Annotated in this window: 107 protein-coding genes, 4 tRNA genes, 1 pseudogene and 1 riboswitch (2 of these 113 cut by a window edge); of the genes and pseudogenes, 29 read left to right on the top strand and 83 right to left on the bottom strand. The window is 60.1% G+C overall.

The features are described 5' to 3' along the window. From AB4O08_RS19570 to AB4O08_RS19510, 13 genes are all read right to left on the bottom strand, one after another. On the bottom strand, positions 1-92 hold the 5' end (the start) of the coding sequence (locus tag AB4O08_RS19570; protein WP_044287701.1) for an alpha-E domain-containing protein. The gene continues 859 nt to the left of window position 1, outside the view; only the first 92 of its 951 coding nucleotides appear in the window; its start codon is at positions 90-92; its stop codon lies off the left edge, out of view. Between the two features lie 4 nt (positions 93-96). Continuing rightward, positions 97-1,506 carry a circularly permuted type 2 ATP-grasp protein gene (locus AB4O08_RS19565; protein ID WP_047540247.1) on the bottom strand — a complete coding sequence of 470 codons (1,410 nt, stop codon included), beginning with the start codon at positions 1,504-1,506 and terminating at the stop codon, positions 97-99. 413 nt (positions 1,507-1,919) lie between these two features. Further along, a complete protein-coding gene (locus AB4O08_RS19560) occupies positions 1,920-2,261 on the bottom strand; it encodes a ribonuclease E inhibitor RraB (protein WP_010208429.1) in 342 nt (113 codons plus the stop codon). 213 nt (positions 2,262-2,474) lie between these two features. Beyond that, the gene (locus tag AB4O08_RS19555; RefSeq protein WP_010208428.1) at positions 2,475-2,711 is read right to left on the bottom strand and encodes a hypothetical protein; all 237 of its coding nucleotides are present in this window, start codon (positions 2,709-2,711) and stop codon (positions 2,475-2,477) included. A 103-nt stretch (positions 2,712-2,814) separates the two neighbouring features. Beyond that, positions 2,815-3,420, bottom strand: a complete 606-nt coding sequence (locus AB4O08_RS19550; RefSeq protein WP_042571971.1) for an START domain-containing protein — start codon at positions 3,418-3,420, stop codon at positions 2,815-2,817. Positions 3,421-3,461: 41 nt separating this feature from the next. Next, positions 3,462-3,716: a YkgJ family cysteine cluster protein gene (locus tag AB4O08_RS19545; RefSeq protein ID WP_010208425.1), complete on the bottom strand. Its 255-nt coding sequence runs from the start codon at positions 3,714-3,716 to the stop codon at positions 3,462-3,464. 162 nt (positions 3,717-3,878) lie between these two features. Beyond that, the gene (locus tag AB4O08_RS19540; protein WP_460114290.1) at positions 3,879-4,364 is read right to left on the bottom strand and encodes a translation initiation factor 2; all 486 of its coding nucleotides are present in this window, start codon (positions 4,362-4,364) and stop codon (positions 3,879-3,881) included. Between the two features lie 104 nt (positions 4,365-4,468). Continuing rightward, complete coding sequence (locus tag AB4O08_RS19535; protein ID WP_010208423.1) at positions 4,469-5,908, bottom strand: aminotransferase-like domain-containing protein; 1,440 nt, start codon at positions 5,906-5,908, stop codon at positions 4,469-4,471. Between the two features lie 270 nt (positions 5,909-6,178). Continuing rightward, complete coding sequence (locus tag AB4O08_RS19530; RefSeq protein WP_460114289.1) at positions 6,179-6,994, bottom strand: OmpA family protein; 816 nt, start codon at positions 6,992-6,994, stop codon at positions 6,179-6,181. Then, a complete protein-coding gene (locus tag AB4O08_RS19525) occupies positions 6,991-7,353 on the bottom strand; it encodes a DUF4398 domain-containing protein (protein WP_010208421.1) in 363 nt (120 codons plus the stop codon). Before AB4O08_RS19525 ends, AB4O08_RS19530 begins: the two co-directional genes overlap by 4 nt. 9 nt (positions 7,354-7,362) lie before the next feature. Then, entirely contained in the window at positions 7,363-8,178 is an 816-nt protein-coding gene (locus AB4O08_RS19520) for a substrate-binding periplasmic protein (protein ID WP_010208420.1), read from the bottom strand. Between the two features lie 70 nt (positions 8,179-8,248). Further along, positions 8,249-9,178, bottom strand: coding sequence for an electron transfer flavoprotein subunit alpha/FixB family protein (locus AB4O08_RS19515; protein ID WP_010208418.1), 930 nt, complete (start codon positions 9,176-9,178; stop codon positions 8,249-8,251). Between the two features lie 2 nt (positions 9,179-9,180). Continuing rightward, entirely contained in the window at positions 9,181-9,930 is a 750-nt protein-coding gene (locus tag AB4O08_RS19510) for an electron transfer flavoprotein subunit beta/FixA family protein (protein WP_010208417.1), read from the bottom strand. A gap of 507 nt (positions 9,931-10,437) precedes the next feature. Here AB4O08_RS19510 and AB4O08_RS19505 point away from each other — a divergent pair. Continuing rightward, a complete protein-coding gene (locus AB4O08_RS19505; RefSeq protein WP_010208416.1) occupies positions 10,438-12,102 on the top strand; it encodes an electron transfer flavoprotein-ubiquinone oxidoreductase in 1,665 nt (554 codons plus the stop codon). A gap of 177 nt (positions 12,103-12,279) precedes the next feature. Here the strand turns inward: AB4O08_RS19505 and AB4O08_RS19500 are convergent, their stop codons facing one another. Then, complete coding sequence (locus AB4O08_RS19500; protein ID WP_010208414.1) at positions 12,280-13,173, bottom strand: AraC family transcriptional regulator; 894 nt, start codon at positions 13,171-13,173, stop codon at positions 12,280-12,282. Positions 13,174-13,355: 182 nt separating this feature from the next. Here AB4O08_RS19500 and AB4O08_RS19495 point away from each other — a divergent pair, with 182 nt between their 5' ends. After that, the gene (locus tag AB4O08_RS19495; RefSeq protein ID WP_021491492.1) at positions 13,356-14,408 is read left to right on the top strand and encodes an NAD(P)-dependent alcohol dehydrogenase; all 1,053 of its coding nucleotides are present in this window, start codon (positions 13,356-13,358) and stop codon (positions 14,406-14,408) included. Here the strand turns inward: AB4O08_RS19495 and AB4O08_RS19490 are convergent, their stop codons facing one another. From AB4O08_RS19490 to AB4O08_RS19465, 6 genes are all read right to left on the bottom strand, one after another. After that, complete coding sequence (locus tag AB4O08_RS19490) at positions 14,409-15,212, bottom strand: IclR family transcriptional regulator (RefSeq protein ID WP_010208412.1); 804 nt, start codon at positions 15,210-15,212, stop codon at positions 14,409-14,411. A gap of 180 nt (positions 15,213-15,392) precedes the next feature. Then, on the bottom strand, positions 15,393-16,358 hold the full coding sequence (gene araH / locus AB4O08_RS19485) for an L-arabinose ABC transporter permease AraH (RefSeq protein ID WP_029529058.1): 966 nt from the start codon (positions 16,356-16,358) through the stop codon (positions 15,393-15,395). A 17-nt stretch (positions 16,359-16,375) separates the two neighbouring features. Then, a complete protein-coding gene (gene araG / locus AB4O08_RS19480; protein ID WP_045791722.1) occupies positions 16,376-17,875 on the bottom strand; it encodes an L-arabinose ABC transporter ATP-binding protein AraG in 1,500 nt (499 codons plus the stop codon). After that, positions 17,872-18,852 carry a substrate-binding domain-containing protein gene (locus AB4O08_RS19475; RefSeq protein ID WP_038453667.1) on the bottom strand — a complete coding sequence of 327 codons (981 nt, stop codon included), beginning with the start codon at positions 18,850-18,852 and terminating at the stop codon, positions 17,872-17,874. Before AB4O08_RS19475 ends, araG begins: the two co-directional genes overlap by 4 nt. Positions 18,853-18,884: 32 nt before the next feature. Beyond that, positions 18,885-19,706, bottom strand: coding sequence for an SDR family oxidoreductase (locus AB4O08_RS19470; protein ID WP_010208408.1), 822 nt, complete (start codon positions 19,704-19,706; stop codon positions 18,885-18,887). Positions 19,707-19,975: 269 nt separating this feature from the next. Next, positions 19,976-20,455, bottom strand: a complete 480-nt coding sequence (locus AB4O08_RS19465) for a GNAT family N-acetyltransferase (RefSeq protein WP_010208407.1) — start codon at positions 20,453-20,455, stop codon at positions 19,976-19,978. Positions 20,456-20,645: 190 nt separating this feature from the next. On the opposite strand from AB4O08_RS19465, the gene AB4O08_RS19460 reads away from it, so the two are divergent. From AB4O08_RS19460 to AB4O08_RS19450, 3 genes are read left to right on the top strand one after another with little or no spacing between them, the layout of a single operon-like run. Further along, positions 20,646-20,978 carry a hypothetical protein gene (locus AB4O08_RS19460; protein WP_010208406.1) on the top strand — a complete coding sequence of 111 codons (333 nt, stop codon included), beginning with the start codon at positions 20,646-20,648 and terminating at the stop codon, positions 20,976-20,978. Positions 20,979-21,029: 51 nt separating this feature from the next. After that, positions 21,030-21,296, top strand: a complete 267-nt coding sequence (locus tag AB4O08_RS19455; RefSeq protein ID WP_010208405.1) for a hypothetical protein — start codon at positions 21,030-21,032, stop codon at positions 21,294-21,296. A gap of 51 nt (positions 21,297-21,347) precedes the next feature. After that, positions 21,348-21,728 carry a termination factor Rho gene (locus AB4O08_RS19450; protein ID WP_010208403.1) on the top strand — a complete coding sequence of 127 codons (381 nt, stop codon included), beginning with the start codon at positions 21,348-21,350 and terminating at the stop codon, positions 21,726-21,728. Between the two features lie 51 nt (positions 21,729-21,779). Here the strand turns inward: AB4O08_RS19450 and AB4O08_RS19445 are convergent, their stop codons facing one another. The 20 genes from AB4O08_RS19445 to AB4O08_RS19350 form a co-directional block, all read right to left on the bottom strand. After that, positions 21,780-22,697, bottom strand: a complete 918-nt coding sequence (locus tag AB4O08_RS19445; RefSeq protein ID WP_460114288.1) for a PfkB family carbohydrate kinase — start codon at positions 22,695-22,697, stop codon at positions 21,780-21,782. Continuing rightward, positions 22,690-24,156, bottom strand: a complete 1,467-nt coding sequence (locus AB4O08_RS19440; RefSeq protein ID WP_010208400.1) for a purine-cytosine permease family protein — start codon at positions 24,154-24,156, stop codon at positions 22,690-22,692. Before AB4O08_RS19440 ends, AB4O08_RS19445 begins: the two co-directional genes overlap by 8 nt. A 190-nt stretch (positions 24,157-24,346) precedes the next feature. Continuing rightward, entirely contained in the window at positions 24,347-25,348 is a 1,002-nt protein-coding gene (locus AB4O08_RS19435; protein WP_010208399.1) for an ADP-ribosylglycohydrolase family protein, read from the bottom strand. Next, entirely contained in the window at positions 25,345-26,058 is a 714-nt protein-coding gene (locus AB4O08_RS19430; RefSeq protein WP_021491488.1) for a GntR family transcriptional regulator, read from the bottom strand. The genes AB4O08_RS19435 and AB4O08_RS19430 overlap by 4 nt, the downstream gene beginning before the upstream one ends. A gap of 70 nt (positions 26,059-26,128) precedes the next feature. Next, complete coding sequence (locus AB4O08_RS19425; RefSeq protein ID WP_010208397.1) at positions 26,129-26,689, bottom strand: DUF1285 domain-containing protein; 561 nt, start codon at positions 26,687-26,689, stop codon at positions 26,129-26,131. A 16-nt stretch (positions 26,690-26,705) separates the two neighbouring features. Then, positions 26,706-27,311 carry a DUF4823 domain-containing protein gene (locus AB4O08_RS19420; protein ID WP_010208396.1) on the bottom strand — a complete coding sequence of 202 codons (606 nt, stop codon included), beginning with the start codon at positions 27,309-27,311 and terminating at the stop codon, positions 26,706-26,708. Positions 27,312-27,386: 75 nt separating this feature from the next. Then, positions 27,387-28,355 carry a GTP 3',8-cyclase MoaA gene (locus tag AB4O08_RS19415; RefSeq protein WP_047540218.1) on the bottom strand — a complete coding sequence of 323 codons (969 nt, stop codon included), beginning with the start codon at positions 28,353-28,355 and terminating at the stop codon, positions 27,387-27,389. 115 nt (positions 28,356-28,470) lie between these two features. Beyond that, the gene (locus tag AB4O08_RS19410) at positions 28,471-29,124 is read right to left on the bottom strand and encodes a TetR/AcrR family transcriptional regulator (RefSeq protein WP_460114287.1); all 654 of its coding nucleotides are present in this window, start codon (positions 29,122-29,124) and stop codon (positions 28,471-28,473) included. 445 nt (positions 29,125-29,569) lie between these two features. Beyond that, complete coding sequence (locus AB4O08_RS19405; RefSeq protein ID WP_460114286.1) at positions 29,570-30,355, bottom strand: TatD family hydrolase; 786 nt, start codon at positions 30,353-30,355, stop codon at positions 29,570-29,572. Positions 30,356-30,418: 63 nt separating this feature from the next. Continuing rightward, positions 30,419-31,408, bottom strand: coding sequence for a DNA polymerase III subunit delta' (locus AB4O08_RS19400; protein WP_010208392.1), 990 nt, complete (start codon positions 31,406-31,408; stop codon positions 30,419-30,421). Next, positions 31,401-32,033, bottom strand: a complete 633-nt coding sequence (tmk, locus tag AB4O08_RS19395) for a dTMP kinase (RefSeq protein ID WP_460114285.1) — start codon at positions 32,031-32,033, stop codon at positions 31,401-31,403. The genes AB4O08_RS19400 and tmk overlap by 8 nt, the downstream gene beginning before the upstream one ends. 19 nt (positions 32,034-32,052) lie before the next feature. Continuing rightward, positions 32,053-33,198: an endolytic transglycosylase MltG gene (gene mltG, locus AB4O08_RS19390; RefSeq protein ID WP_010208389.1), complete on the bottom strand. Its 1,146-nt coding sequence runs from the start codon at positions 33,196-33,198 to the stop codon at positions 32,053-32,055. 1 nt (position 33,199) lies between these two features. Beyond that, positions 33,200-34,015, bottom strand: coding sequence for an aminodeoxychorismate lyase (gene pabC, locus AB4O08_RS19385; RefSeq protein WP_460114284.1), 816 nt, complete (start codon positions 34,013-34,015; stop codon positions 33,200-33,202). Then, positions 34,015-35,259, bottom strand: a complete 1,245-nt coding sequence (gene fabF / locus AB4O08_RS19380) for a beta-ketoacyl-ACP synthase II (RefSeq protein ID WP_010208386.1) — start codon at positions 35,257-35,259, stop codon at positions 34,015-34,017. The genes pabC and fabF overlap by 1 nt, the downstream gene beginning before the upstream one ends. A gap of 128 nt (positions 35,260-35,387) precedes the next feature. Continuing rightward, positions 35,388-35,624, bottom strand: a complete 237-nt coding sequence (acpP, locus tag AB4O08_RS19375; RefSeq protein ID WP_003175607.1) for an acyl carrier protein — start codon at positions 35,622-35,624, stop codon at positions 35,388-35,390. A 191-nt stretch (positions 35,625-35,815) separates the two neighbouring features. Further along, a complete protein-coding gene (gene fabG, locus AB4O08_RS19370) occupies positions 35,816-36,559 on the bottom strand; it encodes a 3-oxoacyl-ACP reductase FabG (RefSeq protein WP_005790544.1) in 744 nt (247 codons plus the stop codon). A gap of 24 nt (positions 36,560-36,583) precedes the next feature. Further along, on the bottom strand, positions 36,584-37,522 hold the full coding sequence (gene fabD, locus AB4O08_RS19365) for an ACP S-malonyltransferase (RefSeq protein ID WP_021491483.1): 939 nt from the start codon (positions 37,520-37,522) through the stop codon (positions 36,584-36,586). A gap of 126 nt (positions 37,523-37,648) precedes the next feature. Beyond that, the gene (gene plsX, locus AB4O08_RS19360; RefSeq protein ID WP_021491482.1) at positions 37,649-38,659 is read right to left on the bottom strand and encodes a phosphate acyltransferase PlsX; all 1,011 of its coding nucleotides are present in this window, start codon (positions 38,657-38,659) and stop codon (positions 37,649-37,651) included. Between the two features lie 4 nt (positions 38,660-38,663). Beyond that, positions 38,664-38,846, bottom strand: coding sequence for a 50S ribosomal protein L32 (gene rpmF, locus AB4O08_RS19355; protein WP_003179396.1), 183 nt, complete (start codon positions 38,844-38,846; stop codon positions 38,664-38,666). Positions 38,847-38,859: 13 nt separating this feature from the next. After that, complete coding sequence (locus AB4O08_RS19350) at positions 38,860-39,390, bottom strand: YceD family protein (RefSeq protein ID WP_010208374.1); 531 nt, start codon at positions 39,388-39,390, stop codon at positions 38,860-38,862. Between the two features lie 105 nt (positions 39,391-39,495). On the opposite strand from AB4O08_RS19350, the gene AB4O08_RS19345 reads away from it, so the two are divergent. After that, on the top strand, positions 39,496-40,074 hold the full coding sequence (locus AB4O08_RS19345) for a Maf family protein (protein ID WP_460114283.1): 579 nt from the start codon (positions 39,496-39,498) through the stop codon (positions 40,072-40,074). A gap of 133 nt (positions 40,075-40,207) precedes the next feature. On the opposite strand, the gene AB4O08_RS19340 is transcribed toward AB4O08_RS19345, so the two are convergent. The 3 genes from AB4O08_RS19340 to rluC are packed head-to-tail and all read right to left on the bottom strand — an operon-like array spanning position 40,208 to position 42,821. Next, complete coding sequence (locus AB4O08_RS19340; RefSeq protein WP_010208371.1) at positions 40,208-41,191, bottom strand: S49 family peptidase; 984 nt, start codon at positions 41,189-41,191, stop codon at positions 40,208-40,210. A 21-nt stretch (positions 41,192-41,212) separates the two neighbouring features. Further along, entirely contained in the window at positions 41,213-41,875 is a 663-nt protein-coding gene (locus AB4O08_RS19335; RefSeq protein WP_010208369.1) for an HAD-IA family hydrolase, read from the bottom strand. After that, positions 41,862-42,821: a 23S rRNA pseudouridine(955/2504/2580) synthase RluC gene (gene rluC, locus AB4O08_RS19330; RefSeq protein WP_033901273.1), complete on the bottom strand. Its 960-nt coding sequence runs from the start codon at positions 42,819-42,821 to the stop codon at positions 41,862-41,864. The genes AB4O08_RS19335 and rluC overlap by 14 nt, the downstream gene beginning before the upstream one ends. Positions 42,822-43,580: 759 nt before the next feature. On the opposite strand from rluC, the gene rne reads away from it, so the two are divergent. After that, positions 43,581-46,736, top strand: a complete 3,156-nt coding sequence (gene rne / locus AB4O08_RS19325) for a ribonuclease E (protein WP_460114282.1) — start codon at positions 43,581-43,583, stop codon at positions 46,734-46,736. A gap of 171 nt (positions 46,737-46,907) precedes the next feature. On the opposite strand, the gene AB4O08_RS19320 is transcribed toward rne, so the two are convergent. The 3 genes from AB4O08_RS19320 to AB4O08_RS19310 all read right to left on the bottom strand — a co-directional run bounded on the left by AB4O08_RS19320 (position 46,908) and on the right by AB4O08_RS19310 (position 49,953). Beyond that, positions 46,908-47,498: a nucleotidyltransferase family protein gene (locus AB4O08_RS19320; protein ID WP_460114281.1), complete on the bottom strand. Its 591-nt coding sequence runs from the start codon at positions 47,496-47,498 to the stop codon at positions 46,908-46,910. Beyond that, complete coding sequence (locus tag AB4O08_RS19315; protein ID WP_021491478.1) at positions 47,495-48,481, bottom strand: XdhC family protein; 987 nt, start codon at positions 48,479-48,481, stop codon at positions 47,495-47,497. The genes AB4O08_RS19320 and AB4O08_RS19315 overlap by 4 nt, the downstream gene beginning before the upstream one ends. A 140-nt stretch (positions 48,482-48,621) precedes the next feature. Beyond that, positions 48,622-49,953 (bottom strand): dicarboxylate/amino acid:cation symporter, encoded by a 1,332-nt coding sequence (locus tag AB4O08_RS19310; RefSeq protein WP_010208364.1) that lies wholly within the window; start codon positions 49,951-49,953, stop codon positions 48,622-48,624. Positions 49,954-50,292: 339 nt separating this feature from the next. Between AB4O08_RS19310 and AB4O08_RS19305 the strand changes: the two genes are divergently transcribed. Beyond that, complete coding sequence (locus tag AB4O08_RS19305; protein ID WP_010208362.1) at positions 50,293-51,291, top strand: AraC family transcriptional regulator; 999 nt, start codon at positions 50,293-50,295, stop codon at positions 51,289-51,291. A gap of 136 nt (positions 51,292-51,427) precedes the next feature. Here AB4O08_RS19305 and AB4O08_RS19300 read toward each other — a convergent pair whose 3' ends face one another. The 3 genes from AB4O08_RS19300 to AB4O08_RS19290 are packed head-to-tail and all read right to left on the bottom strand — an operon-like array spanning position 51,428 to position 53,775. Next, positions 51,428-52,774: an ATP-binding protein gene (locus AB4O08_RS19300; protein WP_010208360.1), complete on the bottom strand. Its 1,347-nt coding sequence runs from the start codon at positions 52,772-52,774 to the stop codon at positions 51,428-51,430. Next, positions 52,771-53,448 (bottom strand): response regulator, encoded by a 678-nt coding sequence (locus AB4O08_RS19295; RefSeq protein ID WP_010208358.1) that lies wholly within the window; start codon positions 53,446-53,448, stop codon positions 52,771-52,773. Before AB4O08_RS19295 ends, AB4O08_RS19300 begins: the two co-directional genes overlap by 4 nt. Positions 53,449-53,466: 18 nt before the next feature. After that, positions 53,467-53,775: a hypothetical protein gene (locus AB4O08_RS19290; RefSeq protein ID WP_021491477.1), complete on the bottom strand. Its 309-nt coding sequence runs from the start codon at positions 53,773-53,775 to the stop codon at positions 53,467-53,469. A gap of 146 nt (positions 53,776-53,921) precedes the next feature. On the opposite strand from AB4O08_RS19290, the gene AB4O08_RS19285 reads away from it, so the two are divergent. After that, positions 53,922-54,638 (top strand): 4'-phosphopantetheinyl transferase family protein, encoded by a 717-nt coding sequence (locus AB4O08_RS19285; protein ID WP_176332393.1) that lies wholly within the window; start codon positions 53,922-53,924, stop codon positions 54,636-54,638. Here the strand turns inward: AB4O08_RS19285 and AB4O08_RS19280 are convergent. Together AB4O08_RS19280 and AB4O08_RS19275 are read right to left on the bottom strand one after the other, a co-directional pair. Then, positions 54,635-56,245 carry an ATP-binding protein gene (locus AB4O08_RS19280; protein ID WP_176332394.1) on the bottom strand — a complete coding sequence of 537 codons (1,611 nt, stop codon included), beginning with the start codon at positions 56,243-56,245 and terminating at the stop codon, positions 54,635-54,637. The genes AB4O08_RS19285 and AB4O08_RS19280 overlap by 4 nt on opposite strands. After that, entirely contained in the window at positions 56,242-56,967 is a 726-nt protein-coding gene (locus AB4O08_RS19275; protein WP_010208352.1) for a response regulator, read from the bottom strand. The genes AB4O08_RS19280 and AB4O08_RS19275 overlap by 4 nt, the downstream gene beginning before the upstream one ends. Before the next feature lie 553 nt (positions 56,968-57,520). Here AB4O08_RS19275 and AB4O08_RS19270 point away from each other — a divergent pair. Then, positions 57,521-60,418, top strand: coding sequence for a ribonucleoside-diphosphate reductase subunit alpha (locus AB4O08_RS19270; protein WP_010208351.1), 2,898 nt, complete (start codon positions 57,521-57,523; stop codon positions 60,416-60,418). 110 nt (positions 60,419-60,528) lie between these two features. Here the strand turns inward: AB4O08_RS19270 and AB4O08_RS19265 are convergent, their stop codons facing one another. The 7 genes from AB4O08_RS19265 to AB4O08_RS19235 all read right to left on the bottom strand — a co-directional run bounded on the left by AB4O08_RS19265 (position 60,529) and on the right by AB4O08_RS19235 (position 66,838). Then, positions 60,529-61,605: a hypothetical protein gene (locus AB4O08_RS19265; RefSeq protein WP_031290638.1), complete on the bottom strand. Its 1,077-nt coding sequence runs from the start codon at positions 61,603-61,605 to the stop codon at positions 60,529-60,531. Positions 61,606-61,787: 182 nt separating this feature from the next. Beyond that, positions 61,788-63,098: a flagellar hook protein FlgE gene (gene flgE, locus AB4O08_RS19260; protein ID WP_010208349.1), complete on the bottom strand. Its 1,311-nt coding sequence runs from the start codon at positions 63,096-63,098 to the stop codon at positions 61,788-61,790. A gap of 31 nt (positions 63,099-63,129) precedes the next feature. Continuing rightward, positions 63,130-63,855: a flagellar hook assembly protein FlgD gene (gene flgD, locus AB4O08_RS19255; protein WP_010208348.1), complete on the bottom strand. Its 726-nt coding sequence runs from the start codon at positions 63,853-63,855 to the stop codon at positions 63,130-63,132. Positions 63,856-63,871: 16 nt separating this feature from the next. Further along, positions 63,872-64,315 carry a flagellar basal body rod protein FlgC gene (flgC, locus tag AB4O08_RS19250; RefSeq protein WP_010208347.1) on the bottom strand — a complete coding sequence of 148 codons (444 nt, stop codon included), beginning with the start codon at positions 64,313-64,315 and terminating at the stop codon, positions 63,872-63,874. Between the two features lie 3 nt (positions 64,316-64,318). Then, entirely contained in the window at positions 64,319-64,726 is a 408-nt protein-coding gene (gene flgB, locus AB4O08_RS19245; protein ID WP_010208346.1) for a flagellar basal body rod protein FlgB, read from the bottom strand. A 307-nt stretch (positions 64,727-65,033) separates the two neighbouring features. Further along, complete coding sequence (gene cheR / locus AB4O08_RS19240) at positions 65,034-65,861, bottom strand: protein-glutamate O-methyltransferase CheR (protein ID WP_010208345.1); 828 nt, start codon at positions 65,859-65,861, stop codon at positions 65,034-65,036. A 44-nt stretch (positions 65,862-65,905) separates the two neighbouring features. Beyond that, on the bottom strand, positions 65,906-66,838 hold the full coding sequence (locus AB4O08_RS19235) for a chemotaxis protein CheV (RefSeq protein ID WP_010208344.1): 933 nt from the start codon (positions 66,836-66,838) through the stop codon (positions 65,906-65,908). Positions 66,839-66,930: 92 nt separating this feature from the next. On the opposite strand from AB4O08_RS19235, the gene flgA reads away from it, so the two are divergent. From flgA to AB4O08_RS19215, 4 genes are all read left to right on the top strand, one after another. Continuing rightward, positions 66,931-67,695: a flagellar basal body P-ring formation chaperone FlgA gene (gene flgA / locus AB4O08_RS19230; protein ID WP_032882708.1), complete on the top strand. Its 765-nt coding sequence runs from the start codon at positions 66,931-66,933 to the stop codon at positions 67,693-67,695. Between the two features lie 141 nt (positions 67,696-67,836). Next, positions 67,837-68,160, top strand: coding sequence for a flagellar biosynthesis anti-sigma factor FlgM (gene flgM / locus AB4O08_RS19225; protein ID WP_010208340.1), 324 nt, complete (start codon positions 67,837-67,839; stop codon positions 68,158-68,160). 48 nt (positions 68,161-68,208) lie between these two features. Continuing rightward, entirely contained in the window at positions 68,209-68,679 is a 471-nt protein-coding gene (locus AB4O08_RS19220) for a flagella synthesis protein FlgN (protein ID WP_010208339.1), read from the top strand. Positions 68,680-68,775: 96 nt separating this feature from the next. Next, positions 68,776-69,525, top strand: a complete 750-nt coding sequence (locus AB4O08_RS19215; RefSeq protein WP_177004654.1) for a flagellar brake protein — start codon at positions 68,776-68,778, stop codon at positions 69,523-69,525. Positions 69,526-69,585: 60 nt separating this feature from the next. Here the strand turns inward: AB4O08_RS19215 and AB4O08_RS19210 are convergent, their stop codons facing one another. Both AB4O08_RS19210 and AB4O08_RS19205 read right to left on the bottom strand, forming a co-directional pair. Continuing rightward, complete coding sequence (locus AB4O08_RS19210) at positions 69,586-70,971, bottom strand: MFS transporter (RefSeq protein ID WP_460114280.1); 1,386 nt, start codon at positions 70,969-70,971, stop codon at positions 69,586-69,588. Between the two features lie 269 nt (positions 70,972-71,240). Beyond that, a tRNA-Arg gene (locus AB4O08_RS19205) sits at positions 71,241-71,317 on the bottom strand. A 325-nt stretch (positions 71,318-71,642) separates the two neighbouring features. Here AB4O08_RS19205 and AB4O08_RS19200 point away from each other — a divergent pair. From AB4O08_RS19200 to AB4O08_RS19190, 3 genes are all read left to right on the top strand, one after another. Further along, entirely contained in the window at positions 71,643-71,870 is a 228-nt protein-coding gene (locus AB4O08_RS19200; protein ID WP_010208335.1) for a hypothetical protein, read from the top strand. 10 nt (positions 71,871-71,880) lie between these two features. Beyond that, entirely contained in the window at positions 71,881-72,060 is a 180-nt protein-coding gene (locus AB4O08_RS19195) for a PA3371 family protein (protein WP_021491470.1), read from the top strand. A 386-nt stretch (positions 72,061-72,446) separates the two neighbouring features. Then, a complete protein-coding gene (locus tag AB4O08_RS19190) occupies positions 72,447-72,773 on the top strand; it encodes an Arc family DNA-binding protein (protein ID WP_003175643.1) in 327 nt (108 codons plus the stop codon). A gap of 102 nt (positions 72,774-72,875) precedes the next feature. On the opposite strand, the gene mgtE is transcribed toward AB4O08_RS19190, so the two are convergent. From mgtE to ltaE, 8 genes are all read right to left on the bottom strand, one after another. Next, a complete protein-coding gene (gene mgtE / locus AB4O08_RS19185) occupies positions 72,876-74,318 on the bottom strand; it encodes a magnesium transporter (RefSeq protein ID WP_010208332.1) in 1,443 nt (480 codons plus the stop codon). A gap of 340 nt (positions 74,319-74,658) precedes the next feature. Then, a tRNA-Arg gene (locus AB4O08_RS19180) sits at positions 74,659-74,735 on the bottom strand. Positions 74,736-74,807: 72 nt separating this feature from the next. Continuing rightward, positions 74,808-74,884 (bottom strand) — tRNA-Arg (locus AB4O08_RS19175). 108 nt (positions 74,885-74,992) lie between these two features. After that, positions 74,993-75,083, bottom strand: a tRNA-Ser gene (locus AB4O08_RS19170). A gap of 62 nt (positions 75,084-75,145) precedes the next feature. After that, positions 75,146-75,334 (bottom strand): carbon storage regulator CsrA, encoded by a 189-nt coding sequence (csrA, locus tag AB4O08_RS19165; RefSeq protein ID WP_003175645.1) that lies wholly within the window; start codon positions 75,332-75,334, stop codon positions 75,146-75,148. 174 nt (positions 75,335-75,508) lie between these two features. Next, positions 75,509-76,750, bottom strand: a complete 1,242-nt coding sequence (locus tag AB4O08_RS19160) for an aspartate kinase (protein WP_010208327.1) — start codon at positions 76,748-76,750, stop codon at positions 75,509-75,511. Between the two features lie 95 nt (positions 76,751-76,845). After that, complete coding sequence (gene alaS / locus AB4O08_RS19155; protein WP_021491469.1) at positions 76,846-79,464, bottom strand: alanine--tRNA ligase; 2,619 nt, start codon at positions 79,462-79,464, stop codon at positions 76,846-76,848. 146 nt (positions 79,465-79,610) lie between these two features. Continuing rightward, positions 79,611-80,615, bottom strand: a complete 1,005-nt coding sequence (ltaE, locus tag AB4O08_RS19150; RefSeq protein ID WP_029529053.1) for a low-specificity L-threonine aldolase — start codon at positions 80,613-80,615, stop codon at positions 79,611-79,613. 189 nt (positions 80,616-80,804) lie between these two features. After that, a riboswitch (FMN riboswitch) is annotated at positions 80,805-80,974 on the top strand. A gap of 96 nt (positions 80,975-81,070) precedes the next feature. On the opposite strand from ltaE, the gene AB4O08_RS19145 reads away from it, so the two are divergent. After that, positions 81,071-81,577 carry a 6,7-dimethyl-8-ribityllumazine synthase gene (locus tag AB4O08_RS19145; protein WP_010208324.1) on the top strand — a complete coding sequence of 169 codons (507 nt, stop codon included), beginning with the start codon at positions 81,071-81,073 and terminating at the stop codon, positions 81,575-81,577. A 171-nt stretch (positions 81,578-81,748) separates the two neighbouring features. After that, positions 81,749-83,293 carry a M91 family zinc metallopeptidase gene (locus AB4O08_RS19140; protein ID WP_205517883.1) on the top strand — a complete coding sequence of 515 codons (1,545 nt, stop codon included), beginning with the start codon at positions 81,749-81,751 and terminating at the stop codon, positions 83,291-83,293. Positions 83,294-83,322: 29 nt separating this feature from the next. Here the strand turns inward: AB4O08_RS19140 and astE are convergent, their stop codons facing one another. From astE to AB4O08_RS19105, 7 genes are all read right to left on the bottom strand, one after another. After that, on the bottom strand, positions 83,323-84,327 hold the full coding sequence (gene astE, locus AB4O08_RS19135) for a succinylglutamate desuccinylase (RefSeq protein ID WP_460114279.1): 1,005 nt from the start codon (positions 84,325-84,327) through the stop codon (positions 83,323-83,325). Positions 84,328-84,338: 11 nt separating this feature from the next. Continuing rightward, entirely contained in the window at positions 84,339-84,629 is a 291-nt protein-coding gene (locus AB4O08_RS19130; protein WP_003214319.1) for a hypothetical protein, read from the bottom strand. A gap of 39 nt (positions 84,630-84,668) precedes the next feature. Next, positions 84,669-86,015: an N-succinylarginine dihydrolase gene (gene astB, locus AB4O08_RS19125; protein WP_010208320.1), complete on the bottom strand. Its 1,347-nt coding sequence runs from the start codon at positions 86,013-86,015 to the stop codon at positions 84,669-84,671. A 152-nt stretch (positions 86,016-86,167) separates the two neighbouring features. Then, positions 86,168-87,637, bottom strand: a complete 1,470-nt coding sequence (gene astD / locus AB4O08_RS19120) for a succinylglutamate-semialdehyde dehydrogenase (protein WP_162483030.1) — start codon at positions 87,635-87,637, stop codon at positions 86,168-86,170. Further along, on the bottom strand, positions 87,634-88,659 hold the full coding sequence (astA, locus tag AB4O08_RS19115; protein ID WP_460114278.1) for an arginine N-succinyltransferase: 1,026 nt from the start codon (positions 88,657-88,659) through the stop codon (positions 87,634-87,636). Before astA ends, astD begins: the two co-directional genes overlap by 4 nt. Positions 88,660-88,710: 51 nt before the next feature. Then, positions 88,711-89,730, bottom strand: coding sequence for an arginine/ornithine succinyltransferase subunit alpha (gene aruF, locus AB4O08_RS19110; RefSeq protein ID WP_003175655.1), 1,020 nt, complete (start codon positions 89,728-89,730; stop codon positions 88,711-88,713). Positions 89,731-89,975: 245 nt separating this feature from the next. Further along, on the bottom strand, positions 89,976-91,196 hold the full coding sequence (locus AB4O08_RS19105) for an aspartate aminotransferase family protein (protein WP_460114277.1): 1,221 nt from the start codon (positions 91,194-91,196) through the stop codon (positions 89,976-89,978). Positions 91,197-91,505: 309 nt separating this feature from the next. Here AB4O08_RS19105 and AB4O08_RS19100 point away from each other — a divergent pair, with 309 nt between their 5' ends. After that, positions 91,506-97,424 carry a dermonecrotic toxin domain-containing protein gene (locus AB4O08_RS19100; protein WP_460114276.1) on the top strand — a complete coding sequence of 1,973 codons (5,919 nt, stop codon included), beginning with the start codon at positions 91,506-91,508 and terminating at the stop codon, positions 97,422-97,424. 14 nt (positions 97,425-97,438) lie between these two features. Here the strand turns inward: AB4O08_RS19100 and AB4O08_RS19095 are convergent, their stop codons facing one another. From AB4O08_RS19095 to acs, 7 genes are all read right to left on the bottom strand, one after another. Then, the gene (locus tag AB4O08_RS19095; protein WP_045791708.1) at positions 97,439-98,419 is read right to left on the bottom strand and encodes a GlxA family transcriptional regulator; all 981 of its coding nucleotides are present in this window, start codon (positions 98,417-98,419) and stop codon (positions 97,439-97,441) included. A 246-nt stretch (positions 98,420-98,665) separates the two neighbouring features. Next, positions 98,666-99,430 carry an ABC transporter ATP-binding protein gene (locus AB4O08_RS19090; RefSeq protein WP_021491463.1) on the bottom strand — a complete coding sequence of 255 codons (765 nt, stop codon included), beginning with the start codon at positions 99,428-99,430 and terminating at the stop codon, positions 98,666-98,668. A 27-nt stretch (positions 99,431-99,457) separates the two neighbouring features. Continuing rightward, positions 99,458-100,570 carry a succinylglutamate desuccinylase/aspartoacylase family protein gene (locus AB4O08_RS19085; protein ID WP_021491462.1) on the bottom strand — a complete coding sequence of 371 codons (1,113 nt, stop codon included), beginning with the start codon at positions 100,568-100,570 and terminating at the stop codon, positions 99,458-99,460. 1 nt (position 100,571) lies between these two features. Beyond that, positions 100,572-101,270, bottom strand: a complete 699-nt coding sequence (locus AB4O08_RS19080) for an ABC transporter permease (protein WP_010208307.1) — start codon at positions 101,268-101,270, stop codon at positions 100,572-100,574. Beyond that, positions 101,267-101,956, bottom strand: a complete 690-nt coding sequence (locus AB4O08_RS19075) for an ABC transporter permease (protein WP_010208305.1) — start codon at positions 101,954-101,956, stop codon at positions 101,267-101,269. Before AB4O08_RS19075 ends, AB4O08_RS19080 begins: the two co-directional genes overlap by 4 nt. Before the next feature lie 91 nt (positions 101,957-102,047). Then, on the bottom strand, positions 102,048-102,833 hold the full coding sequence (locus tag AB4O08_RS19070) for an ABC transporter substrate-binding protein (protein ID WP_010208303.1): 786 nt from the start codon (positions 102,831-102,833) through the stop codon (positions 102,048-102,050). A 695-nt stretch (positions 102,834-103,528) separates the two neighbouring features. Continuing rightward, positions 103,529-105,484: an acetate--CoA ligase gene (acs, locus tag AB4O08_RS19065; protein ID WP_010208301.1), complete on the bottom strand. Its 1,956-nt coding sequence runs from the start codon at positions 105,482-105,484 to the stop codon at positions 103,529-103,531. Between the two features lie 396 nt (positions 105,485-105,880). Here acs and AB4O08_RS19060 point away from each other — a divergent pair, with 396 nt between their 5' ends. From AB4O08_RS19060 to AB4O08_RS19045, 4 genes and pseudogenes are all read left to right on the top strand, one after another. Next, positions 105,881-106,150, top strand: coding sequence for a DUF2790 domain-containing protein (locus AB4O08_RS19060; protein ID WP_021491461.1), 270 nt, complete (start codon positions 105,881-105,883; stop codon positions 106,148-106,150). A 484-nt stretch (positions 106,151-106,634) separates the two neighbouring features. Then, complete coding sequence (locus AB4O08_RS19055) at positions 106,635-107,885, top strand: ribonucleotide-diphosphate reductase subunit beta (RefSeq protein WP_044287739.1); 1,251 nt, start codon at positions 106,635-106,637, stop codon at positions 107,883-107,885. Positions 107,886-107,947: 62 nt separating this feature from the next. Further along, a pseudogene (locus AB4O08_RS19050) lies at positions 107,948-108,121 on the top strand (HNH endonuclease); the annotation flags it as partial. Between the two features lie 72 nt (positions 108,122-108,193). Beyond that, positions 108,194-108,835 carry an HAD-IB family hydrolase gene (locus AB4O08_RS19045; protein WP_021491294.1) on the top strand — a complete coding sequence of 214 codons (642 nt, stop codon included), beginning with the start codon at positions 108,194-108,196 and terminating at the stop codon, positions 108,833-108,835. A 251-nt stretch (positions 108,836-109,086) separates the two neighbouring features. On the opposite strand, the gene AB4O08_RS19040 is transcribed toward AB4O08_RS19045, so the two are convergent. Continuing rightward, positions 109,087-110,046, bottom strand: coding sequence for a LysR family transcriptional regulator (locus AB4O08_RS19040; protein WP_154846700.1), 960 nt, complete (start codon positions 110,044-110,046; stop codon positions 109,087-109,089). A 193-nt stretch (positions 110,047-110,239) separates the two neighbouring features. On the opposite strand from AB4O08_RS19040, the gene argH reads away from it, so the two are divergent. The 5 genes from argH to AB4O08_RS19015 all read left to right on the top strand — a co-directional run. Next, positions 110,240-111,667: an argininosuccinate lyase gene (argH, locus tag AB4O08_RS19035; protein ID WP_069672735.1), complete on the top strand. Its 1,428-nt coding sequence runs from the start codon at positions 110,240-110,242 to the stop codon at positions 111,665-111,667. Between the two features lie 106 nt (positions 111,668-111,773). After that, the gene (locus AB4O08_RS19030; RefSeq protein ID WP_010208291.1) at positions 111,774-112,652 is read left to right on the top strand and encodes an amino acid ABC transporter permease; all 879 of its coding nucleotides are present in this window, start codon (positions 111,774-111,776) and stop codon (positions 112,650-112,652) included. A 24-nt stretch (positions 112,653-112,676) separates the two neighbouring features. Next, on the top strand, positions 112,677-113,441 hold the full coding sequence (locus AB4O08_RS19025) for an amino acid ABC transporter ATP-binding protein (RefSeq protein ID WP_010208290.1): 765 nt from the start codon (positions 112,677-112,679) through the stop codon (positions 113,439-113,441). A gap of 25 nt (positions 113,442-113,466) precedes the next feature. Beyond that, positions 113,467-114,288: an ABC transporter substrate-binding protein gene (locus tag AB4O08_RS19020; RefSeq protein WP_010208288.1), complete on the top strand. Its 822-nt coding sequence runs from the start codon at positions 113,467-113,469 to the stop codon at positions 114,286-114,288. Positions 114,289-114,363: 75 nt separating this feature from the next. Next, positions 114,364-114,537 carry the 5' end (the start) of an MFS transporter gene (locus AB4O08_RS19015; protein ID WP_010208287.1) on the top strand. The gene runs 996 nt beyond the window's last position, so 174 of the gene's 1,170 nt are visible here — the first part of the coding sequence; the start codon lies at positions 114,364-114,366; its stop codon lies beyond the right edge, outside the window.

The raw sequence follows: 114,537 nt of genomic DNA, 5'->3' as shown, positions 1-114,537 counted from the left end.
GAATAGCTGACATCGAGCATGCGTGCGAGGTTTTCCGCACGCTCCAGGTAGCGCGACATCCAGTACAGATCCGAGGCAGTTCTACTCAACATGGCATCAGTCCTCGACCACCCAGGTGTCTTTGGTGCCGCCGCCCTGGGACGAGTTGACCACCAACGAGCCTTCGCGCAGTGCCACTCGGGTCAAGCCGCCAGGGACGACACGGGTTTCCTTGCCGGACAACACAAACGGGCGCAGGTCGATATGACGCGGCGCGATGCCGTTTTCGACAAAGGTCGGGCACGTGGATAAACACAGGGTCGGCTGGGCGATATAGGCGTGGGGCTTGGCCTTGATACGGGCGCGGAAGGCTTCGATTTCCGCAACGGTGGACGCTGGGCCCACCAGCATGCCGTAGCCGCCGGAGCCTTGGGTTTCCTTTACCACCAGGTCGGGCAGGTTGGCCAGCACGTGGGACAGTTCGTCGGGCTTACGGCACTGGAACGTCGGAACGTTCTTCAGGATGGGTTCTTCATCCAGGTAAAAACGGATCATCTCGGTGACGAAAGGGTATACCGACTTGTCATCCGCCACGCCGGTGCCAATTGCATTGGCCAGCACCACATTACTCGAGCGATAGGCCGCAAGCAGGCCCGGCACACCAAGCATGGACGCCGGATTGAAAGCCAATGGGTCGAGGAACGCGTCATCGAGACGGCGGTAGATCACGTCCACGGCCTTGGGCCCGTCGGTAGTGCGCATGAAGACACGGTCATCGCGCACGAACAGATCGGCGCCCTCCACCAGTTCCACGCCCATTTCTCGCGCGAGAAAGGCATGTTCGAAGAACGCGCTGTTGAAACGGCCCGGCGTCAGCACGACCACGCTGGGATTATCCAGAGGGCTGGAGCTTTTCAGGGTGTCCAGCAACAGATTGGGGTAGTGGTCGATGGGCGCGATGCGCTGGGCGGCGAACAGTTCGGGGAACAGGCGCATCATCATCTTACGGTCTTCGAGCATGTAGCTCACGCCGCTCGGTGTGCGCAGGTTGTCCTCGAGCACGTAATAGGTGCCGTCACCATCGCGTACGAGGTCGACGCCGGAGATGTGGGAATAAAGGTCACGATGCAGGTCCAAGCCCTGCATCGCCAACTGGTATTGCTCGTTGGCCAGCACCTGTTCGGCGGGAATGATTCCGGCCTTGATGATGCGCTGTTCGTGGTACAGATCGGCGAGAAACATGTTCAGCGCCTTGACCCGCTGGATACAGCCGCGCTCGACAATCCGCCATTCGCTGGCCGGAATACTGCGCGGGATGGTATCGAAAGGAATCAACCGCTCGGTGCCCTGCTCGTCGCCATAAAGCGTGAAGGTGATCCCGGCGCGGTGAAACAGCAAATCGGCCTCGCGTCGGCGCTGGGCCAACAGATCATCAGGGGTGTCGGCCAACCAGCGCGCGAACTCGCGGTAATGAGGCCGGACCTGGCCTGCCCCATCGTACATTTCATCGTAATAAGTGCGGATCATGCCGAACTCCTTGTCACCCGGGCGAAAGAACCATCGCAAGGCCCGTGCCAGCGGCATAAACACTTGAAAATCAGTGAGTTGAATTACAACCAGAATCCAGTCGCACCGTCCTGGTGCGCAGAATGCCCGGTGCACCGCCCGACGCTTCATCGCAATGCGGGCTTTGACTATCAACAGCATAGTCAGAGTTGATTTCACTGCCTGGCCAAGTCTGCGGATAATGGTCCCATCTGCTGAACAGGACACGTCCTAGCGCTTCAGCGAACCGCTCTTCCCTTTAAGCCACCCTCTTGGGTGGTTTTTTTTTGCGCCCTGCAACGTGTAGCAGTGAGGGCGATGTTGAGCATGCTGCACAAACAAAATCGGCCGACCCAAAAGGTCAGCCGACACGCTGTGCTGCTCATAAACTGCTGCTACATGGGTAACCCACGCACCTCCTGCTTCACGCCCCATCCCTCGATGATCCCGCCCAGCGGCTCGACCACCGCCCCGAAGTCCTGCTCGAAGTCTCCTATGCCATCGTAGGTGGCCGACATGATTTTACTCAGCTCCAGGTACCAGGCGCCGTCGTCGCGCGCACTGACCTGGGCATTCAGGGATTCCCCACGAAACTCACCCGCAGCCCTGCGCGCACGTTCCTCATCCGGGAAAATGGCGTAGAACTCGATGGGGTGAAAACGCGAGAAGTCGAAGCCGCCTTCTTTCATGCGGCGCAGGACGTTGGTGCTGATGTCTTCTTGATAGGCTGTGCTCATGAAAAGTGCTCCTCGAATTGATGGATAGACTTTCCGTGCTTCCCGAAGCCCACGCCTTACTGGCGTGGGAACTACGGCAATAACTTCACCGCTGGAAAACAAGCATGTAGCTGACAAGACCAGAACCTAGCGATTCATTCGCTGATCTCCCTTGCAGAGTAGCGCGAAGCTTTCGCCTCCACCAGAGGGGTTTTAAGGGTGTACAGGGAATGTTCAGGCGGCGGGAGAGATGTCGAGGATCTGGATACCGTTCTGGTCTTTGAGGATCTTGAGCGTAGGTTCGGGCTGGCGGCCTTCGAAGTCGTTGAGATCGAGTTCGGCGGCAACGGGCACCAACTTGTTGCGAATCATGTGTGCCGCATCTTCGAGGCTGGGCTTCTGGTCGCAGGTGAACTGCTCGACGGACTTCACGCCGTGATCATCAACGAAGGTAATCTGCCACTTTTGCATCGGTGCCTCCTCGATAAAACCCGTGTGTGGGCTTACTTCTATCTGGACCTTGGGGGCTCGGCAAACGTTCCACCCAAGGTAGGAGACACCTGATCAACTGCGCTTACTTTTCAGCGCGTTCTTTCAAGGCTTTCAAGGTGTTGTACGGTGCGTCCACCACGAACTTGTTGGCCAGCCACGATGGCACGCTGCCGCCTGGCTCGGTGTGCACCTGGTAGGTGACTTCGGTTTGGTTGTCGCCTTTGGGCACCAGCTTCCAGAAGCCGTCGACCTGGGCGACACGTACGTAGCCTTTTTCTTCAGGCTTGTAGGTCGGCACACCTTCCAGCTTACGCGTCAGCGTGCCGTCGGCCGCCTTGGTCGTGGTGATATGCAGGTAGGAATCACGGTCCGTCACGGGAAACGGGGCTTTGAATTGGGTGTAGGTCCAACTCTCGTCGCCTTTCTTATCGACCAGCTTCTGGGACTTGCACTCGTGGATCCAGGCACAGGCACCGGCTACGTCGTCCTGGAGGGCGACGATTTTTGCCACAGGCGCCTTGATCACCGTTACACCGCGATACGCCTTGTATTTGGAGCCGGCAATTTCGCTCAGGGACACCTTGATACCGTCTTCGTCCTTGGCGACTTGCCAATCCTCAGCCTGGGCAGTGGCAGCAAACAACACCGTAAAACCGCACAACACAGCCATTCGTTTCAGCGAACCCATTGTTGTATTCCTTATTGTTGAAGTTCCGATAGTAAAGCCCATCAAGCCGCCGTCATTTGCTCCCACCAGCCGATCAAACGGATCGCATCGGCCTGGTCGGTGCCGCAGACCTCGATATTCGCCTTGAAATCACTGCATACCGCCGGTCGCTCCGGCTGGCCGAACAGCAGGCACAGTTGTTCGACCGACAGGTGCAGGCAGCGTTCGCCTGCCGGTTTGCCCTGTGGCATTCCGGGTAATGGCGAACTGATGGAGGGGGCGATGCAGCACGCGCCACAGCCTTCACGGCAATTCATGACCAGCAGGTCCTCGACGACTCAATGTGGATGGCCGGGCTAGGGTACGCCCTAAAACAGCCGTTTTAAAATGGCCTAACAGTGGTTTTTCGCAGAAAACAAAAGTGACTGATCAGTCTCCGACACATGGTCGGCGGTCGACGTCACCTTTGTGGGAAAAGTTTACTGCTTGAACTCGAAATCCAGCGCTGCACCTTCCACATCGCGCCGCTCTTCGTTGCGCAATTGCAGCCTCATCTCATTGCTGAGCAGGCGGCCGTTGATCTGGAATGCACTGTTGTCCGTAGGTTTCTCGCCAAACATTGGCGGCAGCAGGGGCACGCTTTTCGGCTTGGGCATAGTGCCAATGGGTTGCAAGTGCCTGACCATGTCAGAAGGCAGCGACAGGTCCAACTGTGCCGGTGGCAATTGTGTCTGCGCCACTTCGCGGGACGCCTTGGCCTTGGTGGCCGCCCGCCTTTTGGCGGCGGCGGTGGGTTTCTTCACCACTGGCGCTTTTTTTACGGGGGTCGGTTTTTTCGCCGGGGGCTTCTGCTCGGTACTGGCGGCGGGCTTGGTTTCGCTCACAGGGGCCGCCGCCAGCGCAGTGCCGACGTTGCACAGGCTTATCAGGCCAATCACGAAAACCGCACGAAAAATCGAAGTCATATTGCCTACAGCATTAACGGCAGAGGGCCATATGCTCGCTTGTTGTGCGCGGCATGACAAGCGCGGTGATTAGCTTGCTATAGGATTTGTCCCCTTTCCGTGCGTCACAGTCCGGCTGCGGTTTCCTGGCATAACTGGCTTGCCAGCATCCCCAAGGTCATCAGCGCCCGCTCTGCCTCGCGGTTCCACGGCGTACCGCAGTTGAGGCGAATGCAGTGGTTGAACTGCTCGGTGTTACTGAAGATCAGCCCCGGTGCAATGCTGATGCCCTGTTGCAGTGCGCGTACGTGCAGTTCCTGAGTGTTGACCCGTCCGGGCAAACTGACCCACAGGATGAAACCGCCGGTCGGACGTGTCATCTGTGTGCCTTCCGGGAAATATTGCTGCACCGCCAGTTGGAAGGCGCTGAGGTTCTTGCGGTACTCCTGGCGGATGTAACGCAGGTGGCGATCGTAGCCGCCGTTTTCCAGGTACGCGGCGACGCCCATCTGGGTCACGCTGCAGGCGGAGTGGGTGCTGAACATCTGCAAGCGCTGGATTTCCTGCTGGTACTTGCCGGCGATCATCCAACCGATGCGCACGCCGGGGGACAGCGTCTTGGAAAAGCTGGAGCAATAGATCACTCGATCCAGGCGGTCATAGGCCTTCAGGGCCTTGGTGCGGCCCAATTCGAACATCAGCTCGCCGTAGATATCGTCCTCGACAATCTGGATATCGAAGTCCGACGCCAGGCGCAGCAACTGTTTCTGCCGTTCTTCGGGCATGGTGCCGCCCAACGGGTTGCTCAGCCGCGCGGTCAACACCAGCGCCTTGATCGACCATTGGTTGGCCGCCAATTGCAGCGCCTCCAAGCTCATGCCGGTGGACGGGTCGCTGGGGATCTCGATGACTTTGAGGCCGAGCAGGTCGGCCAGTTGCAGCAAGCCGTAATAGGTCGGTGACTCTGCGGCAATCAGGTCGCCAGGCCGCGTCAACACCCGCAGCGACATCTGCAGGGCATCAACGCAACCGTGGGTGATCACCACTTCGGAAGGGTCCACCACCACACCGGCATCGCGCATGCGGATCGCCACCTGGCGGCGCAGCGGCTCGAAACCGGGGCTGAACATGTAACTGAATGCCCGTGGGCTCTGGAAGCGCGTGACCTTGGCCAACTGTTGGTGCAGCGCGCGTACCGGCAGGTAATCCACACTCGGCACGGCGGCGCCCAACGGGAACACACCTTCGCGGCGCGACTCACCCAGTACCTGCTGGATGATGCTGCTGCGGGTGACCAGACCCGGGCGTTCGACACGCGCGATGTCCGGCGTCGGCGCGGTGAGTGCGGGTGTCTGGTGCACGTAATAGCCGGACTGCGGCCGAGCGCGGATCAGCCCCTGGTCTTCCAGGTTAGCGTAGGCCTGCAACACCGTGGCGTGACTCACGTTCAACTGCGAGCTCATCTTGCGCACCGAAGGCACGCGCTCGCCCGGTTGATAGACACCGCGCCGGATATCCTCAGCCAGCTGCTGGGCGATACGTTGGTAAAGCAACAGATTGGTCATGACGCAGCACTCGATTTCACGGGTATTTTATTTTTGTGTGAAACATACCGGCACAGTTTAGAAGTGTACGGGGACAGTTGCCACAATAGTCGAGCGCGGGCAGGAGTGACAGTAAAAACTGTAAGGGTGGCGTACAGAGTTGTGGGGCTACTTCGAAAGAACGTGGGAGCGGGCTTGCTCGCGAAAACCGTTTGTCAGCCACTGAAATATCGACTGATATACCGCTTTCGCGAGCAAGCCCGCCCCCACATGGTGATCTATGCCAAGCGCCTAACGCGCGGCGCCGAGCTGGCCTTTCTCGTCAGAGAACACGATTTCCACCCGACGGTTCTGCGCCCTGCCCCGCTCGGAGGCGTTGGCTTCGACGGGATACTGGTCGCCATAGCCTTCGACCTGGATGCGTTTTTCGTCGATCCCCAGGTCTACCAGCACATCCGCCACTGACTGCGCGCGGTCGCGGGACAGTTTGAGGTTTTCCCGCTCACCGCCGGTATTGTCGGCGTGACCCTCGATGCGCACCACGCGCTTGGGGTTGAGTTGCAGGAACTGTACGATTTTCAACACCGTGCGGTTGGCCGAGTTTTTCAGCTCTGCTTCACCGGTATCGAACAGCACATCGCCCAGCGTCATCACCAGGCCGCGATCAGTCTGGGTAGTGGCCAAACTGGCGATCTGCTCTTCAAGCCATTTGCCCTGTTGCTGCACACTGATCAGCTTGTTTTCCCGCAGGGCCAATTGCAGGCGCTGGCGCTCCAGTTCGAGCTTGGCGCCACGCTCCTGGTTGAGCGCCTGTTCGGTGTGCTCGCGGGCGATGGCGCTGTAGCGCTGGCTCAGGTAGGCGTAATGCACCACGTCGGCGCCGCTGCCCCAGTAGCTGGACAAGCGGTCGGCGCGGGCCAGGGACTCACCGGCGCGGATCACGTCCTTGGGCGCAAAGCGCAGCACGTTGGCGTCTTCCTTGACCTTCTGGAAGTCGTTACCCGCCTGTTGCAAGGCCTGCTCGCTGTCGGGGTGGCTGGCGCAACCGCCCAACACGGCGGTGCCCAGGAGCACCGCACAGCTCAACCCGCGGATCATCCGGCTCATTGGGCTTCTCCCAACTGCAGTTGTTTGCGCAGGCGGGTGATACGGGTGTTGAGTACGTCCAATTGTTCCTGGCTCTTGCGGGTCAGCACTTGGGCCTCGGCCAGGCGAGCATCCAGCTCAGCTTGTTCGAGACGCATGCGCGCGTTTTTGTAGGATTGGTCGGCCATGCTCGACTTGGCCCGGGCGAACTTGGCTTCGGCCAGTTTCAATTCAGGCGATTCATCCGCGTTGGCACCCACGGCACTGGCTTGCTCCAAGGCTTGCTGGGTGAGGCGCATTTGTTCATTCGGCGCAGGATCGGCTGCACATCCCGCCAGAGCGACAACGGCGAGGGCCGCGAAAAGAGGTCGAAAAGTCACTGAAAATCCCTACTTTGTTGGGGTGCCGACGGGTTGCTGCAATTGCGCTTTCCAGCGTTCCAGATTGCTCTGCAACGCAGCTTGCGCCACACCGGACGCGGGCAATTCTGTCATCTTTTTGGCCAGCTGTCCGCGCAGCCACGGATCATTGCAGGCCGAGTTATGGGAAATCGCCAGGTACAGGCCCGGCTGGTCGATGGGTATATCCCGGGCAACCAGGTCGTTGCTCATGCCCAAGGTCTGCGCGATGGCCATACCGGAATAACGTCCGGCCAGCACGTAGTCCACCTCACCCAGCAGCAGTTTCTGGAATGCCGGCGTCAGCGACGGCAGGCGTTCCAGGCTCAGTTGCTCACTGGCGAAGGTTTCGAAGGCCGCGCTCAACCGCGCGCGCTCTGACACCGCGCCTGTGTGCCCGTGCAGGTCGGCGGCGGTGGCATAGTCCAGCGCCGAATCCTTGCGCGTCCACACCAGGTAGTCGAGTTGCACCAGCGCCGGGTGGATGTAGTCGAGCGTTTCCAGCTCACCCAGGTTCAGCGGCGCGTCGGCGAGGATGTCCATGCGCCCGCTGCGCACTTCCTCCAGGGCCAGGGAGCGTTTGCCACCGTAGAGCAGGTCGATTTTCAACCCGAGGTCCTTGCCCACTTGTTGCAATACATCGGCGGTGGCGCCGATCAGGTGCGTAGGGTCTTGCGGGTCGCGCCAGAGCAACGGCGGTGCATCCGGGCTGCCGGTGATCACCAGGCGATCGCATTTGCCGGCGGCCAACGACAGCGCAGGCAGTAATGTGAGGCCCATCAGTACAGCCCAGGGGCGCAATTCCATGGCGGGTGTCTCCAAGTCAAAAAAAAGCCCGGTCACAAGGACCGGGCTCTTTATAAGTGAAGCGACTGGATTAGACCAGCTTCTCCAACTCAGGGACGGCTTCGAACAAGTCCGCCACCAGGCCGTAATCGGCCACCTGGAAGATTGGCGCTTCTTCGTCCTTGTTGATCGCGACGATCACTTTGGAGTCTTTCATACCCGCCAAGTGCTGGATCGCGCCGGAGATACCAACGGCGATGTACAGCTGTGGCGCAACGATCTTGCCGGTCTGGCCGACCTGCATGTCGTTGGGTACGAAACCTGCGTCGACGGCCGCGCGGGAAGCGCCGACCGCAGCGCCCAGCTTGTCGGCCAGGGCGTACAGGTGCTTGAAGTTGTCACCGTTCTGCATGCCACGGCCGCCGGAAACGACGATCTTGGCAGCGGTCAGCTCTGGACGGTCCGACTTGGCCAGCTCTTCGCCAACAAAGCTGGACGTGCCAGCGTCGTGAGCAGCGGCAACGGCTTCAACGGTCGCCGAACCACCTTCGGCGGCAACCGGGTCGAAACCGGTGGCACGCACGGTGATGACTTTGACCGAAGCGTTGGACTGTACGGTCGCGATGGCGTTACCGGCATAGATCGGGCGCTTGAAGGTGTCAGCGCTTTCGACCGAGATGATCTCGGAGATCTGGTCAACGTCCAGCTGCGCAGCAACGCGTGGCAGGATGTTTTTGCCGTTGGACGTAGCGGCAGCCAGGATGTGGCTGTAGCTCTTGCCCAACTCGGCAACCAGTGGCGCAACGTTTTCCGGCAGCTGATGCGCGTAGGCGGCATTGTCAGCGTTCAGGACTTTGCTCACGCCAGCAATTTTGGCAGCGGCTTCAGCCACGGCGCCAGCGCCTTGGCCGGCAACCAGCACGTGAATGTCGCCACCGATTTTAGCGGCAGCGGCCACGGTGTTCAGGGTGGCCGGGGCCAGCACCTTGTTATCGTGTTCGGCGATTACGAGGATAGTCATGATCAGATCACCTTCGCTTCGTTTTTCAGTTTCTCGACCAACTCAGCAACAGACTTGACCTTGATACCCGCGCTGCGAGCAGCCGGTGCTTCAACCTTGACGGTCTTGTTGGTAGAGGCGGTGGAAACGCCCAAGGCATCCGGAGTCAGGGACTCAAGCGGCTTCTTCTTGGCTTTCATGATGTTTGGCAGGGACGCGTAGCGCGGCTCGTTCAAACGCAGGTCGGTGGTGACGATGGCTGGCAGTTTCAGGGAAACCGTCTGCGCGCCGCCGTCGATTTCACGGGTCACAGCTACGCTGTCGCCGTTCACTTCGACTTTGGAAGCGAAGGTGCCCTGACCGTAACCGGTCAGCGCAGCCAGCATCTGGCCAGTCTGGTTGTTGTCGCTGTCGATGGCCTGTTTGCCAAGGATCACCAGCTGAGGCTGTTCCTTGTCGACAACGGCTTTGAGCAGCTTGGCAACGGCCAGGGAGGTCAGCTCTTCAGCGGACTCGACCAGGATGGCGCGGTCGGCGCCCAGTGCCAGGGCGGTACGCAACTGCTCTTGAGCGGTGGTAGGACCGATGGAAACCACGACGATTTCGGTCGCCACGCCTTTCTCTTTCAGGCGGACGGCTTCTTCCACAGCGATTTCGCAGAAAGGGTTCATCGACATCTTGACGTTAGCAAGGTCGACGCCGGAATTGTCCGCTTTAACGCGAACTTTCACGTTGTAATCGACAACGCGTTTGACAGCTACAAGAACCTTCATGGATTCCTCGTTACTCTCCGGTGAAAAGAAAGTCGCCTAGGCGAACCTGGCGGTTGATGCTCATCGGCACACAAGGGCACCTCCAAAAACGTCGGCGGATGACCTTGCTCACGGGAAATGGTGACCGTTCGTCAGCAGTGACTGAGAGGTCATTCTTTATCGCAGCGTGTAAACTGCGCGCCATTGTCTGGACGCGCGCCACCTGTCTTGCTTTTGGACGTGCTCTTGAAACCTGCAGTCTGCCTACGGTTAGCGCAAAACCGACCGTATATTGACCGGAACACCTATTCTGGTCAATACGGCAAAATAGCCAGTCATAAGCCGCACCACTTTGATTTACCTAGCCTGCGGGCAATTCAAACAAACGTTTGTATTGGACGCTGACAGTGGTGTAGATATAATGCGCCACCTAGAGAGAAAGGTGGGTCCTGCCGTTGCTGCAAGACGACACCGAACCTCCACCCATTAGAAAAAAAAGCCTGTTGAGCCTTGAGTAGGAGATAGCCTGTGGAACGCGAATACATGGAATTCGACGTGGTCATCGTCGGCGCTGGCCCGGCGGGACTGTCTGCCGCCTGCCGACTGAAGCAAAAGGCCGCCGAAGCCGGTAAGGAAATCAGCGTTTGCGTGGTCGAGAAAGGCTCCGAAGTCGGCGCGCATATCCTCTCCGGTGCCGTGTTCGAACCACGCGCCCTGAACGAACTGTTCCCGGACTGGAAAGAACTCGGCGCCCCGCTCAACACCCCGGTGGTGCGCGATGACATCTATGTACTGCGCAGCCCCGAAGCCTCCACCAAGGTGCCTGACTTCTTTGTGCCCAAGACCATGCACAACGAAGGCAACTACATCATTTCCCTGGGCAACCTGTGCCGCTGGCTCGCCCAGCAAGCCGAGAACCTCGGTGTGGAAGTCTATCCAGGCTTCGCCGCCCAGGAAGCGCTGTTCGACGAAAACGGCGTGGTCCGCGGCATCATCACCGGCGACCTCGGCGTCGACCGCGAAGGCAATCCGAAAGAAGGCGTCTATACCCCAGGCATGGAACTACGTGGCAAGTACACGCTGTTCGCGGAAGGTTGCCGTGGCCATATCGGCAAGCAACTGATCCAGCGCTTCAACCTGGACAGCGACGCCGACGCCCAGCATTACGGCATCGGCCTCAAGGAAATCTGGGAAATCGACCCAGCCAAGCACCAGCCTGGCCTGGTGGTGCACACCGCCGGTTGGCCGCTGGACATCATGAGCGCCGAAAACACAGGCGGCTCGTTCCTCTATCACCTGGAAAACAACCAGGTGGTGGTCGGCCTGATCGTCGACCTGTCTTACAGCAACACCTTCCTGTCGCCCTTCGATGAGTTCCAGCGCCTCAAGCATCACCCGGTGCTGGCCCAGTACCTGGAAGGCGGCAAGCGCATCAGCTACGGCGCCCGTGCCATCTGCAAAGGCGGCCTGAACTCGCTGCCGAAGATGGTCTTCAAGGGCGGCGCGCTGATCGGTTGCGACCTCGGCACCCTGAACTTCGCCAAGATCAAAGGCAGCCATACCGCAATGAAGTCCGGCATGCTCGCCGCCGACGCCGTGGCCGACCGCCTGTTCGCCGAATCCGAAGGCGGTGATGAGCTGACCGCTTACGTCGATAGTTTCAAATCGAGCTGGCTCTACGAAGAACTGTTCGCCAGCCGCAACTTCGGCCCGGCGATGCACAAGTTCGGACCGATCATCGGCGCCGGCTTCAACTGGTTCGACCAGAACATCCTGGGCGGCAAGATGCCGTTCACGCTGCACGACACCAAGCCGGATTACGCCTGCCTCAAGCTGGCGAAAGACAGCAAGAAGATCGATTACCCGAAACCCGACGGCAAGCTGAGCTTCGACAAGCTGAGTTCGGTGTTCATCTCCGGCACCAACCATGAAGAAGAACAGCCGTGCCACTTGAAGTTGAAAGACCCGAGCATCCCGATCGGCACCAACCTGCCACTCTACGATGAACCGGCGCAGCGCTACTGCCCGGCGGGCGTGTATGAAGTGATCACCAAGGAAGACGGCGAGAAGCGTTTCCAGATCAACGCCCAGAACTGCGTGCACTGCAAGACCTGTGACATCAAGGACCCTTCGCAGAACATCACCTGGGTCACGCCGGAAGGCGCCGGTGGGCCGACTTACCCGAACATGTAAGTCCGTTGCTTGAACAAAAAGGCTCCCCGAACGGGAGCCTTTTTTATGGCCAACACACATCAACTGCGGGAGCGGGCTTGCGCGCGAAGGCGGTGGGTCAGATACAAGTTTGCTGACTGATACACCGCTTTCGCGAGCAAGCCCGCTCCCACATTGAGTGTGTTGTGCCTGAAGTCATCAGGCCGCCCGCTCCTCCCCGGGATTGCGCTCGAAGTAGCGCTTATATTCCCGGCTAAACTGCGACGTGCTCTGATACCCCACGCTATGCGCCGCCTGCGCCACCCCCATCCCTTCCACCAGCAGCAACTGCTGGGCCTTGAGCAAGCGCAAACGCTTCAGATACTGCACCGGCGACAACAACGTACAGCGCTTGAAGTGCTCATGAAAAGTCGACGCGCTCATGTGTGCATAGCCCGCCAGCGTCTCGATATTCAGCGGCTCGGCGTAATGGGCGTGCAGGTGATTCAACGACGTGGCAATCCGCGAAAACTGCCCTTGCTGTTCGACCAGCGCACGCAGCACATCGGCCTGCGGCCCGCGCAACGCGGTGAACAACAATTCGCGTACCCGCGCCGGGCCCATGATCCGGCTTTCCAGCGGATCGTGCAGGCACTGCAGCAGCCGTTCGACACACCCGCGCATGGCATCATCGAGCACCACCGAACTCATCGACTCCAGCGTCTGCGCCGTCGGCGGCGGCCCGGCCTGAATGCCCATGGCCATCACCAGTTCGCCCAGCACCACGCGATCTATGCCCACCGTCACACCCAAAAGCGGTGCATCCGGCGCCATGGCAAACGTCTCGCACTCAAACGGCACCGGCATTGCCTGGATCAGGTAGTGCCCGGCGCCATACTCCAGCGTACGAGGCCCCAGGTAGGCGACTTTGCTGCCCTGGGCCACGAACATCAGGCTCGGCTCATAGATCTGCGGCCCGCGCGCCACGTCGCAACTGGCGCGCAGCACTTGAACGCCGGGCAGGTTAGTGGGGGAAAAACCGTCGCAGGGCGTGAGCCCCTCAATCAAGGCAACCAGTGTGGCGTTGGCGTCGAGATGGCGGGTGAGCAACATGGCAAAAAACTTCGCGAAAAAGGGATGAGAACATCATCGCAGGTCTGGCGTCACATAGGCCCAAACACGGGGCACTCCCGGACGAATAGGCATGAGACTCGGAGCAATCACCATGGCCGTAGCCAGGGCTGGCGCGGAGAATGCGCCGCCTCACCTGTCATTGCTTTAGCGAGGTTTCCCCCATGTACACCGCCATCGGTTATGCCGCCCAGTCGGCCACCACGCCCCTCGCCCCCATGTCCTTCCAGCGCCGCAGCCCACGCGCCGATGACGTGGCGATCGAGATCTTGTACTGCGGCGTGTGCCACTCCGACATCCACCAGGCGCGCAACGAGTGGGGCATCGCGGTGTACCCGCTGATGCCCGGCCATGAGATCGTCGGCAAGGTCACCGCCGTCGGCGCCAACGTCACCGCACACAAAGTCGGCGACCTGGTTGGCGTAGGCTGCATGGTCGATTCGTGCCGTCATTGCGACGCCTGCCAAGCGGACCTGGAGCAATACTGCCTCGAAGGCCCGACCATGACCTACGCCACCCCGGACCGCGTCGACGGCAGCAACACCATGGGCGGCTACTCGGACAGCATCGTGGTCAGCGAGCACTTCGTGGTGAAGATCCCGGCCAAGCTCGACCTGGCCAGCGCCGCGCCGATCCTGTGCGCAGGCATCACCACCTACTCGCCGCTCAAGCACTACGGCGTGAAGGCCGGCGATAAAGTCGGTGTACTCGGCATGGGCGGCCTGGGCCATATGGGCATCAAGTTTGCCAAGGCCATGGGCGCGCAAGTGACGTTGTTCACCCGCTCGGCAAGCAAGGCCGAGGAAGGCCGCCGCCAGGGCGCCGATCATGTGATCGTGTCCACCGACGAAGCCCAGATGAAAGCCGCCGCCGGCAGCTTCGATTTCCTGCTGGACACCATCCCGGTGCAACACGACCTGAACCCCTACCTCGACGTGCTGCGCTTTGACGGCGTGCACATCCTGGTCGGCCTGATCGAACCGGTGGACCCGCCCGTGAACGCGGCCAAGCTGGTGTTGGGCCGCAAAGTCCTGGCCGGTTCCTTGATCGGTGGCATTGCCGAAACCCAGGAAGTCCTGGATTTCTGCGCCGAGCACGGCATCACCTGTGACATCGAAATGCTCGACATCCGCCACATCAACGAAGCCTACAGCCGCATGATCGCCGGCGATGTGAAGTACCGCTTTGTCATCGACATGGCGACCCTGAAGGCCTGATCAGGCCTTTGCCCCCAACTCCGCCGACAGCCGGGCTGCGACCTGTTTGACCACAGGGATCAGCTCGGCCATTTTCTCCAGCGGCATGTAGGGCACGGTACTGGCGATGCTGATGCCGGCGATAATTCGCCGGCTGGCATCGCGCACCGGAGCCGCCACGCAACGGATCGACGGTTCGTTGTCTTCCAGGTCGAACGCATAACCGCCCACCACGTATTCATGCATGCGCTGCTCGAACTGCGCCCAGGATTGCTCCGGGTGCTGCGGCCATTGCTGACTTTTACCACCCGCCGGCAAGCTGACTTCGTACAGGCGCTGCCACTCTGCGACGCTGTCATCGAGCAGCAATGCCTTGCCGATCCCGGTGCGCGCCAGCGGCATGCGATGGCCGACCCGCGAACGCATTTCCGGACCATTGCGACCGGGGTTCTTGTGCAGGTACAGCACATCGTCGTATTCGCGGATCGCCAGGTGGATGGTATCGCCGGTCAGCGCCGACAACTCGTCCAGATAGGGGATGGCCAAGGTCACCAGCGGCAGTTCTTCCCGCGCCTGGAAACCCAGCTCGATCAACTTCGGCCCCAGCAGGTAACCGACCTGCGGCACCACGCGCAGGTAACGCTCCTCCACCAGGCAACTGGCCAGGCGGTGGGTGGTGCTACGAGTGGTGCCGATGCGCTTGGCGATCTCTTTCAGATCCCGCGCACCGGCCGCCACCGCTTGCACCACGCCCAGGCCACGCAACAGGGTCTGGGTGCCGGTGGGGGCAGCGTCTTTGACGGGGGTGTGGGCGTTTTCCTGCATATCGGGCCTATTGGGAAGTACGAAAACGGCGCCATTATGGCAAATACCATCCTCCAGAACAGAGGAGATCCATTGTGGGAGCTGGCTTGCCTGCGATGAGGGAGAGTCAGTCAGTAAATTTATAGGCTGGCACAGCCTGGCAAGCCAGTTCCCGCATGTTGATCGTCACATGGCAGGACGTCAGCGTTGCTTCATGCGGTCGATGATCACCGCCAGCAACAGGATCGAACCCCGGATCACATACTGGTAGAAGGTGTCGATGTTCTTCAGGTTCATCGCATTCTCGATGATCGCCAGAATCAGCACCCCGGCAATCACATGCCGGATCATGCCGATGCCGCCGCTCAACGACACCCCGCCCAGCACACAGGCAGAAATCACCGTCAGCTCAAAACCCTGGCCGATCATTGGCTGGCCCGAGGTCATGCGTGAGGCGAGGATCACTCCGGCCAAAGCGCCGATCAGGCCGTGCACGGCAAAGATGATGATCTTGGTGCGATCAACGTTCACCCCGGCCAGCAACGCCGCTTCCTGGTTGCCCCCGATGGCCATGGTGTTGCGCCCGTAGGTGGTGTAGTTGAGCAGCCAGCCAAAGAACACAAAACACAGCACGGTGATGATGATCGGCACCGGCACGCCCAGCAGCTGGCCGTTGCCGAACACAAAGAAACCTTCGTCCATCACGCCGACGGCCTTGCCGTTGGAGAAGATGTAAGCCAGGCCGCGCACGATCTGCATGGTCGCCAACGTTGCGATCAAGGCGTTGATGCGCAGCTTGGCGATGACAATACCGTTGATCAGCCCCACCACCAGCCCCATGGCCAACGCGGCGGACACGCCGAGCACCACACTGTCGGTGTCGCGGATCACGATGCCCGCGACCACCCCGGCACAGGCAATCACCGAGCCCACCGACAAGTCGAAATGCCCCGACGCCAGACAGAACAACATGGTGCACGCAGCGATGCCCACCGTGGAAATCGCCAGGCCCAACCCGCGCATGTTCAGGGGCGACAGGAAGTTATCGATAAACAACGCACTGAGCACAAAGATGCTCAATGCAGCGAGCAACATCACCCAGTCATCGAGAAACTTGCGCTGGTTGAAACCCGGCCAGAAGCCCTTTGCAGTTTTTACCTCAGACATCATTCACCTCGAGTTCTTCAAGCCCGCGAACGCGGGAGAGCCAGTTGCAACAGCCGAGCTTCGTCCGCCTGATCGCGGGTCAGTTCGCCGGTCAAGGCGCCCTCGCTCATCACCAGGATGCGGTCGCTGATACCCATCACTTCCATCAGGTCGCTGGACACCACGATCACCGCAATACCGCTGGCGGCGAGGTTGTGGATGATCTGGTAGATCTCCGACTTGGCGCCGATATCGATGCCTCGGGTCGGCTCGTCCAACAACAGCACCTTCATCGGCATCGACAACCAGCGGCCGAGAATGGCCTTCTGCTGGTTGCCGCCGGAGAGGTACATGATTTTCTGTTCGGCGTTAGGGGTCTTGACCTTCATCGCCTTGATCTGCCGATCAGCGTTGGTCGTTTCCCAGCCGTCACGCAGCAGCCAGCCAAAGGTGGAATGGGCACCGCGTGCGCTGATGTTGATGTTCTCGGCCACGCTGGACAGCGGAATGATGCCCTCCTTCTTGCGGTCTTCCGGGCACAGCAGCACGCCGGCGGCGATGGCATCGCGGGGTGACCGCAATTGCAGCGTGTGCCCGCAGAGTGCCAGGCCTCCAGCGGTGCTACGGGTCAAACCACTCAGCAGCCGAAACAGCTCCGTGCGCCCCGCCCCGACCAATCCGAACAGGCCGAGAATCTCGCCCTTGTGCACGTTCAGGCTCACCGGTTCACGCAGGCCTGGCCCGAGTAAACCCTCGACCTTCAGCGCCACTTCGCCTTGTTCCCGTGGTCGATAATCGTAGATGTCCTGAATATCGCGACCGACCATGCAGGTCACTAACTGGTCGTGGCTCAGCGCATTCATGTCGTCGAAGGTGCGCACATAACGGCCGTCCTTGAAGACTGTCACCGCGTTGCAGATGCGGAATACTTCTTCCATGCGGTGCGACACATAGAGCACCACTTTGCCCTCATCGCGCAGGCGCGTGATGATCGCCATCAAACGGTCGATCTCCCGCGCCGACAGGCTGCTGGTGGGTTCGTCGAAGGCGATCACATGGGCACCACGGGACAGTGCCTTGGCGATTTCCACCAGTTGGCGTTGGCCAAGGGACAACCGACCGAGCTTTTCATCCGGATCGATTTCATCCGCCAGGCCTTTGAGGCAGGCCAACGCTTGCTTGCGCAACTGGCTGCGATTGACTACCCCGAAGCGCGTCGGCAAATGCCCAAGAAACAGATTCTCAGCGACGGTCATTTCCGGCACCAGATGCAACTCCTGGTGGATCACCGCCACGCCGCAGGCAATGCTATCGGCGGCGGACTTGAAGTCCATGGTCTGCTCGCCGATCTGCAACGTGCCGCTGCTGGGCAGGTAGGCACCGCCGAGGATCTTCAGCAGCGTCGACTTGCCCGCGCCGTTCTCGCCCATCAACGCATGCACCTCGCGCGGCCGCGCTTCAAAGCTGATCTGCGACAGGGCTTTCACACCGGGAAATTCTTTGCCGATGCCGTTGAAACGCAAGGCCGCGCCGATCATTTCCACAGCCCGATTTTGCTCAACTCTTCCTTGAAGTTGGCGCGGGTGATCAGGGTCACGTTGTCCAGGGCGGTGAACTTGGCCGGCTCGGTGCCTTGGGTGACCCACTCGAACATCGCGCTGGCAGTCTTGTAGCCGGAGGCGTCAGGGCTCAGCAACATCGAGCCGTAGAAGCCGGTGTCGGATTTTTTCAGTTCCTCAATCGCATCGGTGCCGTTGATGCCGACGCCTATCACGTTGGCCGCCTTGAACCCGGCGCTTTCGGTGGCCCGCACGCCGCCCAGCACGGTGCTGTCGTTCATGCCGCCGATGATCAGGTTTTTCGCACCGCTGGGCAGTTTCACCAGGGCCGAGTTGGTGGCGTCCATGCTGCCGGGCACGTCGAGGGTTTTCTGCGCGCTGAACAGGATGTGGTCAGCGGGCAGACCGGCGGCCTTGAGGCCTTCTACCGAACCGTCGGTGCGTTTCTTGCCGGTTTCCAGCTCGTCAAAGGTGTTGATGACGGCGTAGGTGTCCTTCCAGTCCCAGTTGCGATGCTTGGCTTCGGTGGCCATGGCTTCGCCTTGTTTCTGGCCGATCTTGTAGGCATCGAGGCCGACGTAGGGCACGTCTTCCATGGGCTTGCCCTTGGCGTCGACAAACCGGTCGTCCACCGCCAGCACTTTGAGGTTATTGAGTTTGGCCTTGGCCATGATCGCCGGGCCGAGGGACACGTCCGGCGGGCAGATCACAAAGCCCTTGGCGCCGTTGGCGGCAAGCGTATCGATGGCAGACAAGGTCTTCTCACCGTCAGGCACGGCGATCTTGATCACGGTGAAGCCCTGGTCCTTACCGGCTTTTTCGGCGAAGGCCCATTCGGTCTGGAACCAGGGCTCTTCAGCCTGTTTGACCAGGAAGCCGATCTTCACTTCCTCGGCGAGCGCCACGCTGCTGAACGCCATGGCCAGCGCCAGGGTGCCTAGAGTCTTCTTGAACATGGACCACCTCCTTCTTGTTATTGGAAAACGCTTTAGTCGTGGTACATCACAGAACGCCCGCCATCGATCATCAGGCAGGTTGCATTGATAAAGGGCGCCTCGTCGGTCGCCAGGAACAGTGCCGTCATCGCCACCTCGATCGGCTGGCCGATGCGCTTGGGCGGGTGCAGGTCGAAGGCGCGCTGGCGCTCGGCGTGAGGGTCGGGGAACCCGTTCCAGTAGTCGACGTTGAGCTGGGTTTCGATATAGCCCGGCGCGATGGCATTCACGCGGATGCCTTTGGGCGCGTATTCGATGCCGAGGGCGCGAGTCAGGCCGAGCAAGCCGTGCTTGGCCACGGGGTAGGGAAAGCAGCCGGGGATGATATGGCTGGAATGGGTGGAGGCAATGTTGATGATGTTGCCGATGCCTTGCTCGATCATGTGCGGCAACACCGCGCGGCAGCCGAACCAGGCACCGTCGAGGTCGATGGCGAAGCAGCGGCGCCAATCTTCGTCGGTCATTTCCAGCGGGTCGCGGAACACGTTGACCCCGGCGCAATTGACCAATACATCCACGCGACCAAAGCGTTCGATGGCCAGATTGACCAGCGCCTGCCATTGATCTTTTGAGGTGATGTCGACGGCTTGCGCGTAGATGTCCGCGCCGCGTTCACGCCAGTGGGCGGCAACCTTCTCGACCTTTTCGCCCTGGATATCCGCAATGATCAACCGCGCCTGCTGGGCCTGGAAGCACGCGACGATGGCCTCGCCAATGCCCTGGGCGGCGCCGGTGATGATCACCACTTTGCCGTTGAGCCGCTCGCCATAGGTTGGCTCGGGCACGGCGGGGAGTGACAAGGGTTGTGCCTGCATCGCTTCACCTGTTTTATTTTTGGTAGTGAGTGCTGATGCAGGCGACTATAAACCCATCATTTGAAATATCTCAATATATAAATTCTCATCCCATATATTGAGCACAGTCACAAAAATAATATGGGAGCGGGCCCGTGTGGGAGCTGGCTTGCCTGCGATACAGGCACCTCGGTTCTTCAGTTGCATCGAGGTGATGCTATCGCAGGCAAGCCAGCTCCCACACAAGCCCCGCTCCCACATTTTTGATCTTCAGTGTTTACAGAACGGTGCTAGCCCAGGGCGAAGTCCCGCAGCGCATCGCCTTCCATGCGATAGCGCACCCACTCTTCCTGCGGCTGGGCACCGATGGATTTGTAGAAGGCAATCGCCGGTTCGTTCCAGTCCAGCACACTCCACTCGAAGCGCCCGCAGCCGTTATCGAAAGCAATCTTCGCCAAGTGGCGCAACAGCTTCTTGCCCGCCCCGCCGCCGCGTTGTTCCGGGTTGATATAAAGGTCTTCCAGGTACAGGCAGTTGCTGCCCAGCCAAGTCGAATAGCTGAAGAAAAACACCGCAAAACCAATCGGCAAGCCGTCGCGCAAGCAGATCAGGCCATGGGCCGTGGCGCCCTCGCTGAACAGGCTGCGCTCGATATCCACCACGCTGGCGATCACTTCATGCCGGGCTTTCTCATACTCGGCAAGCTCGGTGATGAAAGTCAGGATCTGCGCAGCATCGCTGGGCACGGCGGGGCGAATCTCGATGGTCATGGGCGAGCCTTGGCAATTTCAAAGCACACATACTAAGGCGCTTTCATGACGAGTTGCAGCGCATTTTCGCGGTTACCGGCACACAAAATCTTACAGGTGACACAAGACCGTTCGTCGCCATCAAGGCACGAACACGAAACGAGGGCTGACCAATAGTAGGTAAGGACATTAATCATATGGAGACACCCTCATGAAAAATTCCAAGTTTGCCGCCCTCGCCCTCACTGGCCTGTTGTCTGCTGCGTCGCTGAGCGCCTTCGCCGCCAGCTCGACCACCGGACCGACCGATCCAACGCCTGACGCCACCACCGAGTCGCAGAAGTCCATGGGCACCGGCATGGACACCAACGGTGGTGCGGTCATCGATAACGGCGCTGACCCGCGCACCAAAGGCAATGACACCCAACGCCAAGCGCCTGCTGCCGTCGGTAACGGCAAAATGGGCCCGGCGATCAATCAGCCCAACATCAACAAGGGCGATGACTCCAACGTCCCAGGTGCACCAAAGCAACCTGCGCCTTGATCCATCGAACGCTAGACGAACACCCGATCATCTCCCAATGAAGAGGTACGCATGAACGTCGATAGAAACCTTGAAAAAGAAGTCCTCACCCGCCTGCTGCACGCTCACCCGCAAGGTCTAGGCAAGGAGGTGCTGGATAACTACCGCGGCGAAAAAGAGGTCGCCAGTGTCTTGGCGTTTCTGCAGGACCGTGGGTTGATCAAGGATGGGCATGTGACCACCGACGACGCCGGTGAATATTCGTTGAACTTGCCGATCAAGCTGACCGCGTCCGGTGTGGATGAGGCGCGCAAGCTCGACGGTGCAGGCCCGCAGTAATTCATTTTTGTCTGGTCTGGCCCCGCTGCCGGGGCCAGTAGGAGTATCGCAATGCCTCTTGGAAGCAAAGCCAAATACACCGCCGCACAGAAGCGCAAAGCTGCTCGTATCGAAGAAAGTTATGAGCACAAAGGCGTACCCAAGGATGAAGCTGAAGCCCGTGCCTGGGCCACCGTGAACAAGCAGTCCGGCGGGGGCGAAAAGGCCGGCGGCTCGGGTCAGCGCAAAGCGCCGGCCAGGAAAGCCGCGGACCGGCAAGCATCAGCCAAGCGTGCCGCGGCCACCCGTGAGGGCCACCCACGCAGCAGCCGCGCTTCGCTGGCGACCCAGACCAAGGAAAGCCTGCTGAAAGAAGCGCGGGCCAAGGACATACCGGGCCGATCCAGCATGCGCAAGGATCAATTGATCGAAGCACTGCGCAAAGCCGGTTGAACAAAAAACCTGTAGGCGCGGGCAAGCCGGTGCCTACAGGTTTTGGTGTGTTTATTCGGTAAGAAGTGCGTCGACTTCGGCGGTGCCTGGAGACGTTGCAGGTCCCCAGCGTGTTACCGCCAAGGCTGCGGCTGCATTCGCTCGACGTGCCGCTTCAGCAGGCTTCAGCCCCTTCGCCAGGCCAGCAATAAATACCCCCGCATGCGCATCCCCGGCGCCATTGCTGTCCACTGCCAGCACCTTGAAGCCGGGCACATGCTCAACCGAGCCCGTTCGCCCTACCCAGCAGCCATTGGGCCCATCACGAACCACCAGCAGCGTTTCGGCGGGCAGGTGCTGGCTCAGCTCGGGCAGCGCGGCGGAGATATCCAATGCACCGGTAAAGGCCAGGGCTTCCGGGCCATTGCTGGTCCAGATGTCGATACGCGGTAATAACGTGCGCATCAAGGCCGAGTCCGGTGCCTTCACCAGCGGGCCTGGATCGAACACCACCACGATCTCCCGTGGCAACGCCAGTAACCAATCGATCAGCGGCTGCGCCTTGCCCTCCAGCAGCAAGCTATAGCCGCTGACGTATACATAGTCGTCAAGCTGCGGCACAACCCTGGCCAGGTCCTCGGCATTCAGCTCACCTTCGGCACCGATGTGGGAGATGAAGGTGCGCTCGGTGGTGGCTTCGGTCAGGGACACACACAAGCCGGTGTCCTTGCCAGCACTGGCGGCCAGGGCCATTTCAATGCCCTCGGCCTGCATCGCTGCACGGGCCAGGTCGCCAAAGCGCCCGTTACCGTGACGCCCCAGATAGACCACTGGCAGCCCGTTACGCCGAGCAGCGGCCATCACGTTGAAGCCACCGCCGGCCTCAAAGCTGGCCGATTGCGCCAGCACGTCGCCACCAGTGGCGGGTAAGGTATCGAGGGCCATGACCAAGTCGACGATGACCTGGCCGGTGTGCAGCAATCTAGACATTAGGACGCTCTACCAAAGCCGGGCGACGGTCAGCTGCGCCACCCAGTACTGCATAAATCCCGCCGGCCACCAGGAAGGTGACGATCCAGCCCAGACCGTTGTGGCCCAGCCAGGAGTCGGACAAAGGCCCGGCGAACCAGATGTTTTCGGCGGTGGTGCCAATGGTGGTGAAGCTGAAACCCAGCACGATCGCCACAGCCCAGGCGCCGAACGCACGCCATTCCACACCGCCGCGATACCAGTAGGCGCTGCTTGGGCTCACGTCCAGCAGGTCCTTGGGGCTGTAGTAGTGACGGTGGATCAGGTCAACCACGAAGATGCCGACCCACGCCGTGATCGGCACGGCCAGCAACGAGATGAAGGTGATGAACGGGCCGTAGAAGCTGTCGGCGATCAGCATGAAGTAGATCGAACCGGCGAAGATCGCCACGATGTCGACGATCACCGCATGCACGCGCTTGACCTTCAAGCCCAGGGTCAAGGTCGTGAGGCCTGCCGAGTACACCGACAGGTTGTTGGACAGCAGCAGCCCACCAAACGCGGTGATCAGGTACGGCACCGCCATCCAGGTCGGCAGCATGTCGCGGATCGCGACGATCGGGTCGGTGGCCGAGGCCAGGTCGTTGTTGCCCACCGACAGCAGACCGCCGAGGGTGATGAGCAACACCAGCGGAATGCCTGCACCAAACGCGGCCGATGCCACCAGGCGCACGGCGGTGACACTGCGGTGCTGGTAGCGCGACATGTCGGCACCGGCATTCGCCCACCCAATGCCGGTGCCGGCGGCCATGGTGCCGACGCCGATGATCATCGCGCTCAGCGGCGCCGGGGTCGCGTTGAACACCGCGCTCCAATCAATGGTCGCGCAGAGGAAGCCGCCGACCAGAATGTTCAAGGCACCGAACACATAGGTGGCCCACTTCTGGATCACCAGCAAGGTGGCGTGGCCCAGCCCGGACACCGACAGGGTCAGCAGCACGAAGATCGCGATAAAGATCAGGGTAAGCACTGGCGCGCTTTTCGCCTCGACCGGCGAACCAAACAGGATCGAACACAACGACAGCAGCACAAAGGCGGCCGTGGTGGTGTTGACGGTTTCCCAACCCAGGCGCGACATCAGCGACACCAGCGTCGGCCCGATATTGCCACGCACGCCGAAGATGGCGCGGGAAAGGGTGAGGCTCGGCGCACGTCCACGACGACCGGCGATGGAGATGATGCCCACCACCGCGAACGACCCGGCAGCGCCGAGGATCGCCACGATAATGGCCTGCCAGATCGCCAGGCCGCGAAACGCAACCAACGTGGCGCCGAGCGGTAAGCCAAGGATGCTGATATTGGCGGCGAACCACACCCAGAACAGTTGCAGCGGGTGCCCGTTGCACTCGCCTTCTGGGACCGGTTCGATGCCGCGTGTTTCCAATTGCCCGGCACTCTGGCCGGAAGAAGTCGTGCTCATGAGGGGTGCTCCAAGTGCCTGTATTGTTGTGGTTGTGGCAGAGAATCAAAGCGTTAACCGGTCATCCTGACTCGACGCAATCAGTGTGGGAGCTGGCTTGCCTGCGATAGCGGTCAACCCGTTAGTGCATCAATGAATGACACACTGATATCGCAGGCAAGCCAGCGCCCAGATTTTTGCTCTGTGGTGTTCAGCGCAATTTGAGCAGCCCCAGAACCAGCGGCTGCAAATCCAGGCCATTGACCTGTTTGACCTGCTCGATCATCGCGTCAGGCCAGCACTGCATGCCCAGGCACGCACCCAGCATGGCGCCGAGAATGGCGGCAATCGTGTCAGTGTCACCGCCAAGGCTGGCGGCCAGGCACAACGCCTCCAACGCACTCATCTCACCCACCGCCACTTGTTGGGCAAGGGCGAACGACACCACCACCGACTCCTGGGACGCGACGGACGTACCGATCAATTCGTACAGCAGGTCGGCGAACAGGGCTTTGTCGCCGCTGCCGACACTCAACGTGCGCGCCCAACTGATGCGGGTGGAGATACGCCCGCCGGCAACCCAGTGACCGTGACCTTCCGCCTGCTGGGCAATCTGGGTGCCGATGTTCAGCGCTCCCCCCAGGTCCACGCCGTTGATACCGGCCGATACCACCGCCGCCACCGCCGCCGCGCTGGAGATTCCCAGCGTGGTGTTGTGGGTCACCTGACAGGCCTGGATCACCGCCTGGATAAATGTCGCCGGGTCGCTGACATCGGCGGCAATGCCTACCGGCGTGATGCGCATCGCAGCGCCGTTGGTGGTGCCGTAACGGCCGGACTCTTCCGGGGTGTGGCCGGCGAGGATCATGCTGATCGCACGCTGGGTCGAGGGGCCGAGCAAATCCTGCGAGCCCTTGGCACGCATCACCGCTTCCCATTCGATCAAACGCTGGGCAAGCACCGTCGGTTCGATGACGCCCTGCCCTTCGACCAGCAACTCACCCACCAGGATCGCCTGCTCGGTGTCATCCGTGATGGAACCGGCGGGCATGTTCGGTGCGATAGGCTGGTCGGCGTCGGCATCTTCCAGGCCGGTGATGCCGCCGAAACGCGCGCGGACTTGCTCGCGGCTCAAGGACTGGGTCGGCATGCCCAGGGCATCACCCAAGGCTAGGCCGTAGAAAGCGCCGATGGCGTGGTTGAGCGAGGTCATGTCGAACGTCCAAACTGGAGGTGCAGGCGAAAGTGCAGAGGATCGAGCAAGCTTTCCACATACTCCATGAAACGCTCGCGACGGTCATAGGTGGTACGTGACGCCTTGAGAAACACTGTGCCTGCGGGACGGCCGAGCAACTCGGCATCTTCGTCACTGAGGGGTTCGGCACCGATCCACTGGTCACCTTCGGCACCGATAAAACCGTAGGCGGCCAGGGTGATGGTCAGGGAGTCATCGATCAGGCCGACTGTCGGCAGGCTTTCCAGGCCGCCGGACGCGGGCATCAATGAGCGTTCCAGGGATACCGACGTGCCATCGGTGGTACGGCGGCGGCGATCAAGGGCGATGAACTGGTCGCTGCCGAAGCGGCTGAACAGGTCGGGGCGGGTCACCGCTTCCAGGCGCAGGATGTCAGTGTTCACCCGCGCTCCGGTGTCGGCCAGGGCCTGGGCCCAACCGCTGCGTTGGTCGAGCACCATGCCGTCAAAGGTGACGATGGAACCGACGCCGCTCTGCGTGGCGATGTAGTTGCGCCGCTTCAGCTCGGCGAGGGCTTCGCGCAGGGTGCCACGGCTGACCGCAAATTCTTCGGCCAGTTGGTGCTCGCCCGGCAACAGGAAACCGTCGGCCATCATTCCACCTTCGATACGGCGGATGAGCTCGTCGACGACGCGTTTTTTCTTATCAAATCGGACATGTCTAATCATGTACAAATTGATAACCGAAAGTGCCCGATTCCAGCAAGCGAATTATTTCAGGGAAATAAAAAAACCGGCCTCAAGGTTCCAGGCCGATACGGAAAAACTCCCCGCCGCTCCAGACACCCAGCCAGTTCTGACCATTGATCGGACGGCTCACCGCCAGCTCCACCAATTGGTAAAAGGCATTGCGATGCACCAGGGCTTCGAGGTTGGTGCGCACCCGCAGATAGGGCGCAGGTTCCTGGGTAACCGGGTCGATCACCACCCGCAAGGGGTGTTCAAGGCCCGCTTCGATCTGATCGTCCACGTTGGTGGTGAAGCGCAGTACCTGGCCTTCGCCCTGCCCTTCGACCTCCAGCGTTACCGCGACAAACGGCGCATCATCGACGCTGATGCCGACCTTTTCCACGGGAGTGACCAGGAAGTAGTCATCGCCATCGCGGCGAATGATGTTGGAGAACAGCTTGACCATCGGCTTACGCCCGATCGGCGTGCCCTGGTAGAACCAAGTGCCGTCGCGGGCGATGCGCATGTCGATGTTGCCGCAGAAGTCCGGGTTCCACAGATGTACCGGCGCCGGTCCCTTGCCCTTGGGCAGCTGGGCCAACAGATCGTTGGCCTTGGCGGAATCGGTCATAGCGTTCTCCTGGTGCTTATTGATCACTCATACCCAGCAGACTGCGGGCGTACTGCCTCAGCGGGCGGGCAATCAGATCTTCTGGCTTGTTGTCGTGGAACGTCAGTAAACCGCCACGACTGCGAATACGTGCAGTATCAATCAAATACTGGGTGCTGGTCTCGATCAACATGATCTGAATGACGCCGCTGTCCAGCCCGACACGGTCGAGAGCTTCCTGATCGGACCACTCATCGGCATTGCCGATACGGTCATCCGCCTTGGCGAAGCGGCAGTACAGCAGATAGTGAGCGCCGGCCGCACGGGCTTCGGACATTGCCTGCTCAAGACCTTCTGGCTGACGGGCACGACGCACCATGGGGAAATACTCGATGAAACCGTTGAAGGCTTCCTCAGCCACCACGTTCGGACGCGGATAAGCGCTACCCGGCGGTACGAAGGCGCCTTGGGCAATAAACACGAAAGAATCCGGCTGTATGCGAACCGAGGCGGTGCGACGGGTATCGCTGTGATCCAGCAAACCGGCATCGCTCATCTGATAGCGGGTGCCTTCGGCCATATCGCTGACGGTCATGCAACCACTCAGCGTCAACGACGCCAGCAACAAAACCAGACTACGCATCCTAATCCTCCAGAAGCCGGTGACGGAAAACCGGCGAATGGGCGTGAGATGCAGGTTCTGCGCCAGCTTGGAAGACTAGCCGCCGATGATCTTCATGATGGTCGCGCCCCCGGAGAAGGCAACTTCCTGCTTGTCGCCCAACGCCTTCATCAACAGGCCCTGCAACGCTGGCAGCGCTTGGTGGCGCGGTTTGTCCAGCAAGTCGCCGACATAGTGACGATTGCTCGACGACAGGCAGCCATGCAGCCAACCGGTGGACGACAACCGCAACCGCGAACAGGTACGGCAGAACGGCACGCTTTCGTTGGCAATCACCCCGAAGTAGCCCTTGCCAGGTATTTCATAACGTACCGCCGTCGCGTCAATGGGCGCGCTGGCTTGCAAGTATTCATGCTGTTCGCCGATCAGGCCCAACAGCTGTTGCAAGCTGACAAATTGCTGCAGGAACGCGTTGGAGTCCTTGGCCAGGTGGCCCATGCGCATCAGCTCGATAAAGCGCAGTTCATAACCGCGCTCCAGGCAGTATTCGAGCAGCGGCATTACCTGGTCGAGGTTCTGGCCGCGCAACGGCACCATGTTGACCTTGATCTTGATCCCGGCAGCACGGGCCTGGTCCATGCCGTCGAGTACGGTGGCCAGGTCGCCGCCACGGGCGATGCTGCGGAAGGCGTCCGCATCCAGGGTATCGAGGGAGACGTTGATGCGCTTGATCCCGGCCTCGACCAGCAGCGGCAGTTTGCGCCCCAGCAGTTGGCCGTTGGTGGTCAGGCTGATGTCACTGAGCCCCATCTGCCCGACGGCGCCCATGAAGGCTTCCAGCTTGGGGCTGACCAGCGGTTCACCGCCGGTGATGCGCAGGCGCTCAATGCCCGCCGCCTCGATCAGGTAAGCCACGCCACGGGCCATGGCCTCGGCCGAGAGTTCGTCCTGGGCAGCCACCAGCCGCTTGCCGTTAGGCACGCAGTAGGTACACGCGTAATTGCAGGCTGAGGTCAGGCTGATCCGCAAATTGCGAAAACGCCTGCCTTGACGATCAACGATCATGGATCACTCCGGCAGAGGATGATTTGGGCGCGCTAAAAGCTGACTGATAAATCAGCTTTTAGCAAGAGTCCATGCCTGAGTATATTCCTGGGGTACTACGCGTGGCAGCAAATCATTACGTGTCGGGCGTTTCAGCCGGTGGCTGCTCAGCGCTGTGCTTGCGCTTATTGCCCATGCGCACGCCGATGTCCATCAGGAATTGGAAGAAACCTTCCTGATCTTCCAGCACATTGCTCCAGAACGGCGAGTGGTACAGCGCCACGGCACCGTGCACCAAGGCCCAGGCGGCGCAGTAGTGGAAATACGGCGGCACGTCTTCCAGCTTGCCTTCGCTGATGCGGCCCTTGATCAACAGGGTCAGGCGCTCGAAGTTCGAAGCACGGATCTTGTGCAGTTCCTCGACCATCTCCGGCACCTGATGGCCCTTGACCACCTTCTCTTCCAAGCGGTCGAACAGGCGGTAGCGCTGCGGGTCACGCATACGGAACTCGAAGTAGGCGCGGGACAAGGCTTCCTTGTCCTTGTCCACATCGGCCGAATGCAGCAGTTCGTTCAAATCGCGCTCGTAGTCGAGCATCAGGCGAAGGTAGATTTCGGCCTTCGATTTAAAGTGCTTGTAGATCGTGCCTTTGCCGATACCCACGGCATCCGCGATCATCTCGACGGTGACGCTGTCTTCACCCTGTTCGAGGAACAGCTTGAGTGCGGTGTCGAGAATTTCCTGCTCACGGCGGCGAAACTCACGGACCTTACGGGGTTCTTTGTGCATGAGGAAGAGGTCTGCAAAGGTCAAAATAGGGAGGGTAACGCAGGGCCACGGATACGCGGCGATACGATTTACCCGGTACGAGGGATTATCCCGACTGAACGGTCGCTGGGCAATGCCTATGTGAACCCGAAACGCACTTTACTTTCAGTGCGCCAACGATTTCATGGATCCCAGTCAGAAATAATACGCAAAAACTGCCACCGTGCTCCTGTCCGATGAGAACTCAAGCGAAGCGCGCGTATTCCAAATCTGTTTAAAAAACGATCAGCCGCGACTGGACTGAATCGGATACTGATCAATACTTCAACTGTCGGCGCGACATCTCCCCCAAGTGAAGCGCCGACCTGGGTACCAACGGACCGCGTACCCTTGTTTTACTCCTAATGGTCTTAGCCCGGATTCCCCCCCCAGAAGCCGGGTTTTTTTTGCCTGCGATGTGGCCGCGTCAAACGGCTACATGAGCCAGCGGGAACAGGCGTTTGAAGTTCTCGGTAGTCTGTTCGGCAAAGCGCTCGTAGGACTCGCCGCGCAAGATTGCCAGGTAATCCGCTACATCACGCACGTATTCAGGCAGGTTCGGCTTGCCGCGATGAGGAATGGGCGCCAGGTACGGCGAGTCGGTTTCCACCAGCAGGCGGTCGGCCGGCACTTGGCGCGCGACATCACGCAGGGCGTCGGCATTGCGGAAGGTGACGATGCCCGAGAGGGAAATGTAGAACCCCAGGTCCAGGGCCGCCTTGGCCATGTCCCAGTCTTCGGTGAAGCAGTGCAACACGCCGGCCTGGGGCAGCGCGGCTTCGCGCAGCAGGGACAGGGTGTCAGCACGGGCGCCACGGGTGTGGACGATCACCGGTTTGCCGGTTTGCTGGGCGGCTTGCAGGTGCAAACGGAAGGAGGCCTGCTGCAACTCGGCGGCTTCGGGCTCGTAGTGATAATCCAGGCCGGTTTCGCCGATGGCAACCACGCGCGGGTGATTGAGCTCAGCCAGTAGCCAGTCCAGCGCAGGCGCTTCACCGGGCTTGAGGTCCAGCGGGTGTATACCCACCGAACAATCCACATCGGCATAGCGATCAGCCAGGGCTTTGACGTCAGCCGCGTTTTGCGCGCTGACGCCGATGCACAGGAAATGCCCTACCCCACGCTGGCGCGCAGCGTCGAGGGCCGCATCAAGGGAACCGCCGTGTTGGGCCAGGTCGAGGCGATCGAGGTGGCAATGGGAATCTACTAGCATAAGGCTCTACAACTTCAGTCACGAAAAGTGTCTGACCGACGATACACCTGTCGGCCACGGAATTTAACGGCGGCCAAGCAAGCCGACCCACTGCACCAGCAGCGCTTCGAGCAACAGCACGCGGTTGAGGTTGGCCTTGCCGAGCACCTTCTGGCGCTGGGCGAGGATCCAGTCCTGGATCGTCAGCACCTTGTCCTGGGCACTTTTCTGCGCCAGGTACTGCACCACCTTACGCATATCCGGCAAGCCCAGGCCACTTTCATCCTGAGTCAGCTGGTAGCGCAGGATCAGGCTCGACCAATCGCAGAACCAGTCGAACAGCAACAACAGGGGAATGTCCTTCCAGGCACTTTCGGCCAGTTGAGTGGCAGACACTTCCTGCTTGATCAGTTTCTTCACGCCATCCACCACCAGCGCGCGTTGCTCACGCACGCCCTGGGCTTGCAGCTTCACCGCCGCCAGGGGCGAGCCGGCCGCCAGGGTCAGCAGCTCGACCCGTTCATCCTGGCTGCACGCCGGCAACGCCTGCGCGAGCCATTCGAGGCTCATCGCCTCGCTCGGCAGCGGGCACGCCTGCTGCACGCAGCGGCTACGAATGGTCGGCAACAAGCGGCTGGACTGGTGGCTGACCAGCAACAATACGGTGTCGCCGGACGGTTCCTCCAGGCTCTTGAGCAAGGCGTTGGCGGCGTTGATGTTCATCGCCTCCACCGGCTCGATCAACACGACTTTGCGCCCGCCCATCTGCGCGGTCTGCACCACAAAGCTGACGAGGTCGCGCACTTGGTCGACCTTGATCGCCTTGTCGGCTTCCTCGGGTTCCAACAGGTAGTTATCCGGGTGGCTGCCGGCCTTGAGCAGCAGGCAGGATTTGCACTCGCCGCAGGCTTCCAGGTTGACCGGGCGCTGGCACAGCAGGCTAGCCATGAGGCGCTCGGCCAGGTCACGTTTACCGATACCCACCGGCCCATGCAACAGGTAGGCGTGGGCGTGCTGGGCACGGCCGGCCAGTTGTTGCCACAGGCTGTCCTGCCACGGGTAGGCTTCAGCCACGGGCGCGCTCCAGCAGTGTGGGCAACAGGCCGTCGATGGCGCGCTGCACCTGGGCCAGCGGTTGGGCGGCGTCCAGCAGGTAGTAACGCGCAGGCTCGGCCGCAGCCCGTTTGAGGAACGCCGTGCGTACCGCATCAAAGAAGACCTGGCCTTCGAGCTCGAAACGGTCAAGGCGACCACGGGCGCTGGCACGGGCCAGGCCGACTTCCACCGGCAGGTCGAAGACCAGGGTCAGGTCAGGGCGCAGGTCGCCTTGGACGAAGGTTTCGAGCGTCGCGATGCGCTCCAGGGACAGGCCTCGGCCACCGCCCTGGTAGGCATAAGTGGAATCGGTGAATCGGTCGCAGATCACCACGGCACCGTGCGCCAGGGCCGGGCGAATCACTTCGGCCAAGTGCTGGGCACGGGCGGCGAACACCAGCAGGAGTTCGGTATCCGGGTTCATCTGCTCTTCACCCGGCGCCAGCAGCACCTCGCGTATACGCTCGGCCAGCGGCGTGCCGCCGGGCTCGCGGGTCAGCACCACTTCGATACCTTCGTGGCGCAAACGCTCGGCCAGGTAATCGCGGTTGGTGCTTTTGCCGGCGCCTTCGGGGCCTTCCAGGGTAATAAACAAGCCAGTCACAGGCAGTCCTTAGTCAGAATTATTGCGGGCTTTGCGGGGCGGCGGTGTCCGGCGCAGGCTCGGTCGGCTTTTCAACCGGCGCTTGCGCGGGCACATCCACCGCAGGCGTTGCGTCTTCCTCAGGCTTCACGGCAGGCGCAGGGCTGGAGCGGTAATCGGCCCGGCGCTTGAGCTGGAACTCCCGCACGGCGGCATTATGCGCATCCAGGTCATCGGAGAAAATATGGCTGCCGTCACCCCGCGCGACAAAATACAGGCTGCTGCCCGGCACCGGGTTAAGCGCGGCATGGATCGCCTCGCGCCCGACCATGGCAATGGGCGTCGGCGGCAGGCCGGCCACCATGTAGGTGTTATAGGGATTGGCTTCCTTGAGGTGAGCGCGGGTCAACTTGCCGTTGTAGCGCTCGCCCAGGCCATAGATCACCGTCGGGTCGGTCTGCAATAACATGCCGACCTTCAGGCGACGCACAAAGACACCGGCAATCTGCCCACGCTCTTCAGGCACGCCAGTCTCTTTCTCCACCAGGGAGGCCATGATCAGCGCTTGATAAGGGTCGGTGTACGGCGCATCGGCGGCACGCTTGCTCCACTCCTGAGCGAGTACATCGTCGAGGCGGTTGTAGGCTTTTTTCAGGAACTCGACGTCGGTCATGCCACGCACGAAGCGGTAGGTATCAGGGAAGAACCGACCTTCCGGGAACACGCCGGGGTGACCGAGCTTGTCCATGACCTCGGTGTCGCTCAGGCCTGCGAGGGTCTGCACGATCTTTTCATGCTTGGCCAGGGCCGAGCGCACCTGGCGGAAGTTCCAGCCTTCGACCAGGGTCAGGCTGTATTGCACCACTTCGCCACGCTGCCATAGGCCGATCAAGCCCTGCGCCGTCATGCCGGGGGTCATGCGGTATTCGCCGCTGTGCAGTGGCTGGCCGTCGAGGTTAAAGCGCCAGTACAGGCGCAACCAGAAGGCGCCATCCAGCACGCCATCGGCTTCCAGGCGATTGAAGGTGCCTGTGGGCGTTGCCCCCGCCGGCACGTCGAGCAATTGCTCCTGGGTCAGGTTCAAGGGCTGCTTCAAGGCAGCGTCGAATTTCCAGACGCCATAGCCCAACAGCAAAGCCGCCGAGAACAGACCGACCAGCAGCAGTACAACCAGTTTTCGTATCAACTCAAATTTCCAATAGCGCGCGAACAATGGCCTGCAGTTTACGGGTGAGCGGCCCAACCGGCCAGCTCATCGCAGCGTACCCGCGCACCGGCCAAATGCCATAAACGCTGTTGCACACAAAGACTTCGTCGGCCTGCTGCACCTGCTCAAGATCGATGTCGGCCACGGCCACCGGGATGCCCAGGCTTTGTGCCTGGACCAGAATCTCGGCGCGCATCACACCGGCAACGCCGCAACGGGTCAGATCAGCGGTTAGTAACAAGCCGTTGCGCACTAGGAACAGGTTGCTGAATACGCCTTCGATGACGCGGCCGGACACATCCAGCATCAAGCCTTCAGCGTGCTCAGTGTCTTGCCACTCGGCGCGGGCGATCACCTGTTCGAGGCGATTGAGGTGCTTGAGACCGGCCAGCAACGGCTGTTCGGCCAAGCGGGTCGCACAGGCGAACAGACGGATGCCGTCGGCTGCATGGGCGTGGGGATAGGTAGCAGGCGGACTGCCCTGCAAGATGCGGCGCACCGGAGCGCCGAGGTTGATGCCATAACCGCGCAGGCTGTCGCCGCGGGTCATGATCAATTTGAGAACACCGTCGCCGAGGGCGGCGGCATAGGCCAGCACTTCGCTGCGGATCAATTCACGATCCGCAACCAAGGCGAGGCGCCTGCACCCCTCATCGAGGCGTTGCAGGTGGCGGTCGAGCAGCACAGGCTGCCCGGCCCTGACGGCGATGGTCTCGAACAGCCCATCACCATACGCCAGGCCGCGATCTTTCAGGGGCACGCTGTCCGCTGGCTGACCGTCGACCCAGCTGTGCATCACTCGGCGAACCGGCGGAACACCAGGGAACCGTTGGTGCCACCAAAACCGAACGAGTTGGAGATCACCACGTCGATCGGCATCGGCTGTGCTTCGTGAGGCACGAAGTTCAGGTCACAGCCTTCATCCGGCTCATCCAGGTTGATGGTCGGTGGAGCGACCTGATCCTTGATGGCCATGACGCTGAAGATCGCCTCGACCGCGCCCGCTGCGCCCAGCAAGTGGCCGGTCATCGACTTGGTGGAGCTGACCGCCAGGTTGTAGGCGTGCTCGCCGAACACCGACTTGATGGCTTCGGCTTCAGCCAGGTCGCCGGTCGGGGTCGACGTGCCATGGGCGTTGATGTACTGCACTTGGTCCGCATTGACCTTCGCGTCGCGCAGGGCGTTGGTGATGCAACGCGCAGCACCGGCACCGTCGGACGGTGGCGAGGTCATGTGGTAAGCGTCGCCGCTCATGCCGAAGCCGATCAGCTCGGCGTAGATCGTGGCACCACGCGCCTTGGCGTGCTCCAACTCTTCCAGTACCAGCGCACCGGCACCGTCGGACAGTACGAAACCGTCACGGCCTTTGTCCCATGGACGGCTGGCACGGCTCGGCTCGTCATTACGGGTCGACAGCGCCCGGGAGGCGCCGAAGCCGCCCATGCCCAGGCCGCAGGCCGCCATTTCGGCGCCGCCGGCAATCATCACGTCGGCTTCGTCATAGGCGATGTTGCGCGCCGCCATGCCGATGCAATGCGTGCCAGTGGTACACGCCGTGGCGATGGCGTAGTTAGGCCCCTGTGCGCCCAGGTGGATCGACAGGAAACCGGAAATCATATTGATGATCGATCCCGGGACGAAGAACGGTGAAATTCGACGAGGGCCGGAATCATGCAACGTGCGGCTGGTTTCTTCGATATTGGTCAAACCGCCAATACCCGAACCCATCGCCACGCCGATGCGATCACGGTTGGCGTCGGTGACTTCCAGGCCGGCATTACGCACTGCCTGAAAACCGGCTGCCAGGCCGTATTGAATGAACAGGTCGAGTTTGCGGGATTCTTTGACCGAGAGGTATTCCTCGACATTGAAACCCTTTACCGAGCCGCCAAAACGGGTGGAATAGGCAGAAAGGTCCGTGTGTTCGATCAGACCAATACCACTGTGGCCAGCCAGAATGCCCTGCCAACTGCTCGGCACATCCGTGCCCAGTGGCGACAACATACCCATACCGGTGACTACGACGCGTCTACGCGACACAGCACTCTCCTTTTTCTAATGACGACACTTTTGCTTCAACGTTTACTTTTGATCAGGGCTAAAGAAAAAACCGCACGCCGTTACAGCAGTGCGGTTTTTCCCTGAAAGCAAACGACGACTACAAACTATTACGCCTGGTGGCTAGTAACGTAGTCGATAGCAGCTTGAACAGTAGTGATTTTTTCAGCTTCTTCGTCCGGGATTTCGGTCTCGAATTCCTCTTCCAGAGCCATCACCAGCTCAACGGTGTCAAGGGAATCGGCACCCAGGTCTTCTACGAAGGAAGCAGTGTTGACCACTTCTTCTTCTTTAACGCCCAGTTGCTCGGCGACGATTTTCTTGACGCGCTCTTCGATGGTGCTCATACCTTGTTTAACTCCTAATGGACAAATTCAGGCAGCTGGCCAGTGGGTAAGTGTATAGAAAGCCATTTCAGCTTTTCAACTGAAAGCTTCACCCTGTACCCGGTCGGCCACCTGCCTATAAATTAAGTTGCAGCTTTATAACGGATTTTAGACAGCTCGTATGACATTTTTTTGAAGCGATCCGTCACAATTTAACTCATGTACATCCCGCCGTTCACCGGGATTGTAGCCCCAGTCACGTATGCCGCACCGTCGGATGCCAGGAAAGTGACCACATTCGCGATCTCTTGAGCCTGGCCCAAACGGCCCAGCGGAATCTGCGTCAGCAAGGCTTCACGCTGTGCTTCTGGCAGTTCGCGGGTCATATCGGTGTCGATGAACCCTGGGGCCACCGAGTTGACCGTAATCGACCGCGAGCCGACTTCACGTGCCAATGCACGGCTGAAACCTTCCAGACCGGCTTTGGCAGAGGCGTAGTTTACTTGGCCTGCGTTGCCCATGGCACCCACTACGGAGCCAATATTGATAATTCGACCCCAACGCGCCTTGGTCATGCCGCGCAAAACGCCCTTGGACAGGCGAAACAGACTGTTCAAGTTGGTGTCGACCACGTCGTACCACTCGTCGTCTTTCATGCGCATCATCAAGTTGTCGCGGGTGATACCGGCGTTGTTCACCAGAATCGCCGGCGCACCGAACTGTGCGGTGATCTCGGCCAGTACGGCAGCCACGGACTCATCACTGGTCACGTTCAGCTCAAGGCCGGTACCTTGCACGCCGTTTTCCTTCAGGGTCGCGGCGATACGCTCGGCGCCCGAAGCGGACGTAGCGGTGCCGATCACAACGGCGCCCTGACGGCCCAGTTCCAGGGCGATCGCCTGGCCAATGCCACGGCTTGCGCCGGTAACCAGTGCAACTTTACCTTGCAGACTCATGCAGGCTTCTCCTTAGTTCGGGGATTAGGCCAGTGCCGCGCGAGCGGCAGCGAAGGCATCCGGGGTATTGAGGTTGGCAGTCGACACGCCGTCGGCGCACCGCTTGTTCAGGCCGGCCAGGACTTTGCCCGGACCGCACTCGACCAGCTCGGTGGCGCCGTTGGCCGCCAGGGTCTGGACCGATTCAACCCAACGTACGGGCTTGTAGAGTTGCTCCAGCAGGTCGCGCTTGAGAGTGTCGAGGTCGGCAGCCACGGCTGCACTGACGTTCTGCACCAACGGGATCTGCGGTGCCTGCCAGTTGATGGCGGCGATGGACTCGGCAAAACGCTCGGCTGCCGGGCGCATCAGCTCACAGTGCGACGGCACGCTCACCGGCAACGGCAGGGCACGCTTGGCGCCACGGGCCTTGCAGCCTTCGATGGCACGCTCGACCGCCGCCTTGGCACCGGCGATGACCACCTGGCCAGGGGAGTTGAAGTTCACGGCGCTGACCACTTCGCCCTGGGCCGCTTCGGCACAGGCTTCGATCACCACGGCATCGTCCAGGCCCAGGATAGCGGCCATACCGCCCTGCCCGGCCGGAACGGCTTCTTGCATCAGTTGGCCACGGCGCTCGACCAGCTTGACCGCCTCACCGAGGGTCAGGCTGCCCGCTGCCACCAAGGCGCTGTATTCGCCCAGGCTGTGACCCGCGACAAATGCCGGACGCGCGCCGCCTTCCGCCAGCCACAAACGCCACAGGGCGATCGAAGCGGTCAGGATGGCCGGCTGGGTTTTATCGGTTTGATTGAGCTGCTCTTCCGGCCCTTGCTGGGTCAGTGCCCACAGGTCGTACCCCAGGGCGTCGGACGCTTCTTTAAAGGTGTCCAGGATCAGCGGGTATTGCGCGCCCAGCTCGGCCAACATGCCGAGGGACTGCGAACCCTGCCCTGGAAAGACGAATGCGAGGGATGTAGACATGTAACAAGCCCCTAATGATCTGGTCGTCAAAAATGCGCACGCCTACGGTGGGAGTGCACGAAACTGACAGATTGGATGGTCAATTGAACTGGCCGGTCACATTTAAGCACTCCCGAGCCGATTCGCCTAAGGCAACAGGTCCTCAAGACGGCCGTGCAAGCGTTGCGGCAGGTTTTCCTGGATCTCGATCAGGGCCCGCGCAATCGCGCTTTGAAAGCCTTCAACGCCCGCAGAACCATGGCTCTTCACCACAATGCCCTGCAAGCCCAGAAAACTCGCACCATTATGCCGCGCTGGCGCCAGGTCGGCCTGCAGGCGGCGCATCAACGGCAGCGCCAGGGCGCCGACCAGGCGCGACGCGAGGTTCTGCTTGAACAACGCCTCGATGCGCGTGGCGATCATGGTCGCCAGGCCTTCGCTGGATTTGAGCAGGATATTGCCGACAAAACCGTCGCACACCACCACATCCGCCTCACCGCGATACAAGCCGTCACCCTCGACAAAGCCGATGTAGTTCAAGCCGCGCGCACCCTGCAACAACGTAGCAGCAAGCTTGACCTGCTGGTTGCCCTTGATGTCTTCGGTACCGATATTCAGCAAGGCCACCCGCGGGCGGGCCACGCCAAGCGCTTCGGCGGCCACCGAGCCCATCACGGCGAACTGGAACAGGTGCTCGGCACTGCAATCGACATTCGCGCCCAGGTCCAGCAGTTGACAATAGCCCTTCTGCGTCGGAATCGCCGCCACCATGGCCGGCCGATCAATGCCGGGCAACGTTTTCAGCACAAAGCGCGACAGCGCCATCAGAGCCCCGGTATTGCCGGCACTGACACAGGCTTGCACCTTGCCATCACGCAGCAGCTCAAGCGCCACCCGCATCGAAGAGTCGGGTTTGCCACGCAGGGCCGCCGCCGGCTTGTCATCCATGGTGATGGTTTCGCTGGCCGGCGTAATCGTCAGGCGCGCGCGATCCACCGCCGGATGGCTGGCAATCAGTTCTTCAAGGAGGGAGGGTTGACCGACGAGGGTCAGGTGCAGCGAGGGTGTAGCGGACAGGCTGGCAATGCAGGCCTGAACAATGCTGCGGGGACCGAAGTCCCCGCCCATTGCGTCTATCGCGATGACTAGAGCAGACAAGTGATTACTCGTCAGCGCCCTTGTCGATCACTTTACGGCCACGGTATACGCCTTCTGGCGATACGTGGTGACGCAGGTGAACTTCACCGGTGGTCTTTTCTACGGACAGGGTGCTTGCCTCGAGAGCGTCGTGCGAACGGCGCATGTCACGGGCGGAGCGGGATTTTTTGTTCTGCTGAACAGCCATAATTGATTAACTCCTAAACGTTTGGGTCACGCTTTAACTGCGCCAATACACTGAACGGGTTGGACCGCGTTACCTCGTCCTCGCTCGGTTCGGGCTCGTCATCGAGGCCCGCCGGCTGCTGGCATTCTTCCGGATGATGAGCAGGCACAATGGGCAAGGCGAGCAGAAGCTCCTCCTCGATCAGTGCATGCAGATCCAAAGGATCTTCGCCCAGTTCCAGCACGTCATAACCTTTCGGCAACGACTGGGTATTCGCACCCTCCTTCACCACAGCATAACTGCACTCGCTGTGGATCGGCAGGGTGACCAGCTCAAGACAACGCTGGCAAACCATTTTGACTTCGGTGTCGATAAAGCTGTGGATTACCACAGACTTACGTTCATCTCGTTCAAAAACGAATTTGGCCTGCACCCTACCGACAGTGTCGGAAAGCGGGTCGCAGAGTCTCTCCAAATCGGCCAGCAGCAACTCACCTTGAAGGGAAGTGCCACGATCAGCCAATTTGCGCGGGTCAACGTGAGGTGGAATCGGGTCATTCAACATAGGCGCAGCATTATAGGGATGCACCCAGCCATGTCAAAGGAAATTCAGCCCTGTGCGTCAGCCGGTCACCCCGCTAGAATCCCCGGCTGCCCTGAGGAGACGCCCATGCTGCCTTTATTACTCGCATCCAGCTCGGTTTATCGCCGGGAATTGCTGAGCCGCCTGCACCTGCCGTTCATCTGCAGCTCGCCGGATATCGACGAAAGCCACCGTGCGAATGAATCCGCCATTGAGCTGGTCAAGCGCCTGGCCGAAGAGAAGGCACGCGCGCTTGCGGCCAGCCATCCTGGGCATTTGATTATCGGCTCCGACCAAGTGGCTGCGCTCGACGGCCGGATCATCGGCAAGCCGCACACGTTCGAGAACGCCCGCGAACAACTGTTGGCCGCCAGCGGCAAGCGTGTCAGCTTCCTCACCGGCTTGGCGCTGCTGAACAGCAAGACAGGGCACTGCCAGGTGGACTGCGTACCTTTTACTGTGCACATGCGTGAGCTGGACGCTGAGCGCGTTGAGCGCTACCTGCGGATTGAGCAGCCGTACGACTGCGCGGGCAGCTTCAAGGCTGAGGGGCTGGGTGTGAGCCTGTTCCAGAGTACCGAAGGGCCGGATGCAACCAGCCTTATCGGCCTACCGCTGATCCGCCTAGTAGACATGCTCTTGGCTGAAGGCGTGCAGATCCCTTAAAGCCGCCACAAAACCAACTGTGGGAGCGGGCTTGCTCGCGAATGCGTCGTATCAGTCACTGATGTGCTGATTGAACCACCGCATTCGCGAGCAAGCCCGCTCCCACATTTTGAGCGATGCCAGCCTCAGGATTTCAGCGCAGGGTCGGACCCTGGAAGCCCATATACAACGCCAGCTTCTCCGCCACACTCGCTCCGAGCTTCTTGGAGAACCGATCAAACGGCGATTCCTCAACCGTGAAATCCACCAACTCCTTCTCGCCAATCACATCCCGCGCCACCGAACTGGCACTGCCCAGCCCGTCGATCAAGCCAAGCGGCAACGCCTGCTCGCCCGACCACACCAGACCGGAGAACAGCTCGGGGTGGTCCTTATCCTTCAGGCGGTCGCCGCGCCCCTGCTTCACGCTGGCGATGAACTGGCGATGGGTGGTGTCGAGCACGCCCTGCCAGAACTGGGTTTCATCTGCCTTTTGTGGTTGGAACGGGTCGAGAAATGCCTTGTGCTCACCCGAGGTGTAGGTACGACGCTCCACCCCCAGCTTCTCCATGGTGCCGACAAAGCCATAACCGGCCGCCGTTACACCAATGGAACCCACCAGGCTGGCCTTGTCGGCGTAGATCTGGTCAGCGGCACTGGCGATGTAATAGGCCCCCGAAGCACCCAAGTCCGAAATCACGGCGTACAGCTTGATATCAGGGTGCAGAGCACGCAGGCGACGAATCTCGTCATACACATAACCGGACTGCACCGGACTCCCGCCAGGGCTGTTGATGCGCAGGATCACGCCCTTGACCTTGGGGTCTTCAAACGCGGCACGCAGGCTGCTGACGATATTGTCGGCGCTGGCGGGCTCCTTGTCGGCAATCACCCCGCGCACTTCGATAAGGGCGGTGTAGTTGGCACCCCGGGTAGCGCTTTTTTCCATGTCCATCAACGGGCTGAACAGCGCCAGCATGGCGATGAGCCAGATAAACGTCAGCAGCTTGAAGAAAATCCCCCAACGCCGTGCACGACGCTGTTCCTGGACGCTGGCCAAGAGGGTCTTCTCCAGTAGCTTCCAGCTTTTATCATCGCTGTTTTCAGCCTTTTCGGGCGCTTTCCACTCGTCACTCATGCCATCAACCCCAACAAAGACTTATTGGGCCCGGCTGAGCCAGGCCTGCAATTCGGAAAAATGATCAATCGTCAGGCGCGGCTCGTATTGCTGCAACGCCTCGGCAGCCTGGGCGCCATAGCTGACCGCCACACTGTCCATGCCCGCATTGCGCGCCATCATCAGGTCGAAGGAAGCATCCCCCACCATCAGCGCCTGGCGTGGCGAGACGCCGCAATGGGCCAGGATCTGCTCCAACATCAGAGGGTGGGGCTTGCTGGCAGTTTCATCGGCGGCGCGGGTGATATCGAAATAATCTTCCCAGCCGTGAGCCTTGAGCACCCGGTCCAGCCCGCGACGCGCCTTGCCGGTGGCGACCGCCAGGTGATAACCCTCGGCGCGGAACGCCTCCAGGGACTGCACCACACCGTCGAACAATGGCGAAGGCGTGGCCTCCAGGGCGATGTAGTGATCGGCGTAGTGATCGCGAAAGGTGACCAGTTCAGCGTCGCTGATCTCGGGATACAAAGTGCGAATCGCCTCAGGCAGGCCCAGGCCGATGATGCCCTTGACCGCGTGATCCGTGCACGGCGCATAGCCCGAGCGAATCGACGCTGCGTGCATCGATTCGACTATCCGGCCAATGGAGTTGGCCAGGGTGCCATCCCAGTCGAATATCAGCAGTTTGTAATCAAGGTGCGACACTCAAACGCTCCACGGTCTTGGCCCACATCTCATCGACCGGCGCCTGCAGCTTCAACTCGCCACCATCGGGGAGCGGCACAGTGAGCATGTAGGCATGCAGGAACAGGCGCTTGCCGCCCAGGTCACGGATTTCCTTGGAGAAATCCTCGTCACCGTATTTGGTATCGCCAGCGATGCAATGGCCCGCATGCAGGGTGTGCACGCGAATCTGGTGAGTACGGCCGGTTACCGGCTTGGCCTCGACCATGGTGGCGAAGTCACCGAAGCGGCGCAGCACCTTGAACAGGGTCAGGGCTTCTTTGCCCTCTTCGTCCACTTCCACCATGCGCTCGCCGGAACGCAGGTTGCTCTTCTGCAACGGCGCGCGGACGCTCTTGATGGAGCTGGCCCAGTTGCCGCGCACCAGCGCCATGTAGCGCTTGTCCACGCCATCGCCACGCAGGGCGGTGTGCAGGTGGCGCAACATGCTGCGCTTCTTGGCAATCATCAGCAGGCCGGAAGTGTCACGGTCCAGGCGGTGGACCAGCTCCAGCTCCTTGGCGTCCGGACGCAACTGACGAAAGGCTTCGATCACGCCGAAATTCAGGCCGCTGCCGCCGTGAACCGCAATGCCACAGGGCTTGTTGATCACGATCAGCTTGTTGTCTTCAAAGACGATCGACGCTTCAAGGCGCTGCAACAAGCCTTGGGCCAATGGCACGGGCTCATCACGCTCAGGCACGCGAACCGGCGGCACACGGACGATATCGCCCGCCTGCAACTTGTACTCGGGCTTGATCCGGCCTTTGTTCACCCGCACTTCACCTTTACGCAAGATGCGGTAAATCAAGGTCTTGGGCACGCCTTTGAGCCTGGCCAGGAGAAAATTGTCGATGCGTTGGCCGGCATATTCCGGCGAGACCTCGAGCAGCTGGACGCTGGGGGTCTGGGGGGCGGTAGTCGTCATGGCGGCGATGATAACAATTTTTTATGGAATTGAAGCACTTAATCATTGCTGCTATAGTCGCGAACGCCGCCAAAAGCGGCCTGGACAGAGGACATGCGGCAAACTGCCGGCCCTGACCATCGCAATTCATCAGGACGCGAGGCCGTCCTACGGGGCTTTCGCCACCCTGGAAGGCTCAAGATTGTAACAAGCGCAGGTGACATGAGGCCTGAAGCGAGTGCAGAAAGCAGAGTGAATACTCGCGTTCCGCGCCGATATTTACGGCCAGTTCACAAAGTGCAGTCAGTCTTGAACCAGACCACGGCGAATACTTCGGAAACAACGCCTGTTAAGAGCTGAGTGAGAGCGCAACCGCCCACACCTAGTCTTGTTTAGCCATGAGCGTGGACTCCCCATTGGAGAACACGGTAAATGCCAACCCGCTGCGGATTCTGCGCGCGGCAGCACCCGAATTATCAGGGATACGTGTAGGGTGGAGATGCACAACCGTCGGACCGTGTAGCACTAGGCTTATATTTAGACGCTTCATCTCGTCCACAGTCGCCGGTTGATTCCTCCTCCTGACCTTAGCTTTTGTTGAAGTGGTGCCTTTGTCACCACCGCTAACAAGCAGGACGCGTCCGTCGCGATACCGGCCCAATTGGCTGGTTTTTGCTGGACACTGGAGTGGCCAACCACTCTTGACGCACCTGACACCGACCGTGAGAAGTCGTGTGTGCCGAACGCCGTTTCCGGCAGCCCGGAAACCGACGGTACAACATGAAAAGAATGCTGATTAACGCAACTCAACCCGAAGAGTTGCGTGTTGCACTGGTAGATGGCCAACGCCTCTACGACCTGGACATCGAATCCGGTGCACGCGAGCAAAAGAAGGCCAACATCTATAAAGGCCGTATTACTCGCATCGAACCAAGCCTTGAGGCTGCCTTTGTCGATTTCGGCTCCGAGCGCCACGGCTTCCTGCCCCTCAAAGAAATCTCCCGCGAATACTTCAAGAAAGCCCCTGAAGGCCGCGTGAACATCAAGGACGTCCTGAGCGAAGGCCAGGAAGTCATTGTCCAGGTAGAAAAAGAAGAACGTGGCAACAAGGGCGCTGCCCTGACCACCTTCATCAGCCTGGCCGGCCGTTACCTGGTCCTGATGCCGAACAACCCACGTGCCGGCGGCATTTCCCGCCGCATCGAAGGCGAAGAGCGCAACGAACTGCGTGAAGCGCTGAACGGCCTGATTGCACCAGCCGACATGGGCCTGATCGTTCGCACTGCCGGCCTGGGCCGCAGCAGCGAAGAAATGCAGTGGGACCTCGACTACCTGCTGCAACTGTGGACCGCCATCAAAGAAGCGTCCCTGGATCGTTCCGCGCCATTCCTGATCTACCAGGAAAGCAACGTGATCATCCGCGCCATCCGCGATTACCTGCGCCAGGACATCGGCGAAGTGCTGATCGACAGCGTTGAAGCCCAGGACGAAGCCCTGACCTTCATCCGCCAGGTGATGCCGCAGTACGCCAGCAAGATCAAGCTGTACGAAGACAGCGTCCCGCTGTTCAACCGTTTCCAGATCGAAAGCCAGATCGAGACCGCCTTCCAGCGCGTGGTCGAACTGCCTTCCGGTGGCTCCATTGTGATCGACCCGACCGAAGCCCTGGTGTCCATCGACATCAACTCGGCGCGTGCGACCAAAGGCAGCGACATCGAAGAAACCGCCCTGCAGACCAACCTGGAAGCGGCTGAAGAAATCGCCCGCCAGCTGCGCCTGCGTGACATCGGCGGCCTGATCGTGATCGACTTCATCGACATGACCCCTGCCAAGAACCAGCGCGCCGTGGAAGAGAAAGTCCGCGAATGCCTGGAAGCTGACCGTGCCCGCGTACAGGTCGGCCGCATTTCGCGCTTTGGCCTGCTGGAAATGTCCCGTCAGCGCCTGCGTCCTTCCCTGGGCGAGAGCAGCGGCATCGTCTGCCCGCGTTGCAACGGCACCGGCATCATCCGTGACGTTGAATCGCTGTCCCTGGCGATCCTGCGCCTGATCGAAGAAGAAGCCCTGAAAGACCGCACCGCCGAAGTCCGCGCGCAAGTGCCGATCCCGGTTGCCGCCTTCCTGCTCAACGAAAAACGCAACTCGATCACCAAGATCGAACTGCGCACCCGTGCCCGTATCGTCATCCTGCCGAACGATCACCTCGAAACCCCGCACTTCGAAGTGCAGCGTCTGCGCGACGACAGCCCGGAAGCCCACAGCGGCCAGTCCAGCTACGAAATCGCCGCTGCCGCAGCCGAAGTGGAAGAAGTCCAGCCAGCCGCCGCGACCCGCACCCTGGTTCGCCAGGAAGCCGCGGTCAAGACCGCGCCGGCTCGCGCCAACGCTCCGGTGCCGACCGAAGTCGCCGCTCCGGTTGCCGCACCGGCCGCCCTGCCTGAACCAAGCCTGTTCAAAGGCCTGGTGAAGTCGCTGGTCAGCCTGTTCGCCACCAAGGAAGAGCCTGTTGCTCCGGTTGTGGTCGAAAAACCGGCTACCGAGCGTCCTGCGCGCAACGAAGAGCGTCGCAACGGTCGTCAGCAGAGCCGTAACCGCAACGGCCGCCGTGACGAAGAGCGCAAGCCGCGCGAAGAACGTGCGCCGCGTGAAGAACGCGCCCCACGCGAAGAGCGTGCACCTCGCGAACCCCGTGAAGAAACCCCGACCGTAGAACGTGCACCGCGTGAAGAGCGCGCACCGCGCACTCCACGTGCCCCACGCGAAGATCGCAAGCCACGTGGCGAGCGCGAAGAACGCGTGCGTGAACTGCGCGAGCCGCTGGACGCCGCGCCAGCCGCTGCCGGTGCTGCCGTTGCTGCTGAAGAACGCCCGGCCCGCCAGCCGCGTGAAGAGCGTGCGCCACGCGAAGAACGCCAACCTCGCGCCCCGCGTGAAGAGCGTCAACCACGTGCCGAACAAGCGGCTGCTGCCAGCGAAGAAGAGGTACTGACCGGCGAAGAGCAACTGCAGGAAGACGGTCAGGAAGGCGCCGAAGGCGATCGTCCACGCCGCCGCTCCCGTGGTCAGCGTCGTCGCAGCAACCGTCGTGAGCGTCAACGTGATGCCAACGGCAACGTGATCGAAGGCTCGGAAGAGACCGGCGAAAACACAGAAGCCGCTACCAGCGAACCGACTGGCGCCGAACTGGCTGCCGGCTTGGCCGTTACCGCTGCCGTTGCCAGCTCGGTCATCAGCGCACCGGCTGAAGCCCAGGCTCACGAGCAGGCTGAACGCGCTACCGCAGCGGTCGAAGACACCGTCACCGTGGAAGCACCGGTTGCCGAGACGCCAGCCGTTGAAGCACCTGCTGTTGAAGCGCCGGTTGCTGAAACGCCAGTCGTAGAAGCGTCGGCTGTCGAAGCACCGGTTGTCGAAGCCACCACCCCAATCGAAGCGCCGGCTGTTCCGGAAGTGGAAGTTGCCCCGGTTCAAGAAGCCCAGCCAGAAATTGAAGTGGCAGCGGTTGAACAAGCGCCAGTGGTTGAGCCTCAGCCAGTGGTCGAAGCAGCGGTTGTCGAAGCAGCCCCAGAAGTACGCGAAGTTCGTGAAGAACAGACCGCCTTCCAATGGACTGCCGAGCCTGCCGCACCGGTTGAAGCGCCAGAACCTGCCCCTGTGGTAGAAGAAGCGCCAGCGCCGGTTGCCGAAGTCGTGGTCGCCGAGCCAGCCCCAGTGGTTGAGCCTGCTCCGGTCGTAGAACCTGCGCCCGTGGTTGAAGCTCCGGTAGTTGCCGAAGTGGCAGCACCGGTGGTTGAAGCAGCCCCGGTCAGTGCACTGACCGAAAACGGCCGTGCCCCGAACGACCCACGTGAAGTGCGTCGTCGTCGCAAGGAAGCTGAAGCCGCAGCAGCTGCCGCGGCACAGGAAGCAGAGCACGAGAGCAAACCTCTCGCCTGATTCCAGCAGCGACTAAAAAGCCCCGCCTGAGTGATCAGGCGGGGCTTTTTTATAACAATCTTGTAGATATCGTAGATTCACGGTGGGAGCGGGCTTGCTCGCGAATGCGCCGGGTCAGGCAGAACTGCAGTGACTGACCCAGCGCATTCGCGAGCAAGCCCGCTCCCACATTTAGCCCGAGGTGAAACTCAGGGACTGCGGCAGGTCGACATCCCATAACACGCCGGGGTCATTTACCTGCACCTGCCTCACTGCAGCGTGCGCAAACAACGGCTTGGCCCCACGATCACCGGTCAACGCCATCAGCCCCGGCCCAAATGCCTGGCTAAATGCCACAGGATGCCCATATTGCCCATCCTGCATCGGCACACTGATACCGCCCTCCTCCAGCCCATCGATCACCTGCTCAATGCTCGACGACCGAATAAACGGCATATCCCCCAACACCACCAGCCAGCCGTCCGCCGCAGCACTGGCTGCAACCGCCGCCGCAATACTGTCGCCCATGCCGGCTGAGCGCAGCAGCAGGACCTTGCAACCGCAGGCCTCGGCCAAACGAATCACTTCATGACGGTCCGGCGACGTCACCACCCAACGCTCAACCACAGTAGTCGGCAGATTCACCAGCACCTGCTCGATCACCGGCCGCGTCATGCCATCCAGGCCTACACAATCAGCCAGCAACTTATCCTGGCCAGCACCCGCCACGGCGCGGAAGCGACTGCCCTGCCCCGCCGCGAGCACAATCGCAGTGACTGTCACTCAGCCACCACCGGCAATGGCTTCTTCTGCATCGGGGCCACACCGTTCTTGATCGCGACAATTTCCGCCATCAGTGACAACGCGATCTCCGACGGGGTGTGGCTGCCGATATGCAAGCCGATCGGCCCATGCAAGCGGGCGATCGCTTCCGCCGATAACCCCAGCGCGGCGAGGTTTTCCCGACGCTTCTGACTGTTGACCCGCGACCCCAGGGCGCCGATGTAGAACGCCGAGGAGTTCAGCGCCGTCAGCAAAGCCATATCATCCAGGCGCGGATCATGGGTAAGGCACACAATGGCCGTGCGCTCATCGGTCTGGATGTTGAGCACAGCCTCGTCGGGCATGCCCGGCACAAAGCGGCCGTGCTGTTCTTCCCAACCGTAGACGAACTCATCACGCGGGTCGCAGATCAACACCTCGAAATCCAGCAAGCGCGCCATCTCCGCCACGTAGCGTGACAGTTGCCCGGCACCGATCAACAGCAGGCGCCAGCGCGGGCCGTAGATGGCACGCAGGCGTTCGCCGTCGAAGGTGACCACATCGGTCTTGCTTGCACTGCTCAAGGTGACGTCACCACTGGCCAGGTCCAGCTCACGTGCGACGATCTGATGATCTTCACAGCGCGCCAGCAGTTCCGACACCCACGCCCAGTCGCGCACACGCTCTTCGGTCAGGCGCAAGGTGCCCCCACAGGGCAGGCCAAAACGCGCGGCCTCATCGCGGGTAACGCCGTAGGTCACCAACTGGACCGGCGGCCCGTCTGCAGGCAACCGGCCATCCTGCAGGCGTGCAATCAAGTCGTCCTCGATGCAGCCGCCCGACACCGAGCCGATCACCACCCCGTCCCCCCTCAGCGCCAGCATGGCGCCCGGTGGACGCGGGGCACTGCCCCAGGTCTGGACAACGCTGTACAACACCACTCGCTGCCCGGCACGGCGCCATTCGAGCACGCTGCGCAGGACGTTCAAATCCACACTGTCCACATAACCTCCTGCAAGCGTTACAACCTATTCACTTACTGTAAAACAAAAGCTGCCAAAGTAATGCGCCAGAAACGCAAACGCCCCGAACCAGTCGGGGCGTTTGTACGTTGCTGTCGGCGTTAGTTCACGCCAGCAGCGGCTTACTTGACGACAGGTGCAGGGCCTTCGGCCACGCCCAGGTCATCCAGTTCGCGGGTTTCCGAGATACCGGTACCGCCGGACGCCAGCTCGCTTTGCAGCTTGTCGGTGTCCAGTTCCTTGACCCACTTGGCCACAACGATGGTGGCAACGGCGTTACCGACAAGGTTGGTCAGTGCGCGGGCTTCGGACATGAAGCGGTCGATACCCAGGATCAGCGCCAGGCCGGCAACCGGCAGGTGGCCTACGGCCGACAGGGTGGCAGCCAGTACGATGAAGCCCGAACCGGTCACGCCTGCAGCGCCTTTGGAGGACAGCAGCAGCACCAGCAGCAGCGTGATCTGGTGGGTAATGTCCATGTGGGTGTCAGTCGCCTGGGCGATGAACACGGCAGCCATGGTCAGGTAGATCGAAGTACCGTCGAGGTTGAAGGAGTAGCCGGTTGGAATCACCAGGCCTACTACGGATTTCTTCGCGCCCAGACGCTCCATCTTGATCAGCATGCGCGGCAGTGCGGACTCGGAAGACGAAGTACCCAGAACGATCAACAGCTCTTCACGGATGTAGCGGATCAGTTTGATCACGCTGAAACCGTGGGCGCGGCAGATACCACCCAGTACCACCAGCACGAACAGCAGGCAGGTGATGTAGAAGCAGATCATCAGCTGGCCCAGCTGCACCAGGGAACCTACGCCGTAGGCACCGATGGTGAACGCCATGGCGCCCAGGGCACCGATTGGCGCGAGCTTCATGATCATGTTGATGATGTTGAACATCACGTGGGCGAAGCGATCGATGAAGTCCAGCACCGGCTTGCCGTAGGCACCCAGGCGGTGCAGGGCGAAACCGAAGATCACCGAGAACATCAGCACTTGCAGGATGTCGCCGTTGGCGAAGGCGCCGACGATGGTGTTAGGGATCACATTGAGGATAAAGCCGACGATGCTCTGGTCTTTACCGGCGGTGACGTAGGCCGCCACTTTGGAGGCGTCCAGGGTCGCTACGTCGATGTGCATGCCGTTACCCGGTTGCACGACGTTTACCACGATCAGGCCGATCAGCAGCGCAACGGTAGACACGATCTCGAAGTACAGCAGCGCGTAGCCGCCGGTCTTGCCCACCGATTTCATGCTTTGCATGCCAGCGATGCCACTGACAACGGTGCAGAAGATGATCGGGGCGATGACCATTTTGATCAGTTTGATGAACCCGTCACCCAGCGGCTTGAGGGCCACACCGGTCTGCGGGTAGAAGTGACCGAGCAAAATACCGATAACGATTGCAACGATCACCTGGAAGTACAGGGATTTGTAGATTGGCTGACGAGTCGTCATTGCAAAGTTCCTCAATCGTCCCGTGTGGCAAATATCCGCCATTGCCCACGACACTTGAATTGCGAACCCTCCTGCACTGGAGGGATTTGTTGTTTGCGAGCCCTGTAGGAACAAGGCTGCGCTGTAATCCCTATCGCAAACGCCGTGCCACTTTGCTGAAAAGCTCTGAAGGCCCTTAGACATCAGGGCCTGGCGTTTTGAGACGCCCTCCCAGGCAGCGAAACAAGTGGCGGATTTCCGCCCACTCGACCCATCCCGTCCTACAATTTGGCGGATATCCGCCTTGTGACCGCAGCCGGGGCTGGCTACCATCGGCCCCTCCATGGACGAGGCCTCCGCATGCGTGAACGTACCATCGCCAGCCATTACGCCCGTGCGGCCCTCGGCGGGGCGCGTCGGGCCGGCTATGACTACTCGGGCCTGCTGCAACAAGTGGGCATCACCCCGGAACTGCTGACCGAACCCCGCGCCCGCATCGCGCCGGAGCAGTTCACTCGTTTGCTGCAAATGCTCTGGCTGGCGCTGGACGACGAATACCTGGGGTTCGCCGACGGTCCGAGTAAACGCGGCACTTTCGCCATGATGTGCCACGCGCTGATCCATTGCCGCACGCTGGAGAAGGCTCTGGAACGCGGCTTATTATTTTATAGCCTATTCCCACAAGGCCCGCGCTGGCAGCTGACACGCGAAGGCGAAATGGCCCGCTTGAGCCTGGACGACTCGCAGCTATGGGACCCGGAGCATTTCTTGAGTGAGTGCCTGCTGGTGATTTGGCATCGCCTGGGCAGTTGGCTGATCGGCCAACGCATCCGGCTGCACCAGGCCACCTTCAGCTACCCGCAGCCGGCTCACGCCAGCGAATATGACCTGCTGTTTCCCTGTGCCCAGGTATTCGGTGCACCGAACAGCAGCCTGGTGTTTCCCGCGCGTTACCTGAACCTGCCGCTGTTGCAGGATGAACGCACGCTCAAGCACTTCCTGGAACGCTCCCCCGCCGATCTGCTGTCGCGGCCGGACGAAGGCGACAGCTTGAGCAGCCAGCTACGCCGCTTGCTCAGCCGCGACCGCAGTCCCTGGCCGGACCTGGAAGCCGTCGCCCAGCACTTGCACATCAGCCCCCAGACCCTGCGCAGGCATTTGCGTGAAGAAGGCACCAGCTTTCAGGCACTCAAGGATGAGCTGCGGCGGGACATCGCCATCTATCATTTGGGCCGCGCAGATTTGTCGCTGCAGGAGATTGCCGAGCAGCTGGGCTTTTCCGAACCGTCGGCGTTTCATCGGGCGTTCAAAAAGTGGACGGGGCTGACACCGGGGGCTTACCGGGCCCAAGAGAGTTAGAGCTGTATGGCCTGGAAGGGCCCCATCGCGGGCAAGCCCGGCTCCCACAGTGGATCGGGTTTACACATTGTGATTCGAACCCCATCCACTGTGGGAGCTGGCTTGCCTGCGAGGAGGCCCGCACGGCCAGTAACGATCACAAGGCCGGAAAATGAATCTTGAACGCCGCCCCGCCCAAAGGCGAATCGCCCAAGGTCAGCCGTGCACCGTAGCTTTCAATGATGTCCTTGACCACCGCCAAGCCGATCCCCTGCCCCGGATGCTGGCGGTCCAGCCGCTCGCCCCGCTGCAGAATCCGGGCGCGCTGATCCGGTGGCACACCTGGCCCATCATCCTCGATGCACAACTCGCTGCCTTCGAGGTTTTCCGCGAAGCTGATGCGTACCTCGCTCAAACATAAGCGGTAGGCGTTTTCCAGCAGGTTGCCGAGCAACTCCAGCAAAGCGCCCTTCTCGATCGGCACGTCGCACTCTTCCGGCAGCTCAAAGGACACCGTGACACGTTTGTCGCGGTAGACCTTGTCCAGCGTATCGCACAGGCTTTGCAACACCGGCTCCAGGCGCACCTGGTGACGCACCAGGCCGCTCTTGCGCAGGCTGGCGCGTTGCAGTTGGTAGCTGATCTGCTGGCTCATGCGCTCGATCTGCGATTGCAGCACCCAGGCCTGGTCGCGGTCTTCCGGGCGCTGGGCCATGTCTTCGCTCACACCTTGAAGTACCGCGAGCGGGGTTTTCAGGCTGTGGGCCAGGTCGTCGAGGGAGTCGCGGTAACGCGCCCGTTGCTCACGTTCGCTGTGCAGCAAGCGGTTGAGGGAACCGGTAAGGCGCAACAATTCACGGGGGTGTTGTTCGGATAGGCTTTCGCGGGTGCCACCTTCGATCTGGTCAAGTTCCTGGCTCAGGCGCCGCAGGGCCTGCAGGCCCCAAGTCAGGCCCAGCCACAGCAAGGTCAACAGCACCAGCAACGCTGCGCCGAAGCCCAGGTAGAGGTTTTCGCGCAGGCCTTCGAGGGTCAACTGGTATTCGCGCACCGGTTGCAGGGCGACAATACTGAACGCCGCGCTCTTGCCGCCCAGCAGCCGGACCTCGACGTCATAGACGAAGAATTCCTGGCCGTTGGCCTCACGGATCCGCGCGAATTCGTTACCGCGCCCGTCGTAGCGCGGCTTGTAGTTGATGTTTTCTTCCTTGGTCGCCCGCGAACGCCACACCAGATGGCCTTCGCGATCGTAGATATAGCCGAGCAGGCGGCTGTCGGTGAGGTTGAAGCGCTCGTCCGGCAATTGCGCCGGCATCAGCAGGCGGTTGTTTTCAACCCGTGCGGCAGAGATCAGCGTCGTGACGTCCGACGCCAGGCGCTGCTCGATGGAATCCTGCAACGCCAGGCTGAACGCCCCTTGCATGGCGGGCAACAAGCCCAGCATGAACAGCACGGCCAGGGTGGCGGCCGCCAGCATCAAGCGCACGCGAAGCGAGCGAATCAACGGCAGCGCTCGTTGAACAGGTAGCCGAGGCCACGCACGGTGTCGATCGGCTTGAACCCGGCCGGGCCTTCCAGCTTGCGACGCAGCCGGCCGACCAACACTTCGATGACATTCGGATCACGCTCGTCGTCATCCGGGTAGAGCTGTTCCATCAAGCGGTCCTTGGCGACCACCTGCTGGTGATGGCGCATCAGGTACTCAAGGATCCGATATTCGTAGGCCGTCAGCGCCAGGGGCTGTTCGTCGAGGGACGCCTGCTTGCGATTGAGGTCCAGCAGCAACGGGCCCGCAACAATCGTCGACTGGGTAAACCCGCTGGAGCGGCGCAGCAAGGCGTTCATCCGCGCCTCCAGTTCTTCGAACTGGAACGGCTTGACCACATAGTCATCAGCACCGGCTGCCAGGCCTTCGACCTTGTCCTGCCAGTTGCCACGCGCGGTGAGGATCAGGATCGGGAAGGTCTTGGCCTGGGTACGCAGTTGGCGGATCAGGTCCAGCCCCCCCATGCCGGGCAGGCCCAGGTCGATGATCGCCAGGTCATGGTTGAACTGCCCGGTCTGGTACAGGGCCTCTTCGGCATTGGCCACAGCCTCGACCACATGCCCGCTGTCGGTCAGGCGGGTAAACAGGTGATGACGCAGCAGCGCCTCATCTTCCACCACCAGCAATTTCATAAAGCTCTCCAAGGCAAATCAACTGTCCGACAGAGGGATATCATAGCGGCCCTGCAGGTCTTGCGGGCGCAGTTTAGTGCCATTGAACTGGCCCGTCAGGTGTTCATAGCCGGCGCGGTAGCCCGGCTGCGGGATTGCAAGGCCCAGGGACTGGCCCCAGGGCGCGGGTTGGCTGCCCACTTCTTCGAAGCTGACACGCTGGAGCATGGTGCTGGATTTCTTGGTTTTCTCACCGCCGAACGCGGCGAAGGCACCGTCGGCGGCCTGGACCCCGGCGGTGGCACTGAGCATGGTTAACGCCAACATCAGCTGTTTGATCGCAGTCATGGTGATACCTCTATGCGTTTGGCTGTTGCCTTTGTGTGAGTCCCAGACTACGCAGGCGCCCCTGAACTCCCCCTGAACAGGCTCTGAACCTCACCTGAACCGCAGCGGGCTATCCTGTTGCCCATCAACTCGGCAAAATACCGCCCATGAATTCCCTACCCGCTTGCTGCACCCCACTCGACGCCCATTGGCCGCTGCCCGTCCTCTTGCCGGGTACGGTGTTTCTCAGCACCCGCTTTGATCCGGCTTTATTGACGGCCGGCGATTTCCAGCGCAGCGCCGTGCCGCCTCCGGCCAGCATCCAGCGCTCGGTGGCCAAGCGTCAGGCCGAGTTCCTGGCCGGCCGACTGTGCGCCCGCGCCGCGCTGAAACAGCTCGATCACCTCAACTATATCCCCGCCATCGGTGAAGACCGTGCGCCGGTGTGGCCTGCGCATATCTGTGGCTCCATCACCCACAGCACCGGGCATGCCGCCGCGATTGTCGCGCACACGGCGCAATGGCGCGGGCTGGGGATGGACCTGGAGAATGTGCTGACACTGGAGCGGGCGGAGCGCTTGGCTGGGGAGATCCTCACGGCCGATGAACTGCAACGGATGGCGACGCTGCCGCGAGAACAGATCGCACAGCTGGTGACATTGACGTTTTCGGCCAAAGAGAGCCTGTTCAAGGCGCTGTACCCGATCGTGCAAAAGCGCTTCTATTTTGAGCATGCCGAAATGCTGGAGTGGTCCGACGCGGGCCAGTTACGGCTGCGGTTGCTGACAGACCTGTCCAGCGAGTGGTGCCACGGCAAAGAGCTGCACGCGCAGTTTTCGGTGAATGATGGGCAGTTGCTGAGCCTGGTCGCCATCCAGGCTTAGGTTTTCTCCTGACCCCTCGGCCAACTCAGACTGAAGCACGCCCCACCCAAATTGTTGCTCTTGCTGATCAACGCCCGCCCGCCGTGCCAATAGATAATCCGTCGCACGATCGACAACCCCAACCCATGCCCGCCGGAGGCACGGGTGCGGCTGTCGTCCAGGCGCAGGAATGGCGTGAAAATGCGCTCCCAGGCACTCTCAGGCACACCGGGCCCATCATCTTCGACATCGATGCGGCAGCGCACCTGGCCCACCTGATAACTGATCAACACGTGGCCCTGGGCATGACGCATGGCATTGCTCACCAGGTTCTGCAACGCACGGTGCAGGTAACGTGGCTCAGCATCCACCCAGGCATCATCCCAATGGGCCGAAGACAGGCAAATGCCCCGGCTTACGCTGACCTGCGGACGCAGTGGCGATAATTCGCCTATGACCTGATCGAGCAGCGCATCGAGGTCGACCCGCTGGAAATTCAACTCTGGCGAGCCTTGTTCCAGCCGCGCGTAAGTGAGCATTTCATCGACTAGGCCATCGAGGTCCTGGATATCGCTGTCCATGCCTTCCAGGTATTTGCGCCGCGCCTCGGCCGTGGTGGCATCACCAACCATCTCCAGGCCGAAACGCAAGCGCGCCACCGGCGTGCGCAATTCGTGGGACACCGCGCGCACCAGTTCACGCTGGATCGCCAGCAACTGCTGTAAGTGCTCGGCCATGCCATTGAAGGCGGCGGCCAGGCGCCCCACCGAGTCAGCACCACGGGCCGGTACGCGGACTTCCAGGTTGCCCTTGGCGATGCGGGTGGCGGCGGCTTCCAGGCCGCGCAGCCGCCGTTCAAGCTGGCGCACCAACAGATAGACGATCAAACCGATCAGGGTCAGGCCGATCAACGTAATCAGGATCAACCATTGCGCTGGGTAAGGGTTCATTTGATACAGCGGCCCGAGTTCCAGCACCCACGGCGTACCGACCATGCCGGCAAACACGCGGATCGAGTCGCCGCCCTTGCCCAGGGCCATCACCGTGTCGCCTTCCGAGACGCGGCGGCGCTGGTCTTCGTCCATGTCGGCCTGGTCGAGGGTCATCAAATGCATATCGAAGCCAAACCCCTTGGCTTCTTTTATATCCGCCAGGCGCTGCGGCTGTTCAGCCACGGGGAAGCGCACCAGCTCGTCGGCGAGCAGGTAGATCGTCGCACGCGCCAGCTGTTCGCTGATCTGCTGCACTTCCCCCATGAGCACAAGCTGCGCCTGATCATTGACCAAACGCAGCACTCGCGCGGCGTGGGGCCCGGTCTGCTCCACCAGCACCTGGCCGCGTTGCAGGCGATTGCGTTGGCTCAAATCCAGTTGCGCATCGGCCAGGGGGCGCAGTTCCAGCGGGATACCGAGCAAACGCTCCCACACCGCCAGGGCCCGTTGCCGCTCGATGGGGCTCATGGGTTGCAGGTTATCGCCCATCAAGGCGAAGGTGCCGTGGGCCAGGCGCTCGCGGTATTGGCCGCTGCGCACCTCGTTGAGCAGGTGCAGGGCCAGCACGCCGAGCAGGGCCACCAGGATCAGCGCCGCGCACATGCCACCGTAGATGCGCAGGAAGATCGAGTTCACAGCGGCATGTCGGCGGCGGCTTCGGGGACGAACAGATAGCCTTTGCTGCGGATGGTCTTGATCAGGCGCGGGTGGATCGGGTCGTCACCTATCTTGGGGCGTATGCGTGAGATACGCACGTCAATGGAGCGGTCCTGACCGTCATAGCCGATGCCGCGCAGGGCGATGAAGAGTTCTTCGCGGGACAAAATGCGCCCGGCATTGGCCACCAGCAGCCACAACAGGTCGAACTCGGCGCTGGTCAGCTCGATGCCGTCATTGTTCAGCCAGGCTTCACGCAAGGCGTTGTCCACCACCAAGGGGCCGAATTGCAGGCGGCGCTGGTTCTCCACGGCAACCGGTTCGGTCGGTTCGCTACGCCGCAGCAGGGCCTGGATGCGTGCCAGCAACAGGCGCGGGCGCACGGGTTTGCACACGTAATCGTCGGCCCCCATGTCCAGGCCCAGCACCTGGTCCATGTCATCGGTACGCGCGGTGAGCATCAGGATCACCCCGTCATAGCGCTGGCGCACCTTGCGGCAGATGCTCAAGCCGTCTTCGCCGGGCAGCATCAGGTCGAGGATCACCAGGTCCGGCTGTTCGGCGATGATGCGCGCCGCTGCCAGGGCGCCATCGCCTTCCACGGACACCTGCAGGCCATTGCTCTCCAGATACTCACGGGTCAATTCGGCCAGTCGCTGGTCGTCTTCGACTATCAATACCTGCCAGGCTTCTTGCTCCACGGGTGACCTCAATGTCTGTCATAAAAGGCGGGCATGATCTGGGTAACTGCGTAGCCCGATACGGTCGATTGTAGCCACGGGCCAGCCCTCAAACACAAGCCGGGAAATCCATTCGGTGATCGCGTTTTTTTGTGATAGGGTTCGCGCCCTTCGAAAATGGGCAGGTTGTTTTAAGCCCGAAACAATTAATGACAAACGGCGTAATCCAGCAGCAATGCGGCCTACACGCCCATTCAACCTTTCTTACACATTTTACCCACAGCGTTATCCACAGGTTACTGCGTTGCTAACCCCTCAAAAACGCATTATCTTGTACCTCGGCACTGAATAAGACCCTACATGTGGGGTTTTTCAAGAAAGCGCCCAACCACACAAGTGGCAAGAAATTCAAGCGTTTTATTGCTACCGCAGCATGGAACCAACCGATTTTCAGTAGACCAAACCGCTCACGCGGATGGCAGCTGTTTCCCATCCCCGATATGGAAAACGGTACGGGTGTTGCAGGAAGAGCCTGGCACTCGCAATCAAATATAGAACGTGGAGACAACCCCCCATGCAAACCGACACAACTCGCGAGAACCCGCAAGGCTCCGTGCAGCAGGCCGCCGATTCGAACCTGGATCTGTCAGCCACCGCACCCGGCCAATTGCGTGTGATCAAGCGTAACGGCACTGTCGTCCCTTACACCGATGACAAAATCACCGTCGCCATCACCAAAGCGTTTCTTGCAGTTGAGGGCGGCACCGCTGCTGCCTCGTCGCGCATCCACGACACCGTTGCCCGCCTGACCGAACAAGTCACCGCGACCTTCAAGCGTCGCATGCCTTCGGGCGGCACTATCCACATCGAAGAAATCCAGGACCAGGTCGAACTGGCCCTGATGCGTGCCGGCGAGCAGAAAGTTGCCCGCGACTACGTGATCTACCGTGATGCCCGCTCCAAGGAGCGCGCTGTACGTGCCCCGGCTGAAGAAGCCGCCGTACAGGCTCACCCATCGATCCGCATCACCCTGGCCGACGGCACTTTTGCGCCGCTGGACCTGGGTCGCCTGAACACCATCATCACCGAGGCCTGCGAAGGCCTGGAAGAAGTCGACGGTGACCTGATCCAGCGCGAAACCCTGAAGAACCTGTACGACGGCGTGGCCCTGACCGACGTCAACACCGCCCTGGTGATGACCGCCCGTACCCTGGTTGAACGCGAGCCGAACTACTCGTTCGTGACCGCGCGCCTGCTGATGGACACCCTGCGTGCCGAAGGCCTGGGCTTCCTGAAAGTCGCCGACAGCGCCACCCACCACGAAATGGCCGACCTGTACGCCAAGGCCCTGCCTGCCTACATCGCCAAGGGTATCGAATTCGAATTGCTGAACCCGATCCTGGCCACCTTCGACCTGGAAAAACTCGGCAAGGCGATCAACCACGAGCGTGACCAGCAGTTCACCTACCTGGGCCTGCAGACCCTGTACGACCGTTACTTCATCCACAAGGACGGTATCCGCTTCGAACTGCCGCAAGTGTTCTTCATGCGCGTGGCCATGGGCCTGGCGATTGAAGAGAAGCAGAAAGAAGACCGTGCCATCGAGTTCTACAACTTGTTGTCGTCCTTCGACTACATGTCGTCGACCCCAACCCTGTTCAACGCCGGCACCCTGCGTCCACAGCTGTCCAGCTGCTACCTGACCACCGTGCCGGATGACCTGTCGGGCATCTACCACGCGATCCACGACAACGCCATGTTGTCCAAATTCGCCGGCGGCCTGGGCAACGACTGGACCCCGGTGCGTGCACTGGGTTCGTACATCAAGGGCACCAACGGCAAGTCCCAGGGCGTTGTGCCCTTCCTGAAAGTCGTGAACGACACCGCCGTTGCGGTCAACCAGGGCGGCAAGCGCAAAGGCGCTGTATGTGCCTACCTGGAAACCTGGCACATGGACATCGAAGAGTTCATCGAGCTGCGCAAGAACACCGGTGATGATCGTCGTCGCACCCACGACATGAACACCGCCAACTGGATCCCTGACCTGTTCATGAAGCGCGTCTTCGATGACGGCAAATGGACCCTGTTCTCGCCATCCGAAGTCCCGGACCTGCACGACCTGACCGGTAAAGCCTTCGAAGAGCGCTACGAGTACTACGAAGCCCTCACCGAATACCCAGGCAAGGTCAAGCTGTTCAAGACCATCCAGGCCAAAGACCTGTGGCGCAAAATGCTGTCCATGCTGTTTGAAACCGGCCACCCATGGCTGACCTTCAAAGACCCGTGCAACCTGCGCAGCCCGCAGCAGCACGTGGGCGTGGTCCACAGTTCGAACCTGTGCACCGAGATCACCTTGAACACCAACAAGGACGAGATCGCCGTTTGCAACCTGGGCTCGATCAACCTGCCGAACCACATCGTCAACGGCAAGCTGGACACCGCCAAGCTGGAGCGCACCGTCAACACCGCAGTACGCATGCTCGATAACGTGATCGACATCAACTACTACTCGGTGCCACAGGCGCAGAACTCCAACTTCAAGCACCGTCCAGTGGGCCTGGGCATCATGGGCTTCCAGGACGCGCTGTACCTGCAGCACATTCCTTACGGTTCGGATGCTGCGGTCGAGTTCGCCGACAAGTCCATGGAAGCGGTCAGCTACTACGCGATCCAGGCTTCCTGCGACCTGGCCGACGAGCGCGGCGCCTACGAGACGTTCCAGGGTTCGCTGTGGTCCAAGGGCATCCTGCCGCTGGATTCGCAACAGATCCTGATCGAAGCCCGTGGCCAGAAGTACATCGACGTTGATCTGAACGAAACCCTGGACTGGGCGCCGGTACGTGCCCGCGTGCAGAAAGGTATTCGCAACTCCAACATCATGGCCATCGCACCGACCGCCACCATCGCCAACATCACCGGCGTATCGCAGTCGATCGAACCGACCTACCAGAACCTGTATGTGAAATCGAACCTGTCGGGCGAATTCACCGTGATCAACCCGTACCTGGTTCGCGACCTGAAAGCCCGCGGCCTGTGGGACTCGGTCATGATCAACGACCTGAAGTACTACGACGGTTCCGTGCAGCAGATCGAGCGCATCCCGCAAGAACTCAAAGAGCTCTACGCGACGGCCTTCGAAGTGGACACCAAGTGGATCGTTGACGCCGCCAGCCGTCGCCAGAAGTGGATCGACCAGGCCCAGTCCCTGAACCTCTACATCGCCGGCGCTTCGGGCAAGAAGCTGGACGTGACCTACCGCATGGCGTGGTACCGTGGCCTGAAAACCACTTACTACCTCCGCGCCCTGGCCGCGACCAGCACCGAGAAGTCGACCATCAACACCGGTAAGCTGAACGCTGTTTCCAGCGGTGGCAACCACGGTGATGATTCGGTGCTTGCAGCGCCAGCCGGCCCGGCGCCAGTGCCAAAGGCCTGCGCGATTGACGAGCCGGATTGCGAAGCTTGCCAATAAGCTGAGGCAGTTCCGGGTTTAATCACCCGGAACTGAAAAACCCCCGATATACCCCGGATTCACTGGGGTTTATCGGGGGTTTTTATTGGCCAGGACGAAAGACCGGCACCTCAGAACAACACGGTCGCCATACCCGACTGGGGCACCCCACCGCGTCGACCCCACAACTCAATTCGACCATCGATCACCGCCATCGAATGGCCTCCGTACTCCACCGTCCCCACCTTGCTGCTTCTCAAATCAGAGTCTGTCGCCGGCCTGTAGTGCCCCTTAAGACCCAAGCGGTTTAGCCCCTCGCGCGAGCCCTCACCATCGTTGAGGCTGTTCATTGCAGCCTGGAAGCTTCGCCCCGCCGTGCCATCGTTGTTTTCCATCTGTGCCCGCTTCGCGCTCGCTGCATACATGAAGTTGGCGTCCGTGATCATCTGCGGATCATCTCCCTTGAAACGAGCTTGAGTGGCAGCCTGCCTCAATTCATCTTTAGTAAAAGAAACCTTGACCCCATCTCGCATGGTCACGTCATAGCCACTGCCCGTCTCCCTCACCTCTTTGAACACGTCGGTGGGTTTCTGCCCGAACTGCATCATCGCGGCCTTGATTGACGAAACAGTCACGCAGTTTCCATCAGGCCCCTGGCTGAATCCGCTCCAGATATTGTCTGGCTTTTTACCTGGGTTACTGTTGTCAGGTTTGTAGTTGAAATATTTAGCACCCTCGGTAATGGGCTTGTTGCTCATGACGTCGGCGGGCCCAAAGCCTTGCGGGTTGACTCTATTGCCGCCTCCGCCTCCTCCACCCCCTCCGCCTCCACGTGGAGAGGGTGCTGGAGAGGGCGGCTCCAAAGGCGAATCATCTGGAAATAGATCCGGAAACAGGGCCTTCAGCCACGCCCACCAGGCATCAGCCTTATCTTTCTTCAGCTCCTCAAGGACCTCCTTGAATTTCTCGTCACCCAGCTCCCCTCGTACTTTATTCAGCTTGTCACGCAGATCCCGTACGACCTGGCTCTTTGACGTTTTCTCGGCATCTTCAATTTCTTTGAGCAACTGACTGATAGCTTGTTTATTGGACCCTACGTCCTGCGTTGTAGTGTCCGAACGACGTGCATCTAGCGGGTAACTCCCACCCCAGGCAACGTTGCGACGTGCACCTCCAGCCTCTTGGGCGGATGCTGACGAACTCCACATACCAAACCCTCCCCATATGATCCAAACGGCCTACGCCTGAATGAGTGGAAGGAGCGATGTGATACGTTCCGGTAGTCGCGCGTCATCCCCTGACTACAGCAACGGTGGGAAAGGTCCTAAGGCCAAATGACACGCAAAAAAAAGCCCCTCTTTCGAGGGGCTTTCTATAGAGCGCTACCGCATCACGTCATCTGAATGATGGTCTGCATGATGGTGCTCTGGGTGGAGATGGTCTTGGCGTTCGCCTGATAGTTGCTCTGGGCCTTGATCAGGTCTACCAGCTCGTTGGTCAGGTTGACGTTGGAGTTCTCCAGGGAGTTGGCCACGATCGAACCCAGGGTGCCCGCTTGCGGGGTGTCGTAACCTGGCTGGCCCGAAGCGAAGGTCTCTCTCCAGGAGGTACCGCCGGCAGGCTGCAGGCCTTGTTCGTTGTTGAAGCTGGCCAGGGAGATCTGGCCGATGGCCTTGCTCTGCTGGTTGCTGAACGTTGCGAACAGTACGCCGTTACCGTCGATTTTCAGGCCGGTGATCTGGCCGGTGGCATAGCCATCGGTGACCGGTGGGTTGCGGTAGGTGGCCGAGTTGTACTGGGTGATGTTGGCCATGTTGACCGCGATACCGGTCGGGTTGGCATTGGCGCCGTTGGCCTTCCACACACCATCAGTCACAGTTCCAGGGACCCAACCGGTGATGGTCAGGGTCTTGTCGGACACACCGCCGGTCACGACACTGGTCAGCTTGCCATTGCCATCAAAGGTCAGTGCCGACGGTACTGGCGGGGTCGACGGAGTGCCGGTTGGCGCCGAACCGTTAGGGTTGCGGCCATCGATCAGGGTGTAGGCGTTCCACTTGTTACCGTCGGTTTTCACCAGGTACTGCACCATCGGGTGCGCGTTACCCTGGGAGTCGTACAACGTGGTGCTGTACTGGGTGGTAAAGGTGCTGGTGTCGTTCGGGTTGAACGGCTTGGCCGTCTGGTCGATCACCGGCTCCGAGGAGTTCAGGTTACTGGTGGAATCTACCTTGGTGGACGCCTTGGGCGGCAGGTTCGACAGGTTCAGTTGCAGGTCGGTCAGGCCGCCTTTGATGATCTTGCCGTCCGCATCCGCCGCATAACCTTGCAGGCGCGAAGTCCCGGTGTTGTTGGTGATGTAGCCGTCTTTGTCGGCACGGAAGGCACCGCTACGGGTGTATTCCAGCGAACCGTCGCTGCCCTTCTGCACGAAGAAGCCGCCGCCCTGGATCGCCATGTCCAGGATACCGCCACTACCATTGACGTCGCCCTGGGTGAACTGCTGGGACACGGCCGCCAGGTTCACACCGTTGCCGATGCTGTTCTGGCCGGTGCCCAGTTTGGAGGCGGCGTAAATGTCCGCGAACTCCGCACGGGACGACTTGAAGCCCGTGGTCGCCACGTTGGCGATGTTGTTGCCGGTCACGTCCAGTTGTTTGTTGGCCGCATAGAGCCCGCTAAGGCCGATATTAAAAGACATGTTTCTCTCCCTCTGCCGTATTTAGCCGGCTCTATGTACCGATAGTCTGAATTTGCGACAGCTTGACGCTGCCCATGCCGCCTGCCAGGTTCAGCAGCATTTCGCCGCCGGTCTTGCTCAAGGTCACGCTCGTTACCGTTGCCGGCAGCGAAGTGCTCAGGGCGACGGCATCACCCTTGTCGTTCTTGGTGGTGGCATTGAAGGTGTAGGTGCCCGCAGGAGCGACCTCACCCTTGTCGTTTTTGCCATCCCAGATAAAGCTCTGGGTACCGGCGCTCTGGGCACCCATTTCGATGGTGCGCACCACATTGCCGTCTTTGTCAGTGATCTTGACGGAGACATTGCCGGTCGCCGCTGTGACATCCACCGATCCGGTCATGCTCTTGCTGGTATCAACCATGGCCTTGTCGGTCTGGATGATGATCGAGCGCCCGACCAGCGACGACGCCTGCAGCGCTTGCGACGAGCTGAAGTTGCTGGAGATCGCATTCACCGAATCATTCAGGGTGTTGATGCCTTCCAGGCTGCTGAACTGCGCCAGCTGGGCCACGAACGCGCCGTTGTCTTGCGGCGACAGCGGGTTCTGGTTTTTCAGTTGGGTGACCAACAGCTGCAAGAACGCATCCTTGCCCAGCGATTGTTTGCCCGTGGCCTTATTGGCAGCGTCAGTGACGCTGCTGTTGTCCTGGGCAGTTTTGACCTTGGAATTGAAAAGGTCCTGGACTGGCGTGTTGTTACTCGTATCAACGATGGCCATTATTTGGCGCCCCTTATCACTGACCCAGGGTCAGGACCTTCTGCATCATGGTTTTGGCAGTGTTCATCATTTCCGCGTTGGTCTGGAACGAGCGGCTGGCGGAAATCATGTCGGCCATTTCCTCGACCACGTTGACGTTCGGGTAATAGACATAACCCTTTTCGTTCGCGGCGGGATGGTTGGGTTCGTAGCGGGCTTCAAGGTTGCTCTGGTCTTCGACCACACCCAGCACTTGCACGCCGGAGCCTGCGGCCCCCTGGTCCTGGAACAACGAATCACTGCCACCTGCCTGGCCGCCCTGGAACATGGTGGCGAACACCGGGTGACGGGCGCGGTAAGTCTGGTCAATGCTCGAAGACACGGTCTCGGCGTTGGCGATGTTACTGGCGACGGTGTTCAAGCGCGTGGTCTGCGCGCTCATGCCACTGCCGGCAATATTGAAAACACTGGACAGGGACATGGCTTACTCTCCACGCAGGGCTGACATCAGCCCTTTGAATTTGCTGTTAAGCAGGGTGAAGCTGGCCTGGAAGTTCACCGAGTTCTCGGCGTAGGCCGATTGCTCCAGCTGCGCGTCGACGGTGTTCTGGTCGATCGACGGCTGCATCGGCGTGCGATACAGCAGAGACTCGTCACCATTGCTCAGGCCTTGCGCTTCGATATGACGGCTGTTGGTCATGTTCAAGGCGAAGGTGCCGTTCTTGGTCTTGTCCTGCTGTGCAGCGAGCACGGCGGAGAAGTCCAAATCCCGAGCCTTGTAGTTCGGGGTGTCGGCGTTGGCAATGTTGTTGGCCAGGACTTCGGCACGCTGGGCGCGGAAGCCCAGGGCTTGTTCGTGGATACCGAGCGCTTTATCGAAGCTGATGCTCATGGTGGAAACCTTTAAGGGCTGACCTGCTGTTCGTTAACTGGGTTATAGCAAGGTGCATGCCAATCTACTGAAGGCCAGTAAATCAAGGGCTTGAGGGGAGATTGCCGGGTGGCAATGCCAGAAAAGCGGCAAACGCTTTCCGCGTGGCGCCAGTAAAGCGGCAATGGGGGGTTGCCGCTATTGGGAGGGTTGCCGCAAAACAAATGTGGGAGCGGGCTTGCTCGCGAATGCGGTGGAGCAGTCAACTTATCTATGACTGACAGACCTTATTCGCGAGCAAGCCCGCTCCCACATTTAGGTTTGCGTACTATTTGGCCTGGTAAATGATCCCAGGGCTGCACTGCACCATCTGATAATGGTCCGGCAGACCATTTAGCGCTTCCGAAGCGCCGAGGAACAGATAGCCGCCGCGCTTGAGCGTGCCATGGATGCGCAGCAGGATGTCTTTCTTCACTTCGGCCGAGAAGTAGATCAGCACGTTGCGGCAGAACACCATGTCGAACTTGCCCAGGCTGGCGTAGCTGTCGAGCAGGTTGAACGAGCGAAATTCCACACGGTTCTTGATCGGCGCCTTGACCGCCCAACGCCCAGCCCCTTTCGGGTCGAAGTAACGTTGCAGGCGTTCCTGGGACAAACCACGGCCCAGGGCCAGGCTATCGTACTCGCCGGTCTTGCAATTGGTGAGCATGGTGCCGGAGAGGTCGGTGGCGACAATTTGCGCTCCGGCCTTCAACTGGCCCATGTTGGTCCGCTCGAACTCATCGATGGACATCGAAATCGAGTAGGGCTCCTGCCCCGAAGAGCAGGCGGCCGACCAGATCCGCAGGCGCTGGCCCGGGCTGGCCTTGATAGCCTCCGGCAGCACTTTGTTCTTGAGCACTTCAAAGGGGTAGGTGTCACGAAACCACAGGGTTTCGTTGGTGGTCATGGCATCGACCACCATCTCCTTGAGCCCGCTGCGCGGCTGCCCCTGGATGCGCTGAACCAGCTCACCCAACGACTTGATGCCCTGCTGCTCCATCAGTTTGTTGAGACGGCTGGATACCAGGTACTGCTTGTTTTCACCGAGCAATATGCCACAGGCTTTTTCCAGGAAGACCCGGAACTGCTCGAAATCCAAATTACCCGTAGACAATGATACCGCCTCTTAAATCGTGTGACCGCCAGGGGAAATGCCCCCTAGCCGTGATCTGCTGCCTTGATCCGGTCGACTACCCGGGATGCCAGGTCATCAGGACGGAATTTGGCCAGGAAGTCATCGGCACCGACCTTCTTGACCATCGCCTGGTTGAATACCCCCGACAACGAAGTATGCAGGATGATGTGCAATTTTTGCATGCGTGGATCGTTGCGTATCTCGGCCGTGAGGGTGTAGCCGTCCATTTCCGGCATCTCGATGTCGGAGATCATCATCAAGAATTCTTCTTCCGGCTTCTTGCCGTCGTCCACCAGCTTGCGCAGGTAATCCAACGCTTGGCGACCGTCGTTGAGGGCCACTACCTCCACGCCGACGGTCTGCAGGCAACGGGTCACCTGTTTACGCGCCACCGAGGAGTCGTCCACCGTCAGCACCCGCAGGGAAACGGCCTTGTGCGCGGTTTCGGCGTCCACCACCCCCACGGAAATCGTTTCCGAGGTCGGCGCCACTTCGGCGAGGATCTTCTCCACGTCGATGATTTCCACCAACTGGTTATCCACCCGTGTCACCGCCGTGAGGTAGTGATCGCGACCGGTGCCCTTGGGCGGCGGATGGATCTCTTCCCAGTTCATGTTGACGATGCGCTCCACCGAGCGCACCAGAAAACCCTGGGTCTTGGTGTTGTACTCGGTAATGATAACGAACGGGCTCTCACGGTCCTGCAATCCTGCCGAACCCGTGGCCAGGGCCAGGTCAAGAATCGGGATCGTCGCACCACGGATGTTGGCAACGCCACACACCACCGGGCTGGACTTGGGCATGATCGTCAACTTGGGGCATTGCAGCACTTCCCGCACCTTGAACACGTTGATGCCATACAGCTGCTTGCCATCCAGGCGAAAAAGCAACAACTCCAGGCGATTCTGCCCTACCAGCTGTGTGCGCTGGTTTACTGAATCCATTACTCCTGCCATGCCTTGACTCCCACGCTGAACCTTTGGCCATACCTATAAGGGCAGTGACGCGCACCAACGCTAAACGGCACGGCCTTTGCTATTTATTGGTCATGGATATTAAAACGACAGTTTCCCGACGCCCCATCCTGACACGGTTTCGCAGATTGCTCTGCGCACCGCTGGTGTTGCTTGCCCTAGGCCTGGGCACTACGGCCCGTGCGGACAACGTCACCTTGCCTGATCTACTTATCGGCGTCACCCAAGGCTTTCTTGAGTTCACTGTAGAAGATTATCTGGCGACCACCCAGACACCGGGGCGTTATGAAATCCAGGTCAACCAACTGGACCCGCGCTTGCGCATGCCAAAGTGCGACAAGGAATTGACAGCCACCCTGGAAAGCCCCGCTCAGCCGATTGGCCGGGTGACGGTCAAGGTGCGCTGCGACGGCGCCTCGCCCTGGACGGTGTTCGTGCCGGCCCAGGTGAAGCTGTTCCGTGATGTAGTGGTGGTGGCTCGCCCACTCAAGCGCACCGGGATCATCGATTTTGAGGACGTTGTACTACGCGAACGCGACATCAGCATGATCAGCCAGGGCTACCTGACGTCCCTCGACCAGGCCATCGGGCAAAAATTGACCCGACCAGTGGTCACTGACCAAGTCATCACTCTGGTGCATCTTGAGCAAGCCGAGGTAATTCGCAAGGGCGACCAAGTGGTGATTTCCGCCAGCAGCGGTGCGCTTCAAGTGAAGATGCCGGGGGAAGCGCTGTCCAACGGCGGCATGAGCGAACAGATTCGCGTCAAGAACCTCAACTCCAACCGCGTGATCAAAGCGCGGGTGACAGCCCCTGGGCAAGTCGAGGTCGCGTTATAGATTACTGGTACAGGACGCTGGGTTTTCCTACACTGTGCATGAGAAGTGCCGTGCGGAGATTTATTGTCATTCGCGCCTAAAGTTTGTCCGGGTATGGCCGAAAACATGGCAAGCGTCCAAATACCCAGAGGTTTTTTGATCATGGTCATCGATTTCAGTCGTTTAAATAACACCCCGACCACGTCGGCCCCTACGCGAGCTACTGGCACCAAGGACAGCGTAGAAGCCAAGGCCCAGCCACTGCCTGCCAAGGCGGAACAGGCCAGCGCCAGCCAGAGCGGGGAATCCGTACACCTGAGCAATGAGGCTCAACAGTTGCAGAAGGTCACTGACTCGCTGCGCGATCAACCGGTGGTCAATAAAGCCCGTGTGGCCGAATTGAAACAGGCAATCGCCGATGGCAGCTATCAAGTCGACAGCAACCGTGTAGCCAGCAAGCTGCTTAATTTCGAAGCCGAGCGCTAGGCAAAGGCCTGCGCCGGGCTTTTGGACGCTTAAACCCCAAGGCCAGCCATGCATCACGACGAAAATCTGCTTCAACTGATCATTGATGATCTAGCGCCGACACAACAGCTGCTCGAGCTGCTCAGGGAGGAATCCCTGGCCCTCTACGGCCGAGACATGCCCCTGTTGGAAGAAATCCTGGCGCGCAAGCAATCGCTGATTGTCCTGCTGGAACAGCACGGCAAGAAACGCAGCCAGATCCTGACCAGCCTGGGCCTGCCGGCAGACCATGACGGCCTGGCACAGTTGGCCAGCCACTCCACGGTTGGCGATCAATTGCTGGCCCAGAGCAAAGAACTCAATCAATTGCTCACCCAGTGCCAGGAAGCCAACCTGCTCAACGGTCAGTCGATCCAGCTTCAGCAAGCCACGACCGCCAACCAGTTGCGCATACTTCACGGCGGCGAGCCCCCGGCGCTTTACAACGCTCAAGGCTCCACCTCGCGCCTGGTCAAGCCAAGCACCCGCAGCCAAGCCTGACGCCGGATTACAGCGCGACCTATCCAAGGCGCGCCACATACTGGCAAAATGCCCGCTCTTGCGTGTAGTCGTATTTTGTCTGGAGATGGAAGAACCGTGTTCAACGCCCTTAATGCGGAAGATGCTCCGCAGCCACCCAAGGTCCTCACCACCCCTCTGGAAATCGCCAGCACTTTGCGGATGCTGCAAGACAGCCATGACCCGCTGATCATCACCTTCCATGAACGCAGCCAGCGCTTCCAGAGCTACCTGGTGGACGTCAATCGGGACAGCGGCACCCTGGCCCTGGATGAAATGATCCCCCGTGACGGCGAACGCTACCTGGAAAACGGTGAACCCTTCCGCATCGAAGGCTTCCACGAGGGTGTACGCGTTGCCTGGGAAAGCAACGGCAGCCTGAGCATCAGCGAAAAGGACGGCCACCGCATCTACACCGGCAGCCTGCCCGACGAAGTGGTCTACCATCAGCGCCGCAATGCCTTCCGCGCTGCCTTGAAGCTGGCACAACTGGTCAACATCGAGTTGGGCGGCGAGAAGCTCAAGGCGCCTATCAGCGGCAAGCTGCTGGATATTTCCGCCACTGGCTGCAAATTGCGCTTTGAAGGGGATATCTCCGAGCGCCTGCAGTTGGGCCAGGTCTATGACCGTTTTATCGCCGCCCTGCCCTTTGGCAGCATGACCACCTCTGTCGAACTGCGTTACCTGCACTTCGAAGAGAAGATCAACACGACCTTCGCCGGCGTGCGCTTCCACAACATGAGCGGCTTGGTGCAGCGCCAGGTCGAGCGGTTCGTGTACCAACTGCAACGCGAAGCACGTCGCTTCGACAAAGACGACGATTTTTAACACTTAAAGATCGCGGCAAAAAAAACGGGCAGATCCTGATGGGATCTGCCCGTTTTGCATTCAGGGGCGCGCCCTGCTCAAGTCGTGAGGATGCTCGTCTGGCCCCACAGGCTCAGGCGGCCCGACAAAGGCTGGCTCCTCCACTTCTGGGGCCGGCTCGGCTTCCGGCTCAGGTTCCGGGACCGCAGTTTGCATTTGCTCCTGCACCACCGCCTCATCCACCCGCGGATCAAGTGCCGCTACCAACGGCGAGCTGGACATGCTGTCGGGCATCGCCACGTGGTGCAACGGTGCATCGTCCACCTGATGCAGGTTGGTCACCGCTTTGGGCCGAATACGCCACACCAGGATCAACGCACACAGGCTGAAAAACGCATACAGCATCTGGCTGCCGAACAGCTTCATCACCACACCGGCGAGCAACGGCCCGATACTGGCGCCGACGCCGTAGGTCACCAGCAGCATGGCCGTGAGCGATACACGGCGATCACCTTCCACATGGTCGTTGGAGAACGCTACCGCCAGCGGATAAAGACAGAACTGCACCAGGGAGCAGACGAAGCCCGCGACAAACAGCACTTCCAGCGGCACCTGGGTCAATATCGCCAGCGGCAACGCCGCCACTGCAAGGCACAGGGCAAAGCAGCGGATCAGCAGCGCGCGATCATAGCGGTCCGACAGCCAGCCCAATGGCCACTGCACCACCAGCCCGGCAAAAATGCAGCTACCCATGAACAGGCCCACTTGCTCGGTGGTCAAGCCCTGTTGAGAAGCGTACAGCGGCGCCAGACCGTAGAACGAGCCGACGATCAACCCCGCCCCAAGCACAGTACTCAGCGACTGCGGCACGCGCTTGATAAAGAAGCGCGGCTCCATCGGCGCAGGATGCAGAGGCGCCGGGTGAATCCGTCGCGTCATGGCCACCGGCACCAGGCACAGGGCAAAGCACAGCGCGACCAGCATCAGCAATTCAAGACCGAGCTGAGGGTGCATGACCAGGATCAGTTGGCCGAGCACCAGGCCCAGGTAGGACGCGATCATATAGCCGCTGAACACCACACCACGCTGCTTGGCGTCGGCCTGCTCATTGAGCCAGCTCTCGATGACCATGTACTGGCACATCATGCCCAGGCCCACGATTACCCGCAGCACGATCCAGGCCGGCAACCAGTCGACCAGGCCGTGGCCCAACACCGCCGCGCCGACGATCCCGGCACAGGTGGCGTAAGCACGAATATGCCCGACCCGGGCAATCAGGCGGTGCCCGATCTTGCCGCCCAGGACCAGGCCAAAATAGTTGGCCGCCATCAGCGCACCGACCCACAGGCTGTCGACGTGGTCGGCCGCCAGGCGCAATGCCAAATAAGTACTGAGCAGGCCGGAGCCGATCAGCATCATCAAGGAGGCGAAATAAAGGGCTCGAAAAGATTTCCAGATCTGGCGCATCGGCGTTCCGAGCGGCTCCTTGCGGTGAGAGACAGGGCTATCGGCATGATAGTCCGGGGTGACTGGGTCCGGACAGGCGGTAGGCGCTGTTTCCGGGGATTATTTTGCTTAAAGACTCAGACGCTGTCCGGCTGCTCGCGGGATACACAGATTGCTATAAATACACGATGCCAGTGGTGTGAACCCAGAACCCAGGCAAGGTTCGACTCATCTTCGGAAAGCGCCCACAAAAAAGCCCCGCCAGAAGGAACTGTGCGGGGCCTTGTATCTGGTGTCCCAGGGCCGGTTCGAACGGCCAACCTTCCCCTTAGGAGGGGGATGCTCTATCCAATTGAGCTACTGGGACAAATGACAGCCGTCGTGCTGTGAGTGTGGCGACGGACGGCGTGCATGTTAACGGCCGAGGTGGGTTTTGTCATGTCGTCCGTGGGCTTTTTGAGTGTAGGCCGATAACTGCCTGATTAATCGTGAATCGGCCCCGGAAACACGGGCCCTTGAACCTATCGTGCAAAATGCACTCCACCAAAACGCCACCATTGCAAATTGCAACCTTTCAGGGCTTTAAAGTAGACTCAACTATCTGATTTTATTGAGTTATTAGATTGGCACGACACCTGCAACAGTTCTCCTACAAACCCAATAAGCCACGGCGTTAAGCGGAGAACATGACCATGAACAGTGCCCTTCTGTTAGCCCTCAACACCGTAGCCTTGGCTGCATTGCTGATGTTTCATTTTCAATCGACAGGCAGCAACGATCCCGCACAGATCAGCCAGGCAGTGCCCCATCACTTGCAACAACGCCCGCAACTGGCGGTGATGACACCGACTGCGCAATCGCCTGTACGCCTGACCCAAGACACTCAGTCCGCACCCGCTTCTGAACACTGGGTTTTCTGAGGAACCTCTGATGAACAAATTTGCCTGGCTGTTTTTGTGCCTGACCGCCGTAACAGGCATTCTGGGCTTGAACGCCGAACCCTCAGACAGCCAAACGACGGCCTTCATTGCCAGCGGCGTGTTCGCCAGCCTATCGCTGCTCACCTTGATCATGGGTCGACGCATCAAATTCGATCCAGTCCTGCGCTAACGCCCTGCCCCTCCCCCTACCTTATGTCGCCTCAGCCTCGCTAATCGGCAAATTGCCACTAGTCTTAAAGTTAAGGGCAAAAGGCCACTTTGCTATAGGATGTGCGGCCTCAAACCCTGTGGTGGCATGGACTTACGGGAAGTTCCCGTGAAGCTTCACGGGTGGCAAAGTTTTCCAACCAGTCCGCAAAAATGCAAATGAGTGCTGGCATAAAGCCTTTAGGCAGTTCAATATTTGTCACAGAATTGACGCCAAGGAAATGTCAAATCTGAGGCATGATGCGGCCTCTTTGCAATTCAGGTTGAACTTTGGTCGTGAGCCTTGTCTTAACACTCATCTTGCGGCCAATTCCAAAAACCGCTCCCCTGAACTAACCGGTTAAATATATGCGCCCATTGAAACAGGCAATTTATTCCAGCCGTACGGCTGACAAGTTCGTCGTACGTCTGCCAGACGGAATGCGGGAACGCATTGCCGAGGTGGCTCGCAATCATCACCGCAGCATGAACTCCGAAATCATCGCGCGCCTGGAACAAAGCCTCATTCAGGAAGGTGCGCTGGGCGACGAGTTGAGCATGCGCCTGGACAGCCCCGAGCTGTCGCTGCACGAACGCGAACTGCTGCAGCGTTTTCGTCAGCTCTCCCACCGCCAGCAAAATGCTCTCGTCTCGCTTATCGCGCACGACGTTGAGGCGGCCGCAGAAGCCAATTGATTTGCAACTGAAAGCCGAAGCCAGCCATGTGCTGGCTTTTTTTTGCATGCCATTCGGGAAAAGGGTGTGAAGCGGGGGCAGATTTGCCCCCGCTGGATGGAATCAGAGCAGGAAGATCGTTGCCAAGCCGAGGAAGATGAAGAAGCCACCACTGTCGGTCATGGCCGTGATCATCACACTGGCGCCCATTGCCGGGTCGCGTCCAAGGCGGGCCAGGGTCATCGGGATTAACACCCCCATCAGCGCGGCCAACAGCAGGTTGAGGGTCATGGCGGCGGTCATCACCACGCCGAGCGACCAACTGCCATACAGCAAGTAGGCCACCACACCGATCACGCCACCCCACACCAGGCCGTTGATCAGGCCGACCGCCAACTCTTTGCGCAGCAGGCGCGACGAGTTCGCCGTACTCACTTGGTCCAGCGCCATGGCACGCACAATCATGGTAATCGTCTGGTTACCCGAGTTGCCGCCGATCCCGGCCACAATCGGCATGAGCGCTGCGAGCGCCACCAGCTTCTCGATCGAACCTTCGAACAGTCCAATAACCCGCGACGCGATGAAGGCAGTGATCAGGTTAATGGCCAGCCACGCCCAACGGTTATGCAGGGAACGCCAAACCGAGGCAAAAATATCTTCCTCTTCACGCAAACCTGCCATGTTGAGGACTTCGGTCTCACTCTCTTCACGAATCAGGTCGACCATTTCATCGATGGTCAAACGACCGATCAGCTTGCCGTTCTTGTCCACCACCGGCGCCGAGATCAAGTCATAACGCTCAAACGCCTGAGCAGCCTCGTACGCGTCTTCATCCGGATGGAAACTCACCGGGTCGCTGGCCATGACGTCGGCCACTTTCTTCTCAGGGTCGTTGACCAGCAGGCGCTTGATCGGCAACACGCCTTTGAGAATGCCTTCGTAATCGACCACGAACAGCTTGTCGGTATGACCCGGCAACTCTTTGAGACGACGCAGGTAACGCAAGACCACTTCCAAACTGACGTCTTCGCGGATGGTGACCATCTCGAAGTCCATCAGGGCGCCGACCTGGTCCTCGTCGTAGGACAACGCGGAGCGCACACGCTCACGCTGCTGGCCATCGAGGGCTTCCATCAGCTCATGGACAACATCACGGGGCAGTTCGGGGGCCAGGTCAGCCAGTTCGTCGGCGTCCATCTCCCTGGCCGCCGCCAAGAGCTCGTGATCGTCCATGTCGGCGATCAGGGTTTCACGGACCGAGTCGGATACTTCGAGCAGGATGTCGCCGTCGCGGTCGGCCTTGACCAACTGCCAGAGGGTCAGTCGATCGTCCAGCGGCAAGGCTTCGAGAATGTAGGCGACGTCGGCGGAGTGCAGGTCGTCGAGCTTGCGTTGCAGCTCAACGAGGTTTTGCCGGTGAACCAGGTTTTCGACCAGGTTGTTGTTCGGGCCATCCTGGCGATGCGTAAGGTCTTCGACCACACGCTGGCGCTGCAGCAGCTCGATGACTTGAGCCAGGCGATCCTGCAGGCTTTCTTGTGTTTTCTTTACTTCTACTTCGGTCATAGGCGAACTCCACTCCCAGCAGCGGGGCACGCCGGAAGGATCAATCAGTCAATTCATGATTGGTAAAACGGGGTACTGAGTAACTACTGGGTAAGTCCATGGAGGCATTCCACAAGCCCCGGCGGGGCTGACGGGCGCAATGATACACCGCCCGGCCACTTTAAACGTCAAAAAACTGGAAAGAACAAGCGCTTGCGAGCCAAAGCTGAGCATTGGCTGCATCTATGAACTGCGACGACGCAGTGCGGAAGGAAAACACATGGAGGCGAGAGAAAAACGAAAAATCCTACACAAACCCCAGACGGCAAAAAGCCCGCACTAGGCGGGCTTTTTGTTTGTATGGTGCACTCGACAGGATTCGAACCTGTGACCGCTCGGTTCGTAGCCGAGTACTCTATCCAGCTGAGCTACGAGTGCAGATTGTGTTTTTAGACCAGATCACAACTGGTTGTAACCGAATCACCTGCATTGCTGCAACTGACTCTTAAATGGTGCACTCGACAGGATTCGAACCTGTGACCGCTCGGTTCGTAGCCGAGTACTCTATCCAGCTGAGCTACGAGTGCATTTGTTGCCGCGCATTATAGGCCGTTCAATCTCTATGTAAAGCTATTTTTTCGTTTAGTTTCAACAACTTACCGAAAAAACCAGATTGCAACGTACTAAGCAAATAATGGCGGAGAACGGGGGATTCGAACCCCCGACACCCTTTTGAGGTGTACTCCCTTAGCAGGGGAGCGCCTTCGGCCACTCGGCCAGCTCTCCGCAACACGGGGCGTATATTAACCACGTTCATCCCCGTTTGCAAACATAAAAAACGATAAAAATTAAAGGCTTGGTTCTTCGTCCTTCTCTTTCTTGATCCGCAGGTAGATTTCCTCGCGGTGTACCGCCACCTCTTTCGGAGCGTTAACCCCGATACGCACTTGATTGCCTTTGACGCCGAGCACGGTCACGGTGATTTCGCCATCACCGATAATCAGGCTTTCTGCGCAACGACGAGTCAGAATCAGCATACCTTTCTCCTCACGCATTTCAGTTCAGGAACAACAGTCTGCAAAAAAAAGGCCTTCGACCTACAACCCAAAGGCCATAGTCCTACCGCCTAAGTATTGTCGAGCGCACGCAAAAGAACATGCGCCCTACAAAAAAAGGAAAGGCGCGGTAAACCGCGCCTTTCTGGCACTTCGTCACTCGCCCTGTCGGGCCGGAGCGTCCAGCTCAAAAGCGGTATGCAGCGCGCGTACAGCCAGTTCCAGGTACTTCTCTTCAATCACCACCGAGACCTTGATTTCCGAAGTGGAGATCATCTGGATGTTGATGCTTTCCTTGGCCAGGGCTTCGAACATACGGCTGGCAACGCCGGCATGGGAACGCATGCCCACACCCACGATCGACACCTTGGCAATCTTGGTATCGCCGACCACTTCACGGGCGCCGATTTCCTTCGCCGTGTTCTGCAGGATCCGCTCCGCCGCATCGTACTCGTTGCGGTGCACGGTGAAGGTGAAATCGGTGGTGTTATCGTGCGAAACGTTCTGCACGATCATGTCGACTTCAATGTTCGCGCCGCTGATCGGGCCCAGGATCTTGAACGCCACGCCCGGGGTGTCCGGCACGCCACGGATAGTCAGCTTGGCTTCATCACGGTTGAAAGCGATACCGGAAATGATCGGCTGTTCCATGGATTCCTCTTCATCAATAGTAATGAGGGTGCCCGGACCCTCTTTGAAGCTGTGCAATACGCGCAGCGGAACGTTGTACTTGCCGGCGAATTCCACCGCACGGATCTGCAAAACCTTGGAACCGAGGCTGGCCATTTCCAGCATCTCTTCAAAGGTGATCTTGTCCAGGCGCTGAGCCACGGACACCACACGCGGGTCAGTGGTGTAGACACCGTCCACATCGGTGTAGATCTGGCATTCATCGGCCTTGAGCGCCGCTGCCAGCGCCACGCCTGTGGTGTCCGAACCGCCACGGCCGAGGGTGGTGATGTTGCCCTGCTCGTCCACACCCTGGAAGCCCGCTACCACTACCACGCGACCGGCTTTCAGATCCGTACGGATTTTCTGATCGTCGATCTGCAGAATGCGCGCCTTGGTATGCGCGCTGTCGGTAAGGATGCGTACCTGGCTGCCAGTGTAGGACACCGCCGGCACACCGCGCTTGTTCAGCGCCATGGCCAGCAAGGCGATGGTCACCTGCTCGCCGGTGGACACGATCACGTCCAGCTCACGCGGGAGCGGCTGTTGATCACCACTGATTGCCTTGGCCAGATCGATCAGGCGATTGGTCTCGCCGCTCATCGCCGACAGCACCACCACCAGGTCGTCGCCGGCATCGCGGAATTTCTTAACCTTGTCGGCCACCTGCTCGATTCTTTCGACAGAGCCGACCGAGGTGCCTCCAAATTTCTGTACGATCAAAGCCATTTCTAAGCCGCCTCAGCCCGTAAAGGGGCGCCTAATATTCAATCAACCAGCACCGAACAGGCCCGTGACTAGATCACGGGCCGGTTAACAATGCCTTAAATACCTGCCTCGACAAATGGCACGGTCAGGGCCAGGGCTGCGTCCAGGGCACCGGCGTCGACACCACCGCCTTGCGCCATGTCCGGACGACCACCGCCCTTCCCGCCCACTGCCGCGGCGGCTTGCTTCATCAAATCACCGGCCTTGAGTTGGCCAGTCAGGTCCTTGGTTACGCCGGCAACCAGAACGACCTTATCCTCATGGACACCGCCGAGCAGGATCACTGCGCGGCCGAGCTTGTTCTTCAACTGATCGACCAAAGCCAACAGCGCCTTGCCGTCCTGACCGTCCAGGCGTGCAGCCAGGACTTTCACATCCTTGACGTCCACCGCAGAAGCCGACAGATCGTCGCCTGCCGCGCTGGCCGCCTTGGCTTGCAACTGCTCCAGCTGTTTCTCCAGCGCGCGGTTGCGCTCCAGCACAGCGGACAGTTTGTCGATCAGGTTGTCGCGGCTGCCCTTGACCAGGCTGGCCGCTTCCTTGAGTTGTTCTTCAGCCGCATTGAGGTAGGCCAGGGCCGCAGCGCCGGTGACTGCCTCGATACGACGCACACCGGACGCCACGCCACCTTCGCTGATGATCTTCAGCAGGGCGATGTCGCCGGTACGGTTGGCGTGGATACCGCCACACAGTTCTACCGAGAAATCGCCGCCCATGCTCAATACGCGCACGCTGTCGCCGTACTTCTCGCCGAACAGCGCCATGGCGCCCTTGGCCTTGGCGGTCTCGATATCGGTTTCTTCGGTTTCGACTGCAGTGTTCTTGCGAATCTCGGCGTTGACGATGTCTTCCAGGGCCTTGATCTGCTCCGGCTTGATCGCTTCAAAGTGGCTGAAGTCGAAGCGCAGGCGCTGGCTGTCGACCAACGACCCTTTCTGCTGGACGTGCTCGCCCAGTACCTGGCGCAGCGCGGCGTGCAGCAAGTGCGTGGCCGAATGGTTCAGCGAGGTGGCGTGGCGCACATCGGCGTCCACTTGCGCCTCGACCGGCGAACCGACGGTCAGGCTGCCCGACGCCAACACACCGTGGTGCAGGAACGCGCCGCCCGTCTTGGTGGTGTCGCGTACGTCAAAACGTCCGGACGAGGCTTCAAGGAAACCGCAGTCGCCGATCTGGCCACCGGACTCGGCGTAGAACGGCGTCTGGTCCAGAACCACCACGCCGTCATCCCCTTCGTTCAATACGTCGACCGACTGGCCTTCCTTATAGAGAGCAACCACTTTGGCCGCACCACGGGTGGCCTTGTAGCCGGTGAATTCGGTGGCCACGTCAACCTTGACCAGGCTGTTGTAGTCCATGCCGAACGAGCTGGCCGAACGTGCGCGCACACGCTGGGCTTCCATCTCGCGTTCGAAACCTTCCTCGTCGAGGGTCAGGTTGCGCTCACGGGCGATGTCGCCGGTCAAGTCCATCGGGAAACCGTAGGTGTCGTAGAGCTTGAACACTACGTCGCCCGGCACGACGGAGCCTTGCAGGTTGGCAAGGTCCTGCTCAAGGATCTTCAGGCCCTGTTCCAGGGTCTTGGCGAACTGCTCTTCTTCAGCTTTGAGCACGCGCTCGATATGCGCCTGGTTCTGCTTGAGTTCCGGGAAGGCTTCGCCCATCTCGGCCACCAGGGCCGCGACGATCTGATAGAAGAAGCTGCCGTTGGCACCCAGCTTGTTACCGTGACGGCAAGCACGACGGATGATGCGACGCAGCACATAGCCACGGCCTTCGTTGGACGGCAGCACGCCGTCGGCAATCAGGAAGCCGCAGGACCGGATATGGTCAGCCACGACTTTCAGCGAGGCCTGGTCTTCATTGGTGCAACCAATGGCCTTGGCCGCCGCGGCCAGCAGGCTTTGGAACAGGTCGATCTCGTAGTTGGAATGCACGTGCTGCATCACCGCACTGATCCGCTCCAGGCCCATACCGGTATCCACCGACGGCGCTGGCAACGGATGCAACACGCCGTCGGCGGTGCGGTTGAACTGCATGAACACGTTGTTCCAGATCTCGATGTAACGGTCGCCGTCCTCCTCTGGCGAGCCCGGTGGGCCGCCCCAGATGTCGGCGCCGTGGTCGTAGAAGATCTCGGTGCAAGGGCCGCACGGACCGGTATCGCCCATGGTCCAGAAGTTGTCGGAGGCGTATGGAGCGCCTTTGTTGTCACCGATGCGCACCATGCGCTCAGCCGGCACGCCGACTTCTTTGGTCCAAATGTCGTAGGCCTCGTCATCGCTGGCGTAGACGGTAACCCAGAGTTTTTCCTTGGGCAGCTTCAGCACGCCGGTGAGGAAGGTCCAGGCGAAGTTGATCGCGTCTTGCTTGAAATAATCGCCAAAGCTGAAGTTGCCGAGCATTTCGAAAAAAGTGTGGTGACGGGCGGTGTAGCCGACGTTTTCCAGGTCGTTGTGCTTGCCACCGGCGCGGACGCATTTCTGGCTGCTGACGGCGCGGGTGTACGCGCGCTTTTCCTGGCCCAGGAAGCAGTCCTTGAACTGGTTCATCCCCGCGTTGGTGAACAGCAGGGTTGGGTCATTGCCTGGGATCAAGGAGCTGGAGGCGACACGGGTGTGACCTTGCTCTTCGAAGAAGCGAAGGAAGGCTTCACGGATTTCTGCGCTTTTCATTAGGTTCTTCCACGGAGGCTGCGGCCAAAGGCCAGTGCGCAACATCATCAGACGGAGCGACGGCAAAGGGCCGCATTATATCGGCCCTTTGCCGGTGGTACAGCGTGTTTATACGATTGAAACGTTCAATTAGACGGTCTGCACTGTCATTTCCGCGAAAATTCGACGAATGTCTGCGCGACGCGCTCGATCTGCGCCCGACTGACATCCAAATGCGTGACCATGCGCAGGCGCGGGGCGGCGCTCAACGTGATACCGCGTTCGGCGGCAAACGCCTTCAAGGCCTGGGCCTGGTCACCGATCTGCACATAGACCATGTTGGTCTGCACGGGCTCCACCTCATAACCGGCCTGGCGCAAGGCGTCGCCCAGCCAGTGGGCATTGGCGTGATCCTCCGCAAGACGCTGAACCTGATGATCCAAGGCGTACAACCCGGCCGCCGCCAGTGAACCGGCCTGGCGCATGCCACCGCCCACCATCTTGCGCAGGCGCCGGGCCTTGGCGATCAACGCCGTGGAACCGCACAACACCGAGCCAATCGGTGCGCCCAGGCCTTTGGACAGGCACACCGACACCGAATCGAAATGTTGGGCGATCTCGCGCGCATCCACCCCCAGCTTGACCGCCGCGTTGTAGAGCCGCGCGCCATCCAGATGCAGGGCCAGGTCATGCTCACGGGTGAACGCCCGCGCCTTTGCCAGGTAATCCAGCGGCAATACCTTGCCTTGCATGGTGTTTTCCAGCGCCAGCAAACGGGTGCGGGCGAAATGGAAGTCGTCGGGCTTGATCGCCGCGAGCACCTGGTCCAGGTCCAGCGAACCATCGGCCTGCACTTCCAGTGGTTGCGGCTGGATCGAACCGAGCACCGCCGCGCCACCGCCTTCGTATTTGTAGGTATGGGCCTGCTGACCGACGATGTACTCCTCGCCGCGCTCACAGTGGGCCATCAACGCCAACAGGTTGCTCATGGTGCCCGTCGGCACGAACAAGGCGGCGGCAAAGCCCAGGCGCTTGGCCAGTTCGGCTTCGAGGCGATTGACGCTGGGGTCCTCGCCATACACGTCATCGCCGCTGACGGCGGTGGCCATCGCGTCCCGCATGCCGGGGGTGGGTTGGGTCACGGTGTCGCTGCGCAGGTCGATCACAGACATGAAACAAGCCTCTGAGAAGTATTAAATTTCTTGTATCGATGATTACTGCGGGCAAAGCCTCGGAATATCAAGCCCCATCGTTGCTCAATCGAATACCAACCAAACAAACCGATATAGCTTATCGATACAGCGATCGTGCAGTTTTTGAAAAACCATGTTAAAAACTCTCCGCCGCCAGGGTTCTGGCGGCAACGTTCTCAGGGCGGGGTGCAATTCCCCACCGGCGGTAATTACACGCAATGTGTATAGCCCGCGAGCGCTTGGCGCCTCGAACTGCTCATGCAGGACGGCGGCAAGGTCAGCAGACCCGGTGTGATCCCGGGGCCGACGGTCATAGTCCGGATGAAGAGAGAACGGGATTGGCACCTAAGGGCCGCGCACCTATTGTGTTCGCGTACCCTTAAATCCCATTCGATTCATAACGCCCTGTTTTTTTCTTAAACAGGAGTCAGAACATGCAACCTACCGCAATCGATAGCAAAAGCAAAAACCACCACGGCGAGCGCGTCGCGTTTATCCAGGCCTGCTGGCACAAGGATATTGTCGACCAATCGCGCAAAGGCTTCCTCGCCGAAATGATCGCCCAGGGCTACCAGGAATCGGACATCGATTTCTTCGAAGTCGGCGGCGCCTTTGAAATGCCCCTGCACGCCAAGCTGCTTGCCAAGACCGGTCGCTACGCCGGCATCGTTGCTGCCGCACTGGTGGTCGACGGTGGCATCTACCGCCACGAATTCGTTGCCCAATCGGTGGTGAGCGGCCTGATGCAGGTTCAGCTGGAAACCGAAGTGCCGGTGTTCTCGGTGTCCCTGACCCCGCATCACTTCCACGCCGGCAGCGAACACCAGACCTTCTTCTACGAGCACTTTGTGCACAAAGGCCAGGAAGCTGCACGTACCTGCGCCGACACGCTGCACAAGGTGCGCGCGATCCGTCGCAGTGAGCAAAAACTGGCCGTCTGACCCCCTCAGCCCGTCAAAGAAACGCCCCGGCAAGTGCTCTTGCCGGGGCGTTTTTTTATTGGGGTCTGGCTTCGCACTAATTAATTACCCCCCTGCCCCCTGCGCCTTTCTATTTAGTAACGCTGACGCGCCGTACCGGCGACATTACTTGTTAGATAGGGAGATCTTCGCATGACCATTGCAGGCCAATACGAACTGGAAATAAACCAGATAACCGCCCAGGGATTCCAGATCATTCATGGGGCAGCCTGGGGGCAGAGACCTGTCCCCCCCAGCAATAACGAGCATCCTGACGCACAGGGGAGCATTGAGGTGCTGCTGCATTCGAGCAACCAACTGACGATCGAACGCAGGGTGAGCGCAGATGCGGATCAACTGATAGTCACCACGCAGGACCACGATGACGTCATTGTTCTGCGAAAGTATGTGCCCGAATCGGGGGCGATTCACACGATTGCCGTCAACCGGTCACACGCCGCGCTGCCGTCCACGACCGTCACGCTTGAGGTCAACGACGCAAAGTACTGCATCATCCCCGCCAGCCGGGATCAGGCGTTGGTGGTCATCACTCAGGGCGGCTCAGACGTTGTGCAGATCGATGACAGGATCGAAAACCCCGTCATCGTTGACACCGGCGAAGGCAACGACTTTGTGATCAGCACTGCTCCCCTTGCCAACATTTCTACCGGACCGGGTCATGACAGCGTGACGGTCTTCCAAGGGTCGAGCCATATCGAAACCGGGCCCGGCGACGATATGATCCAGGCGAAGTTTGATGCCAACATCACTGCGTATGGTGGTCCAGGGGACGATGAAATAGTCGCCGCCGGCGCCTCCTTCATCGATGGTGGCGACGGCAATGACTTCATCATCGGCGGCCACGGCCACAGCATTCTCAGTGGCGGCCCAGGCGACGACCACATCGAAGCCGGCGACGCTACCAACGTCATTTTTGCCGGTGAAGGAAGGAATGAAGTCACCTTGCTCAAGCCTGATGACATGACGTACCACAGCCTCCTGACCGAGCTGTCCATCAAGTTCCCGACCTCATCAGAGGAGTGGGACAGACTGAACGCGTTTGCCCCTGGCGAACCGGCGACGGGCAACCTTCAGGTCGAGCCCGGGAATATCCAGGAGAGCGGAGTGACGGTCGTAGGTAGCCCGCAGTTCGTTGAGCGCATCAACGATGACCTGCGGCTGCTGAACACTTCCCCGACCGGCCGACAACTGCTGGCCGTGCTGCAGATGGCGGCGCTCGAGAGTGGTATCCCGGTTGCGATCAATGAGCTCAGTGACACGCCATCCACCAGGTTCAGCGCTGACCCCGCGACCCGCGACGGTGCGTTTATAGAGAATGGCCATCCAGGCACGCCCTCTTATGGAGGGCAAATAGGGTTGAACACCACTGACACCCGCTCCCATCAACCCAGCATCATCGCGCTGTTCCACCAGCTATGCCACGCGTATAACCACATTACCGGCACGCGACTGCACGGGTTCAGTGAGGCGGCCGCGGACGGCAACCAAGCACGTATTCAGGTTTCCAACGAAGAACTTCAAGCCCTGGGCCTGCCAACGTCCGCCGAACCGTTCGACTTCGATAACGACCCGGCCACCGCCCCAACCACGACCAACCCCGAACCGTTCAGCGAGAACGGCTTGCGCAGGGAGTTGGGCTTGCCGCCGCGCTTGCTGAGTGAGCACTACACCCTCTGAAACCTGCGCTCATCGTCCAGGCATGCGCTTTAAGCCAGGCCTGCCTCGGTGGTCGGCACAATCAGGATGCCCGCGCGCAAGCCATTCTTCACCTTCGGGTTGGGGAAGATAATGCGCGCATCCTCCTCCTCGATCACCCAGCGGGTCTTGGCCACGTCTTCGGCCAACAGGTAGCCCTGGGCCAACGGCGAGAAGTTTTCGACATCGGCGGGCAGGTGCATCAGGAAGGCATCGCTGTGCTTGATGACTTCACGGGAGACGGCAAACAGTTGCAGGCCATCCAGACTCTCGGTTTCGGGCTCGGTGCCTTCGATGAGCTGCTTCAGGCGGGTTTCCAGGCGAAAGACGTCCACGCCCTGGTTCTGCCCGAACGGCCGCGCCTTGCCCAGTTCCAGGGTAAAGGCCTCAGCGTCGAGTTGCTCATAGGTAAACGCAGTGAAGGTGATCGAGGTCTTGTTCTGCAGCAGCACCGCTTGCATGCCGGCAGCGTTCAGGCGTGCCAACTGGTGGCGAGAATGCTGGCGACCGTCCTTCCAGGGGTACAGGGCGAACTGTTCGATCTTCGAGCCACGGATGGCGGTGTGCAGGTCGTAATGCAGGCGCGAACGGCCAGGCAGGCTGAAGAAGCTGCGGGCCAATTGCTCCAGCTCGGCGGCGCGCATGGCTTCGGGACCGATGTTTTTTTCATGACGGCCGTTGAACAGCCGGTTGACGTCCAGTTCGAGGTAACGCTCGCCGCGGCGCATGGCCTCAGGGTTGCCGAACAGGAACAGAATACGGGTGCGGGGCTTGATCTCCCCTCGGGCAATGCCATGCAACAGGCGGTCGAGCAGCTCGATCGGCGCGGTTTCGTTGCCATGGATGCCGGACGACAGCAGCAGGTCGCTGCCGTTGTCCTTCGCCTCAGGCGGGCGCACTTCAAGCGCGCCCTCGCTGAGCCAGCGCATCTGCACGCCGTCGACAGTCAGTTGAATTTTTTGCGCCGGTTCGCGACCGGCGAGGGTCAGTTCAAGCAGTTTGCCAAGGGCGAGCATACGCAGCTTCCTTAGTGGTTGCAGCCTGGGCCGTGGACGTGATCGTCGTCATCACCTTCAACGTCGGCCGGTTCCATTTCCAGTTGCAGGCTCATCAGGTTGGTGGCCAGTGGACGCATCAGCAGGTTGGCGTACTCGGCATCGCCTTCTTCCACGTCCACGCCGATCAGCAGTTGGCCACGGCCATCGTGCTGGATCCAGATTTCCTTGCCCTGCCAGACCACGGCGACGCGGGTGCAGGAGGTTTCCAGCTGGGTGCCGTCGGTGTCTTCAAGAATCAGTTTCAGGGTGTCGGTGGTCATAAATTAGCTCTCAGCCATAGGTCGTAAAAGAAGGTGGCGTTAATTGATCTGGAAAGGATAAACCGAGCCCAGTTTAAGGATTTGCGTCAGTTCATCCAATGCCGTCCGGCACTCCAACAGCAATTGCGGGTCTGCCAGGTCGGTTTCGCGCAGGCTGTCGCGGTAGTGCTTGTCGACCCACTGGGTGAGCGTGTCGTACAACGGCGCGGTCATGATAACGCCTGGATTCACCGCCGCCAGTTCCGTTTCATTCAACGCCACACGTAAACGCAGGCACGCCGGGCCACCGCCGTTCTGCATGCTTTGCTTGAGGTCGAACACCTTCACTTCACGGATCAGGCCACCGGTCGCGGTCAGGCTTTGCAAGTACTGCCAGACGCGCTCGTTGGCGCGGCATTCTTCCGGCACGATCAGCAGCATCGAGCCGTCGGCGCGGCTCAGCAACTGGCTGTTGAACAGGTAGGAACGTACCGCGTCTTCGACACTGACCTGAGCGCGGGGTACGCAGACGGACTGGAAGTTACCGCCCAACTTGCCCAGTTTGCCTTGCAGTTCGGCGAGCATCTGTTCGGTATTGAGAAAGGCATCCTCATGATAGAACAGCACTTCACCGTTACCCACTGCGATCACGTCGTTATGGAACACACCGGCATCGATCACCGCCGGGTTCTGCTGGGCGTACACCACGCCGTCATCTTTCAGGCCATGCAAACGTGCGACGGCTTGAGACGCCTCAAGCGTCTGGCGAGCAGGGTATTTCTGCGGCGCCGGGTAACGGGGATCGAACGCGCTACGACCAAACACGAAGAATTCGACGCCCGCCTCGCCATATTCACGGCAGAAGCGTGTGTGGTTGGCCGCGCCTTCATCACCGAATTGCGCCACGGCCGGCAACGCGGCGTGGTGGGCGAAGTGTTTATCATCGGCAAACATCGCCCCCAGCACGCGACTGGTGGTCGGGTGTTCGATGCTGCGGTGGTACTTGCAGTTGAGGTTGGCGGCGGTGAAATGCACGCGCCCGTCAAAGGTGTCGGCACTTGGGCTGACGGTGGCGGCGTTGGCTACCCACATGCTCGACGCCGAGCAGCTCGCGACCAGCAATGGCATCGCATCCTTGGCCGCCTGCTGGATCACTTGGGCGTCGCTGCCGCTGAAACCCAGGTTGCGCAAGGCAGCCACATCAGGACGTTCCTGAGGCGCCAACACACCTTGGACAAAGCCCATGTCCATCAGGGCTTTCATCTTTTGCAGGCCCTGCAACGCCGCTTCCTTGGGGTTGGAATGCTGTTGGCTGTTGCTCTGGGACGCGACGTTGCCGAAGGACAAGCCGCCGTAGTTATGGGTCGGCCCCACTAGACCGTCAAAATTGACTTCATAGGATTTCATCGGCGAGGCTCCACGAACATCTGTTTTTATAGGCAATCTTCAGCACACCAAAGATCCAATGCGGGAGCGGGCTTGCTCGCGAAAGCGGTGCACCAGTCACCTCATACATCAACTGACAGACCGCATTCGCGAGCAAGCCCGCTTCCACATTTTTAGACCAGTGTTATGCCCGGGGTCAGCGTGGCTGGCAATACCAGGCTCGGGGTCTCAAGCGAGGCCACCGGGTACGCGCAGTAATCCGCGGCGTAATACGCACTGGCGCGATGGTTGCCCGACGCCCCCACCCCACCGAACGGCGCGGTACTGGCGGCGCCGGTCAGCTGTTTGTTCCAGTTGACGATACCGGCGCGGCTTTCCAGCCAGAACTGCTGGTAGCGCGCTTCGGAGTCGGACAACAAACCAGCGGCCAGGCCGTACTGGGTGTTGTTGGCCTCGGCAATCGCCGCTTCAAAATCAGCGTAGCGGATCACCTGCAACAACGGGCCGAACAGCTCCTCGTCTTCGCGCTCGGTGACGCCGGTCACGTCGATGATGCCAGGGGTCAGCAACGCGGCCTGGTCCTGGGGCTGGGTCATCTCCAGCAACGCCACGGCGCCATTGGCCAACATCAGTTCCTGAGCGTCCATCAAGGCCTTGGCCGCTGCGAGGGAGATCACCGAGCCCATGAACGGCGCGGGTTGCTGATCAAATGCGCCCACCTCGATGGTCGAGCTGACCGCCACCAGGCGCGCCAGCAATGCGTCGCCCCAGGCGCCTTCCGGCACCAGCAAGCGGCGCGCACAGGTGCAGCGCTGGCCGGCAGAGATAAACGCCGACTGGATGATGGTGTAGACCGCTGCATCCACGTCGGCCACTTCGTCGACCACGAGCGGGTTGTTGCCGCCCATTTCCAGGGCCAGGATCTTGTCCGGACGCCCGGAGAATTGCTGATGCAGATGATTGCCGGTACGGCTGGAACCGGTGAAGAACAACCCGTCGATACCTGGGTTGGCCGCCAACGCGATGCCGGTTTCCCGCGCGCCTTGCAGCAGGTTCAATACGCCTGCCGGCAATCCGGCTTCGATCCAGCACTGCACGGTCAGCTCGGCAACCTTGGGGGTCAGCTCGCTCGGCTTGAACAGCACGGTATTGCCCGCCAGCAAGGCCGGGACGATATGCCCGTTCGGCAAGTGGCCAGGGAAGTTGTACGGGCCAAACACTGCCACCACACCGTGCGGCTTGTGGCGCAACACCGCAGTGGCGTCGCCCAGGGGGCCGCTCTTCTCGCCGGTACGCTCACGGTAGCTTTGCACCGAGATCGCGATCTTGTTCGCCATGCTGGTGACTTCGGTGGCCGACTCCCACAGCGGCTTGCCGGTTTCTTCCCCGATGCAACGGGCGATATCGTCGGCACGGCTTTTCAGGGTGGCAGCGAAGGCCTCCAGCACACTGATGCGCTCTTCCAGCGGACGCTTGGCCCACGCAGGGAACGCCTGGCGTGCGGCCTGCACAGCGGATTCGACCTGCTCGGCGGTGGCGCCATTGCCGGCCCACAGCACCTGCTGGGTCACCGGGTTGCGCGATTCAAACAGTTCACCCTGGCCGGCCAGCCAGCTCCCTGCGATATACAACGAATTCATTATTTCGACTCCCGAGCAGCGGACAACGGAACGGCACGCACTTGATCACCCACCACCAGTTGCAGGCGCTTGGCGGTCTGTGGATCGACCACCAGCGTGCCTGCCGCCAGACGGGCCGGTGCGGCGGTAATGCGGCACTCTTCACGCTTGCGGTTATGGATCAGGAACGGCGTGGCATCGTCCCCCGGCGTGCCGATGGCCAGCACCAGCGATTGGCTGTCACGCACGGCGCGGATCTTGGTGGTTTCACACTCCACCGCAGGTCCCGCGTCGAAGATGTCGACATAGCCCTGGTAGCTGAAGCCTTCGCTCTTGAGCATGCTCAAGGCGGGCTCAGTGTCCGGGTGGACCTTGCCGATCACATTGCGCGCGTCTTCGGACAGGAAGCAGCTGTACAGGGGAAACTTCGGCATCAGCTCGGCGATAAACGCCTTGTTGCCCACACCGGTGAGGTAATCGGCCTGGCTGAATTCCATCTTGAAGAAGTGCCGACCCAGGCTTTCCCAGAACGGCGAACGCCCGGCGTCGTTAGACACACCGCGCATCTCGGCGATGATCTTGTTGCCAAACAGGTGCGGCAATTCGGCGATAAACAGCAGACGTGCCTTGGCCAGCATGCGGCCGTTGAGGCCGGTGCGGTAATCCGCGTGCAGGAACAACGAACACAGCTCGGAATTGCCGGTGAGGTCGTTGGCCAGGAACAGCGTCGGGATCTCGCGGTAGATATTCAGCTCCTGGGAGGCGCTGACCGTCAGGCCGACCCGGAAGTTGTACCAGGGTTCACGCAGGCCAACGGCGCCGGCAATGGCGGAAATCCCCACCACGCGACCTTCGTCGTTTTCCAGCACGAACAGGTAGTCGGCATCACCACGCCCGGCGTCGCCGCGAAAGGTTTTCTCGGCCCAGCCTACCCGATGGGTCAGGCGCTCCTCGTTGGCCGGCAAGGTGGTGAGGCCAGTGCCGGTGCTGCGCGCCAGATCAATCAGGGCCGGTAAATCGCTGCTGCGTACGGGACGAACGATCATGCTATCTCCTCAGACGGGCCGCTGTTGTCAGCCACCCGCGAAACTCTCTTTTTAAACCGCTACCAGGCGCACGCTCGCGCCTTCGCCAACACCCAGGGCTTCGGCCGCTGCGAGGTCCAACGTCACCGGCTTGCCGGGCGCATAGTCCAGCTCCAGCATCACCGCGCGGTAATCCTGCAACTGTGCGTTGCTCACCAGATACTGGCGGCCGACACCCTTGACCATCTCACCGATCTTCACCGGCACCACGCGGCTCTGGGCAATCGAGCGAATGCCCGAGACCCGTGCATGCAGCGTCGGGCCACCGTCGAAGATGTCGATGTAGTGATCGGTCTCGAAGCCTTCACGCATGAGGATGTCGAAGGTGATCTGCGCACGCGGGTGCACCTGGCCCATGGCTTCCTGGGCTTCGTCCGGCAGCAGCGGCACATAGATCGGGTAATGCGGCATCAATTCGGCGAGGAAGGTGCGGCTTTTCAGCCCGCACAGGCGCTCGGCGGCGGCGTAATTGAGGTCGAAGAAGTTGCGGCCGATGGCGTCCCAGAACGGCGAGTCACCGTTCTCGTCGCTGTAGCCGACGATCTCGGTCACCACAGAGTCGGCAAAGCGCTCGGGATGGCTGGCGACGAACAGCAGGCGGCCACGGGAATTGAGTTCCGACCACGGCGACCCCACCAGCTCCGGCACCACGTAGAAACTGGTGAGCAGGCTGTTGCCGGTAAGGTCGTGGCACTGGGAAAGCACGTGGATCTTGTTGTGGATCTTCAGCTCGCGGGAGGCGTGCACGAAGGTCTCGTTACGGAAGCTGTAGAAGGGTTCCGAGTAGCCAGCCGACGCGACGATGGCCGAGCAGCCGGCGAGCTTGCCGGTCTCGGTGTCTTCGAGCACGAAGAAATAACTCTCTTCGCCGTTGAAACTGACCTCTGCGGCGAAGGATGCTTCGCTGGCGGCGATCTTGTCGCTCAGTCGTTCCACATCGTCCGGCAAGGAGGTGACACCAATCGGGCTGTCCGCAGCCAGACGCTGTACCTCGCCCAGATCAGCCATTTGCGCGGGGCGCATCACCAGCATGGTGTCACTCCTTAACTCGAAAAACTCACAGGAAAAAATGCCGGACACGATCTTGAAAACGGTGAGGTCAAGTGTGGGAGCGGGCTTGCTCGCGAAAGCGCTGTGTCATTCAACATTTGAGGTGACTGAACCACTGCATTCGCGAGCAAGCCCGCTCCCACATTTGATCTCCACCGTTCCAACCAAGGGATCCGGCATACAAAATTTGTGTTCGGCACCGGGATTACCAGGCACCGATCGGTCCATCAGGCTTGCGTCAACGTCTTCACAGCACGTTCAAAACGGTCCAGGCCTTCCTTGATGTCCGCGTCTTCCACCACCAGGCTCGGCGCGAAACGCACCACGTCGGGGCCGGCTTGCAGGATCATCAGGTTTTCTTTCTCGGCCGCGTTGAACACGTCCTTGGCCTTGCCCTTGAACGCGTCGCTCAGCACGCAACCGAGCAGCAGGCCCATGCCGCGCACTTCGGTGAAGATACCGTACTGCTTGCCGATCTGCTCCAGGCGCGCCTTGAACAGGTCGTGCTTGGCATTCACGCCGGCCAGCACTTCAGGGGTGTTGATCACGTCGATCACCGCCTCGGCCACCGCACACGCCAGCGGGTTGCCGCCGTAGGTGGTGCCGTGGGTGCCGACCACCAGGTGCTTGGCCAACGCTTCGGTGGTGAGCATTGCCGCGATCGGGAAACCACCGCCCAGGCTCTTGGCGCTGGTGAGGATGTCCGGGGTCACGCCGTAGTGCTGGTAAGCGAACAGGTGGCCACTGCGGCCCATGCCGGTCTGCACTTCGTCGAACACCAGCAGCGCGTTGTTCGCGTCGCACAAGTCGCGGGCGCCTTGCAGGTAAGCCAGTTCGGCCGGCAGCACGCCGCCTTCGCCCTGGATCGGTTCCAATACAACGGCGCAGGTCTTATCCGACACGGCGGCTTTCAGCGCGTCCAGGTCGTTATAAGGAACGTGGGTGATACCGGTGATTTTAGGACCGAAACCATCGGAGTACTTGGACTGCCCACCGACGTTGACGGTGAACAGGGTACGGCCATGGAAGCTGTTGAGCGCCGCGATGATCTCGTATTTCTCGCTGCCGAAACGGTCGAACGCCACGCGACGGGCCAGCTTGAACGCGGCCTCGTTGGCCTCGGCGCCGGAGTTGCAGAAGAACACACGCTCGGCGAAGGTGGCGCCGATCAGCTTGTGGGCCAGGCGCAGGGCCGGCTCATTGGTGAAGACGTTGGAGACGTGCCACAGCTTGTGGGCCTGTTCGGTCAGCGCACCGACCAGCGCCGGATGGGCATGGCCCAATACGTTGACCGCGATGCCGCCGGCAAAGTCGATCAGCTCGCGACCCGCCTGGTCCCATACGCGCGAACCTTCGCCACGCACAGGGATGAATGCAGCCGGTGCGTAGTTAGGCACCATGACCTGGTCGAAATCGGCACGTTGCACCGGGGCTTGCTCAACGGACATCGGAGTCTCCTGAAGAGGAACGCCTGCCTGGAACTGGCGGGCGATGCAGGGATTGTAAGGACAGTTTTCAGCGCGGCCTTGCCGCCAAGCGACAACTTCTTATAGCGCCAACCCGCGATTTTGGCGGGTTTACGCCAATGCGACAAATAGCGTCGCAATGGCGCAGTTTAAACGCTCGCGTGTCCCAGCGGCAGGTGGTCGGGCAGGATAGCGGCAATGTAATCGGCAGCCGGCTATCTATCTACCTCCGGCCGACTGGCCGAAATTGTTCTGCTACTGCGCCTGTTCATCACGCAAAGGCGTATTCCAGTGACCTCACCCATTCAGCTCCCGGACGTGTCGGCATATCGCGACCTGCACCAGGATATCCTCATGCAAGCCGTGCCCGCGTGGCTGCCCACCCTTTCCTCGGCCAAGCGCACAGCGCTGAACAACGTTAAGCCAAGCATTCCGCTGTGGTACAAAACCGCGTCCCCCGACGCTCATGACACCCTGAAAAACCGAGTGAGTCGTGCCTGGGAGGCACAATCCAAGGTGGATCAGGCCATGGGCACCCTGAAATCGCCGCAGGCATTCGGGGCGCCCCTGCTCGCGCAGTTACTCAAACGGCGCTTTGGCATCGAACGTGACGTCGAGACCACGTATCTGCGCCTTTATATTCCCCTGACGATCCCATGGTTCTCGGTGCGCTCAGGCGCGGCAAGAACCTGGACTGTGTCATTGCTGGACGCGGCCCTGCACAACTTCGAAGCCGGCGAGGTATTTGAAGCGTCATCCGGCTTCATCACCAAGCCCACCAGCACCGGCCAATTCGACACGCTGACTGCGCTCGACACACGCATCACGGTGGCGCAGTTCACCGCTTTGTGCCGCGAGCTGGACATCGGCGCCAAGTACCAGCGCTACCTTGAGCAGTTCTTTGACTTCAACAACCCGCTGGCCATGGCCAGCCTGCAATTGAAGCTCAAGCACAGCCAGGCAGCAGACTTGAACGTCGCGCTGCAAATGGCCTGGATGAAAGGCGATCTGCACGATGATCAGTCCGTCACACGGTTGCAGCGCCTGCTCAACACCGACGACAACCCAAGCACCTGCTACCCACTGCAGTGCTACAACCTGAGCATCATGTCGACGGCGCTCACCGGCATCGTGCTGTTTGCCGAGAACATCGGCAGCCGGCATCCCGTAGGCGTTATCGCCTATATCCCCGATGACCCTTACGCACCGCTCAAGCAGTACCCCACTCTTGTCGACTTCATGACCGCCCTAGGCAACAACCTGCGCAGCGCCGAGTATCAACAATTCTTCAGCCGTTTCATCAGCCACGAAGAACGCGGCCTCTTCTTCGCCGACCTCAACCGCAGGCTGTCCAAGGTCACCTGGCACCCGCACACCCGCGGCGATCCACTGCCGTCCTGGCGCGAGACACCCATCGACCAGCCGCACCTGGCATTCCGCGCCACTGCGATCAGTGGGGATCTGTTCACCCACTTGTTTCAGACAAAACTCAGCAAGGTGTTCAGCGATGCCCGCGCCATCGCGGTGTCCACCGCCAGCGTCGACCAGCGAGTACGCTGGGAGCGCTGGGCCATCGTGCAGAAAGTCGCCTCGGCGATCCTGCAAATCGCGGCGCTCATCGTCGCCCCGTTTGTGCCGCCCGTGGGTTTGCTGATGCTTGGCTACAGCGCCTACCAAATGCTGGACGAGGCCTTCGAATGGGTCATTGACTGGGCGGTGGGCGACGTGACCGAGGCGTTCGCACATTTGCTGTCATTCGTAGAGCAAGGGATACAACTGGGCCTGTTCATCGCGGGTGCGCCCATTGCCGCGAGCACCCTGCGCACGCTGTTGCCCGCGGATGCCATAAAGTTTTTCGACAGTTTCAAGCCTGTCGCTCTACCCAATGGCAAGACGCGGCTCTGGAAACCCGACCTCGCGCCCTACGCCCACGACCTCCGACTGGCGAGCCACTCCTACCCAAACGCCCAAGGGCTGCATGCCTACAACGGTAAAAACATCCTGCTGCTCGCGGACAAACCTTTCATGGTCGAGACCGATCCCGTCACCCAGCAGCGCTACCTGCAACATCCCACCCGGAGCAACGCCTACCGCCCACCCCTGTTGAGCAACGACAAGGGCGCCTGGCTAAACGAGCTGGACACGCCGCTAAGCTGGGACAGCACCACCCTCATGAAACGTCAAGGCCCTAAAACCGCCGGGCTCAGTGATGAGCAGTTGGTCGCTGCTCGTCGTATCAGCGGCACCCGCGAAGGTGCGCTGCGCAAGATGTACGTCAACCAGCATCAGCCGCCCCCCTTGCTGACCGACACCGTTGATCGCTTCCGGATCGACCAGGCGTTGCAGGACTTCATCGATCAAATGAACAGCGATGATCCGGCGATTTACCGACGGGCCGATGCGCAGTCCCAACTGCACCTGCTGGCCAACCTGGAGCTTTGGCCAAAAGCCAAGACCCTGCGTTTCCTTGACTCAAACGGCAGAACCGCCTGGGAGCTGCCCGGCGAAAAAAACGCCAGTGTGGTGCAGATACACGAAGCCCAGCTGAAACAAGATGTCGTGCTGGAAACGCTGCTGGAGGCCCTGGATGAGCCCCAACGCAAAACCTTGCTGGGGGAAGCATTCGGCGACCCGGTCACCTCCCTGAAAAATCGCGCGCTTAAACTCAGAAAAAAACTGGCCGGGCGGGCCCAATTGCATCGAGCTGAATTGTTCAACACCCGCTACCAACAGCTGGAGCGCCCTATCACCCCTCGCCAACAGGCCATGATAGACAACACACCCGGATTGCCGCTCACCGCAGCCGACGCCCTGCTGGACACCGCCAACAGCCAGGAACTCAAGGCCGTTGACGAAGGCAAGATCCCCGCGCGCTTGAGCGAGTTGGCCCAATCGCTGCGGGACGAAGCCAGGGTGAACCATGCCTACGACGGTTTGTACCTCGACTCGACGGAGACCCTCGACACCCACCGACTGGCCTTGCACTCCCTGGAGAAATTGCCTGGCTGGGCAGGAAAAAAGCTGCGCATTGAGATCAGAAGCCCCACGCCCGAGGCCGCCCTCCTGGATGCCATCGGCAAACCGAAGGCACGCATCAAACGAACCCTGGTCCGTTCGCCCGACGGGCGTTACACCCCGCAAGACGACAGCGGCGAACTGTCCGGCGCGACCGACCTGTACAACGCGGTGCTGCAGGCCCTCCCCGATGCCGAGCGCAACGCCCTGGGCTTGCACATCGGCCAAGGCCCCGCTTTAAGGCTGGCCCTGCGCACCCATGCCCTGAAACGCGCGCCGTTGCGTACGCTGATCACCGCCGAACCCACACGCGCGCCCACCGACACCCGCACCCACCTGCGCCTGCTGGGCTTGGACAACTACCCGCCGGCACCGGCCGAACAGCCCGACCTGCAGGCGTTGGCACGAGAACTGTATCCAGCCCACACCGATGAACAGATCGGCGAGATGATCCAAACGCTGGAGCGCCGTCCGGGCGGAGCCTTTGCGACATTAACGGCCCTGCGCCAGGAGTTTCAGCATCTGAATCGTGCCCTGGCCGACTGGGCCGCCCGCCCCCCGCACAGCTATCCGGGCACCGAGGTGAGCATGGGCCGTCAGGAATACAGTGACATGCGGCAAAACCGCATCCTTTTCTGGCGTGAACTCTTACGCGCCTGGCGCCGGGAAACCGAGACAGACGCCTACTTCGAGCATCCCAGCCAAAACGGTCAAACACTCAAATCGCACGCCATTTTGTATGGAGAGCTACCGGCGCTGCCGGCCAATTTCGAGCATATTTCCTACCTTGAACTCAGTGGCAACCAGTCTGCACTGACTAATATCGATGTTTTTTTGCGCAGCTTTCCGAACATTCGCCACCTCAGCATCACCCATGCCCAACTGGGTCAGCTGCCAGCCACTCTCAGCGCAATGCCGCGCCTCAACACGTTGATCCTTAGCAACTGCGGCATCACCCTGACACCCGATAGCCTGAATACCCTGACAGCCATGAATAGACTTCGAACCCTGGACCTGTACAGCAACCCGCTGGGATTGTCTCCGAGCGTTGAACGCATGATTGATCTGCGCGCTCTGGACCTGTCCGAGACCGGCATTTCCAACCTCCCTGCCGGGCTGCTCAGTCGAGCATCGCTGGAGCTGGCGGTGCTGTCCAGAAACCGGATCACACAGTTGCCTTCCGCGCTGTTCGACCTGCCCGCCGACACCTCGGCCACCTTCGACCTCTCGGGCAATCCCCTGTCGCGAGCGACCTTGGAGCAGGTAAAAAGTTATTACCAACGAACAGGCCGCTATTGGGAAGTCGATGCCCTGGCAATCGATATTCAGCGCGTCAACACGCTCTTCCCCGACTTTAGCGTGAACGAAGTCAACCGCTTTCTCTTTGGCCTGCCCGGCACGATTGAAATAGGTCAGATCGAACTGGCACGGCTGGAAGTCGAATATGCCAACCTGTCCGACGGGCTTGATACATGGGCACGACAGGTCCCCGCACCGGAGGAGCAAGCCCGGCGAGTGGATTTCAAAGAGGAACTCCAAGCGTGCTGGCGCCGAGAAGGTGCATTGGATACGAGCGGCCCACAGGCCATTTCCACGTTCACCGTGGAAAGCCCGCAGCCTGTGACTGGCACCTTCCCGTCACTCGACAGCGGCGTGTTCAGGCACGTGTCTTCATTGCACCTGAAGGGCGCGCAGGGTCCATTCCCGTTGCAGTCGCCGCTTTTTTTCAGAGGATTCCCGACCCTTAACCACTTATTCATCGAGGGGTATGTAATGGGCGATATCCCTGCTTCGGTATGGGACCTGCCGCAACTGTCATCCTTGCGCCTGCCCCGTTGCGCGCTCACCTTATCAACCGAGAGTACCGCCTCACTCACCACGCTGAGCGAGCTGGCAACACTGGACTTGAGCCATAACACCGCTCTGGGGCAACTGCCGGATTTCAGCGCGCTCCCCAGACTTACCAGCATCGAACTTGAAGACACCGGCTTGACGGCAATCCCCGACGGCCTGCTGAAGGCCGTGGAGCGCCAACGCGTCAACCTGAGCAACAACCTGATCACCCAGATTCCCGACAGCGCGTTCAGGCTCCCCGACTCAGTAACCGCCGTCTTCGACCTCTCCCGCAACCCGCTGAACCGCTCGGGGCTGATGCAGATCAAACGCCATTGCCAACGCACTGGCGAGCATTGGCGCGTCGATGCCCCGACGACGTCGCGAGAAAGGATCAAAGCGCTGTACCCCACCTTCACCGAACACGAAGCCAGCCGCTTCTTTTTCGAGCTGCCCGGTGACCTGGACGCGGCAGAGCCTGCCATCGAACAACTTGAAACCGAATACGCACAACTGCGCACTGACCTAGAAGAGTGGGTGGTGAATGTCCCAGAACGGCACCCCGTCGTGGACACACCATTGGATGAACAAACGCGGGCACAGGATCAGCTTAATCGCCGTGCATTCAAAACGGTGCTTGAAGCAGCCTGGCGCCGCGAAAGCGAACTGGACGACAACAATGACGACGTTCGGCCGACCCATAAGCTGACTTTTGAAATGCCGATACTGGGCGAGCTGCCCGAACTGAGCGCCCGGTTCGACCATGTGACAACACTCGACCTAGAAGGCAATGGCACCACCACCCGCATCGACGGACTGCTCAAATGCTTCCCCAAACTCAGGAGCCTGGTCATCACACGATTCAGTCTGGGCGAAATTCCCCTCACCGCACTCAGCCTGCCAGCGCTCAACGCCCTGAGCCTGACCGAGTCAGCTATCCGCTTGACACCCACCAGTGTCCACGCCCTGTCATGGATGAGCGGACTGGAGTACCTGGACCTGGGTGGCAACCGGCTGGGCCTCACGCCTGACGTCAGTCAACTGACCGAACTGGAAACGCTGTACCTGCCAGACACCGACATTACCCACCTCCCACAAGGGCTGTTCGCCTTGCACGAGTTGCGCAGCCTGGACTTGAGCGACAATTTGATCGAAGAGATTCCTGCAGACTTTCTGCAGCTGGCCACGCAGCTCGACACCGACTCAGACATCAGCGGCAACCCCTTGTCGGCATCGAGCCTGGATACGCTCAGGCACTACTACCTGCTGACCGGTGACGACTTAGCGGTGGCCGCAGCCGGGCTGGATGAGAACGGCAGTCCTTTGGTCAGGCCCCGTTCACCAGAGCCGATGGAGGAGTAAGACCCCGCAGTCGATCAACCGCGCTCGGACGGCACCGACGACAACTCAAACGGGCTGCTGCTACGGCGCTGGTTGCGGTCTTCACGAGGGGTGGCGCCGAAAAAATTACGGTAGGCGCTGGAGAAGTGCGGCCCTGAGGAAAAACCGCACGACAGGCCGATCTGGATGATCGACTTGCTGGTTTGCATCAACATCTGGCGGGCCTTGTTCAGGCGCAGCTCCAGGTAGTACTGGCTGGGGACGCGATTGAGGTACTGCTTGAAGATCCGTTCGAGTTGTCGTCGCGACACGCACACATGCTGGGCGATTTCGTCGGTCGTCAGCGGCTCTTCAATGTTGGCTTCCATCAGCAGCACGGCCTGGGTCAGCTTGGGATGGCTGGATCCCAGGCGGTTTTGCAGCGGAATGCGCTGGCGTTCGCCACCTTCACGGATGCGTTCCACCACCAACTCTTCGGAGACCGCACCGGCCAGTTCGGCGCCATGATCACGGGCCAACACTGCCAGGAGCAGGTCGAGCACCGACATGCCACCGCAGGCGGTGAGTCGATCGCGGTCCCAGTCGAACAAATGGCTGGTGGCGATGACCTTGGGGAAACGCTCGGCAAAATCGTCCTGCCAGCGCCAGTGCACGGCGGCACGATAGCCGTCGAGCAGGCCGAGCTGGGCCAGCGGGTACACACCAGCCGACAAGCCACCGATCACGCATCCGGCGCGAACCAGTTGCTTGAGGGCGGTGCTCAATGGGGAGGCGATGACCGCAGGGGGGTCGTCCGCCAGCAGGAACAGCTTCTGGAAGCCCTCCAGCTTACCGCCCCACGGCTCGCCCGGCAGTTGCCAGGCGCCCTCGGTGGACGGCTCGGCTTGCAGGAACGACAGCTCGTAGACCACGTCCGGATGCACCCGCTGGGCAACGCGCAAGGCCTCCTCAGCCAGCGCAAGCGTCAGGGCTTTTGTGCTGGGCCAAATCAGGAAACCAATTTTATGGGCGGTCATGGAGTGCTATCCGAAGCGAGTAACGTAATGAAGACAAGGGCTAATGCTAGCCCGTAAACCAACACAAATCTTTAAAGCTGATGAATATCCAAATGTCGGACCGAGCTTGCTCGCGAAGGCGGTACTTCAGCTATACATGTATCGACTGACACTCCGCTTCGCGAGCAAGCCCGCTCCCACAGGGGGCCTGGGCCAACCTGAAGACTGCCGAGCATGCACTACTTCAGTGCACAAAAGCAGTCTTGATTATTTCAGGCTGCCCGAGAGGAACTGCTGCAAGCGCTCCGATTGTGGGTTCACCAGCACTTCACGCGGGTTGCCGCGCTCTTCGACGATACCTTTGTGCAGGAACACCAGTTGGTTCGAGACTTCACGGGCAAAGCCCATTTCGTGGGTCACCACCACCATGGTGCGGCCTTCCTGGGCCAGGTCCTGCATCACCTTGAGCACTTCACCGACCAGTTCCGGGTCGAGGGCCGAGGTGGGTTCGTCGAACAGCATCACCTCCGGTTCCATCGCCAGGGCACGGGCGATGGCTACGCGCTGCTGCTCACCGCCGGACATATGGCCAGGGAACGCATCCTTACGATGGCCCACGCCGACCTTGGCCAGGTAGTGCTCGGCCTTTTCACGGGCTTCTTTCTTCGACACGCCGAGCACGTGCACGGGCGCTTCCATCACGTTTTCAATCGCGGTCATGTGCGACCACAGGTTGAAATGCTGGAACACCATGGACAAGCGCGAACGCATGCGTTGCAGTTGCTTGGGGTCGGCGGCCTTCATGGCGCCGTCCTTGTTGGTCACCAGCTTCAGCTCTTCGTTGTTGAGCAGAATCTTGCCGGCGTGGGGTTGCTCCAGCAGGTTGATGCAGCGCAAAAAGGTACTTTTGCCTGAACCGCTGGAACCGATGATGCTGATCACATCACCGGCTGCAGCAGCCAGGGACACGCCTTTGAGCACTTCATGACTGCCATAGCGTTTATGCAGGTCTTGGACTTCAAGTTTGTACATGCGGTCGGTTCTCACAGAAACAGGTGGTCAGTCGTTGAGCAAGCGCCCGTGACGCAGCGCATCGCGCCCCGCCACCTTGGCCAGCCAGAAACCCGCTTGGGCATAACGTAGCCGTTCAACGGCAAACAACACCCCCGAGGTGCCCGCGCAAAGGGTGCTGACGCGGTCCTCCAAGGGGTCAATCACTTCAAAAATCGGTTCGCCTTTTTCGACCCACTCACCCGCTTTACGCAGGTAGCTGATCACGCCGGCGTGGGGCGCAAACAGTAATTCGGTGCCTTCGAAGGGCAGGCCTTCACAGGGTTCGAATTGTGGCGCGGGCCATTCGCCCTTGATCAACCCCTGCTCGGCGAGGAACGCGAGAATGCCTTCGGCGTGGAAGATCGCCTCGTCACGTCCCGTATCCGCCTGACCGCCCAATTCCAGCGTAGTCGCCAGGCAGGCCAGCGGGATCTGCGCCTCGGGGAATGCCTGGGACAGACGCAGCCACGGCAGCGAACAGGCTTCATCGAACGAGCTGCCGCCGGAGTCTTCCGCCAGCAGGCCGACTTTCACATTCAGGTGCGCCGACAGCGAACGCCACTGCGGCCAGTGCTGGGGCAATGCGTACATGTGCAGCGCGGCTTCGGCGTCGCAGTGCAGGTCGAGCACGACATCGGCGGTGCAGGCGTGGCTGAGCAGGATGCGCTGCATGCCTTGCAACTGGCTGTTCGGCTCGGGCAATGCGTTGAGCGCATCGGTCATCGCCTGGCGAATCATGCGCACGTTGGCGTGAGGATCATCCCCCAGCTTGCCCGTGAGCAACTTGGCCACCGGCTCGCTCAGCTCAACGAAATCGCGGTTGAAATTCTTGCCGCTGCCCACCTCGAAACGGCCCTGGTGGCTGCCTTGCAGCAACTGGCCCAGGCCCATCGGGTTGGCGACCGGCACCAGCTCGATCACGCCATTGAGCGCACCTTGCTGTTCCAGTTCGGTGAGGCGCTTCTTCAGCTCCCACGCGGCGCGCATCCCCGGCAACTCATCGGCGTGCAAGCTGGCCTGAATATAGGCCTTGCGTTCGCCCTGGCCGAAACGGAACACGCTCAGTTGGCGCTCGCACCCCAGGTGGCCCCAGGGCAACAGGTGATCGACACGTTCCATATCAGTGCTTCCGTGGAGCCAGGTAGCTCAGCCAGCGGCGCTCGGCCAACTTGAACAGGCGCACCAGGATGAAGGTCAGGCACAGGTAGAACACACCGGCGGTGATATAGGCTTCGAACGGCAGGTAGAACTGGGCGTTCACCGTGCGCGCGGCACCGGTGATGTCGATCAGGGTGACGATGGAGGCCAGGCTGGTGGTCTGCAGCATCATGATCACTTCGTTACTGTACTGCGGCAGCGCCCGACGCAAGGCCGATGGCAACAGGATGCGGCGGTACAGCTTATAGCGCGACATCCCCATCGCCTTGGCCGCTTCGATCTCGCCGTTGGGGGTGGCCTTGAGGCTGCCGGCAATGATCTCGGCGGTGTAGGCGCTGGTGTTGATCGCAAACGCCAGGCACGCGCAGAACGTGGCACTGGACAACAGCGGCCACAGGAAACTTTCGCGCACCGCTTCGAACTGGGCCAGGCCGTAATAGATCAGGAACAACTGCACCAGCATCGGCGTGCCACGGATCACATAGGTGTAGAGCCAGGCCGCGCCGTTGACAATCGGCTGCTTGGACACGCGCATCAAGCCCAAAGGCAAGGCAGCGAGCAAGCCGAAGAACAGCGAGATGGCGAGCAGTTTCAGGGTGGTCAGCAGGCCGCCAAGGTACAGCGGCATGGCCTCCCAGATGACGTTGTAGTCGAAGATCATAGATCAGCCGCCCTTACGCCTACCGAGTAGCGCTTCTCAAGATGACGCAAGGCCAGCAACGACACGCTGGTGATCACCAGGTACATCGCCGCCACTGCGAGGAAGAAGGTAAAAGGCTCGCGGGTGGCGTCTGCCGCCTGCTTGGCCTTGAACATCATGTCTTGCAGGCCCACCACCGAAATCAGCGCAGTGGCCTTGGTCAGTACCAGCCAGTTGTTGGTGAAGCCAGGGATCGCCAGACGGATCATCTGCGGCACCATCACCCGGAAAAACACCTGGAAACTGCTCATGCCATACGCCAGGCCGGCTTCGGCCTGACCCTTGGGAATGGCCATGAAGGCGCCACGGAAGGTTTCCGAGAGGTAGGCGCCAAAGATGAAACCCAGGGTGCCGATACCGGCGGCCAAGGGGTTCAAGTCGATATAGTCGTCGTAGCCGAGCATCGGCGCGACGCGGTTGAGCAAGTCCTGGCCGCCATAGAAAATCAGCAGGATCAGCACCAGGTCGGGGATCCCGCGGATCACCGTGGAGTACAAGTCACCCAGCCAGGCCAACCAGCGCACCGGCGACAGGCGTAACGCGACCCCGATCAGACCCAGAACAATGGCCAAGGCCATGGACGACAAGGCGAGCTGAAGCGTCAACCATGCGCCATCGAGGATGACGGCCCCGTAGCCTTTCAACATGATTCAGGTCCTCGAAAAGGGGGATGAAAAAATGGCGCAAACCTCAGGAATTCTGTTGCTTGCGCCATTTCGGACAGACAGCTGCGACGATTTACTGGGCTTCAGGGCCGTAAATGTCGAAGTTGAAGTACTTTTTCTCGATTTCTTTGTACTTGCCATTGGCACGGATCGCGGCGATGGCAGCGTTGATACGGTCCAGGTTTTCCTTGTCGCCCTTGCGTACCGCGATGCCTATGCCGTCACCGAAGTATTTGGCGTCGGTGAAGGCTGGGCCGGTGAACGCGTAGCCTTTGCCAGCCGGGGTATCGAGGAAACCTTCCTGCAGCAGGGTCGCGTCAGCCACGGTGCCGTCGAGGCGACCGGCTTCCACGTCCAGGTAGATTTCGTTCTGCGAGCTGTAAGGCACAATGGTTGCGCCTTTAGGCGCCAGGACTTCCTTGGCGAAACGATCGTGGATCGAACCGCGCTGTACGCCGATCTTCTTGCCCTTCAGTTCATCCAGGCTGTCGCTGACGGCGGTGCCTTCCTTCAATACCAGGCGCGCTGGGGTCAGGTAGTAGCGGTTGGTGAAGTCCACGGACTTCTTGCGGTCGTCAGTGATGGACATGGACGACAGGATCGCGTCGATCTTGCGCACTTTCAGCGCGGGGATCAGGCCGTCGAACTCTTGCTCGACCCAGGTGCACTTGACCTTCATCTCTTCGCACAGGGCGTTGCCGATGTCGTAGTCAAAGCCGACGATACTGCCATCGGGCGCTTTGGAGGCAAACGGAGGGTAAGCCGCTTCGATACCAATTTTCAGAGGCTTGCCTTCAGCGAAAGCCTGCATGGACAGCACGGAAAGCGCCAGGGCGCCCAACAGCACGAGTTTCTTCATCTTGGGACTCCATCGGTATAGGGCAAAACAGCAGTATGAGCCATGGCCCACGATGCGGCGTAAGGGAAACCGAATTGCGGTGCTGCGTCCCACACCAGCGACACACTGGAGACGACGAGCGAGTGATCGGCATTCTAACGACAGGCCGGAAGCCGATATTTCCTCAATGCGACAACAATTTACAGAAGCACCGAGAAAGCGGTTCCAGCTCATTGACAGCCTCTGAATTTTATGCAGAGACAAAAGACATTAAACCTGTAGATGCTGCAAGTTGCGGGCCTATTATTCGCAAACCCTTCTAGCACGGCAAGTCTGGCGTTTAATCTTATTTCTTGGAGCGTCTAAAACGCGGTTTTTCGGGGCATAGGCGTAGCCCTTTGCCTCAGGTTTGGGCGTGGGGTTACACATTTGCGTTCGACGGTAACATTCAGAAACCTCCTACGCGAGAAACCGATATTTATTGGGTTGCAGGTTATACCGGTCTTTCAGATCACTAACCGATACCTGCTCGCAGTACCCTCCCGATGTGGGAGCGGGCTTGCTCGCGAATGCGGCGGGTCAGTCAATACATCTTTGACTGATACACCGCATTCGCGAGCAAGCCCGCTCCCACAGGGATTTCAAGCGTTTGCCAGATCCCACAAAAAAACCCCACTCGGCTCACACCGAATGGGGCTCTGTCCCATCAACCCGCCTTACGCGACGTTCATGGTCTTGTGCGTTTCAATCAAATGCGCGACCACACCCGGGTCCGCCAAGGTGGAAATGTCGCCCAACCCGTCGTACTCGCCCGTGGCAATCTTGCGCAAGATACGGCGCATGATTTTCCCCGAACGCGTCTTCGGCAAGCCCGGTGCCCACTGGATCACGTCCGGCGAAGCGATCGGACCGATCTCCTTGCGCACCCAGTTTTTCAGTTCCAGGCGCAGGGCTTCATTCGGCTCTTCGCCATTTTTGAGCGTGACATACACATAGATGCCCTGGCCCTTGATGTCATGCGGTACACCCACCACCGCCGCTTCGGCGACTTTCGGGTGGGCAACCATGGCGCTTTCGATCTCGGCGGTACCCATGCGGTGGCCGGACACGTTCAACACGTCGTCCACGCGGCCGGTGATCCAGTAGTAGCCATCCTCATCACGACGCGCACCGTCACCGGTGAAGTACATGCCACGGAAGGTCTTGAAGTAGGTGTCGACGAAACGGTCATGGTCGCCGAACAGCGTCCGCGCCTGGCCTGGCCACGAATCGAGGATCACCAGGTTGCCCTCGGCAGCCCCTTCGATCAGGTTGCCCAGGTTATCCACCAACGCCGGCACCACGCCGAAGAACGGACGCGCCGCCGAACCCGGCTTAAGCGCATGGGCACCCGGCAGTGGGCTCATCATGTTGCCGCCGGTTTCGGTCTGCCACCAGGTATCGACAATCGGGCAACGGGATTGGCCGACGTTCTTGTAGTACCAGTCCCAGGCTTCCGGGTTGATCGGCTCGCCCACCGAACCCAGCAAACGCAGGCTGCTGCCATCGGCGCCTTCACAGGCAGCGGTGCCCGAAGCCATCATCGCGCGGATCGCGGTCGGTGCGGTGTAGAGGATGTTGACCTTGTGCTTGTCGACAATCTTCGCCACCCGCGTGATATCCGGGTAGTTCGGCACGCCTTCGAACAGCAGCGTGGTCGCGCCATTGGCCAGCGGGCCGTAGACGATATAGGTGTGGCCGGTGACCCAGCCGACGTCGGCGGTGCACCAGTAGATTTCACCTGGGCGGTAGTCGAACACGCGCTCATGGGTCAGGGCTGCGTACAACAGGTAGCCGCCGGTGGTGTGCTGCACGCCTTTAGGCTTGCCGGTTGAGCCAGAGGTATAAAGAATGAACAGCGCTTCTTCAGCCCCCATCTCTTTCGGCGCGCACACAGTGCCGGCCACTTTCATCAGGTCTTCGTACCAGATGTCGCGATGCTGGTTCCACTTGATGTTGCCATTGGTGCGCTTGCACACGATGACTTTCTGGATGCTGCTGGTTTCCGGGTTGGTCAGGGCGTCGTCGACGTTGGCCTTCAGCGGAATCTTCTTACCCGCGCGGATGCCTTCGTCGGCGGTGATCACTACCTTCGACTTACAGTCGATGATGCGACCGGCCAGGGCCTCCGGCGAGAAACCGCCAAACACCACGGAATGGATCGCACCGATGCGGGTACAGGCCAGCATGGCGACCACGGCTTCGGGGATCATCGGCATATAGATAGTCACCACGTCGCCGCGATGCACATCCTGACCGCGCAGGGCGTTGGCGAACTTGCAGACTTCTTCATGCAGCTCGCGGTAGGTGATGGTGCGGCTTTCGGAAGGGTCATCGCCTTCCCAGATGATCGCCGCCTGATCGCCGCGCTCGGCGAGGTGACGGTCCAGGCAGTTGTAGGAAACGTTCAGCGTGCCATCGGCGAACCACTTGATGTCGACATGGTGATCGTCGAACGAGGTCTGCTTCACCGTGGTGAAAGGCTTGATCCAGTCAAGGCGCTTGGCTTGCTCGCGCCAGAAGCCATCGGGGTTGACCACCGACTGCTGGTACATGGCCTTGTAGGTCGCCTCGTCGGTCAGCGTGTTGGCTGCTACTTCGGGGCGGACGGGGTACAGGGAAGCCGCACTCATCTTTCTTACCTCGGTGACATAGTTGTTGTTGTATGGCCCTGTTGTAGCCGGGGCCGACCTATAGAACCATTCGACGATGGTAGTAACAAGCCCCTACAAATTGCCCTGATATCGCCGTCTACACCTCTAGCCCGCGGGCTGCGGCGCTTCGCAGCTGTGTGAAAAAAGCTTTACCACGGGATTGTTACAAAAACCGCCAATAGTGTTTATCAAAAGTACGGGTATATGAATATAACCCGCAGGCCTAAAATCAACTCCGTCAACACGACACTGTGATTAACAACGCAACAGCCCCCACGAAGGCAACGTTAATCCGAACTTTCCAACCCTAAGTTACACACGTGGCCTCACAAGGGCCCCGTGACCCCACTCGCCCTGAATAAGGTATATAGAGAAATGAAAGCTTTAGTAGTTATGGCCCTCAGCAGCTTGTGCGTCACCGCCGCCCTAGCCGACGAAGCCCCGACTGACGTAGCTAGCCGCAACACCCCGATCGTTGAGGATTACACTTACAGCACCCACTTGGATGTTGCCAAAGTAGTGTCCATGAGCAGTATTCCGGAAGTGTGTGAAGTTGTACCGGTGAAGATGGAATATGAAGACTCACAAGGTCAGCGTCACATTCTTAATTACCATGTGATGGGCAATGGTTGTTCTAACGGGTAATAACCTGATTAGGTTAACCTGAATCCGATCTTATTCGCCGCAAGAAATCGTTCTTGCGGCAAAGAACCGGGCCCCTCCTCCCCTCACTGCGCCCCCTCGAAAAAAATCCTGCCGCTCGTCCCTCCGGCCAACCCCAGCAAACCCGCGCTTTGGCTTGAAAAGCAGGCTTTTTGTCTGCGATCCGTGACCATCCGCCACAACACAAAGCCGATTTTTTCCCTATAATGCGCGGGTAAATCGGGCCTGCAATATCCCTTTACACTGGGATGAAGAGCCAGACCTGAGGCCTCCCGCTGGAGCAAGCACCTACCGCTCCGCACCTCAAGCCTCACGCAGAGCACCCGTAACCCTATTCCGTTTAATGCGTGCGCTAGCTGCAACAAACGATTCCTTAAGATCCACCGCGGCCTCAGGGCCGTGTGAACACCCAACCATCCGGTTTCACACGGGCACCTTTGAGCCCTCACGCAGGAGACGACACGTCATGCTGAGCTGGGACGAATTCGACAAAGAAGAAGAAGGCGAAGTAGCCACCAAAGGCGCCAACGCCGGCCACGCCACCGAAGCCAACATGGACCGCCTCGACGGTGACGGCGCCAAAGCCGCCCTCGAAGCCCGCGCCGTCACCGCCAGTGACTCCGCCGCCATCGTGCGCGCCAAGGCCGCCCTGGACAAACTCGACGTCGCCGAAGGCCTCGCCGAGCTGGAAGGCTCCGCCGCCCGCGTCGCCGTTGACGAAAAGCGCATGATCAACTGCCGCGCCGACCTCAACCAACTTGTGCCGTTCAAGTACGACTGGGCCTGGCAGAAATACCTCGACGGCTGCGCCAACCACTGGATGCCGCAAGAGGTCAACATGACCGCCGACATCGCCCTGTGGAAAAACCCCGAAGGCCTGACCGACGACGAACGCCGCATCGTCATGCGCAACCTGGGGTTCTTCTCCACCGCCGACTCCCTGGTCGCCAACAACCTGGTCCTGGCCGTGTACCGCCTGATCACCAACCCGGAGTGCCGCCAGTACATCCTGCGCCAGGCCTTCGAAGAAGCGATCCACACCCACGCCTACCAGTACTGCATCGAATCGCTGGCCATGGATGAAGGCGAGATCTTCAACATGTACCACGAGATTCCATCGGTGGCTAAAAAAGCCGCCTGGGGCCTCAAGTACACGCGCTCGATCTCCGATCCGAAGTTCGAAACCGGCACCGTCGAGACCGACAAGGAACTGCTGCGCAACCTGGTCGCCTACTACTGCGTCCTGGAAGGCATCTTCTTCTACTGCGGCTTCACCCAGATCCTGTCCATGGGCCGCCGCAACAAAATGACCGGCGTGGCCGAGCAGTTCCAGTACATCCTGCGCGACGAGTCGATGCACTTGAACTTCGGTATCGACGTGATCAACCAGATCAAAATCGAAAACCCACACCTGTGGGATGCAGAGATGAAAGAGGAAGCGACCCAGATGATCCTGCAAGGGACTCAGCTGGAGATCGAATACGCGCGCGATACCATGCCACGCGGTGTACTGGGCATGAACGCGGCGATGATGGAGGATTACCTCAAGTTCATCGCGAACCGTCGCTTGTCGCAGATCGGTCTTAAAGAAGAGTATCCAGGGACCACTAACCCGTTCCCATGGATGAGCGAGATCATGGACTTGAAGAAGGAGAAAAACTTCTTCGAAACCCGTGTGATCGAGTACCAGACGGGTGGCGCGTTGAGCTGGGATTGATTCCTGAGCCCAGCAACCCTATGAAGCCCTGACGTGTTCAGGGCTTTTTTATGCCCGGTGAATTGCCACTTCTTGAAGCACATCCGGCTGACCACCTCGCCCAGAAGGGTTCGGATCGCACCACCAATGCTGTAGCCTTATGCCCCAATTACCATCAGCGTTGTCACCGGTCGAGTGATCGGAACGCTTTCACTGAAGCGCTTTACAGCAAAGTCGGAAGATTGGCACGGGAGTAAACTCCTGCTGTCACACCTGATGCACGCTAAAAAAATACTAGATAGGACCGAGGCCAACCCGTGAACCCAGACATGCTCGAAGCCGGCCCCGTTGACGCCAAAGTACTCTCCGTCTTTGACTTCGACGGCACCCTGACCCACCACGACAGTTTCGTGCCCTTCCTCAAGTTTGCCTTTGGTACCGGTGAGTTTTATGGCCGGATGGTCAAGCTGGCGGTGCCGGGGCTGCGCTTTTTGGTGCGGCAGATCAGCCGGGATGAGTTGAAGGCGCAGTTGATTCGCACCTTTATGACCGGGGTGGAGAAGACGTGGGTGCAACAGAAGGCCGAGGAGTATTGCCAGCGCAATTGGGCGCGGCTGATGCGCCCGGCAGGGGTGTTGTCGGTGGAGCACGAGTTGGGCTCGGGAGCGGAGGTCACGCTGTGTTCGGCGTCGCCGGCGTTGGTGTTGCAGCCGTTTGCGAATCGGCTGGGGATCAAGTTGATCGGGACTGAGCTTGAGGTGGTCGACGGGGTGTTGACCGGCAAACTCACCGGGAATAACTGCCGGTGTGAGAACAAGGTGCTGCGCCTTGAAGCGGTGTATGGAGACCTGGGGGAGTATCGGCTCCGGGCCTGGGGCGATACGCGTGGGGATAGGGAGTTGTTGGCGGCGGCGCAGGATGCGCATTTTCGGCATTTTCATTCGAAGAAGAAGCGCAAGCAGTTGCGGTGATCGCGCACTGGCATGAGATGCCAGGGGTTGAATGCCAGATTGGTGATGAAGCCCAACCTGAAAAGGTTGGGCTTTTTTGTGCCTGGTAGAAAACACTGCGCGTTAGATAGCACATTGCCTAGGCGGAAAATGTATCGATACCAATAGCGAGTTCGGCAGGTGGACCGAGGTGATCCCTTCGCAGCCTCGCTGGGGCTCGACAGCTCCCACAGTTGAGCGTCGTGAGCTTGTTGAGCGGTGTTCGGCGGAGCTTATGTCGTGGCTTTGAGGTCCACGCCCAGCGCTGTAGCGAAGGCTTTTACCAGCGGGCTTCTTGGGGCGTTGTGGCGCAGGATCAGGTTGAAGGCGGTGCTCAGGTGAACATGCTCCGGGCACAGTGCGCGCAGGCGCCCTTCCCTTACCAGCGGTGCGGCGTAATGCTGTGGCAGGAAGCCGAGGAAGCGGCCGGTCAGGATGAGAATAGCGACGGCTTCCACTTGTGAGGCCGAGGCCGACTGGCTGTCGTAGTTGACGAAGTTGGCCTTGTCGCGGTGGATCGCGTACCGATGGTTGACCACTTCGTATTGGCGCAAGACTTCCGGCGTGATGTCGCTCGCAGTGAACAGCGGATGTCCTACGGCGCAGTAGGCGTGAGCCTTTTCATCGTACAGCGGGAAGTAGTCGAATTCCTCACGGCGTTGGTACACAGGGACGATGCCGACGATCAGCCTTCCTTCCACCACACCGCGCTCAACTTCGTCCAATTGTGAGGCATGTAAGCGCAATCTAATCTTGGGCGACTCGCTGTGTAATTTTCCCAACGCGGTAATCAGCGGCGAATTAACGTCCGATACAGTGTTATCAATTACGCCGACACTAAGGTCACCAATAAGCTCGTTTTGCGCCGAACTAAGCTTGTCGCGAAAACTGTCCACCGAGGTAAATAACTCGATGGACGCCTGATACACCAACTTGCCTTCTTCGGTGAGGCCAAAGCCTTCCCTGCCGCGCGTACACAGGCGCATGCCGATGCGGATTTCAAGGTCGGAGATCTGTTTGCTGATGGCTGCCAGGCCCACATTCAGCTCGTTTTGCGCAGCGCTGAAGCCGCCGGCTTCGACAACCGCCATGAATACCCGGAGCAATTTGAAGTCCAGCCCGCTCAGTTGCAGGGGCGGTCTTGTGCCGGGTTTGGGCGGTATGTTTCCAGAAGTGGAAAGTGGGGTTTCCATAATACGCGTTGACCTCAAGTGCCATATTCAACAGGCTTTGACCCAGTCCTTGAACATAGCCAGGCGGCGATAATGAACATAAACATCCGCCCTTGGCAACCATGAATACGGCGCGTTAGACGCTGATTCAGTCTAGTTGAAACCTTATTTTTACTGCCTCCGACTCTTCTAAAAACAAGCGTGAGGAACATCCATGTCCCAGCCCACCGACCGCCTTTGGGGCGCTCGTTTCAAGACCGGTCCGTCTGCTGCATTGGCCGCGTTGTCGCGTTGCCCTGAGCGCTATTTCCGTCTGACGCTTTACGACCTGGCCGGCTCCCGTGCCCATGCACGTGAGTTGCAGCGCGCCGGTTTGCTGGATGAGTCGGAAACCCTGCGCACCCTCGAAGCGTTGGACAGTATTGGCATGGACTTCGCCGCCGGCACGCTGCATCCGACCCTGGATGACGAAGACGTGCACACCTTTATCGAACGCGTATTGACCGAGCGCCTGGGCGCCTTGGGTGGCAAATTGCGCGCCGGGCGTTCGCGCAATGACCAGACGGCCAATGACCTGCGTCTTTTCCTGCGCGACCACGCGCGCACCATCACCACTGAGGTGCTGGGTCTGCAGCAGGCGTTAGTGGACCAGGCTGAACAGCATATCGAGAGCGTCTGCCCCGGCTTTACCCATTTGCAGCAGGCACAACCGATTGTGTTTGCTCATCACTTGCTGGCCCACGCGCAATCGATGTTGCGGGATGTGCAGCGGTTGGTGGATTGGGATGCGCGAACGGCGTTGTCGCCCCTCGGTGCGGCGGCCATGGCCGGTTCGGCGATTGCGCGCCAGCCGGAGCATTCGGCCAAGGAAATGGGCTACACCGGGCCGTGTGAAAACTCGATCGACGCGGTCGCCAGCCGTGACCATGTGGCGGAGTTTCTGTTTGTGGCGGGCATGCTCGGGGTGAATATTTCGCGCCTGTCAGAGGAATTTTGCCTGTGGTCGTCGCGGCAGTTTCGCTGGGTGGTGCTGGACGATGCCTACGCCACCGGTAGCTCGATCATGCCGCAGAAGAAGAACCCGGACATTGCCGAATTGGCGCGGGGCAAGGCTGGGCGCTTGATTGGCAACCTGACCGGGTTGATGTCGACGCTCAAGTCGTTGCCGCTGTCGTACAACCGCGATTTAAGTGAAGACAAGCACAGCGTGTTGGACAGTGTGGATACCTTGCTGCTGGTGCTGCCGGCGATGGCCGGGATGGTCGCAACCATGAAGGTGCAGGTTGAAGAGCTGCGGCGCCAGGCGCCGATGGGCTTCACCTTGGCGACGGAGGTGGCGGATTGGTTGGCCACGCGCGGTGTGCCGTTCAAGGAGGCGCATGAGATTACCGGCGCACTGGTTCAGGCCTGTGAGAAGCATGAGATTGAATTGTGGGAAGCCTCGTCGGCGATGTTGGCGGAGGTGGACGCGCGGTTGCTGCCTGAAGTGCGGGACTGCTTGAGCCTGGAAGCGGCGATTGCGGCGCGCAGTGGGTGGGGTGGGACGGCGCCGGAGCGGGTTCGCGAGCAGATTGGGCGGTTGAAGATTGCATTGGCGGCTCAGCAGCAGTGGGCTGAGAGCTATCAGGGCTTTCGGATTTAAGCCTGTCAGAGGTGTGGTGCTGGGGCTGACGCTTTCGCGAGCAAGCCCGCTCCCACATTTGGACCGAGTACATCAGTAGTAGCGTCATCAGTTTTGGAGAAGCACCATGAACCAAACCCCGGCAGAGCGCTTGGAAGCCGAGCGCAAGTTGTCCGAGAACCAGTTCGATATCACGCAGTACGAGCACGTGCCGCGTCGCTACTACGGGCGGATGTTTTTTGCCACGTTGATCGTGATTGTGTTGGCCGCGCTGTTGCGTGCATTTGCCAATGGTCAGATCGAATGGTCCTACATCGGTCAGTTCCTCACGTCTGAAGCCATCCTCTGGGGCCTGGTGAACACCATCATCATGTCGGTGTTGGCCATGGCGCTGGGCGTGGTGATCGGCGTGATCACGGCGATCATGCGTATGTCGGCCAACCCGATCCTGCGGTATGTGGCCATCACCTACACCTGGCTGTTCCGGGGCACGCCGCTGATCCTGCAACTGCTGCTGTGGTTCAACCTGGCGCTGATCTTCCCGGTGATCGCGATTCCGGGCCTGTTCAGTATCGACACTGTCGATCTGATGACGCCCTTCGTGGCCGCCCTGCTCGGCCTGAGTATCAACCAGGGCGCCTACACCGCCGAAGTGGTGCGCGCCGGTTTGCTCTCGGTCGACACCGGCCAGTACGAAGCCGCCAAATCCATCGGCATGCCGAGCCTGCAAGCCCTACGTAGGGTAATTCTGCCCCAGGCGATGCGCGTGATCATTCCGCCTGTAGGCAATGAGTTCATCAGTATGGTGAAAATGACCAGCCTGGCCAGCGTGATCCAGTACTCGGAGCTGCTGCACAACGCGCAAAACATCTACTACGCCAACGCACGGGTCATGGAGCTGCTGATTGTGGCCGGCATCTGGTACCTGGCGGTGGTGACTGTTCTTTCATTTGGTCAAAGCCGCCTTGAGCGTCGTTTTGCCCGCGGCGCCGGCAAGCGTTCGTAAGTCTGGGTTGAGGAGATTTGCCCCATGAGAAGCATCGTCAAGGCCGTCAACCTGAACAAGTATTACGACCAGTATCACGCGCTGCGCGACATCAACATCGAGGTCGAGCAAGGCGAAGTGATGTGCATCATCGGCCCGTCGGGTTCCGGTAAAAGCACGCTGCTGCGTTGCGTCAACCAACTGGAAAAAATCGACAAGGGCGGCCTGTGGGTCGACGGCGAACTGGTGGGTTACCGGGTCGTCGGCAACAAGCTGCATGAGATGAATGAATCGCAGATTGCCCGCCAGCGCCTGGCCACCGGCATGGTGTTCCAACGCTTCAATTTGTTCCCTCATATGACCGTGTTGCAGAACATCATCGAAGGCCCGTGCCAGGTGCTCAAGCGCTCGCCCAAGGAGGCCATCGAAGATGCGCTGGAGTTGCTGGCCCGCGTCGGCCTGGCAGACAAGCGCAATGCCTACCCTGTGGAGTTATCCGGCGGCCAGCAACAGCGTGTGGCGATTGCCCGCGCATTGGCCATGCGCCCCAAGTTGATGTTGTTTGACGAACCCACGTCAGCCCTCGACCCGGAGCTGGTAGGAGAGGTGCTGTCGGTGATGCGCGATCTAGCCACCACCGGCATGACCATGATCGTGGTCACCCACGAGTTGGGCTTCGCCCGCGAAGTGTCCAACCGCATGGTGTTCATGGATGCCGGTCAGATTGTGGAAGCCGGCAGCCCCGAAGAAATTCTAATAAGCCCACAAAACCCGCGTACCCAAAGCTTTATTTCTGCCGTTCGCACTTAACTAAAAAACAAACGAGAACGCCCCCATGAAAAAATTATTTATCCCAACCTTGCTCGCAGGCTTGCTGGCCTCCTCCGCTGTTTTCGCGGCTTTGCCGGCGGCAATCAAGGACAAGGGTGAGATCAGCGCGGCCATCGTGCCGAACTATCCGCCGATGGATTTCAAGGACCCGGCCACCAACACACTCACCGGTTTTGACTTCGATCTGGGCAACGCCCTCGCCGAGCGCCTGGGCGTAAAGATCAAGTGGCAGGAAACCGGCTTCGAGCAAATGCTCAGCGGCCTGACCACCAAGCGCGTGGACATCGTGCTGTCGGGCATGACCGATACCGCCGAGCGGCAGAAATCCGTAACCTTTATCGACTACTTCAGCAGCGGCCCGCAGCTGTACACGATGGCCAAGCGTGAAGACCTCAAGGAATTGACTGACCTGTGCGGGAAAAAAGTCGGCACCAGCCGTCGCACCACTTGGCCGTCGGAAATTGCCGCGTGGAGCAAGGAAAACTGCGAAGCGGCGGGTAAGCCAGCGATCGTGGTAATCGGCACCGAAGGCTCGGCGGATGCGCGCGCGCAGTTGCAGCAGAACCGCTTGGATGCGGCGATGCAGGGCAGCGAGACGATTCCTTATTTGATGTCGCTGGACAAGGGCAAGTACAAGCCGGTGGGCTTGGCGATTTCCAAGCAGTTCACCGGGCTTGGGATCGAGAAGAGCAACACGCAATTGGTCACCGCGATCAGTGAAGCGTTGCAGGGCATGATCGATGACGGCACTTACGGCAAGATCCTGAAAAAGTGGGATCTGGAGCAGGGCGCGGTCGATAAGATCAGCATCAACGCCGGCCAATAACCCTCCTTCTGTAGGAGCGAGCACGCTCGTTCCTACAGAAAACCAAGCCACCCAGACAAGGACATGTGCCCCACCGTGGCCACCTACTCCCTGGTAATCCGCCGCCTGATGATTTGCTCGCTGACCATCGTCATCAGCCGGGCAATGACCAGTCCCTTGATGACTTTGTTGCTCAGCCGGCGCCTGGGCCTCAACCAGCAGGACATCGGCTTGCTGATGGGCATCGCGGTGTTTACCGCCACCCTGATG

It is taken from the genome of Pseudomonas sp. H3_E07 (genome assembly GCF_054668895.1).
Note: the sequence above shows the minus strand (reverse complement) of the source record. Positions and strands in the feature narration are given on the sequence as shown.

What these genes read in the sequence shown, in the direction of transcription:
- AB4O08_RS19070 (WP_010208303.1), bottom strand. Translation starts at nt 102,833, where the DNA reads ATGAAGAAACTCGTGCTGTTGGGCGCCCTGGCGCTTTCCGTGCTGTCC.
- AB4O08_RS19425 (WP_010208397.1), bottom strand. Translation starts at nt 26,689, where the DNA reads ATGACCGATTCCGCCAAGGCCAACGATCTGTTGGCCCAGCTGCCCAAG.
- fabD (WP_021491483.1), bottom strand. Translation starts at nt 37,522, where the DNA reads ATGTCTACATCCCTCGCATTCGTCTTTCCAGGGCAGGGTTCGCAGTCC.
- AB4O08_RS19420 (WP_010208396.1), bottom strand. Translation starts at nt 27,311, where the DNA reads ATGCGTAGTCTGGTTTTGTTGCTGGCGTCGTTGACGCTGAGTGGTTGC.
- rluC (WP_033901273.1), bottom strand. Translation starts at nt 42,821, where the DNA reads ATGACGACTACCGCCCCCCAGACCCCCAGCGTCCAGCTGCTCGAGGTC.
- AB4O08_RS19030 (WP_010208291.1), top strand. Translation starts at nt 111,774, where the DNA reads ATGAACCAAACCCCGGCAGAGCGCTTGGAAGCCGAGCGCAAGTTGTCC.
- AB4O08_RS19105 (WP_460114277.1), bottom strand. Translation starts at nt 91,196, where the DNA reads ATGTCCGTTGAGCAAGCCCCGGTGCAACGTGCCGATTTCGACCAGGTC.
- AB4O08_RS19440 (WP_010208400.1), bottom strand. Translation starts at nt 24,156, where the DNA reads ATGAGCACGACTTCTTCCGGCCAGAGTGCCGGGCAATTGGAAACACGC.
- AB4O08_RS19295 (WP_010208358.1), bottom strand. Translation starts at nt 53,448, where the DNA reads ATGAAATTGCTGGTGGTGGAAGATGAGGCGCTGCTGCGTCATCACCTG.
- AB4O08_RS19160 (WP_010208327.1), bottom strand. Translation starts at nt 76,750, where the DNA reads ATGGCTTTGATCGTACAGAAATTTGGAGGCACCTCGGTCGGCTCTGTC.
- AB4O08_RS19095 (WP_045791708.1), bottom strand. Translation starts at nt 98,419, where the DNA reads ATGACCGCCCATAAAATTGGTTTCCTGATTTGGCCCAGCACAAAAGCC.
- AB4O08_RS19080 (WP_010208307.1), bottom strand. Translation starts at nt 101,270, where the DNA reads ATGATCTTCGACTACAACGTCATCTGGGAGGCCATGCCGCTGTACCTT.
- AB4O08_RS19455 (WP_010208405.1), top strand. Translation starts at nt 21,030, where the DNA reads ATGAACGTCGATAGAAACCTTGAAAAAGAAGTCCTCACCCGCCTGCTG.
- AB4O08_RS19500 (WP_010208414.1), bottom strand. Translation starts at nt 13,173, where the DNA reads ATGTTGCTCACCCGCCATCTCGACGCCAACGCCACACTGGTTGCCTTG.
- AB4O08_RS19535 (WP_010208423.1), bottom strand. Translation starts at nt 5,908, where the DNA reads ATGACCAATCTGTTGCTTTACCAACGTATCGCCCAGCAGCTGGCTGAG.
- AB4O08_RS19520 (WP_010208420.1), bottom strand. Translation starts at nt 8,178, where the DNA reads ATGGAATTGCGCCCCTGGGCTGTACTGATGGGCCTCACATTACTGCCT.
- flgA (WP_032882708.1), top strand. Translation starts at nt 66,931, where the DNA reads ATGGATATTAAAACGACAGTTTCCCGACGCCCCATCCTGACACGGTTT.
- alaS (WP_021491469.1), bottom strand. Translation starts at nt 79,464, where the DNA reads ATGAAAAGCGCAGAAATCCGTGAAGCCTTCCTTCGCTTCTTCGAAGAG.
- AB4O08_RS19040 (WP_154846700.1), bottom strand. Translation starts at nt 110,046, where the DNA reads ATGGAAACCCCACTTTCCACTTCTGGAAACATACCGCCCAAACCCGGC.
- astE (WP_460114279.1), bottom strand. Translation starts at nt 84,327, where the DNA reads ATGCTCGCCCTTGGCAAACTGCTTGAACTGACCCTCGCCGGTCGCGAA.
- AB4O08_RS19350 (WP_010208374.1), bottom strand. Translation starts at nt 39,390, where the DNA reads ATGTTGAATGACCCGATTCCACCTCACGTTGACCCGCGCAAATTGGCT.
- AB4O08_RS19470 (WP_010208408.1), bottom strand. Translation starts at nt 19,706, where the DNA reads ATGCAGGCACAACCCTTGTCACTCCCCGCCGTGCCCGAGCCAACCTAT.
- araH (WP_029529058.1), bottom strand. Translation starts at nt 16,358, where the DNA reads ATGTCTGAGGTAAAAACTGCAAAGGGCTTCTGGCCGGGTTTCAACCAG.
- AB4O08_RS19450 (WP_010208403.1), top strand. Translation starts at nt 21,348, where the DNA reads ATGCCTCTTGGAAGCAAAGCCAAATACACCGCCGCACAGAAGCGCAAA.
- AB4O08_RS19515 (WP_010208418.1), bottom strand. Translation starts at nt 9,178, where the DNA reads ATGACTATCCTCGTAATCGCCGAACACGATAACAAGGTGCTGGCCCCG.
- AB4O08_RS19460 (WP_010208406.1), top strand. Translation starts at nt 20,646, where the DNA reads ATGAAAAATTCCAAGTTTGCCGCCCTCGCCCTCACTGGCCTGTTGTCT.
- flgC (WP_010208347.1), bottom strand. Translation starts at nt 64,315, where the DNA reads ATGTCCCTGTCCAGTGTTTTCAATATTGCCGGCAGTGGCATGAGCGCG.
- AB4O08_RS19140 (WP_205517883.1), top strand. Translation starts at nt 81,749, where the DNA reads ATGACCATTGCAGGCCAATACGAACTGGAAATAAACCAGATAACCGCC.
- AB4O08_RS19045 (WP_021491294.1), top strand. Translation starts at nt 108,194, where the DNA reads ATGCTCGAAGCCGGCCCCGTTGACGCCAAAGTACTCTCCGTCTTTGAC.
- argH (WP_069672735.1), top strand. Translation starts at nt 110,240, where the DNA reads ATGTCCCAGCCCACCGACCGCCTTTGGGGCGCTCGTTTCAAGACCGGT.
- AB4O08_RS19190 (WP_003175643.1), top strand. Translation starts at nt 72,447, where the DNA reads ATGCGCCCATTGAAACAGGCAATTTATTCCAGCCGTACGGCTGACAAG.
- AB4O08_RS19025 (WP_010208290.1), top strand. Translation starts at nt 112,677, where the DNA reads ATGAGAAGCATCGTCAAGGCCGTCAACCTGAACAAGTATTACGACCAG.
- AB4O08_RS19550 (WP_042571971.1), bottom strand. Translation starts at nt 3,420, where the DNA reads ATGGGTTCGCTGAAACGAATGGCTGTGTTGTGCGGTTTTACGGTGTTG.
- AB4O08_RS19405 (WP_460114286.1), bottom strand. Translation starts at nt 30,355, where the DNA reads ATGCTAGTAGATTCCCATTGCCACCTCGATCGCCTCGACCTGGCCCAA.
- AB4O08_RS19085 (WP_021491462.1), bottom strand. Translation starts at nt 100,570, where the DNA reads ATGGAACGTGTCGATCACCTGTTGCCCTGGGGCCACCTGGGGTGCGAG.
- astB (WP_010208320.1), bottom strand. Translation starts at nt 86,015, where the DNA reads ATGAAATCCTATGAAGTCAATTTTGACGGTCTAGTGGGGCCGACCCAT.
- AB4O08_RS19220 (WP_010208339.1), top strand. Translation starts at nt 68,209, where the DNA reads ATGCATCACGACGAAAATCTGCTTCAACTGATCATTGATGATCTAGCG.
- AB4O08_RS19265 (WP_031290638.1), bottom strand. Translation starts at nt 61,605, where the DNA reads ATGTGGAGTTCGTCAGCATCCGCCCAAGAGGCTGGAGGTGCACGTCGC.
- AB4O08_RS19410 (WP_460114287.1), bottom strand. Translation starts at nt 29,124, where the DNA reads ATGCACAAAGAACCCCGTAAGGTCCGTGAGTTTCGCCGCCGTGAGCAG.
- AB4O08_RS19545 (WP_010208425.1), bottom strand. Translation starts at nt 3,716, where the DNA reads ATGAATTGCCGTGAAGGCTGTGGCGCGTGCTGCATCGCCCCCTCCATC.
- AB4O08_RS19560 (WP_010208429.1), bottom strand. Translation starts at nt 2,261, where the DNA reads ATGAGCACAGCCTATCAAGAAGACATCAGCACCAACGTCCTGCGCCGC.
- AB4O08_RS19075 (WP_010208305.1), bottom strand. Translation starts at nt 101,956, where the DNA reads ATGTTGAAAGGCTACGGGGCCGTCATCCTCGATGGCGCATGGTTGACG.
- AB4O08_RS19130 (WP_003214319.1), bottom strand. Translation starts at nt 84,629, where the DNA reads ATGACCACCGACACCCTGAAACTGATTCTTGAAGACACCGACGGCACC.
- AB4O08_RS19555 (WP_010208428.1), bottom strand. Translation starts at nt 2,711, where the DNA reads ATGCAAAAGTGGCAGATTACCTTCGTTGATGATCACGGCGTGAAGTCC.
- AB4O08_RS19510 (WP_010208417.1), bottom strand. Translation starts at nt 9,930, where the DNA reads ATGAAGGTTCTTGTAGCTGTCAAACGCGTTGTCGATTACAACGTGAAA.
- astA (WP_460114278.1), bottom strand. Translation starts at nt 88,659, where the DNA reads ATGATCGTTCGTCCCGTACGCAGCAGCGATTTACCGGCCCTGATTGAT.
- flgD (WP_010208348.1), bottom strand. Translation starts at nt 63,855, where the DNA reads ATGGCCATCGTTGATACGAGTAACAACACGCCAGTCCAGGACCTTTTC.
- acpP (WP_003175607.1), bottom strand. Translation starts at nt 35,624, where the DNA reads ATGAGCACCATCGAAGAGCGCGTCAAGAAAATCGTCGCCGAGCAACTG.
- mgtE (WP_010208332.1), bottom strand. Translation starts at nt 74,318, where the DNA reads ATGACCGAAGTAGAAGTAAAGAAAACACAAGAAAGCCTGCAGGATCGC.
- AB4O08_RS19285 (WP_176332393.1), top strand. Translation starts at nt 53,922, where the DNA reads ATGAATTCCCTACCCGCTTGCTGCACCCCACTCGACGCCCATTGGCCG.
- flgB (WP_010208346.1), bottom strand. Translation starts at nt 64,726, where the DNA reads ATGAGCATCAGCTTCGATAAAGCGCTCGGTATCCACGAACAAGCCCTG.
- AB4O08_RS19565 (WP_047540247.1), bottom strand. Translation starts at nt 1,506, where the DNA reads ATGATCCGCACTTATTACGATGAAATGTACGATGGGGCAGGCCAGGTC.
- AB4O08_RS19415 (WP_047540218.1), bottom strand. Translation starts at nt 28,355, where the DNA reads ATGATCGTTGATCGTCAAGGCAGGCGTTTTCGCAATTTGCGGATCAGC.
- flgE (WP_010208349.1), bottom strand. Translation starts at nt 63,098, where the DNA reads ATGTCTTTTAATATCGGCCTTAGCGGGCTCTATGCGGCCAACAAACAA.
- araG (WP_045791722.1), bottom strand. Translation starts at nt 17,875, where the DNA reads ATGATCGGCGCGGCCTTGCGTTTCAACGGCATCGGCAAAGAATTTCCC.
- AB4O08_RS19530 (WP_460114289.1), bottom strand. Translation starts at nt 6,994, where the DNA reads ATGAGCCGGATGATCCGCGGGTTGAGCTGTGCGGTGCTCCTGGGCACC.
- AB4O08_RS19060 (WP_021491461.1), top strand. Translation starts at nt 105,881, where the DNA reads ATGAAAGCTTTAGTAGTTATGGCCCTCAGCAGCTTGTGCGTCACCGCC.
- AB4O08_RS19445 (WP_460114288.1), bottom strand. Translation starts at nt 22,697, where the DNA reads ATGTCTAGATTGCTGCACACCGGCCAGGTCATCGTCGACTTGGTCATG.
- aruF (WP_003175655.1), bottom strand. Translation starts at nt 89,730, where the DNA reads ATGCTGGTGATGCGCCCCGCGCAAATGGCTGATCTGGGCGAGGTACAG.
- fabG (WP_005790544.1), bottom strand. Translation starts at nt 36,559, where the DNA reads ATGAGTCTGCAAGGTAAAGTTGCACTGGTTACCGGCGCAAGCCGTGGC.
- AB4O08_RS19310 (WP_010208364.1), bottom strand. Translation starts at nt 49,953, where the DNA reads ATGACGACTCGTCAGCCAATCTACAAATCCCTGTACTTCCAGGTGATC.
- AB4O08_RS19210 (WP_460114280.1), bottom strand. Translation starts at nt 70,971, where the DNA reads ATGCGCCAGATCTGGAAATCTTTTCGAGCCCTTTATTTCGCCTCCTTG.
- AB4O08_RS19435 (WP_010208399.1), bottom strand. Translation starts at nt 25,348, where the DNA reads ATGACCTCGCTCAACCACGCCATCGGCGCTTTCTACGGCCTAGCCTTG.
- AB4O08_RS19270 (WP_010208351.1), top strand. Translation starts at nt 57,521, where the DNA reads ATGCAAACCGACACAACTCGCGAGAACCCGCAAGGCTCCGTGCAGCAG.
- AB4O08_RS19290 (WP_021491477.1), bottom strand. Translation starts at nt 53,775, where the DNA reads ATGACTGCGATCAAACAGCTGATGTTGGCGTTAACCATGCTCAGTGCC.
- AB4O08_RS19475 (WP_038453667.1), bottom strand. Translation starts at nt 18,852, where the DNA reads ATGTTCAAGAAGACTCTAGGCACCCTGGCGCTGGCCATGGCGTTCAGC.
- AB4O08_RS19200 (WP_010208335.1), top strand. Translation starts at nt 71,643, where the DNA reads ATGAACAGTGCCCTTCTGTTAGCCCTCAACACCGTAGCCTTGGCTGCA.
- AB4O08_RS19345 (WP_460114283.1), top strand. Translation starts at nt 39,496, where the DNA reads ATGCTGCCTTTATTACTCGCATCCAGCTCGGTTTATCGCCGGGAATTG.
- AB4O08_RS19195 (WP_021491470.1), top strand. Translation starts at nt 71,881, where the DNA reads ATGAACAAATTTGCCTGGCTGTTTTTGTGCCTGACCGCCGTAACAGGC.
- AB4O08_RS19055 (WP_044287739.1), top strand. Translation starts at nt 106,635, where the DNA reads ATGCTGAGCTGGGACGAATTCGACAAAGAAGAAGAAGGCGAAGTAGCC.
- acs (WP_010208301.1), bottom strand. Translation starts at nt 105,484, where the DNA reads ATGAGTGCGGCTTCCCTGTACCCCGTCCGCCCCGAAGTAGCAGCCAAC.
- AB4O08_RS19305 (WP_010208362.1), top strand. Translation starts at nt 50,293, where the DNA reads ATGCGTGAACGTACCATCGCCAGCCATTACGCCCGTGCGGCCCTCGGC.
- rne (WP_460114282.1), top strand. Translation starts at nt 43,581, where the DNA reads ATGAAAAGAATGCTGATTAACGCAACTCAACCCGAAGAGTTGCGTGTT.
- csrA (WP_003175645.1), bottom strand. Translation starts at nt 75,334, where the DNA reads ATGCTGATTCTGACTCGTCGTTGCGCAGAAAGCCTGATTATCGGTGAT.
- AB4O08_RS19430 (WP_021491488.1), bottom strand. Translation starts at nt 26,058, where the DNA reads ATGATTAGACATGTCCGATTTGATAAGAAAAAACGCGTCGTCGACGAG.
- AB4O08_RS19495 (WP_021491492.1), top strand. Translation starts at nt 13,356, where the DNA reads ATGTACACCGCCATCGGTTATGCCGCCCAGTCGGCCACCACGCCCCTC.
- pabC (WP_460114284.1), bottom strand. Translation starts at nt 34,015, where the DNA reads ATGCACAGCTGGGTCGACGGTCAGCCAGCGGACAGCGTGCCCCTGAAA.
- flgM (WP_010208340.1), top strand. Translation starts at nt 67,837, where the DNA reads ATGGTCATCGATTTCAGTCGTTTAAATAACACCCCGACCACGTCGGCC.
- AB4O08_RS19090 (WP_021491463.1), bottom strand. Translation starts at nt 99,430, where the DNA reads ATGTACAAACTTGAAGTCCAAGACCTGCATAAACGCTATGGCAGTCAT.
- AB4O08_RS19020 (WP_010208288.1), top strand. Translation starts at nt 113,467, where the DNA reads ATGAAAAAATTATTTATCCCAACCTTGCTCGCAGGCTTGCTGGCCTCC.
- AB4O08_RS19340 (WP_010208371.1), bottom strand. Translation starts at nt 41,191, where the DNA reads ATGAGTGACGAGTGGAAAGCGCCCGAAAAGGCTGAAAACAGCGATGAT.
- AB4O08_RS19145 (WP_010208324.1), top strand. Translation starts at nt 81,071, where the DNA reads ATGCAACCTACCGCAATCGATAGCAAAAGCAAAAACCACCACGGCGAG.
- AB4O08_RS19540 (WP_460114290.1), bottom strand. Translation starts at nt 4,364, where the DNA reads ATGACTTCGATTTTTCGTGCGGTTTTCGTGATTGGCCTGATAAGCCTG.
- rpmF (WP_003179396.1), bottom strand. Translation starts at nt 38,846, where the DNA reads ATGGCTGTTCAGCAGAACAAAAAATCCCGCTCCGCCCGTGACATGCGC.
- AB4O08_RS19235 (WP_010208344.1), bottom strand. Translation starts at nt 66,838, where the DNA reads ATGGCAGGAGTAATGGATTCAGTAAACCAGCGCACACAGCTGGTAGGG.
- ltaE (WP_029529053.1), bottom strand. Translation starts at nt 80,615, where the DNA reads ATGTCTGTGATCGACCTGCGCAGCGACACCGTGACCCAACCCACCCCC.
- AB4O08_RS19490 (WP_010208412.1), bottom strand. Translation starts at nt 15,212, where the DNA reads ATGCAGGAAAACGCCCACACCCCCGTCAAAGACGCTGCCCCCACCGGC.
- AB4O08_RS19465 (WP_010208407.1), bottom strand. Translation starts at nt 20,455, where the DNA reads ATGACCATCGAGATTCGCCCCGCCGTGCCCAGCGATGCTGCGCAGATC.